Below are 113,363 nucleotides of genomic sequence, written 5' to 3'. Positions count from 1 at the left end.
CGCCCGACGAGTTAGCAAGAGCAATAACGTCAGCGCCCGATGCTTGCGCCTGCAACAGGAACGAAGAGAAATCGGTGGTTTCGCGCGGATGACGCACAGAGCCCACGACTTCACCGCCGCTAGCCTTGACGGCTTCCGCAGTATCGCGCTCAAGCGCATGACCGAAGGTGTAGTCAACAGTAATGAAGTACCATTTCTTGCCCCCCTCCTGTGTCATGGCGCGTCCCGTTCCGTTGGCAAGCGCATAGGTGTCCCAGGTCCATTGCGCGGTCGTGGGTGAACAAGCTTTCCCCGTCAAATCCGAAGAGCCTGCGGTGGACGCCAGAAACGCCACATCCTTGTTGCGGGTGATTTCCTGCACGGCCATTGCGACCGAGGACGTGGGGACGTCGATAATTGCCTTGACGTTCTTCTCATCGATCCAGCTACGTGCCAGAGTGGACCCGATGTCAGGCTTATTCTGATGATCTCCAACGATGACTTCGATAGGCTCGCCATTCAACTTACCCCCGAAATCCTCCACAGCCATCTTAGCCGCGACGACCGACCCGTCGCCTGCAAGATCGAAATTCATGCCGGACATATCCGTCAACACGCCCAGTCTAACCGGTTCTGCCAAGGTCGGGCTTGCGAGCACCATGGTGGCAAAAGCACCCGAAAGCATCATTGATTTCATTTTCATGTTTTCCTCCTCCCAAATTATAAATGTGTCAGCCCGATTGGCTGCTACTTTCCGCAATCAGTCTCGCCAGATAAAACTGGTCGGCTTCGTAAGATGCGGCCCAGTTGGCGCGGTGTTCCTGATCAATGGCTCTTTTCGTCATCCGCAAGCCCATGGGCGGGCATTCAGCGATGGTCTGCGCGAAGCGCTTGGCGGTTTCGACCGCGCCACCGGCCGGTGAAAACTTGTCGCAAAGCCCCATATGAAGCGCGTCCTGCCCGCCAATTCGTTCATTGGCGAAAAGCGCACGCTTGGCGCGTGTCGGACCGATCAGCGATGAAAGTAACGGCAGTCCGCCCCAGCCTAGCGTCATGCCCAGACGAACTTCAGGAAACTGAAAGAAGGCCCCCTCAGCCATCACGCGGAAATCGGTTGCCAAAGCCAGAATGCCGCCGCCACCAATCGCCGGGCCTTCAACCGCTGCTATAGTGATCTGTGGCAGCAACCGCCACCGATCACACATGACGCCGCCAAGCGACATGGACGTATGGCGTGTGACAGCGCCCGCGTTGACGCGCCACAGATTCTCGTCCGTCAGGTCCACTCCACCGGAGAAACGACTTTCGGTTCCTGTTAGGATAACAACCTGGACACTGTCATCCGCTGATAATTCGTCCGCCGCCTGTATGAGCGCAGTTATCGATTCTTCATTGAGAGCATTGGCCTTACCGCCACGGTCATAGCGCGCCACCGCAATCGGTCCTTCACGCCTTATATCGACTATGGCCATTTCCACATTCCTCAGGTTTTCACTTTGACATACTACCGAGTATGTTGCATATTCCGAATAGGTTTGCAACAGGCCTGTTTTGGCGGTTTAGTTGCGGCCGAGTAGGAGGAATTCAGAACATGACGCCAGACCAGCGCGCGCTCGACCGCAGCCATTCCGTGTTGCGATATCTTCTCGATCGACATGCAGCGGAGCGCCCCGCAGCACCATTCGTGCATTTTTGGCCTTCGACCGAATGGGATTACAAAACGACCAGAGACCGCGTCCGTCAGCGGGCGGCGACGCTTCAATCACACGGCGTGAAACGTGGCCATCATGTGCTTTGTTTTATGGGTAACGGCCCGGATTTGCTCACTACCTGGTTCGCAATCAACTATATCGGGGCGGTCTATGTCCCCATAAACACTGCAGCACTCGGGCGCTCCCTGGAACATATCCTGGGCGATGCGGATGCCGCGCTGATGGTTGCCCATGCCGATCTGGTGGAGCGATTGCTGGACGTTGCCCCCGGCAAGCTGCGCAAAGTCCTGGTGGTCGAAGGCTCTGCAAGCTGCGCCATTGCTGGGGTGGAAATCCTGCCTTTGACTGACGTGGAAACCGTTAGCGAGAGCGAACTTGCCCTCGACACGCCGATTGAGCCGTGGGACACGCTTGCCATCATGTATACGTCGGGCACGACCGGCAATGCCAAGGGCGTCGTGACCTCTTATGTGCAACTTTACACGATGGGTCCCGACGCCTTCGAGTGCGTGGATGAAACGGACCGTTGTATGATTTGTGGTCCGATCTTCCATTGCGGCTCCACGCTCTATGTCTATGCGATGCTGGCGCGCGGGCTGTCGATTGGCATGATGCGCGAGTTCAAAACGCAGCATTTCTGGCAGGCGGTGCGGGAAACGAACTCGACCTATTGCCTGTTGCTAGGCGTCATGGCGAGTTTCCTTCTGAAACAGCCGGTTTCACCGGATGATCGCAACCACCCGCTGCGACGCGCCTTCATTACCCCATTTGGCGAGGATGGCCCCTTATTTGCGGCAAGATTTGGCGTCGAGGCCTGGACTATCTACAACATGACCGAAATCGCTAGCCCACTCGTTGCCGGACCCGGGATTTCGCAAAAGGGAATCGCGGGAACACCGCGCCCCTGGTATCAGCTGCGCATCGTTGACGAGAACGATATCGAGCTGCCCGATGGCACAGCCGGTGAGTTGGTCATTCGTTCCGACCGCCCCTGGGCCTTGATGAAAGGTTACTACAACAATCCGAAAGCTACCGTCGAAGCCATGCGCAACGGCTGGTTTCACACAGGCGATAGCTTTCGCAAGGACGAAAATGGCGTCTATTTCTTCGTTGATCGTCTGAAAGACATCATCCGACGGCGGGGCGAAAATATCTCTTCCTTCGCTTTGGAAGCCGAAGTGCTTTTCCACGACAGCGTCAAAGAGTGCGCGGCTATCGCGGTGCCAAGCGAATTGAGCGAGGATGAAGTTCTTATCGCCGTAACCCCTGTCGAAGGCCACCAAATCAATGCTGGAGAACTGCTGGAGTTTCTAACAGGCCGCCTGCCCCGCTTTATGGTGCCTCGCTATGTACGAATTCTGGATTCTTTGCCGAAGACGTCAAGCGGTAAAATCCAGAAACATATCCTACGCAGCCAAGGCATTACCGGAGATACAATCGATCGCGATTTCAACGCCAAGCGCGCAAGCTGATCTCTCAAAATCGACAGACCTGAAACAAACTTCGTCATCAACACCACGCCATCTATCGTGCAACAAACCGGCGGGCTGGCGAAAATGGTTGATATTACAGAGCGTTTGCTGGGCAAGAGCGTCGTTATCGTCACCGACAAGGGAGCGCAAGCTCGGATCACTGAGCCGGCCAGAGGCGGATGCCCTGTCGATTTATAAAGCCGCATATTGATCGCAACGCAGGCAATCTTATAAAAAAAGGCCGGTTTTCACCGGCCTTTTTCGTTTCCATCAACAAATTTCAAACAGGCCCGCAGCACCCATGCCACCGCCGACGCACATGGTTACCACCACATAGCGTCCATTGCGCCGTTTGCCTTCGATGAGGGCGTGCCCGGTCATTCGCGCGCCCGACATTCCATAGGGATGGCCAATCGAAATAGCGCCGCCACTCACGTTCAGCTTTTCATTATCGATGCCAAGCTTGTCGCGGCAATAAAGCACCTGCGCCGCAAAGGCTTCGTTCAATTCCCACAGATCGATATCATCGACCGTCAGGCCATGCTGTTTGAGCAGTTTCGGCACGGCATAAACAGGGCCGATACCCATCTCGTCCGGTTCACATCCGGCTACAGCCATTCCGCGATAGATACCGAGCGGCGAAAGCCCCCGTTTTTCAGCCTCCTTCGCTTCCATCAGCACCGATGCCGAGGCGCCGTCCGATAATTGCGAGGCGTTGCCAGCAGTGATAAAGTGACCCTGTGCTATCGTCTGACCATCGGAAAAGACAGGCTTCAATCCGCGCAAGCCTTCCAGAGTCGTTTCGGAACGATTGCCTTCGTCCATAGCCAGCTCAACGTTTTTCGCGGAGACTTCTCCGGTGGTCTTGTCCTTGACCAGCATGGTGGAGCGGATCGGGACGATCTCGGCGTTAAGGCGACCTGCGACCTGCGCGGCGGCAGTGCGCTGCTGCGATTGCAACGCATATTCGTCCTGCGCCTCACGCGATATGCCATAACGCGCCGAAACGATCTCCGCTGTTTCGATCATGCTCATATAGGTGGCGGGCAGATGCTCCGTCAGCCACGGATCGCGCCAGCGATAGACGTTCATATGCTCGTTTTGCACCAGCGATATCTGCTCCACGCCACCGCCAATGGCAATCGTCATACCATCGGCGGTAATCTGCTTGGCCGCTGTGGCAATAGCCATCAGGCCGGACGCGCATTGGCGATCCATAGACTGGCCCGGAACGGAAACCGGAAGGCCAGCCCGCAACAAGGATGTACGGGCGATATTCATGTGGGTCGAGCCTTGCTGAAGTGCCGCACCAAGGACGACATCCTCCACTTCCGCGCTATCAATACCGGCGCGCTCCACTGCAGCGGCAATCGCGTGGCCTGCTAGGGTTGGCGCGGTCGTATCGTTGAAGGCTCCGCGATAGGCTTTGCCAATCGGCGTGCGTGCAGTTGATACGATTACAGCTTCTCTCATCAGATCTCCTCCGCTGACGCGGGCACGTAAAGCCTTTCGGCCAATTGTCTCAGCTCCGGGGTCAGCGCAACCGGGCGTCGCGTGTCTCGGTTGACATAGACATGCACATATTCGCTTTTAGCTGCGGCCAGCTCTTCGCCATCCTTGAAAATGCCAAATCCCCACAGCAGACTGGTATTGCCGATATGCTCGACACGAACCCCAACAGCGACATTGTCCGGGTAGGAAATCTCGGCGAAATAATTCGTCGAATTGCGCGCAACGATACCAATGGGCGTGGAGCCAAGCAGATCCAGTGCACCCGCCGCAATAAGCGATCGGTTCAGTGCGGCATCGCAATACTGCATATAGACGACGTTGTTGACATGGCCATAAATGTCCATGTCGCTCCAACGCGTCTGCATCTGATAAAACTCCCGATAGGCTGACCGTGGTTCAGCCTTGGGGCGGGGTTTTGAGGCCGTCATTCGATGACCTCATGTGCGCGGGAGGTCGCGATAATGCGATCAACATGCGCCAAACCGGCATCGGTCTCGATAAAGTTGGATATGTCGCCGATCTTTTTGAAAGCAGCAGCAACGGCTTCTGGCGTCCGCTCACTTTTCGGCAGATAAACGCCTTCACTTTCCACAATCGCCATACGGGCTACAGTGCCCGCGCCTGCCAGAAGCATGGTGCGGCTTGGCGCCTGATCGCTGACAAGGAAGAGAGCCGCAGGAACCACATTTTCGGGTGCGAGACGCACCAGCATTTCCTCGTCCAGCACATCGCCTGTCATACGGGTTGCCGCTGTCGGGGCAATCGCATTGACATGAATGTCATATCTATCACCCTCAAAATGCAACACATTCATCAGACCGACGAGCCCCGCCTTCGCCGCACCATAATTGGACTGGCCGAAATTGCCATAGACGCCCGACGTGGACGTCGTCATCAGGATGCGGCCAAAGTTTTGGCCTTTCATAATGTCCCAGACGGCACGGCTGGCGTTGGCCGAGCCAATAAGATGCACATCCACCACCGCGCGAAAATCAGCCATTTCCATTTTCGCGAAGCTCTTGTCACGCAAGATCCCGGCATTGTTGATGAGAATATCGATGCGACCGAATTCTTCGACTGTGCGCTTTGCCAGCGCCTGCATATCTTCCAACTTCGTGACATTGCCCGCATCAGCAATGGCGACGCCGCCCCTGGCGCGTATCTCCGCAACGACCTTTTCCGCCGCTTCAGAGGTGCCGCCGGTGCCATCACGGCTGCCGCCAAAATCGTTCACGACGACTTTTGCGCCGCGCCCTGCAAGCTCAAGGGCATAAGCACGCCCAAGTCCACCGCCTGCACCCGTTACGATTGCAACACGATTCTCGAAAGAAATAGCCATGTGGTCCTCAACCTACTGTCAGTATGAGCCAGTCAGCGGCGAGTGCTGGCTTGGTTTCGTCTTTGATTTCAATAGTCGCTGCAAGGGACTGGAGCTGACCATTACCCTTTGGTTGAACCGATTTGGAGCTGAACACACCTCGAATGGAAGCTCCCACCTTTACTGGTGAAAGGAAGCGAACCTTGTCGAAACCATAGTTGACTTCAATCGTGCCACTTGCAACCTCCGGCAATACCTGGCGACTGAGCTTGGTCAACAGACCAAGCAGGAGAAAACCGTGGGCGATAGTTCCGCCGAAAATACTTTCCGCCGCTGCGCGTGCCGGGTCGGTATGAATGAATTGATGATCGTCAATCACATCTGCAAACCGATCCACAAGCTGCTGATCGATCTTGATCCAGTCCGAATAAAGGGGCTGGCTTTGTGCGTCTGCTGGGCGTGCACACGCAACAGAATTAGGGCTAGTTTCCAAATTACATCCTCCAAGCGTCGAGAAATGGACAGTAGCCCATTACTTAACAACATACTGAGTAGTATGCACTTGAACGTAGCTCTGTCTAGTGGCATTCTGACATCGAAATTTGCTAAGCTGCCGCTTACCTATGCATAAATCGGAGAAGCAGATGGCTGAAAGCCGCCGTAATAACCGAACGGACAGTACCGGGAATGTCGTAATCCTGGAAACCGCCGCTCAGTGCTTCATGGAGCAAGGCTTCGCCACAACAAGCATTGATGATGTGGCGCGCAGGATGGGTTCGACCAAAGGGCGCATTTATCACTACTACTCGTCGAAGACGGATTTGTTTTTCGACGTGCATCGCGAAGGTATGGATCGGCTGTTCAAGGCTGTCGAACCGGTCATGACGATGAACAGCTCGGGCCTGCACCGACTTGAGGAGATGCTCATGGCGCATGCGCTCGCCATGATGACCAACGTCGCTTTCGAAGCCGTCGTGGTGCAAGGCGTCCATATGCACAAGCTAGCAGCAACCACGCCAGATCAGCGCCGCACACTGAACGAACTTATTTCCATCCGGCGCCGTTTCGAAGGTTTATTCAAGCAGGCTATTCGCGATGGAATAGAGGACGGCAGCATTCGGCAAGTTGATATATCAATAGCTGCCAAGGCGGTGCTCGGCGCGATCAACTGGTTGTCCATTTGGTATCAACCGAGAAGCGCAGAAACCGAAAACGACAAAATCACCTTAGCTAAGGAGATCGTGGGAATTCAGATAAATGGGCTTCGTTTATCCAACTAAGCATACGCTAGCAAACAATTGTAACATCCGAGATTGTACCTTGCCGTGTCCGAAACCATTGTCGGCAAAGCGAGGCCGAAGTGTACGCATTTATCGCGTTGATTAGTCGGAGTTACGCCGAGTAGAAATTGGCCCAACGATCGAGGCGAGGGTGAGTCCTGGGCTCGCGGTGCGTTAGGTGGCGTGAGGAGAACTCTAATCATAAAAAGAACGAATCGAGCCAAGTTGCCTGTCAAGGACCGCGGCAGGTCCAACAACATCGCAGATATTCTGGTAAAGGAAACGAGCGGGATTGACGTTCGTTTCTTCGGTAACGCTGATGTCTTGGAACTCCCGACGCTTGTAAGAACGCCGCACAGGTCAAGGCGCAGAGAGGTGAATACGGACTGGCCGAGAATGTCGATAAGGTCATTCTCTATGGCTCGATCATGGCCAGCGGCTGCAGAAGAACGCACCCTGGCGTAACAAGAAAAAGCGCTAAAGAAGCCCGAATAAATGAATGGCCCGGATATCCGGGCCCTTCATTTATGTCGATCAGAAACGAAATGTCTTCACTTCGTTTCCGCGCTCGATATTTCGGTTTTCGTGATGACGGACAGCCTCTGCATTTTCAATTTCGTCTTCCTGCAGATGTTTCAGGACCATTTCCAGACGTTCCAGCGCCGTTGCCTTGTTTCTATGCTGAGATCGCTCATTGCGCGCGATCAGTTGGATGCCCGTTGGAATATGAACAACACGTACGGCACTGTCGCTTGTGTTCTGGTGCTGACCGCCTGGACCACCAGCACGCAAAGTTTCGAAGCGAACATCATTTGGCTGAATGACAATGTCATTAATTGCTGGCCGCGCGATCCTGCTCACCGAAATAAACCAGTGCTGCCGCTTATGCTGCGGTCGAACTGGGCTTTTGAAAACCAACAGATAGCGAGTCAGCCATAAGATCATTCATTGCCGTAGACAGGGGGGGAGATGTCAGACCTTACCGTAGAAACGGCGGCGATCGACTGGGTGGATGTTACTTGCTGAGTGTTGCGGCCATCGGCAGTGATCGGCGAAACTGGCAGGCCGGGCGGGATTCGAACTTTTAGGGCGCGCTCGACTGACGCTCCGCCATTCCGCAGTATATGTCAGCTTTCGGGGACTCTTGGGGCGCACGGGCGTAGACTGCCGGAGGAAGCCGGCGGCTATAAGGTGGGCGTTCTTGTGCAGAGCAATTTCGGCAAGCGGCGGACCGATACCCGGCTCCTGCTTTATCAATTGAAGCGTCTTGCGCGGCCCGTGCCGATCGGTATCGGCCGCGTGGGTGGCTTTGGTGGCAATGGCAGCGGCGATATCTTCATTGCCTTTTCCACCGCCAACGAAGGGGCTTCAGCCGCGAGAAGAATGCGACAGCCAAAGTCGTTTCCAACGACGAGAGGGACCCGTTGATCCATGCGACGGCGCTCGCGTGGTCAATGCCGTGGTGGCGGCGGGAACCGCGACGACAACCTGTCCTTCGCGATCACACATGGCCATCAGCGGGGGAACCTCAGGAAATACAACCGCCGCAACCAATAGCTTGGATTGCGCGCGCTCAGTCTGCGTTCTTCGGTCGGTGCGGCTTGCCGGGCACCTGTTGACGCAGACTGTTGACGAGATAGCCTCGCCTCCCATTTACTCCAGATAAAGGCCGTTCGCTTCGTCTCGTCGCTCTGGCGTTGGACGACCGGTTGGTGAGCAGGAGTATCCATGGCCAGTCCCGACACTGTACCTTCCGAGCCAGCCGCGAGCGGCTCGCTCGCGATCGGCGACGTGACAATCATCGATAATGCCAAGCTGAAAAAAGCCATCACGGCGGCCGCGCTCGGGAACGCCATGGAATGGTTCGATTTCGGTGTCTATGGCTTCGTGGCCTATGCGCTCGGACAGGTCTTTTTTCCCGACGCTTCGCCCGGCCTTCAGATGATTGCTGCGCTCGGCACGTTCTCGGTGCCCTTCCTGGTGCGTCCGTTGGGTGGAGTGTTTTTCGGCGTGATGGGCGACCGATTTGGTCGTCAGAAAGTGCTGTCGCTTACCATCGTTATCATGGCCGTCAGCACGCTTTGCATTGGACTCATTCCGTCTTACGCGCAGATCGGGATCTGGGCGCCGATTCTGCTTTTATTGTGCAAGCTGGCGCAGGGTTTTTCAGTCGGCGGCGAATATACCGGTGCCGCCATTTATGTCGCTGAATATGCGCCCGACCGTCGACGGGGGTTTTTGGGAAGCTGGCTTGATTTCGGCTCCATAGCGGGCTTTGTGCTTGGCGCGGGGGTGGTGGTGCTGATTTCGACTATTCTCGGCGAAGAACGTCTTCTGGAATGGGGCTGGCGCCTTCCATTTTTCCTTGCGGCCCCGCTTGGCTTAGTGGGGCTTTATCTGCGCCGCGCGGCGGAGGAAACGCCGGCGTTCCAAGAACAGCTGGAAAAGATGGAGCAGGAGGACAGAGATGCAGTCCAGAATCCACCGCGTATCTCCATCCGGGTCATTCTGCGCAAATTTTGGCACGCGTTCGTCGTGTGCATTGGCATCGTGCTGGTAACCAATGTCACCTATTACATGCTGCTTACATATATGCCGAGCTATCTGTCCCACAACCTGAATTATTCCGAGGACCACGGCGTGCTCATCATCATTGTGGTGATGATCGGTATGTTGTTCGTGCAGCCGGTCGTGGGTTTTGCGAGCGACCGCTTGGGACGTAGGCCGTTCATCATGGCGGGCAGCATCGGGCTGTTCGTTATGGCATTGCCCGCCTTCAGGCTCATCATCAGCGGCAATATCGGTTTCATTTTCCTGGGTCTGCTGCTTCTGGCGGTGCTGCTTAATTTCCTTACCGGTGTGATGGCATCCACCCTGCCGGCCATGTTTCCGACACGCATCCGCTACAGCGCTCTTGCAAGTGCTTTCAACGTATCGATCATCGTGGCGGGCCTTACTCCCACGCTTGCCGCCTGGCTGGTCGAAAGCACCGACAACCTGATGATGCCGGCCTACTATCTGATGGCCGTGGCTGTGGTGGGGTTTGTAACGGCACTCATCATGAAGGAAACAGCTAACCGCCCGCTGCGTGGCGATACGCCCAACGCTTCCAGCCATGCGGAGGCGAAGGAACTGCTGCAGGACGCTTATGACCATATCGAGCAACGCGTCGAGGATATCGACGCCGAGATCAAAGCGGTCCGTGCCCAGCTCGCGGAGCTGGAGGCGCGGCGCCGCGACCTGGTGAACCAGCATCCTGAACTGGAGTAAAAGCAACGGTGCCTTTCGTCAAGCGACCCATCGGCTTTCGGGAATGGCGGCACCGGTCGCATAGCGGAGATCGAGGCCGTACCATCTCACGCGGCTGCAGGAAGACTCACTGCGGGCGGTTAGACTCGCCATCGCAAGCGCAGCGCAGGCCTCGGGAGGATCATCGGCGACAGCGGGATCCCTCGTCCACGAGTATTAGTTTCCGCCCCACAGTTGCATGAGTTCCAACCCTCTCCCGGAAATGCGTTAAGCCTATGGCAACGGATGAGGCCCAATAATCAGTCACACCACTGCATCCTATGCTTCAATATCCTCGCCTGCGGTCGATCTCTCCAATAAGCGCTTCGTCTCTATGCAGCCGCTTGAGGTTTTCAACCAGTACGTCTGCCGCGCCTTGGCTGTCAGTCATGCAAGCGATATGCGGGGTAACGATCACCTTTGGATGAGACCAGAGTGGATGTCCGGAGGGGAGCGGTTCCGGTGCTGTTACATCAATGAAGGCGGAGGAAAGCTGGCCGCTATCGAGCGCTGCAAGAAGCGCGTCGTAATCCGTCTGCGGCCCGCGACCGACCAGAACTACGCTTGCCCCTGTGGGCAAGCAGGCCAAAAATTGGGCATTGATCAAGCCTTCCGTCTCTGCCGTGAGCGGTAGCAGACAGACCAGAATGTCTGTTTGCGCAACGAATGTCCTAAACCCTTCTGCCCCGGAGAAACAACGTACGCCCTCGACATTCTTCTCGCTTCGGCTCCAGCCGGACAGAGGGAAGCCGAAAGGCTTGAGGGCCGACAACGCAGCCTGCCCCAGATATCCAAGCCCCATTACACCTACCCGACGGCAGCGGGCGCTTGGCTGGGGCAACGTCTGCCAGATCTCCCTACGACTGTGTTCCAGATAAGCGGGCAATTGTCGGAATAGAGCCAGCACGGCGAGTGTCACGTATTCCTGCATCATACGGGCAAGACCCGGCTCGGTCATGCGGACGATGCGGATATGAGCAGGGATCTCCGCCTGGAGAAATTGCTCTACACCCGCCCCGCTTGAGAAAATAATCTCAAGCGCAGGGAACCGATCCTGCAGCCTGTCAGGAACCTGCCAGCATAGCAAATGACGCACCCTTGCCGAAGCATCGGCATCCAACTCCCCTGAGAGGAACTCCACTTCCGGCAATTCGCGCGCAAATACCCCGCGGATTACTCCGGCGCGGGCCGGATCGAGGGAACAATAGAAAGCCATAACGCCTCCCCTTGCGCGACACGCAACCCGCGTCGCGCATCCATATAAATCAATGATTAAGAACGCGGCGCAGGAAGTCCTGCGTACGCGGATGCTGTGGCGCGCCGAGCACTTCCTTTGCCTTGCCCTGTTCCACGATGACGCCGCCATCAAGGAAAAGTACCCGATCAGCCACGTCGCGGGCGAAGCCCATTTCGTGCGTTACGACCAACATGGTGAGCCCCTCGTCAGCAAGGCTGCGCATGACATCGAGCACATCGCCCACCAGTTCAGGATCGAGCGCTGACGTCGGCTCATCGAACAGGATCGCCTGCGGGCGCATTGCTAAGGCACGGGCAATCGCAACACGCTGCATCTGACCGCCGGAAAGCTGGCCCGGGTAATGGTCGGCCCGGTCTCCTAGACCTACGCGCTGAAGCAGGTGTTGGCCGTATTTACGAGCTTCACTTGGGTTTTCGCCTTTGACGTAAACCGGTCCTTCAACGACATTTTCGAGGGCCGTGCGATGTGGAAACAGGTTGAACCGCTGGAAAACCATCGCCATCCGCGTGCGGAGATCGCGGATCGATCGATCCTGCGCGTCAACCCGCTGACCTTCGATCAAAATGTCGCCACCCTGATAGGTTTCGAGCCCGTTCAGGCAGCGCAGCATCGTCGACTTTCCCGACCCAGAAGGGCCAATCAGACAAACGACTTCACCCTTCTGCACGTCAGCGCTGATGCCTTTGAGGACCTGAAGCGGACCATAGGATTTTGTGACGTTCTTTATTTCAATCATCGCCATGATCAATGTCCGTTTCTTTTACCAAAGAGCTTTTCAAGACGCCCGACAGCCATCATCAGCGGCAAGCTCAGGCAGAGATAGAACATGGCAACCAGCGTATAGACGCTCATATTCTTGAAGGTCGAAGCAGCGAGCAGCTGGCCTTGCAGGGTCAGTTCGGCAACCGTGATGGCAGACGCCTGCGAACTGTCCTTCAAGAGCATGACCATTATGTTGCCATAGGGCGGCAGGATCACTCGAACGGCTTGCGGCAGGATCACGCGGCGCATCGTCATGAACCAGCCCATACCGATGGATTGCGCGGCTTCTGTCTGCCCGTGATCGATGGCCTCGATGCCGGCACGGAAATTCTCTGCCTGGTAGGCCGAATAGGCAATTCCGAGGCCTATGATACCGGCCTGAAGAGCGGAAAGCGCAATGCCGAATTCCGGTAGAACGAAGTAGATATAGAAGAGCTGCACCAGGATAGGAATGCCACGGATCACATTGACGATAGCTCCGGCAACAGCCGACAGCCAGCCGATTCCCGACACCCGCATCAGCGCCCAGACAAGCCCCAGAAGGGTCGAAAGGACAAGTGAGCCCAGCGTCACGAGGAGTGTATATTTCACGCCTTCCAGCAAGATCGGGAAGAACTCGCGGATGTCCATAAGGAAGTTTTGCATTGACTTTAACTCTATTTATTTGGCGCGATCAAACGCGGATGAGGCGCTGCGGCCGGTAAGCCCCGTTTCGGGCGCAGGCCGAGAAGCACAAAGAGCTTCTGCTTGGACGCGCGTGGAGCACACCTGAATTGTGAGCATGGGGATCAATCCCCATGCTCACACCGGAATTATTTCAGTCCGTATTTGGCAAGAATTTTCTGAAGCGTGCCGTCCGACTTGATGCGGGCGATGGCTGCATTGATTTTGGGCATACGTTCGTCGCCTTTGCGGAGGGCCAGACCGAACTCGCCCCCGGCCGACGCTTCATAGCTCTCGACCATCTTCACCTTGGGGTAGCGGCCCTGCGAGAGGTAGTAGGCAGCCATTGGTCCATCCCCGAAGCCGGCATCGATGCGCCCGGCATTCACGTCAGCAATGATATCGGGAATGCCTTTGTAGACCTTGACATCACTGAACAGGCCGCTCTTCCTGAACAGATCAACGAAGGTGGTTCCCACCTGTACGCCGACGGTCTTACCCTTGAGATCCGCATAGGTCTTGTAGGCCGTATCATCGGAAACCGGCACGAAAACGCCTTCACCATAGCCATAGACCGGATCGGAAAAGTCCACGATTTTTGCGCGCTCTTCAGTGATGAACATTGCCGAAGCAATCATATCGATCTTGTTCGCGGTGAGCGACGGCACGAGCGCCGAAAACTGTACGGCCTCGAATTCCGCCTTGATACCGATATCGGGTTCGATGGCCTTGACCACATCGATCAACACGCCATCCATGGCCTTGGTTTCCGTGTTCACAAAGGTAAACGGCAAACCGGTGGGAGACGAACCTACTTTGACCGCTTCCTGAGCCAAGGCAGGCATTGCGCCCCACATGATGATCGCCGTAGCTGCCAAACCAAAAATTTTCTTGAGACGCATGGCATTCTCCTTCCTAAATGCAGCGATAAGTTTTCTATTCGAAACGCCGGTCGTGAAACCACGTTTGATAAAGTGAAATTTGTTGTGACCAGCGTTCACGGTGCAGCTTCTCAATTGCGTTCACCCTGGAAGCTGGCACTGTTTCTCAACGCCCGTTCATTGGATGCTGTTGCTTCCAACTTGCGATCCTTTCGTTCAAGGTCGGCAAAAACCAGCGGCATGAACCAGGCTTTTCCGCGCCAGGTCGGCACAAACTGCGGCGCGCGAAAATCGAAACTGCTTTCGCTGTTCGGCACCCCCAGTATTTTCTGCGCGACCTTGAAGCCGAGCCATGGTGCCCAGACAACACCGGAGCCACAGAATCCTGTTGCATAATGCACTGCCCCGCGCTGAAAAATTCGCGGAACCATGTCCCTGTTCATGGCTACATAGCCGAACCAGCTATGCGAAATACCGACACCTTCCAGTTGCGGAAAAACCTTGCACATTTCCGTATAGTTACGTTGCGTAGCGCTATCCGGATCGCCGCGGCTCGTAACATCCCGACCACCAAACAAGATGCGTCGCCCATCCGGCGACGGGCGGAAATAGTAGGTCATCGCCCGGGTGTCGGTGAGCATTTTCAATCCTGGCACCAACGCGCTTACACGTTCCTCGCCCAGATCCTCGGTTGCGATTATTCGGGAACGCAATGGCACCAGTCGCTGACGCAGCCAGCGGTCCGAATGATCGGTATATCCGTTCGTGCAAACAAGGGCATCGCGCGCCCGGGCACGACCGCGTGCGGTTACTACCGTTTTCCTATCAGCTCCTTGGTTGATGCCTTCCACGCGACATTCGCTGTGGATCAATACTCCCTCAGCAACGACCAGCCGTACCAGTTCTGCATGAAACTTTGCGGGATGCAGGCCACCAATATCCATACGAACACTGCCGCCCGCATAGAGGTCAGTCGCGATATGCCGGTGGACCTCGCTAAGAGGAACCGCGTAGGATTCGACACCGGTTGCTCGCTGGATAGCTTCAGCGCTTCGCGCCATGGCATCATATTCTGCGCGCGTCATCGCACCGCTGAATCGACCCACAAGCTTGAAATCCGCGTCAACGCCTTCATTGGCCAGAAAATCGATCATGAAGCGACGCGCTTCATGGCCTTCAGAAGCAATCTTTGCCGCCCGTTCCATACCGAATTTGCGGATCAGCGTCTTGTCATCGGGACGAATATTGCCACTGGTAAACCCGCCGTTACGACTGGAAGCACCAAAGCCAAGTTGTTCCCGCTCGAAAACCTGAACCTTGCGCCCGGCTCTCGCCAGATAAAGTGCAGCGCAAAGGCCCGCATAACCGGCGCCAACGATGGCCACATCGCAGTCCGGCTCGATGGCACGTTGTCCGACGCTTCGCGGCGGGGCGGCCTCCCACCAGTAGGGCGTATCCTTGTGAGCCATTTCTGACATGTCCCCTCCATGTTCTGGATGGATTTTGTTTTTAGTTTATTGAATGTATGACGATTATGAAGCAGAATACTAAAAACTAATCAACCCCGATTCATTCGAGTTCGTAGCGAGAGCCATTAAAAGATGCCAAAAGTGAACAAGGCAGAGATATCGCGGATCGCCCCTATCAGCGAACCCACACCGAACGATGCGGGGGATATCGGAGCACGTATCCGTACGCGCAGGCAGGCACTGGGCCTCACTCTTGGCTATCTGTCGGAAGTGTCAGGCCTATCGACAGGGGCGCTGTCCCAGATCGAACGCGGTCTGGTGTCGCCAACGGTTCGCACCCTTTATACTATTGCCGATGTGCTCTCCATGAGTCCGGCGCAGCTCATTGACCCGCAGGGGTTCGCAGCTGCAGCTCGCGCCAATCCCTACGTATTGCGGGCAAGCGAACAGCCCGAAGTGTTGAACGGTGGCGGTGTCATCAAGCACCGCGCTTCGCCAGAACTCATTGAAACCATGAAGTCCTTCGCGGTGCGGATCGTTCCGGGAGGGAGTTCCGGTGAGGAGTGCTATACCCATTCCGGCGAGGAGCTAGGGTATGTCATTTCGGGCAGTTTCACGTTGCAGATTGAAGATGCTCAATATCTGCTTTCAGCAGGTGACGGATTTGCCTTGCCTTCAACGACCCGCCACAGATTCTTCAATAATAGTGAAGCGGAAGCTTTCGTTCTCTGGGTGAACAAACCCGAGTGAAATCACCTGGCAGGCCAAAAAAAGCTGGAGAAAGATGAAAATGGCAAGCAGTCCTGAGAGCTTCTCGCGCTCGCTCTGGTGGAACGCGGCTGGCGAAGCAAAGCCGAACCATCCCAAACTGAACGGCGTACACGATGCGGACGTCGTTATTATCGGCGGCGGCTTTACGGGTCTTTCAAGCGCATTGTTCCTTGCCGAGCGTGGCAAGACGGTCGTGGTCCTTGAAGCGCGTCATGTCGGCTTCGGTGCATCTGGACGTAATGGCGGACAGGTGATCCCCGGCTTGAAGCACGATCCGGAAGATCTTATTGCGACCTATGGGCTCGAACATGGCAAGCGCATGATCGACCTTGTAGGGGGCGCAGCCGATCTTGTCTTTAGCCTTGTGCGCGAACACGCTATCCTATGCTCGCCCGTTCGCGCCGGATGGATTCAGGCCGCCCATTCTCAGCTTGCAACCGCTGCCGTTCACAAGCGTGCCCGACAATGGCAGGCGCAAGGCGTCGAAGTCGAGATATTGGACCGCGAACAGATTGCCAGACTTTCCGGCACGGAGCGCTATTTCGGTGGATGGCGTGATCCACGCGCCGGCGCCTTGCAACCGCTGGATTATGCCCGAGGGCTGGCGCGGGCCGCTTCGGCACGCGGCGTTCAGATTTTTGAAGATTCGTCCGTCACGTCTCTCACGCACGAAAACGGCGATTGGGTGGCACGGACGGCGCGTGGAGCAATTCGCGCGAGAGAGGCCCTCGTCGCAACCAACGCCTACACCGACAAACTCGTGCCGAATCTCGCCCAAAGCATTCTTCCTGTGCAAAGCATGCTGATCGCGACAGAGCCCCTTTCAGAAAAGCAACGCGGGGAAATCATGCCGGGGGGTGTGGTACTTTCCGAAACGCGCAAGATTGCTTTTTATATGCGTCAATCAGTAGACGGGCGTTTTCTCATTGGCGGACGCGGCGCCGTGGGAATGAACGAAAAGAAGGCACTCATGGAAGCGCTGAAGGCCGGAATGGTTAGGCTGTTTCCGCAACTGGATGGCATTGGCATCGACTATCACTGGTCCGGTCATGTGGCGCTAACGATGGATGGCCTGCCTCATCTTCACAATCCCGCTCCAGGTTTGCACGCAATGCTTGGCTATAACGGCCGAGGCGTAGCGATGGCGACCGCTTTTGGCAAGATGTATGCCGAATACATCGCCGAAGGCCGCCCCATGGTTTATCCCACCACGCAGATACCGCGCCTTTCCTGGCACTCGATCCGCAAACCCGTCATGGATGTTGGCATCCGCTGGTATTGGGTCAAGGACAGTCTTGGATTCGCATCGAAATAAACCCTCTGCAGAAAGTACTGGACTTGTTGAAAAACGTAATCAATCTGGGAATTGCGCCCTCTTGCGCCGCGGATTTGGAAGCAGCTTTCCAAGCCCTCACTTTGAATGGACAGTCTACTGAACCCTTCGGCGTCGGACGCGCTGTTCTTTCAGGAGAAGGAAAGGGGACGAAAAGCCTGTTCCCCTCTATTGTAATGGTTCGTGAGGGCTCTTTATCGCTCGTGGACAGTAACGGTTTCGAAATCGTGCTGGCCAAGGGTGAGGCCGCGAGCCTACCCGCGTCCAGTTTTGCATGGAAGGCACAGGCGGCCGATTGCGTAATCCTCACGATTCATCAGGGGACCGCGCCAGTGTCGTTCACCAAACTCGACCTTGACCATCCCATGGTTCCCGGTGGCGCGCCCAATGCAGCGCTGCTTACCACGCCCGCTCCGACGACTCATCGTCACGAATTCCAGAGTGACGATCCACTTTCCTGGGGCATTTGGGCGACTACGCCTTACGCCCGCCATCCCATCAACTATTCCTTCTCTGAACTGATGATGCTGCGCAAGGGCGACGTTACCTTATCCAACCCAGACGAGGGGAGCGTGTCTTTTGCGGCAGGGGACATTTTCCTTATTCGCCCCGGCGCTATCGCCGCGTGGAGCAATCCTACGGATCTGCAGAAGTTTTGGATCATCCACGAGCCAGATTAGGTCACATACCCTTGTGCTCCACTGTATCCATCGATTTGAAGGCAGTGATAGCCCCCTTGTTCCGATGAAGTGCGTGATACCCTGTTGACGACCTGAGGATTTTGAACGTAAGCGCGATTTTCGATGCGGATTGACGGCTGTGGCACCGCTAGAGCCGCCTTGCATCGGAAGCGATATCCGGCTCCGTTAGGCGGCGGAGGTTTTCGAGAAGTTGATCGGTAGCAGGTCGCCGATGTCGGCATCGTCGTCTCGCTGCGGCACTCCGTGAGCACGTGCCGCAGCCAGATCAGAGTGTCCACAGGCGCGGCATGTCAGCATCAAACTATAGATCACTGCGCTGGCCCTGGCTCCGTCAGCAGTGTCGCTGAACAGCCATGATTTTCTTCTGGTCGCAAAACTCTGATGTCACATTCCAAAATATTGTTATCGATCGGCATCCTGCCGTCGCTGATGTAACGCGTCAGGCCATTGCCCATTCACTGATGGGCAATTCCGAACTCCTGCTGCTCGAGGAACCTTCGCTAGGTCTGGCGCCGATTATCATTCACCAGATTTTCGAGATCATGATCAAGCTCGCCGAGGCGGGTGTCTCCATTGTTCTGGTCGCACAGAATGTCGATCTGTCCCTCGAAATAGCCGATTATGTTTATGCGTTCGAACATGGCGAGATCCACGTCTCCGGCCCGGCTGACAAGTTGTCCGGCGATGCGCGCGTGCGTGAAATCTACTTGCCAGCTTAACTTGTTTATCAAACGGCAAAGGGGATTATTCAGTAAAGTAAATGATACCCCCTATAGCCACTGAAACCGGACACCAGCCTTCAATGGGACAATACGAATTTGGAGAAAGATCTCTTCTCAATTTAACCTCGATCTACATGATGACGTAGGTTATGAAATACTTTGTCCAACGACAACGTCCTTTGCCGTGAATGGAGCGCCGCTTGCCTCTGCCAATAGGCGATGTGTTGATTGCCAGTCGATACTGGATTCCATGTTTGGCATGGTCAATGCGCTTCGCTCCGTCAGACCTCGACCCCTTCATTTCGTTGGTCAAAGCTTGCAGTGACGGGCCATCATTTCGGCGAGGTGTTCCCGCCCCTCTTCATGCAACTTTTTGATCGCTGCACTCATATCTGCTGCCCGCTCATCCTGTCCCAGCTTGAACTTGACTTCCATCTTCTCAATAGGCATTTCGTAGCCGACAATATTGCGCAGACGCCGCTCCAGACCACCGGGGCCGAGTTCCTTCATCTGCCAGGGGTTGTCACGACCCTTCTCCATATGTTTGACGAGTTCGTGGAGATGCTTTGCAGTCGCTCCTTCCGATAAGATTTTGGGCGTGCCATGGATATGAGCAACCATGAAGCTCCAGGTCGGCGCGCTGTCCCTTTCCGGACAACCCGGATACCAAGACGATGACACATAATGACCAGCATCCATCAGGATTGCAATTGATGGCAGGCCACGTTTCAGAAACTCAACATGATCGTTGGATGCAGCAACATGCGAGACCAGCGTGCCGTTTTCGCCGCGTGTCCGATCCATTATGAAGACCGGGTGCGATATTGCAACACCATCCTCATGACTGGCTTACCACGAATGATGCCTTGAAGACCCATAGACCTCATAAGTCGAGCCACAGTGCAGCGGGCGACATCGAACCCCTCACGCTTCAATTGCCGCCAGACCTTGCGAACGCCATAAACGCAGAAGTTTTGCTCGAAGACACGACGTATCTCGATCTTCAGACTGATATCGTTGCGGGTGCGGACCGACAGCCGGTTGATGTCCAGGCGCTTGGCGACGTTCTCGTATTAGGTTGACGGGGCAATCGGCAATAATCTGCAGATCGGCTCGACCCCAAACACGCTACGGTATTCGTCAATGAATGAAATCATCGTTTGAAGGGGCGGTCGAGCTCCGCCTGGGCAAAATAAGCAGACGCTTTGCGCAATATCTCATTGGCCTGACGAAGCTCGCGATTCTCTCGCTCAAGAGCCTTCATCTTCTCGGCGACATCGCTCGGCAGGCCTGCTCGTTTACCAGTGTTGACCTCGGTCTTCTTCACCCACTCATGCAGGGTGGCTGGCGAACAACCAATCTTGGTAGCGATTGATGAAACGGCAGCCCACCGAGAAGGGTGCTCTGCTTCGTGATCCAGCACCATACGGATGGCACGTTCACGCACTTCAGGTGAAAACTTGTTCGTTGTTTTGCTCATAGTGGCCCCAATCTCTCAGAAGTTGGAGCCTCCGGCAAACCCGGTACGGTTCAGTTTAGATATCTGCGCCGTCAGGAGACCAATGAGGCGATACAAGGATTGGCCAAGAAGGGAATATCAATTCGGCAGATTGTCCGGCAAACCGGTCATAGTCGAAAACTGGTTCGCGATGTCCTGCGTGGTCAACGCCTCGATGTATTCCGAACGAAGCCGAGTTCGCTGGATAACTGGCTGCCATGGCTTAACAACCGTTGGGAAGAAGGGGCGCGAAACGCCTTGGCGCTGTGGCGCGAGATGAAAGCAAAAGGCTTCCCAGGACAGAGCGGTGTTGTCTCGCAATGGGCACAACGTCGACGTTTGGCTGAGAAGGCAGGCCAGAGCGGATTTGCGCGCACGCCATCGTCGCGGGTTATTGCTCGACTGATGACCGCCGCACGCGATGACCTGGCAAAATCCGAGGCTATCCTTGTCGCGGCAATCGAAGTGAACGTTCCGGAGTTGGTTGCTGCCCGCAAGGCCATTGGGGACTTTCAATCTATGATCCGTTCAAAGTCAGCGGCGAAACTTGAAGGCTGGCTTGAAACCGCCAGGGACAGTTTGATTGGGTCCTTTGTAGGCGGCGTTGAAAAGGACCTCGATGCAGTCCGAAATGCTATCGTCTCCCCTTGGTCGAACGGGCAAACAGAAGGCCAAATTACCCGCCTGAAACTGATCAAACGCCAGATGTACGGGCGCGCAAAAATCGACCTTCTGCAAGCACGGCTGATTGGTACATCATAGGGCTTCTACTTCAGCAAATCTGCGTCAGAGCCGAGAATTGACCCGCCTTTTAATTAATGTTCGGGTTTTTATTCACGGTCAAGTTTCGTGTATTCCTTTGCTCGTTTTGGTTCCTGAGCGGAACTGTTTTTGAACCTGAAGCTTTCATTTCCGGTTTCCAGTATGTGGCAGTGATGGGTGAGCCTGTCGAGCAATGCAGTCGTCATTTTGGCGTCTCCAAACACGCTTGCCCATTCACTGAAGCTGAGATTGGTGGTGATTATGACACTCGTGCGCTCGTAAAGTTTGCTGAGCAGGTGGAATAAAAGCGCGCCACCGGATGCACGAATGGTAGATATCCGAGCTCATCAAGAATGATGAGATCAGAATAAATGTAAGCGTGTAGGCGATCCCACGTAGCGCGTTTGTGCTTGGAAGCTCATTTTCTGCATGAATCATGCGGAGAGTCATATGAGCGACAAGGTGAATCAGGTTCGGACATTCGAAGTTTTGACGGCGACGCCGTCGCGACGTTCGCCGCGGCATTGGTCTGATGACGAGAAAGCGCGGCTCGTAGCGGAAGCGTTTTCGCCGGCAGGCACGGTGGCGGAGGTTGCGCGCGCCTATGAACTGGACGTGTCGCAACTTTATGCGTGGCGCAGGAAGGCGCTTTCCAGGGGGGCGATGGCGCCATTGACGGTGCGATTGGGCGGACGAACCATGATGGAAAGCGAGCCGGCGAAGTTCACGCGCTTTGAGGCGAGCGGCGGCGCGACGGTGGAGATCGTGATTGGCGATGTCGTCATGCGGGTACGCGGTGATATCGATCCGGACCAGTTGGCGGGCATTATCGGCGCGGTGCGCAAGGCATGATTGCTTCCGGCGTTGTGGTTTACGTGTCTTGCCAACCGGTCGACTTCCGCAAGGGAGCCGCATCGTTGATGGCGTTGGTGCGGGATGGCGGCCTCGACCCGTTCAATGGCGCGCTTTACGTCTTCCGGTCGAAACGGGCGGACTGTGTCCGCATTGTCTGGTGGGATGGCAGCGGGGTCTGCCTCTACTCGAAAACCCTGGAAGAGAGCAGCTTCTGCTGGCCGGGCATATCGGCGGCGCGGGTGCGTCTCGACCATTCACAACTGATGACGCTTCTGGCCGGAATGGATTGGAAAAAGATCCGTCCAGCCAAGGTCCGGCGACCGTTGCTGACGGGCTGATACCTGCCTGCGGCAAGATGAATCATGATGGTGTAATGGTTGGGAAAATGGCCGCATTTGTGCTCTATTTCTCCCATGGTTTTGCCTGCTTCCGAATTACCAGATGACGTCAGTGCGCTGAAGGCGGACCTGCCAGCTGTTCCGGTTTCATAAAACCGGAACATAATCATTTCAAACTGGATCATAGCCGCAAGCAGCAAATTATCTGGCGCACAGGATCGTAGCTTTGGATATCGTAGCGTGCTATAGCGTGGTTGCGGGGGTGTGCAACCACCGATGCCGACATTCATTGCAAGTACCTGTTTAGAAACAAGATATCATGGCTCTTTGCCTTTCTCCTTTAGGATCAGCCGCTAGGTTGGTGAAATTTGGGAGGTATTCCAGCACCACGGACGGATAACGATTGGAGAAAAACCATCATAGTTACGAACATTGAGGCGAACTATGATGACAGAGTCTATCAATCTTCAAACGGAAGCAGACTACGAGGCCGCGTCGGCTGAGGCAACCGCTTCCAACGAAGTGATGAAGCGCGACTTCGGCGTTCAAGTCGTTCGCATATCACAAGGCCTTGAACTTTTATGTCAGGTGATTACTTTCGGTGGTACGGCGTGTGCTGCGTGCGCCCAGGGAATGCCCTGACTACGGAGACTGTTTTTAACCGTTTCTGACAGGGAGTTGCCCATGGCTGGCCGCATCCAGAATACTATCCGCAATTTTCTCGACAGCGAATCCGCAGGTGGCCTGCTTCTGATCGCCTCGGCCATCGCCGCCCTGATGGTGGCGAATTCCCCGGTCGCGGATTCCTATTTCCATGTACTGCATTTCCATCTGGGGCCCCTTTCTGTCCAGCACTGGGTCAACGACGCCATGATGGCGGTCTTCTTTCTGATGGTCGGCCTCGAGATCAAGCGTGAAATGGTTGACGGGCATCTTTCGTCATGGCCCCGCCGCATTCTGCCCGGTGCAGCCGCAATGGCCGGGATGGCCGTGCCGGCAGTCATCTATCTCGCCTTCAACCTGAACAGCGGCGCTTCTCACGGATGGGCCATTCCCGCCGCCACCGACATCGCGTTCGCGCTTGGCGTCATATCTCTGCTCGGCCCGCGGGTTCCAACCTCTCTCAAGGTCTTTCTCGCCGCTCTCGCCATTATCGACGACCTCGGTGCAGTGGTCATCATAGGCCTGTTCTACACCACTGGCGTCTCGGCAATTGATCTCGGACTGGCTGCCTTGGTCTTTGCGATTCTTCTCGTCCTTAATCTTACGGGTGTGAAGCGTCTCCTGCCCTATCTGATCCTTGGACTCCTCCTCTGGATCTTCACCTATCGCTCCGGCGTCCACGCAACGATTGCAGGTGTCCTGCTGGCGTTGACGGTGCCGATCAAACGAACACCCGCCGCACCCGAGGCCCATATTTCCGAAAGCCCGCTACACCTCCTCGAACATAGCCTGATCAAACCCGTATCTTTCGTTATCGTTCCGATTTTCGGTTTTGCCAATGCAGGCGTGAACTTTACAGGTCTGGGTATCGATGCAGTCTTTGCTCCGGTGACCATGGGTGTGGCAGCGGGGCTGGCACTTGGTAAGCTCATCGGGATTTTTGGCGCGGTTCTGATTCTTGTAAAGAGCGACATCGTCGATCTGCCTGCCGGTGCAAGCTGGCAGCAGATGTTGGGAACGACACTTCTTTGCGGTATCGGCTTCACGATGAGCCTGTTTATCTCGCTGCTCGCCTTCAACGACGTGCTCCTTCAGGATGAAGCAAAAATAGGAATTCTGATCGGCTCTCTGATCGCCGGCCTGGCTGGCTATATCGTGCTGAGACTATCGAAACGCGCTGACGGGCGTTTTATATCGTGAGGCGCGATTCCGGCAGATTTCCATGTGCCGGAACACCCGACCCTCCTTGCATACTATGTGCGACAGTTGATCCAAGGCAGATCGCGCTCTTCGCTGCTCGAACTGTCCCCAAGAATTATATAGTCAAACCCGCCTGGCGCGGGAGGAAATTATTCTTCCGTCTAACAACGTCCAAAAGCACTTGGGATTTTCTCCGGAATGCTATAGCGTTTTTCTCTCGTTCCAAGGGAGGAAATTTGCGAACGTGGTGAGGGAAATGATCTTCATGAATCTCCCTGCTTCGCAGCAGATTGTCGCGGCACAGCGATATCTATGAAAGGGAGGAGGAAACATGAAATTCCTGGACAAGAAGACGGCCGTTTCTCTGGCGACAGCGCTTGGATTTGTTCTCGGCGCGGCGCAGGCCCGTGCCGAGGAATTCGTCAATATCCTGACCGGCGGCACCAGCGGGGTCTATTATCCACTCGGCGTTGCCATGGAAAAGATCTATTCCGGCATCCCCGACGTACGGCCTTCCGTTCAGGCCACGAAGGCATCGATCGAAAATATCAATCTGATCAACAGCGGCCGTGGTGAAGTCGCCTTCACACTGGGCGATTCCCTGCGCGATGCCTACGAGGGCAATGAAGCCGCCGGTTTCAAGACGAAGCTCACCAAGCTCAGCACGCTGGCGGCTATCTATCCCAATTACGTCCAGATCGTCGCCTCGAAGGAATCGGGCATCAAGACTCTGGCCGACCTGAAGGGCAAGCGCCTTTCCGTCGGCGCGCCGAAGTCCGGCACCGAACTCAATGCGCGCACCATTCTGGAAGCGGCGGGCCTTTCCTACGACGATCTGGGAAAGATCGAATATCTGCCCTTCGCGGAATCGGTCGAACTGATGAAAAACCGCCAGCTTGACGCCACCCTGCAGTCTTCGGGCCTCGGCGTCGCCTCGCTGCGCGATCTCGCCAATTCGGTTGAAATCAATGTCGTTGAGATCCCTTCGGACGTTATCGAGAAGATCGGTGCGCCCTATCAGGTCAACACGATTCCCGCGAACACCTATACTGGGCAGGACAAGGATGTCGTGACCGCCTCGGTCATCAACTATCTGATCGTGCGCCCCGACATGGATGAAGAACTGGTCTACCAGATGACCAAGGGCCTGTTCGAGAATCTCGACCAGCTTGCGGCAGCGCACGCTTCCGCCAAGGCGATCAAGCTCGACAAGAACACCATCGTCTCGCCCGTTCCGGTCCATCCCGGCGCAATGCGCTATTTCAAGGAAAAGGGGATCGAATAGATCGCCGGCAGATCGGCGAGGCCTGCCGCCTCGCCCAATGCTCAGATGCCCGGACGACACATCCGGGCATCCATCCGTTCCCCCCAATGCATAATCTGGTGAAGGTTCCTCATGGCGCAGAGCGAAAAAACGGCTGCCGAAACGGCTATCGAATCGGCTGAACATATTCCCGGCTGGGGTTCAGGCGCAGGCGCAAGGATCCTGTTCGCCATCGCCGTGGCCTTCTCCGTTTTCCAGCTCTGGACCTCGGCTTACTCGCCCCTGCCGAGCCAGGTCGTGCGGTCCGTCCATGTCGGATTTCTGCTTTTACTGCTGTTCGGCCTCTACGCCAATGCGGCGACGGACGCCGCCAGACGGACCGTGTTCTGGCTGGCGGCGGTCGTGGCCTTCGCGCTCAGTCTCTATCACTGGATCTTCTATGAAGACCTCCTGATTCGGGCGGGCGAGCCCAGCCACACCGATATCGTGATCGGGGTCCTCGCCGTCGGGCTCGTCTTCTGGGCCGGCAAGAAAATGATGGGCTGGACCCTGCCGCTCATCTGTCTGATCTTTCTGGCCTACGGCCTGTTCGGCCAGTATCTGCCGCATCCGTTCAATCACCGCGGCTATGATTTCGAGCAGGTGGTCGAGGTCCTGTTTCTGGGAACCGAGGGCATTTACGGCACGCCGATCTATGTGTCGTCGAGCTATATCTTCCTGTTCATCCTGTTCGGCGCGTTTCTGGAGCGCGCCGGCATGATCCAGCTTTTCAATGACATCGCCATGGGCACAGTTGGCGCGTCGCGGGGCGGCCCTGCCAAGGTTTCGGTGATCTCATCCGCGCTGATGGGCACGATCAACGGCTCCGGCGTCGCCAATGTGGTGACGACGGGCGCTTTCACCATTCCGCTCATGAAGCGCTCCGGCTTCCGCCCGGCCTTTGCCGGGGGCGTGGAGGCCGTGGCGTCGATGGGTGGTCAGATCATGCCGCCGGTGATGGGGGCCGTCGCCTTCATCATGGCCGAAACGCTCGGCCTGCCCTATGTCGAGATCGTCAAGGCGGCCATCGTGCCGGCCATCCTCTATTTCATCACCGTCTTCGTGATGGTCGATCTGGAAGCGCGACGCCTGAGGATGAAGGGCCTCAACAAAAGCGAAATGCCGAGCGCGCTGGAAGCAATCCGCAGGCGCTGGTTCCTCATCCTGCCGCTGGCCGCTTTGGTCTGGCTTCTCTTCTCCGGCTATACACCGCTTTTCGCCGGCACGGTCGGTCTCAGCCTCACCGCGCTCATCATACTGGGCGTGCCGGTGTCGGGTGGCCTGTCGATGCCGCTGCGGGTTCTGTTCTGGATCGCGCTCGGCGTGATGTCCGCCGCCGCCTTCGGCACCACGTTCAACATCTTCGGTTATGCGCTGCGCGGGATCACGCTGATCATTCTCCTCGTCGCCCTTCTGGTAGCGATCAATTTCGCGGTGCGCGGAGGTCGGGAAACGCTCAGCCTTTGCTTGGAAAGCCTTGCGGAAGGCGCCAAGAACGCGCTGCCGGTCGGCATCGCCTGTGCGCTGGTAGGCGTCATCATCGGCATTCTCGCGCTGACCGGAGCCGGCTCGACATTTGCCCGCGTCATCGTCAGCGTGGGGGAAAACTCGCTGTTCTTCTCGCTGGTGCTGACCATGCTCGCCTGCCTCGTGCTCGGCATGGGCATTCCCACCATTCCGAACTATATCATCACCTCTTCGATCGCCGGCCCGGCGCTTCTGCATCTAGAAGTGCCGCTTCTCGTCTCGCACATGTTCGTCTTCTATTTCGGCATCATGGCGGACCTCACGCCGCCGGTGGCGCTGGCCGCCTTCGCCGCCGCGCCCATCGCGCGGGAATCGGGGATGAAGATCGGCATGCAGGCGATCCGCATCGCGGTGGCAGGCTTCGCCGTGCCGTTCATGGCCGTCTATGAGCCGGTCATCATGCTTCAGGAAGGCGGGCCCCTTACCGAAAAATACGGCTTCTGGCTGGCCTTCGCGTATATGCTCGTCAAGGCGCTGCTGAGCATTCTTCTGTGGGGCGCGGCGGCCATCGGACATCTGCGCACGCCCCTCCAGCTATGGGAGCGTATCTGGGCATTTGTAGCAATCGCGCTGATGCTCGCCACCTATCCCTATAGCGACGAACTGGGCTTTGCGGCCTGCGCGGCCTTCCTCATATGGCATTTCTGGAGGTCGCGGCCATCCGTCGTCGCGTCGTCGGGTTGATGGCGATCTGCATCACGACGGCCGGCGGCCTCATGAAAATCGCCGCCGCAAGCTTCGTCCTCTCATGGACCCATAGCGTGGAAAAAATTCCTTGGCAGGAACACTGGTCGGTCACGGATCAGGGGCTGGTGCTCACCGAGGCGCGCATCAAGGGATCGGGAGCCGGGATGGAGCCACCGGAAGACGCGGTCTTGCGGAACGGCTGGTACAGCTACCATCCGCACATCCCGCCGCGAAGAGATATCGTCCTCGCTGCGTCCGGCAAGACGGGTGGCGGCTGGACCCTGTGCGCCGGCCAGACCTGTACCGACCTGGGCAAGGAGGCGGAAGCAGAGCCGATCCATATCAGGTCGTGTGACTAAGACGCGATAACGGCGCAAAAAGGAATGTTGCAGCCTGCGCGAGAAGCCAGTCTTTCGAAACAGGCACGTCGGCTCGCGCCGACTGCCTGAATAAGTAGAGATAGCGGCCTCCGACAAAGCTGCTGCCGAATTCACGCTCGCCTTAAATTGCTGCAGGCTCTTTCCGCGCTGCAAGATGGCGGATCAGAACGGGTACCAACAGCAGCAGACCTACGGCCGACGAGTAAATCTCCGGTGCGACCAGAAGCATCGCGCCGACGATCATCAGCACATTTTCCCACGCTTTGGTCCGCACGAGGAAGAAACCGGAAAGTGCAGCTCCCAGTGCGGTGATGCCGATGGCGCAGCCGAGAAATGCCAGCAGGAAATCCGCCCAGTTGAATCCCGACGTTACCAGCAGCAAAGACGGCGAAAAGACGAAGACGAACGGCACCAGCACCTTGCCCAGTCCGAGGCGGAATGCGGTGTTGCCCGTCTTGAACGGGTCCGCACCCGCCATGCCCGCGGCCGCATAAGCCGCCAGCGCTACGGGCGGCGTGATGTCTGCCAGAACGCCGTAATAGAAGACGAAGAAATGCGCGACGATCGGCTCGACGCCCAGAAGGCCGAGGGCCGGAGCGGCGATGGTGGCCATGATGATGTAATTGGCCGTCGTCGGGATGCCACAGCCCATCAGGATGCAGACGACGCCGGTCATGATGAGCGTGAACAGAAGGGTGAGCGTCTGCGGACCGAACCAACTTGCCGGCAGAACGGTACCGAAGAAGGCAGCAAGCTGCCCTGCGGTGGATGTGACGATATAGGAGATCTTGAAGCCCACGCCGGTCAGCGTCACTACGCCAACGATGATGCCGACCGTGGCGGCAGCCGCGCCGACGGCAAGCGCATATTTCGCACCATCGCGCAGACCATCGAAGATTTCGCTGACGGTCATACGCTTGCGCGGATTGAGCAACCCTACCGCGATGCACAGCGTGATGCCCCAGAAGGCCGCGAGATAGGGCGTATAGCCGGACAGAAGCACACCGATCAGCACGATCAGCGGAATGACGGTCGGCCAGTCGCGCTTGAACGCTTCCTTCAGATCAGGCAGTTCCTCGCGGGTCATGCCACGCAGGCCGTTGCGCTTGGCCTCGAAATGCACCTGCATCAAAACGCCGAAGAAATGCATGAAGGCCGGAACAATGGCGGCCAGAATGATCGTCGTATAGGGCAGATTGAGGAATTCTATCATCAGGAAGGCGGCAGCGCCCATGATGGGCGGCGTGATCTGACCGCCGGTCGAGGATGCGGATTCTACGGCGGCCGCGAAATGGCGCTTGTAGCCGAGCCGGATCATGGCCGGGATGGTCAGCGATCCGACAGTGACTGTGTTGGCGACCGAGGAACCGGAAATCATGCCGAACAGCGCGGAGCCGAAAATCGACACTTTCGCGGGACCGCCCGCAAAACGCCCTGCCACCCAGGCTGCACAGTCGAGGAACAACTGGCCAAGGCCGATGCGCGTGGCGAAAACGCCGAACAGCACGAAATGGAAGACATAGGTTGCGACGACGCCGAGCGCGATGCCGTAAATGCCCTGTGTGGTCAGATAAAGATGATTGACCAACTGGCTGACCGTGGCGCCGGGATGAACAAGAATACCCGGCATGGACGGTCCGTAAAGTGCGTAAAGCATGAACAGGATAGAGATGATCGGCAGGGGCCAACCCACCGATCGGCGCGTCGCTTCCAGAAGAATGAGGATCAGGAGGCCCCCGAGCACCACATCGGTGGTCGTCGGATTGCCGACGCGGAAAGCCAGATCGTCAAGCGGGATCAATGGCACATGGAGAACAGCCACGACCGCGACAATCGCCAGCGCCCAGTCGATGATCGATATGCCGAGCGGCCGCAGCAGCGAGGAAACCGCCGGCTTGTCATAACCCGTGCGGGAGAAAGGAAAGACGAGAAACACGAGGCCGAGCACGAACGAGAGATGGATGCCGCGGTGCACCATTTCCGACAGGATACCGAAGCCGGCCGTGTAGTAATGAAAAAGCGACAGGACGATCAGAAGGCCGCCAACGATGCGGGCAGAGAGCGGAGCCAGCGGGCGGAAACGAATTTCGGTATCGAACTGCTCTTCCAGTTCGCGCGCCTTGACCTCGTCCAGTTCCATCGGCGCGAGTTTTACGTTCTGGTCCTCAGACATGTCGGTTCAACTCCATGTCGCCCGTTCTGACTGGGCCAAATAAGAAATTGGGAGACGGCCGCTCAATCTCTGAGTTGCCGTCCCACATGCTTCGATTCTTTCATGAAAACGGTAGGAAGTTTCCTGGAATTATTTCAGGACACCCGCTTCCTTATAAAAGCGTTCCGCTCCCGGATGCAGCGGAATGCCCTGGCTGGCCGTGGCCGTATCGAGCTTGATCAGCTTGCCCTTGGCATGGCCGGCATCGAGGGCCTTCTGACTGGCTTCATTGAACAGCACCTTGGTGATGTTGTAGACGAGTTCATCCGGCTGCTTGGCGCTCGTCACCCATTGCGCAGCGACAGCAAGCGTCTGGGTTTCGCCGACGTCCTTATAGGTGTCGGCGGGGACGGTATCCTTCGTGAAGAATGAATACTTCTCCAGAATCTTGTCGGCTTCCGGGCCGCTGATCGGAACCAGAGCGATACCGTTGGAGGTGGCAAGTTCGGAAATCGCCCCGGTCGGATAGCCGCCAACGAAGAAATAGGCGTCGAGCGCGCCGTCTTTCAGCCGTTCACCCGCAGGGCCGGGCTTGAGATGTTCCGCCTTTACGTCGCTCTCGCTGAGGCCATAGGCTTCAAGAACGATGCGCGCATCGACGATCGTGCCCGAACCCGGCTCATCAAGCGAAACACGCTTGCCCTTGAGATCCGCAACCGACTTGATGCCGGAATCCTTGCGCGCGACCAGATGGATGGTTTCGGGATAGAGCGTGGCAAGAAGCCGGAGGTCTTCCACCTTTCCCTTGCCGTCATAGAGTCCCGTTCCCGTATAGGCCCAATAGGCTACGTCCGACTGTGTGAACCCCGATTCCAGCGAGCCCGACTGCACCGCGTTGATGTTCGCCACCGAACCGTTCGAGGACACCGCCGTCGCCACCAGGCCCGGCACACCCTTGTCGCCCGCGCCGGAGATCGCGTTCGCGATCAGGCCGCCGATGGGATAATAAGTACCGGCCGTACCGCCGGTACCGATGCGGAAAAAGGCAGGAGCCTGTGCAAACGCGATACCGGCGCCTAGAGCCACAGCCCCTGCAAACGCTGCAATCATCCCGCGCCGGGTAAATATTCCAAATGTCATAACCGCCTCTTTCCCTCATAAATTATGTTCGAATTGTGTCCGTCGAGCATGGAAAGCATAACCCGGCTTGTCAATAGTCCGGTGGACAATTTGGATAAGTCGACCGACTCGTCTACCGCTTGTGCATAAAACGGAAACGCGTGAAGCAGCATGACAATCAGTTGCGGGCGGCCTACCAAAAACCTTCACGCTTATAGTCTTAATGCGTCACGAAATCTTGGTCCGGGGATTCGCCCATGGCGTGGTGTGATACGCTGCCGATTCACAGCGATGGATGAGCGACATGGAGAGGATGGACGATGGGCGGGCAAGCGCGTTCGATGAGTATGTGGAGGCGCTGGTCAAAGTGATCGGACACCGCTGATCGTGCGGAATCTCTATTGTACGGGGTTGATGATGCCGTGGCGCGCAACAGCGTAGAGCAACTGGCAGCGGTGAAGGCCCTGCCCGCGCTTCTGCCAAGCACCATCTTTGCTGCATTTCGTAGGATGTCATTAAGCATGGAATAAGGACCCCATTTGAGGGGTTATCGGCATCCAAACGGGACCCCTTATTTAAAGGGTAACATGACCTTCGATTTCAATCGGAGGTTTTCTATTGGATGCTTATTGTGGAGACTATTTCGAAGATACGACGTCTTGTTCATGTGCAGGGCAAAACGATCAAAGCGATCTGTCGGGAACTGGGCGTTTCGCGCAAAGTTGTGCGGAGGGTTCTGCGCAGTGAAGAAACTGAGTTCAAATAGGAGCGCAGCCGTCAACCACAGCCAAAGCTCGGTCCCTGGCGTGACCATCTTGATGGAATACTGCTAGCTAATGAGGCGAAGGCCTCGCGCGAACGCCTGACACTGATCCGGATATTCGAAGATCTACGCGATCTGGGTTACACGGGTGGCTATGATACGGTCCGGCGTTATGCACGCTCGTGGTTGAAAGAGCGTGGGGCCGTAACGGCGGAAGCCTATGTACCACTTTATTACGCACCGGGCGAAGCTTACCAGTTCGACTGGAGCCACGAGATTGTTGTTCTGGGCGGTGTGACGACGACCGTGAAGGTTGCGCATGTCCGGCTCTGCCACAGCCGGATGATGTATGTGCGGGCCTATCCGCGCGAGACGCAGGAGATGGTCTTCGACGCCCATGACCGGGCATTCGCCTTTTTTGGCGGGTCCTGCACGCGCGGCATCTACGACAATCTATGGACGCCTCCCGGGCGAGAAGAACATTTGGCGGCAACTCGGCATTGGATGCGTGAATCTATCCGGCCTATCGCTGGAGCGATCACGCTCCTGGCCTTGATGGGAGTCCGCTACCTCTGTCCTCATAACATGATCGACCTTTATGGCCTTGTCGTAAATCAGGATCCGAAGCTGCGGTCCGTGCCGTTACGCCATCAGTTCTTACCCCGCATTCATCATTGCCTCATCGGCAACGATTGGCAAATGACTATTGTGCGGCGTATCGCTCCTGTCGTGTGAGCAGGGCCCATGCTATCCGCGCGGTCTTATTGGCAAGCGCTACGATCGCTTTGTTATAACCCCGGCGAGAGACGAGCTCTTTCAGCCATTGAGATCGACGATCATCGTGACTGGCAAGTCGACTGATAACTGCACGTGCGCCATGAATCATCTGGCGACGTAGATAATGGTTCGCTCGGCGGCCAATTCCGCCAAGGCGTGGTTTGCCGCCAGTCGAGTATTGTCGCGGGACCAGCCCGATCCAAGCCGCCAGCTCTCGCCCGGATTTAAAGTGACGTCCGTCCTCAACGCTAGCAACGAGTGCCGTTGCAATGATCGGACCGACGCCTGGCAGTTCGGACAAACGACGGCAATCCTCTCGATCGCGGCAAATCTCGCTAATCTTCCTATCAATCTTGGCAATTCGGTCATTCACATCGGTGAGTTGGTCGAGTAGTTCGAGGAATAGCTCGCGCCCGAGATCGGAGAGATCAGCGCTCTCAACAGCCGCGGGTGCCTGGGATACAAAACGCCATGCTCCTTGCGGCAACACGATGCCATATTCGGCGAGAAGACCGCGTGCATGATTGATCAGCGATGTACGCTGGATGATCATACGTTCTCTAACTCTATGCAGCGACTGAACGTCTTGCTGTGTGATCGATTTGACCGGCACAAATCGCATGGTCGGCCGGGTCGCCGCTTCATAAATTGCCGCAGCATCTACGGCGTCGTTTTTGGAGCCGCGAACGAAGGGCTTCACAAAGCGAGGGTTGATAAGCAGGACCTCTCGCCCATTATCTTTGAATTGCCGTCCCCAGTGATGCGCACTGGCGCACGCTTCCATAGCAATCGTCTTTGGTGCGAGTGCGTTAACAGTCTCGGCCAACTTCGATCTGCTGACCTTGCGCGACAGAATAGCGCCATCTGAAGCAATGCTGTGCAGATGAAACGACGACTTTCCGAGATCGATTGCGAGCAATTCGAATGTCATGACTTCCTCCTTTGGTTGGCCTTTCATTCTGAAGGTTCGGAGGGAGGCGTCCATCCCATAATATGAAGACCGCAGTGGAAACGGTCTTCGTCGGTAAAGAGCGGCAATACAATCGACGCTTTCAGCAAATGTGAAGTCATTTTCTGGTCGAGCCAGTGGCCTGTACACCGGCGTCGGGCTGGGAGAAGGGTCAGGTCGAGAACCAAGTTAATCTGGTCCGGGAACGCTTCTTCACGCCACGGCTACGCTTCAAATCTTACGATGAGTTGAACGGCTGGCTACTGGATAAATGCATCAGCTACGCGCGCGCTCATAAGCATGTCGATCAGACGGAGCGCACGATCTGGGAGGTATTCGAAGAGGAGAAGGCTCATCTGGTCGGTTATCCCGGCAAGTTCGATGGCTTCCACGCAATACAGGCCTCGATCGGCAAGACCTGCCTCGTGCGTTTCGACAACAACAAATATTCGGTGCTATCGACTGCCGTTGGCCGCCCGGCCGAGATACATGCTTATGCCGACCGCATCGTCATACGGCAAAATGGTGTCGAGATCGGCCAGCATGAACGCTGCTTCGGCCGTGGCGAGACGATTTATAATCCATGGCATTATGTTCCGGTCCTGACGCGCAAGCCGGGAGCACTGAGGAACGGTGCACCATTCCTTGATTGGGTCCTGCCAGCCTCCATGGAGCATGTTCGGCGAAAGCTCAAGGCCATGCATGATGGGGACCGGCAGATGGTGTCGATCCTGGAATGTGTCAGTATCGACGGCCTTCCTGCAGTCGAAGCGGCCTGCCAGGAGGCGCTTGATCAAGGCGTATTCTCCGCCGCTGTGATCATCAACATTCTGGCTCGCAAGCGAGACCCACAGCCCGCCGCCATTCTTTCCATCCCCGATGCGCTGCGCCTGACCCATGAGCCTGTGGCAGACTGCGCACGTTATGACAGCCTCAGGAGGGCAAGCTGATATGGAACGATCCCAAATCTTCGACATGATGAGCACGCTGAAGCTTTACGGCATGCGCAGCGCCTATGACGAGATCATGGCCTCTGGCATCAAGCGCCAGCACGAACCACCGCGCATTGTCGGCGACCTGACACGCCGGTCAATGAAGGACTGGTGCGCCAGCTTGCGAGCGGAGCTTTCCTTGCCGAGCAGCACAATATCGTTTTCGTTGGAGGAACTGGCACTGGAAAATCCCATTTGTCCATCGCACTTGCCCGTGCCTTGATCCGCAACGGCGCGCGCGCGCGCTTCTACAACGTCGTCGATCTCGTCAATCGTCTTGAAACGGAAGCGCGTAATGGTAAGCAGGGGCGTCTTGCCGACTTTATCTCCAGGCTCGATTTCGTCATTATGGACGAGCTTGGCTATCTTCCGTTCGCCCAGGCCGGCGGACAGTTGCTGTTCCACCTCATCAGTAAGCTCTACGAGCGGACTTCAATCATCGTCACCACAAACCTGACGTTCGGCGAATGGCCGACAGTCTTCGGCGATGCAAAAATGACCGCCGCTCTGCTCGACCGGCTTACCCATCATTGCGAGATCGTTGAAACGGGAAATGAATCGTGGCGCTTCAAAAATCGCTCTCAAAGCTAAAGCCGAAGAACGCTAACGATCCGCGCGCGCAGACCCTGCACTAAATTTAAAGTTCCGGGCCCGCGCACGCTATACCTTGCAACCTAAAGGAGGGGTACTTTTTGGACGCCGATAAGGGGTCCCGTTTAAACGCCGATTGACAGCGTGATATCGCATGGGACAGTGCCGTCCGAACATTCCACATATACGCACTATCTACGCCGGAGATCGTTAAGGCGACGCCACCTCACTGGCCGGAATTTTGTTATACACAAATTGCGAATTGTTTATAACCTTTGCTCCATTACTAAGTCTGTGCTATCGGTTGTACACAAATTGCGGAAGAGGTACAACGCCCGATGAAAGAGATCGACATCACGTTTAAAACCATGTTCTCGGAGCTCGAACAGCGATCCCTGGATGCATCGTTTGCGACAGAGTTCTCGACCGATGGCAATTTTGTCAGGCAGACATCTAAAGACAAAGAATTCTGGTATTTCCAAATCAGAACGGATGGTGTAGCCCACCGAAAATATGTTGGACCGATCTCAGACGAGGAGATCACAAAACGCGTTCGGGCGTTCAATGAAATCAAGAACGATCTCAAATCACGTCGGCAACTCGTTTCGACCTTGACCCGAAATGCAGGCTTGCCGAAGCCGGAGAATTTCACCGGTGATGTTGTCGAGGCCCTCGGCAACGCGGGCTTCTTCCGGCTGCACGGCGTCTTGGTAGGGACGGTCGCATTTCAATGCTATTCAGGTCTTCTGGGGATCAAGCTGCCGATCAGTGCTATGCAGACAGGCGATACTGATTTCGCCCAATTCCATTCTGTGTCGGTTGCTGTGGGGGACAGTCTGCCGCCGATGCTCGATCTTTTGAAGCAGCTTGATGAAACGTTCAGGGAAATCCCCCATCACAATGACGGCCGATACACCACACAATATGAAAATTCGAAACGCTACAAGGTCGAGTTCTTGACGCCAAATCGTGGCAGTGATGACCTGTCGGGACATGCTTCGCCAATGCCTGCCCTTGGGGGTGCGAGTGCTCAGCCGTTGCGGTTTCTGGATTTCTTGATCCATGAGCCGATCCGAACCGTAATGCTCCATAAAAGCGGTGTGCCTGTCACGATTCCGGCTCCAGAACGCTTTGCCGTGCATAAGTTGATAGTCAGCACCCGCAGGCGAACGGATGCGGCAGGCTATTCGAAGCGGGATAAGGATCTGATGCAGTCGAAAGCCTTAATTGACGCCCTCATTCAGACCCGCAGAGAAGGCGATCTGGCAACAGCGTTTTCGGAAGCTTGGCACAGAGGCCCCTCATGGCAGGAAGCTCTTAAATTGGCACTTGGAACGTTTTCAAGAGGCGAGTTTGGAAACGTGGTGGAGGCGCTGCATCTCGGGTTTAGGCAGATTGGTGAAAAGGCGTCCAATTTTCATTTCTAACGCGAACGCACTTCCCAAATGGTAGAACGTCAAAATCCCCCGGGGCGAGCCATGGGTTTTGAAGTCATTTAGGAGGAGACTTGCCTGAAAAGTGCTTCGACTTTCTAACTCACTCGAAGAATTCGAAAACAAGTTCGGCATTTTTCAACTTCGAAGGGTGGGGTCGCCTTAACGGAAATGTGCGTAGTTGGATGATAAGGCTGGGCATGACCGAAGAACACCAGTTTCACTATCACCGCCATCGTTTTCCTGCTGAGATCATCGCGCATGCGGTTTGGCTTTATTATCGGTTTCCGCTCAGTTTTCGCGACGTTGAAGACCTCTTTGCCGAGCGCGGCATTGAGGTCTCGTTTCAGCTCCAGCACTGAAAGAATAGTGCATTTACGTTCCTCGGGTCCCATCGGCGCGTCGATCATGTCCGATCTGGATCACCACTTGCTTACCGTCTTTTCGTTGATCCCATAGCGACGCGGCAGTTCCGCGACCGGAGCTATCGACCGCTGTAGCTTTGCTCGAATGGCGTCCGTGTCTGAGCGCTCCCGAGCGGAAATTGACCCATAGAGCTTCCCTTTGTATTGGCGTCAAAGATACACCAACACATGCTGGGACCAAACACCTAAAGTGCTAGCAAGCTTTTGATGGGGTGAAGATGGGAAGTGGATAAGTCTGTCCTAAAACCACTCCGGCTTCGCGCAAAACCGCCGGGGGCGCAGCAAAGGGTTTATGAATCCAACAATCCGGTAGTGCTGCAATCTCGGGCACCCATTTGCGCACATAAACGCCTTTTGTATCGAATTTTTCTCCTTGCAGGACCGGATTGAAAACCCGGAAATATGGGGCGGCATCCATCCCGCAACCGGCTACCCACTGCCAGTTCCCCGGATTGCTCGCGACATCCGCGTCCACTAAGGTATCCCAGAACCATTTTTCCCCTTCGCGCCAATCGATTTGCATGTTCTTGCATAAGGCCGATGCCACCAACATTCTCACGCGGTTGTGCATCCAGCCTGTCGCCCAGAGCTGACGCATACCAGCATCGATTATCGGGATGCCTGTTTTACCCCTCCTCCAGGAATTGATCCCCACTGAATTGCTTTGCCAGCGAGTATTGGCCAGAGTGTCGCGCATGTCTATTTCAGCAATATCTGGACGATAATAAAGTTGATGATAATGGAAATCTCGCCAAATCAGTTCAGAAAGAAATTTTTGACCACCAGGCACAGTACTATGATCTTGATCCATAAGTGACACAGTAGCATGCCAGACTTGTCTCGGGCTAATTTCGCCGAAGCGCAAATGGGCCGAAAGTTTTGATGTGCCGTCAAGATCGGGACGATCTCGATCTCCGGCATAATCGCGAATAGTTGTATCGAAGAAATGATACAGTTGGTCAATGGCAGCCGCTTCGCCGATCATCCAAAGACCGCTCATCTTTCTGGACCAGACAGCCTCTTTGTAGTTTTTCTGCTTGGGCGTGTGTTTGACGGTCGTCGTTTCGACACTTCGGTCTGGCAAGGGTAGTGGTCTGCTCACACCATGCTGGCGCAGTGATTTGGCATATGGTGTAAAAACTTGATAAGATCCGCCGTTGCCGGATTTGATCTCCCAGGGTTCCACCAGCAGATTGCCTGCAAAAGACTCCACGCGCAGTCCTTTGTCCTTTAAGCCGGATTTGATGACTGCATCGACTTCTCGCTCTTGAGGAGCATAACGACGGTTCCAGAAAACGGTATCAAAGTTGTTTTCCTCAATTAATTGTTCGATGGTATTGAGCGCTTCGCCGTCGGCAACAATCAACTCTATATTTCGTTCATTGAGACTTCTTGCCAGCAAGTCCAGGCTCTGTTCCAGCCACCAACGGACGGCAGCGCCCGGGTCACGCAATTGCGGATTGGACTCATGCACAAAAAGGGCCGTGATCGCGCCACCCAGCTTGAATGCGGCATGAAGGGCAGGATTGTCAGCAAGGCGCAGATCGTTGCGCAACCATACAAGCGCTTTGGCAATCATTCATTGATCCTTCGTTAAACGGTTGCAGGACATGTTTTCAGACGCAAAAATCTCACCATATTCATGACGAACGCCGTAATCTTCCCGGTGTTTTTCGGGGACCAGGGAAAAACGCGTTGACCCGGCCTTGCAGAGCACGGAATTTTTCACCCCGCGATCTCAGCATGTGTTCTTCAAGCGCAGGGATGCCGGAGACATGCACCAGCAGCCAATACATCTGGATCGGAGCAAGCAGCGACAGCCAACTCCATGGCGATCCGGTAATTGCCATCGACGGCCACGCGCACCAGAACAGCCATTCAAAGAAATAGTTGGGATGTCTGGAAAAAGCCCAAAGACCGGTTTCGCAAATTTCTGTTTTGGCTTCTGGAGTCATGCGAAACTGCGCAAGCTGCGCATCAGACAGCGCTTCACCAATCAACGCTATGGCGATGATTGCAACCCCGACCATATCCCCGACATATGGAAAACCGGGGCGACCAACCACAGCGAGATAGACAGTCACAACCAAAATGAAGGCTGCGAGAGCCTGTATCTGCAAAAACCAGAAGAGGCGAACGGATGCGTTTTCGCCCCATTCTTTTATCAGCCTTGCATAACGGGGGTCTTCCCCGTGGCGCATGCTGCGCTTGGCGATGTGAAAGCCAAGGCGAAGAGACCACGCCAGAATGAGGATCAGTATCACTGAACGCCGTTGCCAGGTCGCATCTGCAAACATGACGGCTATGATTGAGCCCGCCCCAACCGAAAACGACCAGATGGCATCGATCCAGCCGCTTTTACCGGTCTTTCGTTCAAGCGCCCAGGCAAATGCCATGATGGCAGACAGGCTGATGGCAACAACTAAGAGCAGACCGGGTTGCATGTCGGACCTTTATTGGAGAGTTTGCTTTTCCGCATGCAATACGTTCTGTTTGTCTGCTTGGTTTCTTAAGCGGCTCAAAAAAATCAAAAAGTTGGGTCGCCGATTGAACCAAACTTCTTCTCAAAACGTAAAACGATGAAAATGCAGCACACACGCAGCCTCAACTCGCGGTGAAGAGAGGGACTATGGATATCACGAACAGTCCGGGCAGCCATAAGCATCTCAGCGTCGCGATCATCGGTAGCGGGATTTCCGGATTGTCTGCTGCATGGCTGCTTTCGCAACGCCACGATGTGACTTTATTTGAAGCATCGGACCGCATTGGCGGTCATAGCAACACCGTCGAATTTGAGAGCGGTCATGGTCCTGTGGCCGTCGATACCGGGTTCATTGTCTATAATGAAGTGACCTATCCCAATCTGACCGCCCTGTTTCGCGCGCTTGAAGTTCCAACCGCCGCGTCGAACATGTCGTTTGCCGTTTCAGTCGGAAACGGCGCTTACGAATATTCCGGCGGTACCCGCCTCGGCCTCTTTTCCCAGCGCTCCAATCTGGTCAGCCCGCGCTTCTGGTCGATGATCCGCGATCTCTTGCGATTTTATCGCAATGCACCAAAAGACCTGAGTATCATGGGCGGTATTTCGCTTGATGATTATCTTGAACGCAATGGTTATGGCCGGGCTTTTCGTGATGATCATCTTTATCCGATGGCGGCAGCGATCTGGTCCACCCCTGCCATGGAAGTCGGGCAATATCCGGCTGCAAGCTTCGTCCGCTTCTGTTGCAATCACGGTCTTCTTGCTCTTCGTGACAGGCCAATCTGGCGTACGGTAACTGGCGGCAGTCGGGAATATCTAAGGCGGATCACAAAGCCCTATGCGGACCGGATCAGGCTCTCAACACCGATCAAATCCGTGCGACGTGCCGAACATTCCGTCGAGTTGATCGACGGAAACGGCATTTCCCATGTGTTCGACGATGTTGTGATTGCCACGCATGCCGATCAGGCTTTGCGGATGTTGGCCGATCGGAGCGGGGATGAAAGCCGCATTCTTGGCGCGTTTCAATATTCACGAAATGAAGCGGTGCTGCACAACGATATTTCACTGATGCCCAATCGTCGTGCGGCGTGGTCCAGTTGGAATTACCTTACCAACGCAGCCACTGGCCCGACGCAACCATCCATTACTTACTGGATGAACCGCCTGCAACCGCTGGGCAACGCGCCTGAGACTTTTGTTACGCTCAATCCTTGTCGTGCACCGCGCGAGGAACTGGTGATCCGTCGCGAGATCTATGAACATCCGATTTTCGACATGGCAACGGATCGTGCGCAGAAAGAAATCTGGTCCTTGCAAGGGCAGCGCCGGACATGGTTTTGCGGCGCGCATTTCGGCTCCGGCTTTCATGAGGACGGTCTTCAGGCCGGTCTCGCCGTGGCAGAAGATCTGGGCGGTATGCGCCGCCCATGGCTGGTCGAGCAGGAAAGTGGGCGCATCGTTCGCCAGAGTTTGACTCTCCGGGAAAGGGCACTGGCATGACCGACAGCTTCCAGTCGGCACTGTTTCCCGGTCATGTGACCCATGCGCGGTTACGACCGAAGGTTCACAAACTGGCCTATAAAATCTACTCGATCCTGCTCGACCTTGATGAACTGGAAGCCCTCGATCGCAAATTGAAGCTGTTTTCACTTGACCGTTTCAATCTGTTTTCTTTCTACAGGAAAGACAGAGGCGATGGATCGGCTCTGCCGCTGCGTAAGCAGGTGGAACATGCCATGGAGGCAGCCGGAATACTGCCTGATGGCGGTGCGATCCGCCTGCTCACTATGCCGCGTATTGCGGGCTGGGCATTTAACCCGCTCAGTGTTTTCTTCTGCTATAATTGTGGCGGTGAGCTTGCGGCAATCCTTTGGGAAGTTGATAATACTTTCCGCCAGCGCCACGGCTATATGATCCCGGTCCATAACTGCGTTAACGGACGCATCGTACAAAGCTGCGACAAGGCTTTTTACGTCTCGCCCTTCATGGACATGAAGCTGCGATATGAGTTTGAAGTCACGCCTCCCGCAGACTGGCTTTCCATCCGGATCAACAGTTTTGACGATGAAGGCCTGCTTTTGACTGCTCGCCATCTGGCGCGCCGGGTTGAATTGAGCGACGCCGCCTTGCTACGCGCCTTTCTTACAATTCCGTTTCTCACCTTGAAAGTGATTGGCGGCATTCACTGGGAGGCGCTGAAAATATGGTTGAAGGGCATCGGTTTACGCAAACGACCCGCAGCGCCTGAGATTTCCATCACATCTGTTCGTAACGAGACCGCCCAGCAGAGGAACAAGGCCGCATGAGCCAGCTCGACGAATATCATCAACTATCGGCATCAAGCCGGACTGAACGACCGGCTTTCAGCCCCTCGGCTATCGTGTTGAAACGGCTGCTGAAGCAGGTTCAGCATGGGCGATTGGTGCTTTCGCTGCCCGACGGTCAGGTCATTGCCGTTAACGGTCGATTGCCCGGACCGGAAGCCAAAATTGCAATTGTTAAATGGAACAGCCTGCGTCGCCTGCTGACGGGCGGGGATATCGGCTTTGCCCAAGCCTATATCGAAGGCGAATGGACATCGCCCCATCTCACATCGGTCATCCGTTTTGCGGCGCGCAATCGCGATACGCTTGTATCCACATTACGCGGATCTGGTTGGACGCGAGCGCTGAACCGTATCGGACATCTGCTCAATGCAAACACGCGTCGCGGCAGCCGGCGCAACATCGAAGCCCACTACGATCTCGGCAATGATTTCTATGCCCGGTGGCTCGACCCTTCGATGCTTTATTCATCAGCGATCTGGACTGAGACGACCCATAGCCTTGAAAGTGCCCAAGAGCAGAAGTTGCAGTATATTTCTGAAAAACTGGCGCTTGAGGGCGGCGAAAGAATTCTGGAGATCGGTTGTGGCTGGGGTGCCTTAGCTGGCTATCTCGCAAACTGTCGTAATGCCCATGTGACAGGAATAACCCTGTCGCCGTCGCAGCTCACCTGGGCAAATGCCGCAGTTGAAAACGTCGGGCTCAGCGAAGCCGTTGACCTTCGCTTGCAGGATTACCGCGATGTCCAGGGCCAGTTCGACCGCATTGTATCAATCGAAATGTTTGAAGCCGTTGGCGAAACCTATTGGCCGGAATATTTCGCAACCCTGAAGCGTTGTCTCAAGCCCGGCGGTCGAGCCGTCCTGCAAGTCATTTCGATAGAAGAAACACGCTACGAAAACTATCGTCGCAAGGCCGATTTCATCCAGAAATTCATCTTTCCGGGAGGCTTTCTGCCGTCGGATAAAGTGCTTGAACGCGACCTTGCAAAGGCCGGTCTGGTTTTAAAGGAGACCGAGCATTTCGGCCGTTCCTATGCGCTTACGCTTGCCGAATGGCGTCAGCGCTTTATCGCCAACTGGCCTGAAATCGAGAAGCTTGGATTTGACGATAAATTCCGGCGGCTTTGGGAATACTACCTTTGCTATTGCGAAGGTGGGTTCGAGGAAGGAGCAATCAACGTTGGGCTCTACACGATTGAACATGCTTAGACTCCACACCTACTAACGAAGGAAGCGTCGATGAAATGGATACTGACGGTCGGCACGATGATGGTGTTGTTTCCTTTCTCGGCGCAGCCGGCTGAGATCAACGGTAACTGGGCGCGCGGAGATGGCAACGCGCGGGTGAGAGTTGTGGGATGCGGCAAGGATCTCTGCGCGACCAACACCTGGATCAAGCCCGGAACACCAAAAGAGAAAACCGGCGACCGGCTGGTGATGAGCATTAACGAAACTGCGGACGGGCAATATTCTGGTACGGCTTTCGATCCGCAACGCAACCTGACCTACAAGATCAGGGTGAAAGTCGACGGCGACACTATGACGACCAATGGCTGCGTTCTGGCTAGCCTCCTGTGTCGCAATGTGGGCTGGACCCGCATCAAGTAAGAGAGCGAGCTATCGATGAAAGATTATCTCATAGCCTATTTAGTGACAGCGGTTGCATTTCTGGCAATCGACTCCGTTTGGTTGTCCAACATGGCGAACGTGTTTTACCGCCCTGTCATGGGTGACATGCTTGCGCCGGGTTTTCGTCTCGCACCAGCTGTCGTTTTCTATGTGATTTTCGTGTTTGGACTGGTTTTCTTCGCGGTCAAGCCCGGACTTCTGGCCGGTAGTGGTACAGTCACACTCGTTCACGGGGCGCTTCTCGGATTTGTCGCTTATGCGACTTATGATCTGACCAATCAGGCCACTTTGAAAAACTGGTCATGGACCCTGACAATCGCAGACATGGTCTGGGGCACTCTCCTGTCTACCGCGTCAGCCTATGTTGGCTATTGTGTTACGTCACGGATCAGCGGCTAGGTTGGAGTAAGAATATGCAAAAATGGGGTCTTCTGGCCGCCGTCGTCCTCGTCATCATTGTCGTAGGAATGGCAATCGGTATCGGTTTCCCGCCGGGCGAATGGTATGCAGCGCTTCAAAAACCTTGGTTTACCCCGCCTAACGCTGCCTTTGGCCCCATGTGGACGATACTTTATATCTTCATTGCCACTGCAGGCTGGCGCACATGGATAAACGATCGTGGTTGGCAGCGGCGCGGACCGTGGTTTGGCCAGATGGTATTGAACTTCCTCTGGACGCCTATTTTCTTCGGCGCTCACATGACCGTGCTGGGGCTTGTCGTAATCATCGGCGTCTGGCTTTGCGTGCTTTTGTTTATCATTCGCGCATGGCGACCAGATCGCATCTCGGCACTGCTATTCGTGCCTTACCTCATATGGCTGTCGCTGGCGACAGCATTGAATGCGGCAATTGTCGTGTTGAACTAATGAAAAAGGCGGCAAATATGCCGCCTTTCTTTAGATGCCGATCAATGGCTGCATGAGCCGCATAAGCCAGCTCTGGAATTTGAGCGGTGCGTCAGTCACCGCAAGACAGATGCAATCGCCATCCGATGAGGCAATCGGTTGATGCACGAGATCAGCATCCGCTTCCTCAATATCGCCGCGCGCAAAAAGCCCGGTTCCATCATGGAAACTGCCGCTCAACACCAATGTCAGTTCGCGACCGCCATGCCCATGTTCTGGCACCGGCTTTCCTGCGGGAATTCGCAAAAGTCGAACCTGCGTTTCGCTGTCTCGAGTTTCAATTGACACCTGATAGGCACCCCGGCCAAGCGATTTCCATTTCAGCTCCGGCAAATCGCCACCGACGTAGGATCGCAGTGGTTCCGGTATCACGGCAGGCTGCTTTATCTCGAAGCGCGGTGCCGAAGGTTCCCTTGATTGCGGTGTCTTCTGCAACCTGTCCTTGAAACTATCCCATGTGGATACTTCGAGTTTCTGCGGCTCACCCGCGTCAAGAAGCTGTCCGCCAATCTGTTCAAACTGCTTGAGCCTTGAACGGCAGGCCGGGCAGAGCGCAAGATGAGTGGCGACTGCGATGCTCCAACCCTCGGCCAACGTGCCTGCAGCATAGCCTGAAAGGAGTTCGTCGCTCAAATGATGCTTGATATCCATCAGTGCGCTCCCGAATTATCGAGCGCTGCGCGCAATTTGTTGAATGCCAGCCGCAGGCGGGATTTAACCGTACCAAGCGGGAGGTTCAGCTTCTTTGCGATGGCGCTATGCGTGCGTTCCTCGAAATAAGCGAGTTCAAGCAAGACAGATTGCTCCTTCGGCAAGTCGGCCATTGCAGCGCGCAACTGGCTGGCGGATTGCCGCTCGGCAATACTCAGGTCAGCGAGCTGTTCCTCATCGGGCACAAAGGCCGGATCGGTTGGGTCGAACTCCGGGCGCCGGGCGCGTCGCACTGCATCGATGCGCTGGTTTCGTGCAATGGTGAAAATCCAGGTGGACAAGGCTCCTTTGGCAACATCGAACTGATCTGCCTTGTTCCAGACCGCAATCATAGTCTCTTGCATTAATTCTTCCGCTGTTTGCGTATCAGCAGACAGTTTGGCCATATAAGCCTTCACCCGGGGTGCGAAATGCTTGAAAATCACCTCGAAAGCGTCCACGTCGCGTCGGGAACTGACCGCCAGCATCAATTCTTCCATTGAAGGCTGATCTTCAGTTGCGGTCTGTCCATTCATCCGTATTAAACCCCATCCGCTCAGAAGTAGCGAAGTCAGAACCTGTAAATTAATGCTGAGCTTCCATGTGCCACTATTGCGAGAGGAACGAAAATTTTGTGTTCATCAGCATTATACGCAACCAGATTTAAACTGGATCACACCAGATTTCAAATGTTGGGGGTCAGCGCACGCAGCACTCTCGAACTCTGCCTTTTCAACACTAAATCATGCATCAGCTGAGTTAATTCTAGCCGGCGCGAAGCCTTATCGAAAACGCACTCAAACACGGCGCACAGGACATGCCTGCTGGAGGTGATTTAGAAAGTCGTTTTACGTGCATCTTCTCTCGGGACTGCCAGATTCAGATTTGAATGACGGAAACTGGCGCACGGATTTCCTCCACAATACCGTCGGTGAGGGATAGGGGTGACTTCTATTACTCATAAATATATGTCGTTGAGAGCGATAGAAACGGGAAGCCTCTTAGTCTTGATTGAGTTCGCGCGCCACAGCAGCCTGCTGGCTACTATCCATTGACCGCATATCGACCACAAGAGCGGCAGCCTGTGCATTGTGGTCCTTGCTGTCTGCATTGCTGAAGTTTTTTGATGATGGTGCTGGCGATGACGCTTGTTCCGATGATTGGGCTGGACAAAACGCAGTTCCTCACTTGCCGCAACCCAAAAGACTGCGTTCACCGTCGTCCCGCACAGCAGGCGGGCAGCTGTTCCGACGTCCACCCGCCTGACGGGCTGCGCCGCTATCAGCCTGCCTATCGTTTGCTTTGTCACTTCCACGCAAGCGTTCTGGGTCGACCACTGCGTCGGATCTCTAAGAAAAGCATGTTCAACGAACGAGGCGGTGCGGCGCATCCGAGGATCGAGCGCCATTTCAACCTATATCGCGCCTTCCAGCAGTAAGGCTTCACATTCGTTCGGCACGCTTATCGCCGCCTGCTGCGCGCGCAGTGCCACTTTTAAGTCGACTGGAGCGACGATCACTGCCAGCAAACCCTTCTTGTCACCGACATTATGATAGAGCGTCCCTCGTGCAAGCCCGGCATCTGCAGTCAAACTGCGAGGAAATTTCAGAGGAGCAGGTCATCGCACATCTCTTGACGTGACGGGGAATAGGCAGCGCTTCACCAAAATCTGCTTACTTGCTCATTAATTATCATCCATACCGTTCTGCTTGAGTTCGGCAAACTTGATGGCCATCGTTGGATTTCCGCGGGTGAGCCGTTTGACCGTCAGGTCTTCCGCCTTGTCGTTTGCAAGCCGCAAGTTATTGGCAGACTTGTGAAGCGCTTCCTTCGTTTTCTCCAGATCCTTGATGGCTTCGTCGATGCGTTTGACTGCTTCCTCAAAGCCATCTGAAGCCAGACGCCAGTTGCGCCCGAATGCGGCTTTGAAGTCGTCAAGCTGGGATTCGAAGTTTGTGATGTCGACATTTTGTGCCTTCACCAGTGCCAGCTCATTCTTGTAGTGGAGCGAGTTCATCGCCGCATTGCGCAGCAGCGTGATAATCGGGATGAAAAACTGCGGTCGCACGACGTACATTTTCGGATAGCGGTGGGATACGTCAATGATCCCGGTGTTGTAGAGCTCATTCTCAGGCTCAAGCAACGAGACCAGAACGGCGTATTCACAGCCTTTCGCGCTCCGGTCCTTGTCTAATTCCCTGAGAAAGTCTTCGTTCTTCTTCTTGGTAGCCGTCTCGTCATTTTCGTTCTTCATCTCGAACATGATCGAGACGATTTCAGAACCTGCATCATCCCTCTCGCGGAAGATGAAGTCCCCCTTGCTACCGTTGCGCGCGTCGTTATCCTTCTCAAAATACGCGCGGGGGAAAGCGGTCGCACGAATGCGGTCAAACTCGATTGAGCAGTGCTGCTCCAGCGTCTCGCCGACCATTTTTGTCGATAGTTTCGCTTTCATATCCCTCAGACGCTCGATTGCGTCGTTGCGATCCTTCAGCTGCGTTTCGTATTTGTCCCTAAGTGCAGTTTCAGCAAGCTGCTTTTCGAGCGTGATCCGAGCAAGTCCATTCTTCAGTTCGTCACGCTCTTTCTCAACTGTTATGACGGCTTCGGTAACCGCGAGCTTCTGCGAAAGCGCCCCCGCATCGAGCCTGGCCTTCAGGCTCTGGATCTCCGCGTCTTTAGTAGCGGCTATTTTCTGTAGTTCGGCAATAAGCGTCGCCTGGGCCAGTTTTGATGCAGTTTCTTGCTCCCTTCTTGCTTTCTCAAGCTCATACAAAAGAGTATCGCGTTGTTTTTCGACAGCACCCAGCGCCTCAGCAACTGCGAGTTTCTGCGCGACTTCACCGGATTCAAGTCTCGCCCTCAGTTCCTGGATTTCAGAATCCTTGGCTGCGGCAGTCTTCTGCAGTTCATTGGCAACTTTAGCCTGTGCAAGCTCAACAGCGTTACGCTTGTCCTGATCAGCCAACTCCAAGCGCTCATGCAGCTGTTTCTCGAAATCACTGTCACGCACCTGCCTCAGTATATCGGCATAGCCCGTCTCATCAATTTTGAATGCCTTGTTGCAATGCGGGCAGATGATTTCATTCATGATTATTTCCATTCGCCTTGGCCAGACGCTCTTGGACAAACTCCCGGAGCTTCTGTTGATCCGTCATCTTGTGAACGATCACTGTCTGCGCGGTCAAGGTTGTTTACGGTTGCTTAACAAGCCTGCGGTCTAGCGAACCGAACACCCCGGCTTAGATCAGCCACGCTACAAACATGAAGCAGTGCTCGCCGACTACACAGAAGGCCGATTGTTGGTCAAACGGCTGTACCAACGCACGGATAGGCATCCGGCTTGCCTGAAATTTCAACTGTCGGCTTTAAACCAATAAATATGTCGCGGCCTGCTGGTCGAAGCCAACAATACGCTTACCTTCGTCGAAGGCAGTCAGCAGCTGTTGGCGAAGCGACACCCTTGCATTCATTGCAGCCGCCGGATCAATTGCAAGCAGGTGATCGATATCGCCCGGTATTTTCACGCGTCGAGCATCTGCGGGAAACTCAAGTTTCTGGCCGCGAGATCGAGCTTCTACACGCAGATCGTCCAATTGCCAGTCAGCCACGATTCGGTCCGAAGGCAAGCCAGAATTGATGCCGACCATTGGGCCGTAATAGTCGATATGATAAGTGGACGATGTGGCCCCAAGGCTCGCAATGTTCAGACTGGCGTTGACCGCCCGGATCGGATCATAGGTCCAGCGCACATGCGTAATGCCTCTCGCAAGGCACCAATCGCGCTGGAACCACTTCATCCGCGCGCCAAGTTTCAAGCCTCTTGCTTCCGGAAGAACCGCCAGACGGTGAGAATGCTGAACGCCCGGCGTTGCACTTGGGAAACCAAAGATGAAGCCAATCATCTTCCCGCCATCGAACGCTCCGGCAACAAGGCCGCCTTCGTGCTGGATTGCAAGCAACAGGTCTGAGGCATCGACAGGATCGTCCTCTCCCCACACCAGCCGCTGAACGGTCTCCGAATCCTTCATCTCGTGGAGAGAGGCGAGCTCGCGGACCAATATTACGCTCATGCGACGAAATCCTCACGGTGGCTGGTGACCGTATCGAGAAATGCATGGTCCAACGTCACACCGATACCCGGACCGTTCTTGGGAACGGCCATTCGTCCATTTTCAGCTTCCAGCGGCTCGTTGACAATATCGCGCGGGAAATAGCGGCTGGCGGATGATGTGTCCCCCGGTTTGGTGAAATTCGGCAGGGTGGACAGATGAATATTGTGGGCCCGGCCAATGCCTGCTTCAAGCATCCCGCCGCACCATACAGGTACATCGAAGGCTGCGCAAACATCGTGAATCGCGCGTGACGTACTATGTCCACCGACCCGACCCACCTTGATATTTATGACACGGCAAGCTCCTGCGACAAGCGCCTTGCGCGCATCCACCGAAGACCGAATGCTCTCGTCCAGGCAGATGGCAGTCAGCAGCTTTTCCTGCACATGGACATGGTCGCTAATGTCATCGAAAGCCAGGGGTTGTTCGATATAATCGAGTGCGAAAGCATCCATTGCTTTCAGAAGAGGCAAGTCGGAAAGCCGGTAGTCCGTATTGGCATCAACTGTCAGCTTGGCATCTGGGAAACGCTCGCGGACCGCCTGAATCATTGCGAGATCATGACCGCGCCTGATCTTCAGCTTAACGCGCTTGTAACCGGCATCGAGCGAGGCCGCGACCCGGTCAATCGTCGTTGGAATATCGGCAATCCCAAGGCTGACACCCACATCGATAGCATCGCGAACGCCGCCAAGCGCAACGCTCAATGGCAGGTTCAGTGCTTTCGCCCAAAGGTCCCACACGGCCATTTCAACCATGGCCTTGCTCATTCTATGCCCGCGCCACGGATCAAGAATTGCGGACAGATCCGCCGGACCGGAGAAGCGTTTCCCAACGATCTGTGGCAGCAGGACGTCCCGCAGGAAAGAGAGCGAACCGGAGATAGTCTCCTCCAGATAATCCGGCAACGGATCCATCACGCCTTCGGCGTATCCTTCCAGTCCTCCAGATCGCAGGGTGAGGACCGGAATGATCTTTTCAGTCATTGTTCCGGTGGAAATCACGAAAGGCACGAGCAGCGGCAAACGTATGACACGTATTTCAGCCGCCTCGATTTTTAACCCGGCGAAGATTGGCGCTGCGTGCATCGGACACCCCATCCATGAGTACAAATGATCAATCTGGTCCAGGAGTTCGATGGTGACGAAACGTCATCCTGATTGTTCCCCTCTACCGAATTAAATTCCCTGTTCGCTGTCAAAAGTCCAATAGTTTCACCAGCACACTTAGTGATGTTGATCCGGCAGTGTGTCCAGGGGGAAAATCGGACGCCGCACGCGAGCATAAGTCCGTCTCGACAGGTCAGGCGAGCTCAGGCCACCAGCATCGGTGACAAGGATCTGTGTCGCAATCGCGCCGAACGCCCCTTTGAAATGCTGCATTGATTTGACCGCCAGAATGGATTTTTCTTTCGGCTCGATGCCGACGATACGAAAAATGTTCTGGTCCAGCATCTGCATGCGTTCCGACACAATCATGATATCGATCCCCTCGACGCGGAGGCACACGGCTTTTCCGGTTGTGCCGGGCAAACCCGTAAACATCGGCCCCTCAAAGACGAAGGCACCGTCGCTGACCGACATGACACGACCTGTCACGGTCAAAGGACCGCCACCGACTGATGGATCAGATTTGCCGCCGATCGTTACCGTAACAGTCTCTCCTATCGCCTTGGCTGCAATCTCCGCCACCGCTTCGGGGTCGAGAATCGCGCCTGCGGCAGCATTGGTCACACCTGCCTGAAGCATCGCTGCAATGAGCGCAGTGCAATCGCTATAGGCCCCCGAACCGGGATTATCGGAAAAATCAGCGACGACAATCGTGCCTTCGGCCCCTCGGGCCTCCTTCAATTGCCGAATACATTCATCGAGAGGTATCGGCTGCGACCACTGATCCTTATAAGCCCAGATTTCATCGCACATCTTGTCCGCGACATCGCAAGCGGTTTGTCGGCTAACGCGTTTACAGTCGAAGGTGACGATCACACTCGGGCCCGCCGCCCAGACATCAGCATCGGTAAAACCGGCATTGACCGCCACATTAAGGATTCCCGGTTGTTGCATCTCACCGTATGCACTTTCGAGCAGGCGGCACATGGGACCGTTATCTGTTGTGCGACCATCATCACAACCAAGAAGCATTGGTGGGCGCCCAATGGCCAGCGCAGGTTCGATTTCCCCTTTCATGGCTTGATCCAGCAACGAACAGGCCTCTACTCCGACCTCACTCATATCGATATGAGGATAAGTCCGGAATGAAACTGCGATCTGCGCCAGATCAGCCAATTCATCAAAAATGTTCGCGTGAAGGTCCAGGGTGATGGCGATCGGCACAGCGTAACCAACCACCGACCGGATCTCCCGAAGGAACTGGCTGTCGCCATCCTGATCGGTCTCCGTCACCATGGCACCATGCAGAGCAACAAATATGCCGTCAAAAGGTCCGGCTTCCTTCAGCCGCCGCAGGCACTCGCCGGTGATTTCCTGACGCGCAGTTTCAAGCACCGGTCCGTTAGGTTCCGCATGGGCTGCGGTGATATAAACAGGCGTCCAGCTCTTTTCGTCCGCAACCTTTATCGCGCCACCGACCTCTGAGCCGGTGCCTCGGAAATTGGCTGGAATCTCATCGCCCTTGAAATAATGCGACGCCCGAAAATCACTGATGCTCGTGCGATTTTGCGTGAAGGTATTACTTTCATTGATGAGTTCAATGATCGCAACGCGATAGGACACGGATGGACCTTTCTTTTGTCGGCGAAGACCACTCTGTGTTGGTCGAAACGAAATGGCTGACCTGACAATGCCACACGCAGTGAGCACCTGATCTGATGTGGTGTCTCAAATCAGGTACTCTGGGTGGCAATGGGAGCAAACTACTTCGCGAAGATTTCACTCGCGAATTTCGGCTTTTCCCTGATGTCGAAATCAAAGTACCTGGCACTGATCTTGTCGTAGCTACCGTCTCGGATGATCTCCGCAAGCGCCTTGTTGACGCGCGTTCGCAGTTCAACGTCATCCTTGCGGAAGGCCATTCCGGCACCCAGAGTTCCATCCAGAAGGAACTCGTTGCCGACAAATTCGCAGCAATCTGCACCCTTCTTAATCCAATCGCTGAGAGCGAACTTGGATTCCAGCAAGAGGTCAATGCGGCCATTCTCGATATCCAGGAAGGCTTCTTCAAGTGTCGGATAGAGCTTCACCTCATTATTGGGGAAAAAGCGCTGCAAAGCATCGAATGCGATAGAGCCTGTCTGGGTGCCTATGACCTTTCCCTTGGCACTTTCCGGCGTCACATCCTTGAGGCCAAGCTCCTTCAAAGCAACAAACCGCATGGTGTTGTAATAATAGGGATCGGAGAAGCTGACCTGCTGCATACGCGATTCAGTAATAGCCATTGACGAAGCCATGATGTCGAACTTCTTTGACTGAAGCGCCGGAATAATCCCGCTCCACTCGTTAGCGCTCCATACGCAATCAGCTTTCAGCTTCTCACAGATCGCATTGCCGACGTCGATATCAAAGCCTTTGAGCTGCCCGCTCGGGTCCAGATAATTGAAGGGGGCATAAGCACCTTCAGCTCCCATGCGGATTTCTTCAGCGTGGGCCGGAAGCGCGCCACATACGGCAACAAGAGCAGCAACAATTCCCATTTTAGCTTGCGTAAGCACGTTTCGTTCTCCTTTTATACGCCGTTGTCCGGTACATCTGAGATGCTCTCTGAAGTGCGAGACCAGAACCAAATGATACCCAAGGGCGTTTTTTGTTTATTGACGATTATGCTTGTGCCGTGGGTCGATCAATGCAAAAGAACTATTCAATGGTATTAGAAAAATTCATGACGATATGACTTCAAGGGCGAAGCGGCGAAAACTCCCAAGCTTGAAAGCCTTAAGGGCTTTTGAGGCCGTTTCACATTGCCAAAGCTTCACTGCCGCCGCAGAAGAGCTTGCAGTCAGTCAGGGCGCTGTGAGCCATCAAATCAAACTCCTGGAACAGTCGTTGGGTTGTCAGTTGCTTATTCGCGGCTCGCGCGGTGTATCCGTTACCGCAGAAGGCGCGCTGCTGCTGGAGGTTTGTGCTCGCGCATTTGATGAAATCGGCGCAGTTGCGACGCTGATCGGACAGGACAACAAGACCAAAATCCTCCGGGTTCGCGCCGGTCCTTTTTTCGCAATGGAAGTGATCGCGAGCAGGATTGCTGGCTTCTTGAAGCAAAATCCAGGCATCCAGCTTCACCTGAATAATATCGACATAGATTCCATCGCTCAGGATACAGAAGACGCACAGATAAAATATTGTCTGCATCCGCCAGCAGGCATGTACAACATCGAACTTCTAAAAGAAAAACTGGTACCTGTCTGCAGTCCCTTACTTCTGGCCAATGTGGCAAATCCAGAAGATCTTCTCGTGGACCCTGGCATTCCTCGCTTGCATTATCGGGACGTAAAGGACTGGAAAAGATGGATATCCCACCACGGATTTGATGATCTAACCGCCAATTCAAACCTCTTTTTTGACGACCAACACACATTGTTGGCGGCTGCTCGTTCCGGACAGGGCATCGGTTTTTCTCATCGACCTCTGGTCAAAAACGACGTGGAGCGCGGAAGCCTGTGTATTGTGTCCGAGCGCTATTTCGAGCCCGAGGAATCCTACAAGTTTATATGCTCCCAAGAAAACATTGCCACCAACCAGGCGCTGCAGCTTTTTCGCGACTGGCTCGTCAACGAAGTGTCGACCATCTGTTAGTTAAACATTTGATCCCAGATGGAGAGAGGTAACAGATTTAAACGTGTCGGGCGTTTGGTCATGCTCAGAGGTTTTCCTTGTGAAATGGCGTCAGTTTCGCCAACGCCTTTCCGCCCGGTTTCCGGCTTGTCTTAAACATCGTAGTGCAACCAACGCTCAACGGCGACCAATACGCAGAGAGGTTCGACTATTGCAATATCTCCAAATGGCACGGCGGACAGGCGTAGAGGCTATTAGCGCGAGAAACCCAGTCCTCCATCGCAGCTTAATCGCCAGAGAGCTATGCATCTACTTTAATGATCAAGTCCTATCCTTGTTTATATTGCATTGTTTATGTGGTCGGTTGGCAATGAAGTCGTTGCTGATATATAAAGCTGCAACGTAGTAGCTAACTGCGAAACAGGGGGCCAGTAATGGGGCATAATTTTTCTAAAACCAGATCTTCGCAAAACCAGGTTTTACCGCGTGCTCGAAAATCATTTTGGTTTGCTTCAACTGCATTTGTTCCCAACGTTTTTCTCATTGCCCTCCTCCCCATACAGGTATTGCTTATTAGTCCAGGTGGGGTCACACCATCCTGGGCTGGCATATGTAGCCCGAGCGATTTTACGGGCTGTGGTGCGCCAGGCGGCCTTGGTGTCCCCGGGCGCAGCGGCGACGGAGGGGTCGGCAATGGCCAAGGGGGCGGTTCCAGTCACATCGATAATAATGGCGTAACGCAACAGGACTCCGGCAATTGGGGCGCAGACGGGGCCGGAGGATCCGGCGCACAAGGAGATGGAGGTCTGCCCGCTGATGGAGGCGGACCGGGTTTCATCACATCTGCAGATGGCACTGTTACTTTAACGAGAGTGCAGACGTAACGTATTCTTTGGCGCATCTGTCATGCGGATTTCAGGCACGTGATTTCGCGCCACATGTCAGTGGCGGCTTGTCGTAACTCACGATGATCGGCGGCATTGAATTGGTTTCCGGGGAAATAATTTAGGTTGTAGATCGGATCATGTATCGACGTGAAATTTTGCACATGTCGCGCCGATTTAAAGCGCTTCATAACCCGCTCTCGTCGTCGGATCGGCTGATGCGAATTCTCTGCCCGATTGTTCAAACCCTTATGCTGGCGATGATCGCAAACGCTAAGTCCCATCGTTCGTTTGGCAGCGCCATATGATCGTAGTTTATCGGTGACCATGATCCGGGGTGCACAGCCCTGTGCAGAGAGAAGCTTGCGCATGAAGCGCTTGGCGGCCTTGGTATTACGGCGTTTCTGGACCAGAACATCCAAAACAAAACCATCCTGATCAACTGCTCGCCAAAGAATGTGATGCTCACTTTTGATAGATATTACACATTCATCCAGGTGCCATTTATCGCCAAGCCGCGGTGTGCGGCGACGGATATTACTGGCATAAGCACGTGCGAATTTCTCCGCCCATTCGTACACGGTCTTATATGTGACGAAGATGCCACGATAAGCCAGCATGTCTTCAACCATGCGAAAGCTTAGCGGAAAGCGGAAATACAACCACACCGCCTCTGCAATAATCTCAGATGGATAACGATGGCGGCGGTAAAGCGAAGAACGAGGTTCGGTCATCACCCGTTATCGCAACTGATGTTTACACTTAGGTTAAGGTAACAGTGCCTTCAAAGGCGCCGAATAAAAACCTCGTAGCCCAGTTAAACAGCGAGCGCTGATCGCGAAGGAGATTATCAACTTCCGGCGCCCTTCCCCCCGTAGGTATCCTCGGCCAATTCTGCCACTTCCAGGATTCCAACAAGCTCTGCGACTCTTCCTGACGGCAGTGATCGTCCCTCGTTGGCCAACGCTTCGTCAGCATTAAATCAGGCCCAAGCTTCGGCGAGTTCAGCCGCTGACGCGCCGGTTCGGTTGATTTCCGCAACAAGACTGGAGTCTACCGGGCCCAGGACAGAACTAATTTCATCCAGCGTCATTTAGTTACCTCCTGCATTTCGGGTGCTATCCCGATCATTCACCTGGCTATTAGATAAGCGGCGCGGTCACAGAAAAAAAGTGTTAAGGTGCGCTCGGCGACCTCTTGAACAGGCAAATTGCCAAACCTAAATCGCAGTCGCCGGACGCCCATCGGGGTCTGGCCCGTCGAACGATGAATGACATCGCTGACGGAAATAGAAACTTGTACCCATGTTGCTTCACAAGGAGGATGTGGCTATGAGAACCACTTTCGATTTTACTCCCCTGTTCCGGTCGAGCATCGGCTTCGACCGAATGCTGAACGCGCTCGAAGCTGCGAGCCGTGTCGAGACCATCGACAACTGGCCGCCTTATGACATAGCCAAGACCGGCGAGGACGACTACCGCATCACCATGGCGGTGGCCGGCTTCTCGCAAGACGAACTGACCATCACCCAGGAGCAGAACATGCTCGTGGTGTCCGGTCAGAAGGCTGGCGAGGATAACAGCCAGTATCTGCATCGCGGAATTGCCGCGCGCACATTCCAGCGTCGCTTTGAACTGGCCGACCACGTGAAGGTCGTGGGCGCTAGCCTCGTCAATGGTCTGCTGACGATTGATCTCAAGCGTGAGATTCCCGAAGAGATGAAGCCGCGCAAGATCCAGATCGCGGCCGGCGAGGCACTGCCCAAGGTCGAGACCAGGCAGATCGAGGCCGACAAGCAGGCCGCCTGAGGTAGCTCTCTCAGCGTAATTCGCGCAAGGTGCCGGGCACTTCCGGGCGCCGACGGAAAGCATTGTCAATCGAACGAACAGAAAGGAGAAGAATAATGAGTGTCCGTGATCTGATCCCCTGGGGCCGCAGCAGCGGCAATCAGGTTCCCAGTGTCTTGCGCGATGGCGATCGTGATCCGTTCCTTTCGCTGCATCGCGAGGTAAACAGGCTGTTCGACGACGTCTTCCGCGGCGTCGGCTCGAACCTGCCCTCTATCGTGGGAGCTTCCGCCTTCAGCGGCGGCTGGCCGAGCGTGGAGATCTCCGACGGCGAGAAGGAAATCAAGGTGACAGCTGAGGTGCCGGGCCTCGAAGAGAAGGACATCGAGGTCCTGCTCGACGACGGCGTGCTGACGCTGCGGGGCGAGAAGCGCTCCGAGACGGAGGACAAGGACCGACAGTTCTCCGAGCGCTTCTATGGCCGCTTCGAGCGTCGCATCCCGCTCGGCTACGAGGTCAAGGACGACCAGGTCGACGCGCGGTTCAAAAACGGCGTGCTGACCGTGACCTTGCCCAAGAGCGAAAAGGCGCAGTCGCAGGTGAAGCGCATCGCCATCAAGAGCTGACGCATGGCAGGCGCCGGCGGCGGGCCATCTGGCCGCCGTCGGCTGCATCCTTCGCCAGAGAGGGAGGGATGAACAATGGAGATGACGAGACAGATCAACAGATCAACTGGAAATTCAATTCCGCAAGAGTGGCCGTCGAACGACAACCGGCACAAGCCCCTTTCGATGGGGCGCTCGGTCTTCCCGGATGGCGCGGTTGCGCGTATCTACAAGCCGTCCCGCGCGGTGACGACCTCCGGCAAGGCCCGCACGAAGGGCTGGCGACTTGTGTTCGAGCGGCGCACCGCGCCCTTCATTGAGCCGCTGATGGGCTACACGGGCGGCGACGATACGCTGACCCAGGTCGAGCTGAGCTTCCCGACATTGCAATCGGCCATCCGCTATGCCGAGCGACAGGGTCTGACCTATATGGTCCAGACACCGCCCCGGCAGAAGACAGGCAATGGCCGCAGCCAGCGCGCCGATGAGAAGCAGGCGTATGTAGGAAAATCAACCCACGCCTTCTCGGACGCGACCCTCGACCGGCTCGGGCTCGCCGCCCTTCAGGAGACCTACGGGCGTGCGCTCGACGGCGCGGTGAACCGCAACGACCCGTCCGGTCCTGAAAGCTGGACGACGCCCATGAAGGTGATCAGCGATCCGAAGCTAACGCTAGAGGCGAAGCGCGCGATTCTGATGAACTGGGCCTGGACCGAGTACCTGATCGACCAGGCCACCAACGAAGGCATGCCCGAGAACGACCGGCCGTCGCGGCTCTACGAGGTCGAGCAGGCGCTGCTCGCGCTTGAACGCGAGGTTGCGGATGATCGGGATGATTCAGACACACGAAAGGCAGCATGAGGTGCGGCGATGGATACGCATGTCGTTTTCGATTGCCAGAAGGTTCTGCCGAACCGGTTCGCGCTAACGCTTGCCGCTGCCTCCCGCATCCGGGCGCTCGCCCGGGGCGCGGAACCGAGGCTCGACGCAGTCGATCGCAGCGTGGGCGATCTTGCCCTGCACGAGATCGCAGCGGGCGTGTTCACGCGGGATGAACTCGCACCGTTTCTGCCTGGGGCGGATGAAAGGCAGCTTTTGCCTCCGCCCGATCCGGCTTCCAAGCTTCGTGATGGCGGTGTCGGAGGCGCCGCCGCACCCGCCTCCCGTTCGCGAAAGACGGTTCATTGAAGAGGCAAGCAAACCGACACGGAGGAATGAACGATGCTGAAGTCTTTGTCTTCCTATAACCGGACGGCTTTCGATGTCGTCAACATCATTGCCGGTCTCGGTCTTCTGCTCTCGCCCTGGTATCTCGGCTATGCGGCTGAAACCTATGCCGCATGGAATGCCTGGATCGTCGGTGCTGCCGTGACGCTGATCGCGGTCGCTGCGCTCTACACATTCCATCAGGTCGAGGAATGGACCAACGTGGCGCTCGGCCTTTGGTCCGTAATCGCGCCTTGGGCACTGGGCTTCTCTGCCCTCCCAGCCGCGATGTGGGTGCATGTGGTCGCCGGCCTCGTCGTCGCCGTGCTCGCTGCGGTCAGCCTGTGGTCCACGACAAACCGACCTCTTTCGACAGCATGATTTTGCAACGTGGCCCGGCACGCGCCGGGCCATTTTCTTGCACTCTCCGTCTAACCTCAGGCGGAACAGAGGAGCCAACAGACTGGCCAAACGGAGATCGCTCATGTTCAGGAATCTCATAGCCCTGCGTCCGCCCATCATCACATTATGCGCCATCCTCGCCTTCGCGGGGCTGCCGTGCGCGACAATCGGGCAGGCCGTGCCGGGCGTTGCGGGAGAGCTTCCCACCCTTGCCCCCGTGCTGGAACGGGTGACGCCGGCTGTCGTCAACATCTCGGTTGTCTCAGAAACACCTGGGGCATCAAATCCACTCTACAACGATCCTTACTTCCGACGCTTCTTTGATCTTCCGCATGCGCCGCCTCCGCAACAGCGCATGAGCGCCGGTTCCGGGGTGATCGTCGACGCGGCCAAAGGTCATGTGCTGACCAATCATCACGTGGTGGCCAATGCTCGCACGATCACGGTCACACTGAAGGACGGGCAACGCCTGCGTGCCGAGCTTGTCGGCTCCGATCAAGCAGCGGACATCGCGCTGCTCAAGGTCAAGAGGAGAAATCTCGTCGCGTAGGAGGTCGGCGATTCGGATCGCCTCAAGGTCGGCGACTATGTGGTCGCGATCGGGAACCCCTTCGGCCTGGGACAAACGGTAACCTCCGGTATTGTCAGCGCGCTCGGTCGCAGCGGCATCAGCAATGACGGCTACGAGGACTTCATTCAGACTGACGCCTCAATCAATCCGGGCAATTCCGGCGGTGCCCTGGTGACCCTAGACGGCACGCTAGTCGGCATCAATACGGCGATCCTTACGCCTGCGGGTGGCAACATCGGCATCGGCTTCGCGGTGCCTAGTAACATGGCCGTAACCGTCATGAAGCAGTTGATCGAACACGGTGAAGTGCGGCGCGGCAGGCTGGGCGTCGGTATCCAGGACCTTACGCCGGATATCGCGGAGGCGCTCAAGCTTGGCGAACTGCGCGGAGCTGTGATCGTCAGCATCGAGCCCGGCTCTCCGGCACAGCGCGCCGGCTTGCAGGTGGGCGATGTGGTCACCGCGATCGGCGGGCGTGCTGTTCAGGGCGCGACAGACCTGAGAAACCGCATCGGCCTCACGCCAGTCGGCAGCACGATCAGCTTTACAATCAAGCGTGGTAGTAGCGAGCGGGTCGTCAGCGCTAAGATCGCTTCAGAAACTGGTGCATCCGCCGATCTATCCGGCACCCCGCTCGATGGCGCGCACATGCGCGCCGCTTCCGTTAACGAGGCGCGGCAAGCCGGCGCCCCAGGCATTTTGATTGAAAGCATCACGCCGAGCAGTCCGGCTGCGCGTGCTGGCCTTCGAGCGGGCGACTTGATCGTTGCGGTCAACCGGTCGCCTGTTTCTTCCTTGGCTGATTTGCGCAGCGCGATCGCGCGCCAGCGTGCCATCCTAGCGCTGGAACTGTTTCGCGATGGCGGCCGCCTTCTGCTGGTCGTGAGATAACCGGGAGCGGCCACAATGGAAATGAACAAGAAAACGCAGTTCAACATCTGGTACTGGATCGCCGCCTTCTTCCTCCTGATGGCGTTCCAGTATTTCTTCACCACCGCCACCCAGGTGACGCAGATTCCCTACAGCCAGTTCGAGACCTACCTTGACGAGGGCAGGATAGCGGAGGTGGCGGTATCCGACCGCTTCATCCAGGGAACCTTCAAGCAGCCGGTCGACGGCCGGCCAATGTTCATCACCACCCGCGTCGAGCCCGACCTCGCACGTCAGCTTCAGGAGCGCGGCGTGGTGGTCACCGGTCAGATCGAAAGCACCTTCCTGCGCGACCTGCTGTCCTGGATCGTGCCAGTCCTCCTTATCGTCAGCATCTGGATGTTCGCGCTGAAGCGCATGGGGGGCGGCATCGGCGGCGGGCTCATGCAGATCGGCAAGTCGAAGGCGAAGGTCTACGTCCAGTCTGACACCGGCGTCACCTTCAAGGACGTGGCCGGCGTCGACGAGGCCAAGGACGAGTTGAAGGAGATCGTCGACTTCCTCAAGGATCCGCAGGGCTACGGCCGGCTGGGCGGGCGCATGCCAAAGGGCGTGCTGTTGGTCGGCCCGCCGGGCACCGGCAAGACGCTGCTGGCAAGGGCCGTGGCGGGCGAGGCCGGCGTGCCGTTCTTCTCCATCTCGGGCTCCGAGTTCGTGGAAATGTTCGTCGGCGTCGGCGCAGCGCGCGTGCGCGACCTCTTCGAGCAGGCCCGGGCCAAGGCGCCGGCCATCATCTTCATCGACGAGCTGGACGCGCTCGGTCGCGCCCGCGGCATCGGCCCCATGGCCGGCGGCCACGATGAGAAGGAGTAGACGCTCAACCAGCTCCTTGTCGAGCTGGACGGCTTCGATCCCTCGACCGGCCTCGTGCTGCTCGCCGCCACGAACCGGCCGGAAATCCTCGACCCGGCGCTCCTGCGCGCCGGCCGCTTCGACCGGCAGGTTCTCGTCGACCGCCCGAACAGAAAAGGCCGCGTGCAGATCCTGAACGTGCGACTGAAGAAGGCGAAGCTCGCGCCGGACGTCGAGCCGGAAAAGATCGCGGCGCTGACCCCCGGCTTCACCGGCGCGGACCTCGCCAATCTCGTCAACGAGGCGACGCTGCTTGCCACCCGCCGCAAGGCCGGCGCGGTGACGATGGAGGATTTCAACAATGCGGTGGAGCGCATCGTGGCGGGTCTCGAAAAGCGCAACCGGCTGCTCAACCCGAAGGAGCGCGAGATCGTCGCCTATCACGAGATGGGCCACGCGCTCGTGGCCATGGCGCTGCCGGGCGTCGATCCGGTCCACAAGGTCTCGATCATCCCGCGCGGTATCGGCGCGCTGGGCTACACCATCCAGCGGCCGACGGAGGACCGTTTCCTGATGACGCTGGAGGAACTGGAGAACAAGATGGCGGTGCTCCTCGGCGGCCGCGCGGCGGAAAAGATCGTGTTCGGCCATCTGTCCACCGGCGCCGCGGACGACCTCGCCAAGGTCACCGACATCGCCCGTGCCATCGTCACGCGCTACGGCATGTCGGAGAGGCTCGGCCATATCGCACTGGAGAAGGACCGGCGCTCGTTCCTCGCCACCGACCAGCCATATTATGGCCCGCAGGAACGCACCTATTCCGACGAGACGGCCGCCGCCGTCGACAAGGAGGTGCGCCGGATCGTCGACGAGACGTTCGAGCGGACCGTCGGCCTGCTGGCGGAACGCCGGGACATGCTCGAGCGCACCGCCCGCCGCCTGCTGGAGAAGGAGACCCTGGATGGGTTGGAAATACAAGAGCTTGTCGGCAAGCTCGAGGAATCAGTCACGAGTGCCGCTGTCTGATGCCGCAGATCTGGCTTGGAGAGGGGCATGCGGCAAACTCGGTCTACTGGCTGATGATGTCCACCGGCCCCAAGGCGTCGGAATGTGCTGAAGATGCTCTAAAGCCGGAGGAGCCGGATAATCTGGTCTACCACCGAAGCATGGCGCGCTTGGACAGGGCCGCCTTCGTGGCTTCGTCGGCCAAAAGCAGACAGGCAAAACAACCATCCCAATTTGCAATGCGACAATTGCACTAATTTGAAGTGCCATGGAGGGATATGGAGTAGATATAGTTCTCATGGCTATCCGTTTTTTCCCAGCCATCTTGGTCGGGCCAATCCGTGTCCGAGATCTGCCGCCGCCAATGACTGCCTTTTCCCGCTTCAATCATTTTTCTCAAAGTGCCTCTTGAAGCATCGAGAGAAACGCGCGGACAGCAGGATTTGCGCGTCGGCTTTCTGGCCACAGCGCCGTAATATTATGGCGCTCGACAGCAAAGTCCGAGAGCACCGGCACCAGTTCGCCGCGGGTCACATAAGGTGCCGTGACGAATGTTGCGCACATTCCAATGCCCGCGCCCGCTGCCAGAGCGGCAATCAGAGCATCGCTTGCATCGACCGTCATGCCGGAAGCTGGCGTGATCTCCAGAAGGCGGCCTCGCAGGAAGATGGGCAGAAGGTTCGCCTTCGGGCGGAAAGCTTTGCCGACCATTACAGCCAGGCGCGCCAGTTCTACCTGAGCCAGACCGAGACGGAGCAGAAGCATATAGCGATGGCGCTGACCTTCGAACTGTCGAAGGTGGAAACGCCTGTGATCCGCGAGCGTATTGTGTCTAATCTGCTCAACATCGATGCCAACCTTGCGGAAGCGGTCGCCGGCAAGCTTGGCATCCGCAAGATGCCGAAAGCTGCGGATGCGATGGTGCCCGTACGTGACGATCTTGCTCCGTCTCCTGCACTCAGCATTATTGAGAACGGACCCGGCAGCTTCAACGGCAGAAAGATCGGCGTGCTTGTTGCCAATGGCACTGATGCGCAGGTGCTCAAGGGTATCCGGCACGCCGCGGAGAAGGAAGGCGCAATGGTGGAACTGGTTGCGCCGACGGTCGGAGGTTTCGAGGCCTCCAGCGGCGACTGGATAGAGGCCGATCATATGATCGATGGCGGTCCATCCGTCTTGTTCGACGCTGTCGCACTTGTACTGTCCGACGAGGCAGCTGATCGATTGACCAGAGAAGCCGCGGCGCGGGATTTCGTTGCCGACGCCTTTGCCCATTGTAAGTTTATCGGGTTTACCGCAGGCGCGATGCCGCTACTGGCAAAGGCGGGCATTGAACCCGATATGGATGAGGGACTAATCTCGCTGGACAATGAAAAGGGAGCGTCGGAATTTGTTACATCCTGCCGCAAGCTCCGGTTGTGGGCGCGGGAAAATGCCGTCAAGCTCTGATCTCGCAGCATACAACTGATGTGAAGAGATGTTCGAACTGCAAACACAAGCGGGCCGGCCCAGCTGGGCCGTTTACCACGCGTATTGGAATGTGGAGAAATTGGTAATCGCCCATGAAGAACATTGCTATTGTCGGCACCGGTCCGACCGGGATCTACACTTTCTTTTCGCTGCTCAAATTCGCAGAGCCAATGTCCATCTCGATCTACGAGAAGGAAGATGAAGCTGGCGTAGGCATGCCTTATAATGACGATGAGAACAGCCGGATGATGCTGGCCAACATCGCCAGCATCGAGATTCCGCCGATTACCTCGACCTATCTGGACTGGCTGCGCAAGCAGGACGAGACGCGTCTCGCTCGATACCGGGTCGACAAGGAAGGTCTTCACGATCGACAATTCCTGCCTCGCATTCTGCTGGGCGAATATTTCCGGGATCAGTTTCTGGCTCTTGTCGAGGCAGCGCGTCGAAAAAACTTTGAAGTCGAAGTGCACGAATCCTGCGAGGTCACGGATATCGAAGCCACGGCCGATGGTGTCAAACTCTGGACTGAGGGGAAGCTCGATTCGAAACTCCTCGATCTCGTCGTCATCGCCACCGGCCACGTCTGGCCCGACGGCGACGAAGCAACGCGCAGTTATTTTCCCAGCCCCTGGTCTGGACTGATCGAAGCCAGGATACCAGCGTGTAAAGTGGGCATTATGGGGACATCGCTCAGCGCCATCGACGCAGCAATGGCGGTCGTTGCCCAACATGGAAGCTTTATCGAGGAAGAAGACGAAAACCTGCGCTTCGACCTTGACCCGGACAGTAAAGGTCTGGCGATAACGCTTATGTCCCGTTCAGGCATCCTGCCAGAAGCGGATTTTTATTGCCCGATCCCTTACGAGCCCTTGCAGATTGCCACGGAGCAGGCGATCAACAGGGAGATCGAGAGCGGTGCCAGTGGCTTGCTTGACAGGATATTTGCCTTGGTCGCGCGCGAAATCGAGGACGCCGATCCGGCCTGGAGCGAGCGTGTTTCGCTTTCGGAACTCAACGCTGACAGCTTCGCTGATGCCTACTTTGCCGACCGCCAAAACCACGATGCGTTCCGCTGGGCAGAATACAATCTCAAAGAAGTCGAGCGCAACAAGCGGGAGAAGCATACCGTCCCCTGGCGCTATGCAATCCTTCGGCTGCACGAGGTCGTTCAGGAGATTATTCCGCGTCTCAATGAAGAGGACCGCAAGCGGTTCGATACAGGACTCTGCAAGGTCTTCGTCGACAACTATGCTGCAATCCCGTCGGAATCGATCCGCAGGCTACTGGCGCTGCGCAAGGCCGGCCTGATAGACGTCCTCGAACTAGGGCACGATTACGACATGGAGGTAAGGAACGATCACACCGTCATCGCCATCGGCTCGGAAGTACGGACATTCGACGTGTTCATCGACGCCCGAGGCCAGAAGCCACTCAAGACGAAGGATTTGCCGTTTCCGTCACTGCGCCGGCAACTCGTTTCGGTCGGAGAGGATATTCCGGAGGTCTCAGACGACTACACTCTGCTGGTACCGGACATTGCATGTGGCAAGATTGCGTTCGGCGCGCTGCCGTATCTGATGCACGACCAGCCCTTCGTGCAGGGAATTACGGCAAGTGCCGACATTGGAGCAGCAATGGCCACTGCTGTCAGTGAACTAAAACACCAAACGCGCCGGCGGCTTCCTTTTATTGATCTCTCCTGATCGAAGCTGAAACATTGACGGGTCAGACAGATACGCCCATGCGAGCGGCCTGGATTATATCTTCGATCAATTCACGCCTTGCACGTTCTCTCGCGACACTGTCGTTTAACCGCAAGATATAGGATGGATGCCAGGAGATCAGCACCGGTCCACCATGTAACCCGATTTCAGCCTGACCGCGTCGCGAAGTAAGAGGAGCGTTGTTATCCGTCAGAGCGAACGCCGCAGAGGCCCCCAACGCAACCACCATGCGTGGACGGATGAAAGCCAATTCGAGCCCCAGCCACCAGCGACAATGCAGAATTTCCTGCCGGTCAGGATTTTGATGCAGGCGGCGCTTGCCACGCGGCATGAACTTGAAGTGCTTAACTGCATTGGTCAGCCATGTCTGCCTGACTTCTGCTCCTGCTGCAACCATGGCTTCACGCAAGAGGTGACCTGCCGGACCTACGAACGGTCGACCTTCCAGATCCTCACGATCACCCGGCTGTTCTCCTACAATCATGAGCTCAGCGTCTTCGGGCCCCTCACCCCAAACAGTCTGGGTTGCGGCCTCGCATAATCCACATCGCCGACAATGTCCGGCAGCCGCTCGCGCTTCGACCATTGTCTGAGGGAACTCGGGCGTTTGCGGCATCGCAGCGCGATAACGGGTCGAAATCGCGACTGCGCCAGCCGCTGGTGACGTTTCTGCGGCCGCGCGCATTCGCTCCACTCGCGACTCGGCATCTCGTAACATATCTGGAATCAGGCGCGTTTCGGGTAGGTTCTTCCAATACTTCTTAGGCATTTCCGCGCGCATCGCATTCAACTTTACCCGTGCCGGATTGAAGATGTTCGCGAAATAGGTGCCCCAAAGCGTTTCGGTGGCATCTTCCGATAAGTCAGGGCGTGAACCGCCTGGATGGTAGCTAAGTCTGCCGGCTTCAAATCGAGCTGTAAGCCTTGGCGTGGCGATCACCCAGTCCATATCCGCGAAACGCTTTGCGAAAAAGGAACTACCCGGCTCGACTATATTATGCTCCGGCTCAAACCAAGCAGCAAAGCGACGACGCAATCCAGTCTCAGGTAATTCGCGAAACCGTACGAAAGCATGCATCTTGTGGATATCACGACCAACCGATTTTGCCATGAGATGCAGCCGCCGCCCAAGCGGGTCCGCATGGCTTAAAGGTTCTCCCGCGTTTCGGTCAAGCCGCCACAACGCCTGATAGAGCAGTCCGAACCGTTCCGGATTAGAATGCCAGATAACCGAATGCGCAAGCTTCAAAAACCCCTGCGTAACGCTTGCCTTATGCTCACCAGGCGCATTGGGCAGCGACGCCCCATCAAACAATCCGTCTGCTCCGCTCCAATCGATATCATTTGGCTCGATACCATGTGATATCGCGATGCGCGCCATCTCACGCCACGCATCGAAGGTGCCGCCGTCGGGTAGTTTAACGGAATAGATCATAATAGCCGCAGTTGCTCAGCGGGAGGTGCACATCGAGCGCGTAAATCGACGTTGTCGATGAGCCGCCCCGGCGACCAGCCAGGTGTCATGATAAAAGGGCGTGCCTTGTTCATGTTGGCACCTATCCGCACCAGATCTTCGTATCTTAAACCGCCGTTCTGGCGCGCAACGATTATGCGATCCACCGTGCGGGTGCCAAATCCAGGAACACGCAGCAGCAATTCACGGCTTGCACGGTTTACATCCAGAGGGAACAGGCCACGGTGCTGTATGGCCCAGGCAAGTTTTGGGTCCAGTTCCAGATCAAGATGACCAGCCTTCATGCCGGTAGCGATTTCCTCGGCAGTGAAACCATAAAAACGCAAAAGCCAATCTGCCTGATATAGGCGGTGTTCACGCAGTAGAGGAGGCTGGATCAAGGGCAGAGCTGCGGAGGCGTCCGGGATCGGGGAGAATGCTGAATAATAAACCCGTCGCAGCTTGTAACCACTGTAAAGCCGTGTCGACATTTTGAGGATGGTCACATCGTCTGCCCCATCCGCGCCGATGATCATCTGCGTACTTTGCCCGGCCGGTGCAAACCGGCGCGGCTTACGCCCGGTATGGGTCTTATCTTTTGCCGCCTCGCCTTCCAGCCGCACTTGTGCCATCGCACCACGGATCGTTTCAGGGCGTTTTTCCGGAGCGAATTTGCGCACACTTGCGTCCTCCGGCAATTCGACATTAATCGATAGCCGATCAGCCCAAAGCCCGGCCTCCCGGATCAAGTCCGGACTTGCATCGGGAATCGTCTTGAGATGGATATAGCCGCGGAAGCCGTGACCCTCCCGCAATGTCCGCGCGATGCGTACCATATCGGACATGGTCTGGTCGGGGGACTTGATGATGCCCGAGGACAAGAACAGGCCCTCGATGTAATTGCGTCGATAAAATTCCAGCGTGAGTGAGACAACTTCCTCGACTGAGAACCGCGCCCGTTCCACGTTCGAGCTGACCCGGTTTATGCAATAGGCACAGTCGAAGATGCAGAAGTTGGTCATAAGAATTTTCAGCAGGCTGATACAGCGCCCATCCGGAGTGTAAGCATGGCAAATCCCTGCGCCTCCCGACGATCCGACACCGCCCTTGCTTGCATCGCGCTTCTCGCCACCGCTTGACGCACAAGATGCATCGTATTTTGCCGCATCCGATAGGATGGCAAGTTTATCCTGAAGGCTCTTTTTCACCATGTGAGCGAAGATACATGTTCATGTTTTGTTCGTCAATAAAAGAGATTTTTTTGCGGATCGCTCACCACGACGTGACCTGTCGCCTGCAAATCTGTTCCCGAAGCCACCGACGCACCGATCTTCCCGATTTCCCAAATGCCAATAGACACCCGATCGAAGTGGGAAAGCGTGCGTCTAATGGCGGCTGCCTTCGACATAAGCCTCGCAAGCGGCCCCCTGCAGGACACGCGCGACGGCGGCAAAGACCTCTTCGCGTTCCTTGATGCTGAGGTCTTTGATGAGTTTTATCTTCTCTTCTCTTCTCTTCCCTATCCGGTCTCACTCTGAACAGACGTGGGATATTGACCGATCTCATCAAGCCTCGGTCACGACAGAGCTAGGATAGAGGAAATTTCTGTTCAAAACCTCAGTGAAGCTTGAACTCGCCTTCGACGCGGCGCCATTCATTCGGTCCGATCAAGCACTGATGCGTATAGCGGACAGAATGGAGCGGGCCTTCAAGCCTGGACTGCCAGAAATCCAGGAACCTGTGCATCTCAGGAAAATCGGGTGCCAGATCGTAGTCCTGCCAGACATAGGTCTGCAGCACGGATTCGAAATCAGGAATGCGATAGAGGATGTGCGCGGTGGTGAGGCCGTAGCCATTGAGCTGACGTTCCAGATCCGATGAGAATTGCATGCTTCATCTCCGTTTCATGACACTGTGAAGTGTGTCGCAAAATTTCACGACCATCAACGGATTTTTAGACGCAATCGCGCCGTTTATTGTTCCTTTCCAGTATGTTAGTAGCATCAGAAGACGAGTGCTAATTTTTTCGTTTCTCCCTCTTGAAATCGAAAAATCTCAAAACCAGATCATTTTGCGCAAAATGCTCGACTTGAGGTTTTGCACCCGCCTGGACCGATCATTCGGTCCGGCCAGAGGGAACAACGTCATCATTTTTGCTCAACGGAGGAAAACATGTCGTTCCGACCGCTTCATGATCGCATTCTCGTCCGCCGGGTCGAATCCGAAGAAAAGACCAAGGGCGGCATCATCATTCCCGACACCGCCAAGGAAAAGCCGCAGGAAGGCGAAGTCATCGCCGTAGGTCCCGGCGCGCGCAACGATGCCGGCCAGATCCAGGCGCTCGACGTCAAGGCCGGCGACCGCATCCTGTTCGGCAAATGGTCCGGCACCGAGATCAAGATCAACGGCGAAGACCTGCTGATCATGAAGGAAAGCGATGTCATGGGCATCATCGAAACCCAGGCAGAGCAGAAAAAAGCTGCCTGAGGCGATAACCCGTCAATCCAACCCATCAGTCAAATAGCTGCCTATTGAGGAGTTAGAGAAAATGGCTGCGAAAGAAGTCAAGTTCCACACCGATGCCCGTGAACGCATGCTGCGGGGAGTCGACGTACTGGCCAATGCCGTGAAGGTCACGCTCGGTCCAAAGGGCCGCAATGTCGTGATCGACAAGTCCTTCGGTGCCCCTCGTATAACCAAGGACGGCGTTTCCGTCGCCAAGGAAATTGAACTGGAAGACAAGTTCGAGAACATGGGCGCCCAGATGCTGCGCGAAGTGGCATCGAAGACGAACGATCTCGCCGGCGACGGCACGACAACCGCGACCGTGCTTGCCCAGGCCATCGTTAAGGAAGGCGCCAAAGCCGTCGCCTCCGGCATGAATCCGATGGACCTGAAGCGTGGCATCGATCTCGCCGTCGATGCGGTTGTCAAGGAGTTGAAGACCAACGCCCGCAAGATCACCAGCAATTCCGAAATTGCTCAAGTTGGTACCATCTCCGCCAACGGGGATACGGAGATCGGTCGTTATCTTGCCGAGGCGATGGAGAAAGTCGGCAACGAAGGTGTGATAACGGTCGAAGAAGCCAAGACCGCTGAAACCGAACTCGAAGTCGTCGAAGGCATGCAGTTCGATCGCGGCTATCTCAGCCCCTACTTCGTCACCAACCAAGACAAGATGCGGGTGGAACTGGAAGATCCCTATATCCTGATCCATGAGAAGAAGTTGTCGAACCTGCAGGCGATGCTGCCGGTTCTCGAAGCCGTGGTCCAGTCCGGCAAACCGCTCGTCATCATCGCTGAAGACGTCGAAGGGGAAGCTCTTGCAACGCTCGTCGTCAACAAGCTGCGTGGCGGCCTCAAGATCGCTGCCGTCAAGGCTCCTGGCTTCGGCGACCGCCGCAAGGCCATGCTGGAAGACATCGCCATCCTGACGGGAGGAACCGTGATCTCGGAAGACCTCGGCATCAAGTTGGAAAACGTCACCCTCAACATGCTCGGCCGGGCGAAGAGAGTGGCGATCGAGAAGGAGAACACCACCATTATCGATGGCGTCGGTTCCAAGGCGGAAATCGATGGCCGCGTTGCCCAGATTCGGGCTCAGATCGAGGAGACAACCTCCGACTACGACCGCGAAAAGCTACAGGAACGTCTTGCCAAGCTTGCCGGGGGCGTTGCCGTCATCCGCGTCGGTGGCTCGACGGAAGTCGAAGTGAAGGAGAAAAAGGACCGCGTCGACGATGCGCTGCATGCGACCCGCGCCGCGGTAGAGGAAGGCATTCTCCCGGGTGGCGGTGTCGCTCTCCTGCGTGCCGTTAAGGCGCTCGAGGGCCTTCCGATCGCGAACGACGATCAGCGTGTCGGCGTCGAGATCGTGCGACGGGCGATTGAAGCACCTGTTCGCCAGATCGCCGAAAATGCCGGTGCCGAAGGTTCGATCATTGTCGGCAAACTGCGTGAAAAAACCGACTTCTCCTATGGCTGGAACGCCCAGACCGGCGAATATGGTGATCTTTATGCTCAGGGTGTCATCGATCCGGTCAAGGTTGTGCGCACTGCGCTGCAGGACGCAGCCTCGGTTGCCGGTCTTCTGGTGACAACGGAAGCGATGATCGCGGAGAAGCCCAAAAAGGAAGCCACTCCAGCCCTGCCGGCTAGCGCCGGCATGGATTTCTAAGCGATTGTCTTTGGCTCGCCTCCGCTGGGGGCGAGCCTCCAATGAGGAGATGAAACATGGTTCAGACTACAATCAAGCGCTCACCCCAACCACTCTATTCTAGAGACCTTGTTGTCTGTCAGAGGGTTTTCGATGACATTCGATCGAGAGCTGGAGTTACCAAGGAAACTGAGGAAGCGGAGCGGATGGCGGCCATCACTGTGGAATTATACAGGCAAGGTGTTCGCGAACCGAGCCATCTAAAAACAATGGTCGAGGCCGCGCGAGGCGTGTTCGATCACCAGGCGCACTAACGACCTGCGCCACATGCAACCGAAACCATCCACTTGGCATCAAAAGGGGGGTCAACCTATGAGAAAGGAAAGATTGCAAAATTCGATTCCGGAGAAACCAGCAGCAATTAGCGCCGAGCATCTGCATCATCCGGCCCAACATTTCGGTCATCCCCGAGACGTTCTTGCAGCCGACGATATCGACATAGACGAGAAACGCGCCATTCTTGCGTCGTGGGCATCTGACATCTTTGCCATCGATTCCAGTCCGACCCTTCGCCTTTATCCTGGAACCGATAAGGCCGTCTCATATGACGAGATCATCGAAGCGCTGAAGACGCTGGACCTGTCTGATCGGCAAGGGCGAGGCGCTCAAGTATCGAAGAATGCACGGCAAAATCCGCAGCTAATCCGTCGAACGGCCAGCGCTACCAGATGTTTCACCAATCGCGGATTAAAGCCCTGTACGGGCCTTTGAAGTTAGCGCATCATCAAGAAACCGGACGGCATTGAGGATCGCTTGATCCGCTTCAGGCAGGAGACCGGCCAGCAGATGCCAGACATGGACATGCCCGGCCAGACTTCGAGCGACGTGCGCACCCGTGCCTCGCCCAGATTGGACGCAAGACGGATCGCATCGCTAAGCATGACCTCGTTTTCGCCGATCTGGATCAGCACCGGCGCCAGATCGTGAACATCGGCGAAGACTGGAGAGGCATCAGGATGTGTCGGCAATTCACCGGCGAGGAACATGCGCGCTAGCTTGTTCAGGAATTCCACGCTGCAAAGCGGATCGATCCCATCGCGCACGGTGGCTGACCGCCCGCTATGGGTCAGATTGGCCCAGGGCGAAAAGGCGACACCTGCCGCAGGCAATGCGATCCCCGCATCGCGGGCCTTGCGCATCATGGTGACGACCATAGCGCCACCAGCGGAATCGCCCGCAAGAACGAGATTTTTCGGATCAACGTCCGATGAGAGAATCGCGCGATAGGCGGCAAACACATCATCAATCGGGGTTGGAAACGGAAATTCCGGTGCCTGACGATAATCGGGTGCATAGATCTTCGCATTCAAGGCCTTGGCCAATCGTCCAGTCAGACCACGATAGCCCTCGACACCGCCATGAACATAGCCACCACCGTGGATATAGAGCAAGACCCGTTGAGGTTCCGAGCCTTCAGGAACAGCCCTCATCGTCGGCACGGAATCCAGCGTGGCGGTTCCATAGGAAACGTCTTTAAGCGCGGGAAACAGGTGGCCAAGACCGCTCATATAATCAGTACGGACTTGCGCCCAACTGGCTTCTGACGTGCCGTGAATCTTTTCTACCACGGGACCCGCGGCCTCGATCCAGCCGTTGAGGGCCGCCTGTGCATTTTCGTAGCCTGCAACTGCTCGAAGACCTTGCCGAAGCCGGGGCGAGCATTCGTCAGAATCAGCTTCGACCGCACGGCACACTGCGCCTGACGGTCTCCGAAGGCTACGGGAAGGCGAAAATCATTCCCTACCTTGCAACCTATCTCGAAACCGCACCCGATCTGGCCGTGGAAGTGAGCTTCACCGACCGGCTGGTCGATCTTGTCGAGGAAGGGTTCGACCTTGCGATCCGGGTCGGGTCGGTCGCGCCGAACGGGCAGTATATCACGCAGGTGATCGACCGGGCGCGGCTCGGAATTTACGCTTCGCCCGAATATCTCCTCAAACAGGGCATACCGGCCAGCGTCACCGATCTGGCGCATCACAAGCGGCTGGTCTATGGATTAGGCTCGACATCAACGGTATGGAGCCTGCCCGGCGAAGACGGGCAGCCCGTCACGATCCATGGCGGTGCCCATGCCCGCTTTGACAGCGGCGACGCGATCCGTGTGGCCGCGCTCGCGGGCCTTGGGATCGCGCTTCTGCCTTCATTCATCATTGAAAAAGACATCGAGCACGGCAATCTGGTGGAAATCCTGCCGGAAACCGCAATGAACGAAGTCGCCATCCATGCGATTTATCCCAGCAGGCGTCACCTTTCGATCCGCACCCGAAGCTTCATAGAGGGACTGAGGCGTTCTTTCAGTTAGGCCGCGCCATACCGTTCAATTTGGCTCATTCACATTTATGGTCAGGGATAGACCCGCCATAAGGATGATGAATGCGCCAAACCCCAGCACAGTATCGAAAACACCAATCTGGCCTGCGGCATATCCGGCGATCATCGCCAGAAGCGCGTTCGGCAGATAGCTGGCAATGTAGAAGGACGAGATCAGGCCGGCGCGTTCTTCGGGCCTTGCACGCGCCACCAGACCGCGCAATACGCCAAGGAACCCGGCGCCAAAGCCGATGCCTGTCGGCAGTGAACCAAGCAGAAGCAAGACAGGGCTGTGAAAAAGCGCACCAAGCAGGACGATCCCGGTTCCGGCAATAATCGTCAGCCCGGCCCAGTTGCGAGCGCTTGCAGCCGAACGGTCGCGGAACAGCATGACGGCACCTGCACCCGCCAGAGTCAGAATTCCGACCGCAGCGCCACTCAGCCACGCCATCGACGGTCCTGTCGCCATTTCATGCAGAAGTCCGGGCAACAGCGACAGGAACAGCGCGCCCAATCCCCAGACGGCGACATTCAGCGGGATGATGCGGAGAAACATTCCCCGCACCTCGGTCGGAATCTCGACCTTTGGCCGCAGGGACAAGCCTTTGCTGGTTCGATTCCGGAAAGTCTCCGCTGAAAGCAAGGTGCGCAGGATCTGGATCAGGGAAAGCCCCAAGGTCAGCGCATAGACCAGCCGCAAGGGCAACGGCGCGAACTGAATCAGTACACCCGCCCCGATCGCGCCCAATGCCATGCCGACCATAGGCGCTAAGCTGTTGATCACCGCACCCGCCTTGTGATCGACATCCAGAAGCGCTGCCGCAACCGCCGTGGTCGCGATGCCTGTGGCAAAGCCCTGAACCAGACGCGCCGCCACGAGCCAGCTTCCGCCGTCCGCAACGAGGAACATGACAAGTGCTGCGCATTCCACCGCGAGCGCCGCCACGATGACAGGCCGTCGGCCATAATGGTTGGATAAAGCCCCCAGAAACAACAGCGAGACGAGCAGCGTGCCGACATAGACCGCGAAAATCACGCTGATCAGAAAGGCCGAAATGCCCCAGCTTGCCTGATGAAGCGGAAAGAGCGGCGTCGTCATGCTCGATGCCGCGAAAAACAGAATGATGGTGAGGCCGTGCAAAGCAAGGGCGGATGATCTTTCCGCCCCACCCCGCGTCTCGTTACAAAGGGTGGTCATGTCAGCGATTCCATGCTAAAAGCGAATTTGTTGCGTTTGTAGCGCAAATTGACCACTAAAGCAAATTATTTGCGTTAGTGGCGTTTGATGCGTCATGCCATACCGTGGAAGACCTTGAATTGTCCTTGAGAGATCAAACAGATACAGCCCCTGCCCCAATCAGCCGACCGGGAGGCCGCGCGGCGCGGATACAGGCCGCCGTTCTGGAAGCCGTGGAAACACTGCGGCAGGAAAAGGCCGCATCCGAGATCACCGTGCCGATGATCGCGGCCCGCGCAGGCGTCACGCCCTCGACCATCTACCGCCGTTGGGGTGATCTTTCACAATTGCTGGCCGATGTCGCCGTGCGGCAGTTTCAGGCTGATGCCCTGCCGCCGGATAGCGGTAACTGGCAAAGCGACCTTGGCCTTTGGCTTGAACAATTCGTCGATGAAATGAGTTCCGGCCCCGGACGCGAATTGCTGCGTGAAGCGCTGGCCGGAAGCTCGACCGAACGTGCGGGCCAATGCACGGAATGTATCCTGCGCAACCTCGCCAGCATCATTGCTCGCGGTGTCCGGCAAGGCGCAACCCCGCCCGACGCGGAAACCCTGCTCGACCGAGTCGTGGCACCGGTGATCTACCGGATATTGTTCACGAAAACACCTCCCACCACGCGATATGCCGCAGGACTGCTGCGGCAGTGCCTTGATGGAGAGATAGATTGACTTTCGCCGCCTGCCTGAATCTTTCGGTCAATGGGTAGCCGCTACGGCTTCCAGTTGCGCGGGTGCCATAAGCGCGAATGCGGAGCGCATCTCGCGCGCCTCTTCTCCGGGACTGCGACCGAAAAGCCGTTTGAACTCGCGGTTGAACTGTGACGCGCTTTCATAGCCGACCCGTGCCGCAGCGCCCGCAGCCGTTACATCGTCACGGATCATCATAAGGCGCGCCTGATGCAGGCGAACCGACTTGATATATTGAATGGGTGAAGTTGCTGTAACCGCCTTGAAATGGGCATGGAACGCGGGAGTGCTAAGGCCTGCTTCACTTGCCAGCGAGCTCACATCGAGCTGCTGCGCGTAATCGCTATGAATGCGCCGCAGAACACGCGCGATGCGTCCGAAATTGCCATGGCTTGCCAAGGCGGCCCGGATCGCACCGCCCTGCCCGCCCACCAGAACGCGGAAACACAATTCCCGCACGATGGCAGGCCCCAGCACCCTTGCTTCCAGCGGCGAACACAATGCGCGAAGCAGCCGCACCGTCGTATCGGCCAGTGTGGCGTCCAATGGCGTGGAAACGATGCCGGCGGGCGGGCTTGCCGGACTGGTGGCCTGTTGATCGACCTCGATGATCAGATCGGCCACGGCGGTCATGTCGAGACGAACGGAGACAGCCAGCAAAGGCTCTTCGGGGCTGGCTTCCGTCTCTGTCGAGAAAGGCAGCGGGACGGAAAGCACCAGATAATGCTGTGCATCGTAATGATAGACCTGATTGGCCAGATAGCCGCGTTTGTGCCCCTGACAGACGATCACGATGCTGGGCTCATAAAGCACCGGCGTGCGGCCCAGCGGATGATCCGCCCGCATCAGGCGCACGCCATCGAGCAGCGATTTCGTATGACCCTCATGCGGAGCAAGCTGCCGGATCAGCGACGCCATCTCGGCTTGCCGCGAGGTATCCGACTTGAATTCTCTCGTATTTATGTGCCGGTTATCCATACAAAATGGATACAATAACACGCATATTATCTGCAATAGGCATCAAAAGAAATAGTTTTAGGCAATGATGCAAGAGGCTTCGGTCTAGCTCGCTCCGCACCGCCTAACTAACTTCTTTCTCGTTCAAACACCCTCTGCGGTGCCGCATGCGACTGCCGCGGGAAAGGAGGAAAAAACATGGATATATCACCAGATGCCAAAGTCATTCTTTTGACTGGTGCCAGCAGCGGCATTGGCGAAGCCACCGCCCGCCATCTGGCCCGAATGGGCCATCATCTCGTCATAGGTGCGCGTCGCACCGAACGTCTTGCAGTATTGCAGAAAGAATTGCGGGCCGAAGGCTGTGAGGTTGACACCGTGGAACTCGACGTCACACGGCTTGAAGGCCTTCAGCGCATGGTTGATTTCGCGCGCGAACGGCATGGGCAAATCGACGTGCTGATCAACAATGCCGGCGTCATGCCGCTTTCCCCTCTGGCGGCGCTAAAAGTCGATGAATGGAACCGCATGATCGACGTCAATATAAAGGGGGTCTTGCACGGCATTGCAGCCGTCCTGCCGGTCATGCATGCAGAGGGCAAAGGGCACATCATCAACATCGCTTCAATCGGCGCGCATGCCGTCTCGCCCACTGCCGCAGTCTATTGTGCAAGCAAGTTTGCAGTACGCGCCATTTCAGATGGTCTGCGTCAGGAAACCGACCAGATTCGGGTGAGCGTCATCAGTCCCGGTGTCGTGCAATCTGAACTGGCGGATCACATCACTGATGAAACGGCGCGCGCCGCCATGGAGGAATTTCGCCGTGTTGCCCTGCCCCCGCAGGCGGTGGCGCAGGCAATCGCCTATGCGATCTCGCAACCGGACGACGTGGATGTCAGCGAAATCATCGTGCGTCCCACTGCCAGCCCCTTTTGAGCGACAAATCCCAATCGACAAGGACTATCATGTCACAGACAATGACAACATCACCCCAACACGACCTGCCCTTTGCAGGCAGGGTCGCTATCGTCACCGGTGCCGCCAGCGGCATCGGCCTTGCGACAGTCGAGCTTCTTCACGCTCAAGGCGCACGTATCGTGGCGGTCGGCCGTAGCGATAATGTCAAGGCCCTCGCCCGCGACAGCATCGTGCCACTGGTTGCGGACGTCGCGCAGGAAGCGAGCGCGGCACGTGCGGTGGATACAGCGCTTTCAGAATTCGGGCAACTGGATATTCTGGTTAACAATGCCGGTATCATCATCAACCGGCCCTTGGCCGAGATGAGCCTTGATGAGTGGAACCAGGTGCTTGCGGTCAACGCGACTGGTGCCTTCTTGTTTTCGCGTGAAGCCATGCGGGCGATGATGCCTGCCCGACGCGGGGCAATCGTCAATATTGGCTCCTATGCCTGCTTCCAGTCCTTTCCCGGCATTGCCGCCTATGCGGCATCCAAGGGCGCGCTGGCGCAACTCACCCGCACGTTGGCGCTTGAGGCCATCGGCCACGGCATCCGCGTCAATGCGGTCGGCTCAGGTGATGCAGTGACCAATATCACGAATGCAATCCAGCCAGATGGCCGCGCCTATCTTGCCGAACATGGCCGCAAAGCACCGATCGGTCGCGCTGCTTCCCCTGAGGAAATCGCTGAAGTCGTCGCTTTCCTCGCCTCGGACCGCGCAAGCTACATAGTGGGTGCCATCGTCATGGCCGATGGCGGGATGAGCGTGGCCATTCAATAATCAACAAACAACAGGAGTATCCATTCATGCAGCAACAAACTCAAAACAAGGTCTGGTTCATCACGGGGGCTGCGCGCGGCATCGGCCTTTCTCTGGCACGGCAGGCCATGGCCAAAGGCGATAGCGTGGCCGCCACCTCGCGCACGCTCGAAAGCCTGCGGCAGGCATTTGGCGACGACAGCGCGCAATTTCTGGCACTGGAAGTCGATCTCGTCAGCGAGGCAAGCGTGAAAGCCGCCATCGACAAGACCATCGCCAGTTTCGGTCGCATCGACCGCGTGGTCAACAATGCCGGCTATGGTCAACAGGGCGCTGTGGAGGCGCTGAGCGACGCCGAACTGCGCCGCAATTTCGACGTCAACGTCTTCGCGCCCCTGCATGTGCTGCGCCATTCATTGACGCATCTGCGCAGGCAGCGTAGCGGCCATATCTTCAATGTGGCATCCATCGTCGGCTTTCAGGGTGGTTATGCCGGATGGGGCAGTTATGTCGCGAGCAAATTCGCGCTTGCCGGTCTGACCGAAACCCTTGCCGCCGAACTTTCAGAACTGGGCATCAAGGCGACGGTCGTCTATCCCGGCCCGGTGCGCACGGGGTTCCTGTCGAAGGACAGTCTCGTCGTGGCCGAGCGCTCCATCGACGATTATACTGAAGCTCAGGCTTCGCTCGATCTGCATCTCAACGAGTTGGACGGCAAGCAGGCGGGCGATCCCGAAAAAGTGGCGACGCTGGTCCTGCAGGCGGCAAGCGTGGCCGAACCGCCGGTGCATCTGTTTGCGGGCAAGATCGCCAATATGCTGGCCGAACAGAAGATGGAAGCCGTGCGCAAGGACATCGATGCATGGCGTGGCGCGTCAGACGCCACCGACTTCGACGAATAACCGCATGAATAAGGCCCTCCGCAGGCATGGCTTGCGGCGGGCCATCAAATTCACGATGGATCTGTATCATGTTTGACGAATTTCCGGCTGAACAGGCCTATCGCATTCTCGAATCCGGCCCAATCCTGCTTGTATCCACGCGCGGGACGGATGGTTCCGCTAACCTGATGACCATGGGCTTTCACATGATGATAAGCCACGATCCGGCATTGGTCGGCGCCATCATCGGTCCGTGGGATTACAGCCATCAGGCGCTTTTAGAAAGCCGTGAATGCGTGCTGGCCGTGCCGACTGTCGATCTGGCGGAAAAGGTGGTGGATATCGGCAATTGTTCAGGCGAAACGCTCGATAAATTCGAGCGTTTCGGCCTCACACCCGTCGCTGCAAAAACCGTGAACGCGCCGCTGGTGGGCGAATGCTGGGCCAATCTCGAATGCCGCATCGCGGATGATGGATGGTCGCAACGCTATAATCTGCTTGTGCTGGAGGTCCAGCGCATATGGGTGGATAACACACGGCAAGAAAAGCGGCTGATCCACCATAAGGGCGATGGCCGCTTCAGCGTCGACGGCGAGATGATCGATCTGGGCGAACGCATGGTGAAATGGCGTTATCTCATGGATTGATCCGTCGGCTCTGTTTTGCTAACAGCGTCGCACGCTCATTCGAAAGCACGGCGCTATAATTTATTAAAGCTTTGTATAATATTTCAAAAGTCGACTCTAATTATAGCGAATGCTGTACGCAAACTTAAACATCATGCCCGATAAGGTTAGCCCTCGCCACATGCTGGCGGGTGTCATTTCACAGCTGGAAATAGTACCCAGGCAATCGCAGACAGCCTGATATCTGTAAGGTGAATTCACGCCGATATTCATAAAAGGTGAAAGAGCGCCTGTACAACGGTTAAGTGCAAATTCCACTGGCAGACAGCACGTTATCGAAACTGCTACAGTCAAACGGCGAAGCCTGCAATCCTGAAACACCTCTGCCGGAAGCTCGACGGTGATCTTGACCGGCTTATCGTCAGGAATCGCGGAGAGTTTCAGCTTGGTCATGTCGGCTCCTTCGCCGCGCCATATATCTGCATCTGTAAATCCCGCTGGACGATCACGCGCACCAGGAAGCCCGGCCGGATGGTGAGCGTCGGCTGGATGTTGAGCCGGCGTCGCACGATCTGCTGGCCGACGTCGGATGCGGTATCCTGCGCGCTTTCGCGGATCGCCTTGGCAATCTCGGCCTCGTCATTGCTGGAACCGATTTCCGTGCCGATATCAAGCAGCGTCGAGAGGGCCGCGGCCCTGAACAATTGGCCCCAATGGTAATCGACGCCATCCTCCAGACCGGAGTAGCCTTGCGGATCAGCCCCTGAAGGCGTTCGAGCACGATGGATGTACCGTCCGGCATGATGAGCCGGTTCCATACCAGCAATACGCGGGACTGACCGAACGCGACCTGGCTGTCATACTGACCGATCAGGCGGGAGCCTTGCGGGATCAGCAGGTGGCTCCCGGTCGGGCTGTCATAAACGTGTTCCGTGACCTGCGCGATGATCTGGCCGGGAAGATCGGACTTGATGCCGGTAATCAGCGCGGCGGCGATCACGGTTCCGGCCTGCACGATATAGGGCGACGCCTTTTCCTGCACGCGGTCAGCGCTGACGGTGCGGTGGTCGTTATCGGCGTTGACGAAGGCAAGTTTGCGATCCTGCATGTTCTGCGCCGAACCGGAATCGAGCGGCGGGGTTTCGGCCGCAAGAGCGAGACCGGTCGCGGAATCTATGCCCGAACCTGTTGCCGTCGCCGCCGTAGTGGATGCGACCTGCGGATTACCGGCAGTCCGCTCTCCACGGCTATCGGTGAAGAGTTTCGCCTGCCGCGCCGCCTCGATCTCGGCAAGCCGGCGCTGCTCTTCGGGATCGACGCGCGGCGTCTGGATATTCGGCGCCATGGACGCCGTCATTGACCAAAACCCGCGAGTGGAAGCGCGAGAGGCTTTGGCCATTTTGACGAGCAGCATCAGAGGTCAACCTTTTGACTCCCATCCGCCACGCATCCAAGTAATATTTAAGGAGAATATTCCAGAGCTTTAGAAGCCCTGTCTATTCCCGATAAAGACGCAAAGGATACCTGTTTCAAAAAACAATTCTAGGTCACTTTCAAGTCGATAGTTTTGAACACGATCCATCAAAGGTCTCACATACATCTAGCTTACCCGCGCGCAACACGCTGGGAGCTGGAACAAGGCAAATAACATGGCACTTCAATCAATCTTGCAATGCGCTGATTGCCAGTCAACAACGGGTCTTCACAGCCATCCGGTGTTCAATACCGTGCTTGTTGAACGTGGCATCCCTCTTAAAGAGTGCTGTACAGGTATTGCGCGGTAAACAGATCGAGATGCCCGCCGCCAACATTTTTGTAGACGGTGATCTGGCGGTCGTCGCTGCGGCCTGGATGTTTTCCCTGACATAGCTCAATCAGATCAGCTTCGATTTGCTCATGGTTGATAAGTCCTGTAGCGAGCGGAATTCCGAGTTCACCCGAACCATCACAGCAATGGCGCGTATCGACAAATACCCGTCCGGCACGACGGAACACGTCATCATCGGCTTCACGCATGTCTGGCATATAGGCACCGATCAGATCAACATGAGCGCCCTCTTTGAGGAGTTTTCCCTTAACCAGCGGACTGGTCGACATGGTGACACACGATATCACTTCCGCCTTCGAGACTGTGTTATCGAGATCCTCCACGGCAACGATGTTGACGCCGGCAATGTCAATTCGGCTGGCAAGTTTTTCCGCCCTGTCGAAGTTGCGGTTCCAGATAAAGACTTGATCGATCGACGGTCGGCTGGCGCAATGAGCCTCCACCACATGGGGCGCTAGCCCCCCGGCACCAACCACCAGCAAGGTACGGGCGTCCTTGCGCGCCAGCAGGCTGGCGCCAAGTGCCGAATCTGCCGCCGTCTTCTTGAAGGTTTCAATGGCGCCATCACAGACCATGAGTGCTTCGCCGGTCTGACCGCTGAACAGCGTTACCGTGCCCTGGATCGAAGGTTGGGCCACAGGAAGTTTGACATTCGCAGGGAAAACACCGACCAGCTTGACGGCAACCGCCTCCCCTTCGAGCCAAGCTACCAGGGACACAAACTGGTTGTCTGCGCTTTTCCGATCCTGAAGCACGGTAGTGTCGCTTTGCGGTCGTTTGCCGCTCGCATGCGCTTGACGCAAGGCTTCGATCAATCCCGGATAATCGAGCGCGGCTTCGGTTTGCTGTGCATTGAGAATTATCATCATTCGTTCCTGTCACGCCACGCGCTTCAAAAAACTTTTAGTACGCGGATGTTGTGGATTGCCCATAACCTTTTTAGGCGGGCCGGATTCAACAATCACGCCACCATCCATGAAAATCAGAAGGTCGGCGACTTCGCGAGCGAAGTTCATTTCATGCGTGACGACAATCATGGTCACGCCATCTTCGGCCAACTGGCGCATCACCGCCAGAACCTCACCGACCAGTTCCGGATCAAGAGCTGATGTGGGTTCATCAAAAAGCATCAGCCGAGGCTGCATCGCCAATGAACGGGCAATCGCCACGCGTTGCTGCTGCCCACCGGAGAGCTGGTCGGGATAATAATTCGCGCGCTCGGTAAGGCCGACTTTTTCCAGCAGCTTCATCGCCGCGGCGGTGGCCGACTGGCGACCTATCTTGCGTACGATCATAGGCGCCTCGATGATGTTTTCCACCACGGTCTTATGGGGGAAGAGATGGAAGCCCTGGAACACCATGCCCATTTTCTGGCGCTGGCGTGCCAGTTCGTTGAAGGACATCGTATAAAGCCGCTCACCCTGCCAACGCATGCCGATCGGCTCGCCTTCGAGCAACACGGCACCGGAATCCGGCACTTCGAGATAGTTCAGGCAGCGCAGCAATGTGCTTTTGCCGGAGCCGGATGGGCCGACAATGCAGGTCACGTCCCCCTTTTCCACCGTCATATCGATGCCGTCGAGCACCCGGTGATTGCCAAAAGATTTGGTCAGTCTTTCCACCTGCAACAGTGGCAAGCTCGCGGGCGTTTCACTCATTTTTGATATCCAAGCGCAAATTTGAAGGGGAGCAGTCTGGACAGGAATGACGCGGAACAGGTGATCTGCCGGGATTTCAGGTGGTTCTCGATATGGTGTTCGATGATAGTCAGGGCGGTTGACAGGATGAGATACCAGATCGTAGCCACGATCAGCAGCGGAATGGTCTGATATGTGCGCGAATAAATCATCTGCGCCGAATAGAGCAGATCGGGCAAGGCAAGCACGCTGACCAGCGACGTGAATTTCAGCATTGAAATGGTGTCATTGCCGATCGGCGGAATGATAATACGGATTGCCTGCGGCAGCACGATGCGCTTCATGATCTGAAACCGCGTCATGCCAAGTGTCGCGGCGGCCTCGGTCTGGCCCGGATTGATCGCCTGGATGCCAGCGCGGATGGTTTCGGCGGCATAGGCGCTTTCTGTAAAGGACAGGCCAAGCAGTGCTGCACTCATCGGCGTGATCAGCGTGTTCATGTCCCAGGACCACAAGGTCGGCCCGAACGGGATGCCAATGGTCAGATTGGGAACCAGAAGCGCCAGATTGTACCAGAAAATCAGCTGAACCAGGGGTGGAACGCCGCGAAAGAACCATATCCACAGCCAGCTTGCCCATTGCAGCACCGGATTGGCCGAAAGGCGCATCACGGCCAGTATGATGCCGATTGCAAAACCGAAGATCATTGCGGCAAAAGTCAGGAACAGCGTGCGCGCCAAGCCAGCGAGAATGTCGGGATGAAACATGTAGCGCACAACAATGTTCCATTGCAGGTTCTCATTGGTCGCCAGCATATTGGCAAAACTCAATGCGATCAGAATGAGCACGGCGCCGGTGATCCATCGAGACGGATGGCGCACGGGTATCGGTTTGACACTATGTATATCCGGCCGGTGCGCGACCGTCTTTGCTGTTCTTGCCATGATTTACTCCAGACTACCGTATCGTGTTTAGCGAAATTCGTATTCGAACTTACCAAACCCGCCGGCCCGTGTTCCGGGCCGGCCCTTGCGTAATGGACCGCGGCTGTATTCGCACCGCCGCCGGCTGACAGGCGTTCTCCTTCAATCGGCCCTGACTATTTTGGCTCCGGATTGTCCTTAGTAACCAGCACCGCCTTTTCCAGGGTGCCGGCGCCATCAACGCCCCACTTTGCCATGATTTCCTTGTAGGAGCCGTCATCGATCATGGACTGGATGGCATCACGGAAAACTGGCCCAAGCGCATCACCCTTGCGCACGCCAATGCCGTTGAAGACCGGATTGCTGACCAGTTCAGATACGCTGAAGCGCCCCGTAATCTTGGCCATATAGTGCATTTTTGCCGATCCGGCCGCCACCATCTCAACACGCCCCGAGGACACAGCCAGTTCGGCGGCGTTCTGGGTGGTGAATTGCTGCAGGTTAATCGGCTTCTCACCGGCGGATTCGCACAATTCCGCGCTCTTTTCCTTCAGATATTGGTAGTCCCAGGCGCCTGTCATCACTGCAACGCTCTGGCCGCACAGATCTTTTTCCGACTTGATGGAAAAGTCTTTGCCTTTCAAGAAGGCATAGGCGGTACCTTCCTTGCGCTGAGGAATGAAATCAAGCGAATCAAGCCGTTCCGGCGTCACACCGAAGGAAGAAAATCCGGCGTCAAAACGCTTGCTGGCCAGTCCCGGAATGATGGCGTCGAAACTGGTTGCGGTAAATTCGAATGGTACGCCAATGCGTTCCGACATGGCTTTGGCCATGTCGATGCTCCAGCCTTTCAGGACGCCGTCTTCGACAAACTCGTCCGGTGGCCAGTCATTGAAGGCAGCAATCTTGACGCCCTTCCTGTAATTCTCCGGCACAGCGTCCTGTAGTGCCTTGATCGGTGCGGCATGCACCGAGGTGATGCTGGCGGCCGTGGCCAGCGCCGCCAGCGCTACCATCATGCGCCGGGATGCGGTTTTGCGACGATTGGTCATTTATCTCCCCTTTGATTGGAACTTTATCCCCGTGCGAGGCTCGTCTTCTACTTGCGTTGCTGAGAATGATATGCGAACGTTCTCACAATATAGCCATTGATTGAACGCATCCGTCAAGTTGAAAGTTGAGATCAGGCCCATCATCGCCTATGAAACGGTACAGGTATTGAGCAGCGTGGAACTGCTTGGAAGGAACGCGCAGACATGAGTGAACGACGCGCCGACAAGACGACCATTGCCGATGTAGCGCGCCTGGCCGGCGTCAGCACCGCGACCGCCGGACGTGTCTTGGGCGGCTATGGCTATACCAGCGAAGAAATCCGCGACAAGGTGAAGAAATCCGCTGATATGTTGGGCTATCGCCCCAATCTGCTGGCACGCAGTCTTATCACCGGGCGCAGCAAGACCATAGGCGTTGTCGCGGGCGACATGCAAAGCCCGTTTTACGCCAGTATTCTGCGCGGTATTTCCGATGTGGTTCGTGCGCGCGGCTTTGGCTTGATCGTCACCAACAGCGATGAATCGATCGATCGTGAGCTGGAGGCAGTGGATCTTCTGCGCGAAAAGCAGGCCGACGGCATCATCATTGCGCCCTGTGATATTCTCAAGGCGCAGCACTTGCACGATGTCGTTGCCAGCGGCTGTCCGGTGGTTCAGATCGATCGCCGCGTGAAGGGATTGAAGGCGGATTCGGTGACCGTCAATGGCCGCCAGGCCGCCCACGCCGCAGTGACCCAAATGATTCTCGACGGCCACAGTCGGATTGGCGTACTGGCGGAACTCGAGCATGGCCGCTACAAGAATCTCAACGCATTTCTTCACGACCGCCAGCACAAGAAAATCGATATTTCATCGCTTTATCCGAGCTGGCAACGTCTGCTCGGCTATATCGAAGCGCATGAGGAAGCCGGGATCGCCTTTGATCCGAGCCTCGTTGGCCAGGTGGGCAGCTATTCGATCGATATTGCCCGCCAGCACGCCATCGCGTTGCTGACCCGGGAAACCCCGCCTTCAGCGCTGTTTACCACCGATGGATTGATGTCAGCCGGCGCCATGCTGGCAATCAGCGAACTCGATATTTCCATTCCGCAGCAACTGTCCGTGGTCTGCTTCGACGATCTGGACTGGATGTCGTTCTTTACCCCTAAACTGACGGCAATCCGGCAGCCGCTGCTCGAGGTTGGCGAAGCCGCGGCCCGTCTGGTCCTGGAGCGGCTCGATAGCGCCGATCGCGCGCAGCAGGATATCGTGCTGCATGCCGAATGGCAGCCCCGTTGTTCGCTCGCCCGCCATCCCGGTTGATCTGGCCGGTCTTAACCTCGAAAAGACATGCGCAGCGAGCTCAATCCTGCAACTCGGCTATAGGCTCGCCGAGATCAATCGGCGCGGCATGACCTGTACCACCATATTGGCCACATGTCGCCGCAGCAACGCGTGACGCCGCCTGTAGCAATGTTGCGGGCGCCTCGCCTTTCACCAGGCCATAAAGGGTGCGGGCGATGAAACTGTCACCAGCGCCTAACGTGTCAACCGCCACAATCGGCGTTGCTTCGGTATGGAAAACCCCTTGCGCACTGGCAAGAACTGCGCCCTTGGTGCCGCGGGTGACCAGCACCCAATCCGCGCCGCTCTCGCGCAGGCAGGCAATGGTCGCCGTAATCTCGTCCGGCGAAAGCTCACCGCCCGAAACAGCGGCCAGAAAGCATTTCGGGCCGATGCGTCGATAGTGTTCCACGTCGCGACGGGTGGAGAAATCATAGGACAGACGTTGCGGCGCAATGGCATCCAGCCAGCCGTCAAGGCCGCTCGACTGACCGATATGGACGGCATCGAACCGGCGCGCAAACTGAATATCGGCGGCGCTCGGCTCAAACATCGACACTCCGAGATCAAAGCGGATGAAATAGCGATCATTGTTACCGCGATGACCAATGATGCAATAGGCCGTCTTGCCTGTGCCCTCCATGCGCAGATGCGAAGTATCGACGTCCTCGTCGCGCAGTGCGGCCTGAATGACCCTTCCGGCCGCATCTGCGGCAACCACACCGATATAGGCCGCCTCGGCCCCAAAACGGCTCATATGGATAGCGACATTGACACAGTTACCGCCTGGAAACATTTCCCGACGCGAAATGTAACAATCGACGACATTATCGCCCATCGCCGCGATTTTGATCATTCTTATTTTCCCAATTGACAAGATGTGAGAACGTTCGCACACTAAAGTAGAACTGTCAATGTATCGCGGGGTTGGTACCGGGAAATGTTGCACTGGACCGGAACGGCTGCCGATCGGCGCAGCCAGGCTCTTCAAGACGCTGAAAAGAGGAATAGAATGCCCAAACAACTTCCTACCGATATTGCTGAAACCCTGAATGCGCTTGCGCAGCGGGATTTTTCGCATGTGTTTCTGGTTGCCTGCGGCGGATCGCTGTCAATCATGCATCCGGGCAAGTATTTGCTGGATCGCCATTCGGGACTGCTGACCTCTGATGTCTATAATGGCGAGGAGTTCGTCACACGCGACCCGCGTCGCCTCAACAGCGATGCCATTGTAATTCTGTGCTCCCAGACGGGCACCACCAAGGAAACGGTGCGGGCGGCAGAACATGCCCGTCGCCGGGGCGCCTGCGTGATCTCCCTGACGCTGGATCCGCAATCGCCGCTCGCCGCCGCCGCCGACCACGTGCTGCAATACCAGGCGTCCTACACCACCGGCATTCCGATCGATGGTGCCGACAGCAATTACAGCGTGCTTTACATGTTGCTGGCGGGCATTGTCGATTTACGCGACAAGACCAGCCTGCTGCCCAAACTGCTGGAAAGCCTGCCGGCACTGCAACCGGCCATTGAACGCGGTCAGCAGCATTTTGATGAAACCTTTACCAGATATGCAGAGCGCTACGGCCGCGAAAAAGTCGTGTACACCATGGCTAGCGGTCCGGTTTATGGCGCAGCCTATTCATTCTCCATCTGCGTGCTCATGGAAATGCTGTGGATCAACTCGCAAGCTATCCACGCCAATGAGTTCTTCCATGGCCCATTCGAAGTCGTCGATAAAAATGCCTGCTTCGTCGTCATGATTGGACTCGATGAAACGCGTGCGCTGGCCGAGCGTGGCCGGGATTTCCTGTACCGTTTCGGCGAGCCGGACAATATATTGGTGCTGGATGCAGCGAAACTCGATCTCGCTGACATAGATGACACTTTCAAGGGATATTTCGTGCCGTTGATTTTCTTCGATGCGCTTTGGAAATTTGCCTACAAACTGGCGGCGAAGCGTGAGCAGGTCATGCTGGATGGTCGCCGCTACATGAAAAAGATCACCGATTACTAAACAGCATCGGGTGCTGGTCCATCTCTGTTGAAGCTGGGCCGGCGCTGCGCGTAATTCTCACGAGACAGTCGAGCCGCTCAGCGTCGCCAAGGTCCTGGCGTGAGCCATCTGTTTCGCTGATTTACGGTGCTTCTCAACTAGAACTAATCACTTTTTTTGGCAAGCAAGAACCCAGAGGAGATAAAGTCCCCCTAATAGCCCGGTCGTAAGACCAATCGGCATTTTGATGCCGAATGGCACATGCTGGCTTAACAAGTCAGCAACCACCAGAAGGGTTGCCCCCATAAGGGCGCCCGAAATGAGTGGGACATTCGAACTCGCCGTCAGACGCCGGGCCAACTGTGGCGCTGCCAGAGCGACAAAGGAAATCGGTCCGGCGGATGCGGTAGCAACAGATGTTAGCGTGACCGCGACCAACACCATTGCCAGACGCGTACGCTCCGGCTGGATGCCGAGCTGGCATGCTGCATCATCGCCCATTTCCAAGATATTGACAGATTTGGCGTAATGAAGCGCCAACGGCACGGTTACCGCGAAACCGACCATTGCTGGGACAACATGTGCCCAGCTTCTTGTATTGAGTGATCCCGATAGCCAGAGTTGGGCCGACGCGGCCTGGTCCAGATCGCCCGCGACCAGAAGTACGGTATTGATGCCCGAAAGAATGGCCCCCACGCCAATTCCGACAAGGATAAGCCTATAGCCGCCGGTTCGTCGCCCCTTGACAGCCAACATAAACACAAGAACTGCCGCCGCCATTCCACTTGCAACGGCTGAAAGCGCTGTTTCAAGCGGACCGGCATTGAACAATATGATTTGTGCAATAGCGCCAGTTGCTGCACCTGTCGTAAAGCCGATCACGTCGGGCGAGCCAAGGGCATTGCGCGAGATTGATTGGAAGATCGCGCCTGCCATACCGAGTGAAGCACCCACAAACAAGGCTGTGACAAGGCGAGGTAAACGTACGCGCTGGATTATGCGATCGGCGGTCGCGTTGTCGCTTCCACCAACCAGACTCGAAATGACCTGGAAAGAGCTGAATGACATTGTACCTGTTGCGATATGGAAAACCGCAAGCAGCAGGATGGCTGCAAGCAAGAGGCAGCAGATCATCAATGGGCGCGATTTCCAGCGAACAGAAACAGGACCTATCCGAAATATATTCATTGATGTGCTCATAGTTTCGTCAACCGGAATTTGCGCACGACAAAGATAAAGAACGGCCCGCCGATCAACATGGAGACAATCCCGGCTGCAACTTCCGAAGGTGCTACAATCAGCCTTCCTATGATGTCAGCGCCTAGCAAAAGATTGGACGCCAGCAATGCGGAATATGGCAGTATCCAACGATAGTCCGGTCCAGTGATGGTCCGGGCCAGATGAGGAGCCACCAGTCCGACGAACGCGATGGGGCCAGCCCCAGCAGTGGCAGAACCTGCCAGAAGCATTACGGAAAGACAGGCCACAAGCCAGGTCACGTGCAGGTTGACGCCAAGCGCAGCACCAAAATCCCTGCCCAGCGCCATTGCATTCAGGTTTCCGGCGATCGACATCGCCACGCCAAGCCCTGCGATGACTGCCGGAGCCAGAATGGCGACGACAACAAGGCCGCGCCCCTCAACGGAGCCTGCGGCCCAGTGACGAAACTGGTCAAGGACAGCGAGCGGTGCATTGATGACAACAATGCCCGTGACCGATGCAAGCACAACCGACAATCCGGCTCCGGCCAGCACCAATTGCACGGGATTATTCGCTTTGCCGTGGGTGTCTCCGAGAATGAAGACGGCAATTCCTGCAAGAGCAGCGCCCGCAAATCCGAACCAGACATATTGCGCCATTGTCGTCAGGTTAAAGGTCACGATCCCCAGAATGACCGCGACGGCTGCACCTGCATTGATCCCCAGCAATCCTGGTTCGGCGAGCGGATTGCGCGTTACAGCCTGCATGATGGCGCCAGCGGTTCCAAGAGCCATCCCTGCGATGATTGCAACGATGGTGCGCGGGATACGCAGTTCGAGAATGACAAGATGTTCGTTGTTCGAAAAATCAGGCTGCCATAGCGCATGGATGGTCTCGGTAAGGGCGATTGACCGGGAGCCCAGAGCAAGGCTGCAAAGCGCCATAGCGGCTAAACTGGCGGCGACAATAACAAGACCCCGAACACGCCGCTTCTGCAATGGCATGATGAATTGTATCCGTCTGGGCATCATTTGCGAAAATTGGACGCGACAGCCTCGATCATCTGGAGACCGGAATAATAGTCGATACGGAATGAAGATGGTCCGAGAGGATAGACGTTATGATCGCGGACCGCAGGAAGGTTCGCCAGTACTGGATCTTCCAGCAATGCCTGAACGTCATTTTGTGAGCCGCGCAATAGAAAAATGCTCTTGCCTGTAATCGCTGCCGAGAGGTTCTCGTGGGAAATGAAATCGAAATCAGACCGGCGTCTGACATCCTTGGCTACCGTATCGGGCAAGCCATCGACCTTGAAACCCAATGCTTGCAGAAGCAGGGACTGCGGGCTTGAGGTTCTGCCGACCGAGTAACTGTTTCCGATATTGTAGCCGACGATTGTAACCGGTTCGTTGGGCGGCATAATCGTTGCAGCCACCTCTGCAACCTTGGCGTCGAAACGGGCGATCGTCGCGCCGGTCTCATCTTCCAACCCCAACGCTGTGCCGAGCTCAGTAGCAATCTCCTGCCAGCTCTGGTTGGAATAATTGACGACCAGCGTTGGAATGCCTTGCGCTTCCAATTCGCTATAATGTTGAACGACACTGTCGGCTCCGGTCGCCGATGCGATCAGCAGGTCCGGTTCAACCCCGATAATAGCTTCCATGTCGAATTCGAGATTGGGATATAGCACTTCGACGCCCCGCTCGTCGGCAACTTCTGCCCATTGAAGGAAGAAGCCCTTGTTATCTGTCAGTGGGCTCGGGGTCGTCGCGGCTGTCGCAACCAGAGGAGCGCCCATGGCCAGCAGTATACCGGTTATGCTGGGTGTGGTCGATACGATGCGAACGGGTTTGGTTTTCAGTACGAGTTCGCCCGCTTCATGCTTTACGGTACGTGGCCAGGCCTGTTCGGCGGCCATGACCGTCCGAGGTGGAGAAAACAGAATGACCATGGTGGCGAGAAGCAAGAAAATCGGACGTGCAGCTTGCATGGCTATTCTCCACCAACGCAAATTGGAAATCTTCAGATGGAAAGCTTTCCGAACGAACGCGCGACCAGCCAGCGTTTCGAATGGGAAAACACTGCGCCGTTATCGAACAAGGAGCGAGCGGTCTGCTTCGGCTCCGAAAACTGGAGCTGATTACTCCATATTGCAGAATGCGTTCTACAATGCAATACGAACAGCCACGTGATTTCCTCCAGGGACGACCAACCATGATGCAACGCCTGCATGCAGACGCCATTACATTGCGCTACGATGATCGGGTCATCGTCGAGAACTTGTCGATCATTATTCCCGATGCGTCTTTCACTGTCATTGTCGGTCCCAATGCGTGCGGGAAGTCCACATTGCTGCGTGCCTTGTCACGATTGCTTGCTCCGGTCAGTGGAAAAGTCGTGCTGGATGGCAGGAACATAAGCCATTTGCCGGCGAAGGAAGTCGCGCGCAGGCTTGGTCTTCTGCCACAAACCTCGGTCGCCCCAGACGGCATCACCGTTGCGGATCTGGTATCTCGAGGTCGGTATCCGCATCAGTCCTTTCTGCGGCAATGGTCAGTGGAGGACGAGGAAGCAGTAGCACGCGCCCTGGAAGTCACCCGTATTTCCGACCTCGCCAACCGTTCAGTCAACGAACTTTCCGGCGGCCAGCGTCAGCGCGTCTGGATTGCTCTTGTCCTGGCCCAGGAAACACCGATCCTTCTGCTCGATGAACCGACAACTTATCTCGATATCGCGCATCAGATCGAACTTCTGGAATTGCTGGCGGAACTTAACCGCGAGGGCCGGACTGTCGTTGCCGTACTACACGATCTCAATCATGCCTGCCGATATGCTTCACATCTGGTGGCCATGCGAAACGGGGCGATCATGGCGGAAGGCGCTCCATCCGAGATCGTTACAGAAAAGCTGATAGAAGATGTGTTCGGCCTTGCATCGGTAATCATTACCGATCCGGTTTCGGGAACGCCGCTCGTCGTCCCCCGAGGAACGCCCCCGCAATCTCCGTGACATTTCAATCGATGGCGTCGCCCCCCTCCCCGTCTACGATCCTTCCGCCAGTTGCCTGATTGACCAGTGACGCCTCATGAAAGAGCGCTCTCCGCTCGTCCTCGCTTCGCAATTGTCCAAGATCAGCCACCGTCGTCATGACGCAAACGATTTCCCGCTGCGCGTCGAAGACCGGTGCGGCCTGCCCTGTAACATTTGAAAGAAGATGGCTGGTCATTTCGGACCATCGTTCGTTGCGCACTTGGTCCAGCAATGACTTTGCCGGCGGGCTGCCCCGAAAGTGAGCTGGCTGTACCTTACGCGCTGCATCGACCGTAGCCTTGGGTAGAAAAGCCTGAAAAACCAGACCGCAAGCCGTATTATCGATGGGCAATGTGTCTCCCAGAGCCAGAGGATTGACCGAGAAATACGCACTTCGATACCAGCGCACGAGGGTCGGGCCACGATCTGTCCAGATAGCAACACCACCACTGACGGCATGTCGTTGCGAAAGGGCCTTCATGTGTTGCGCCGCAATCTCCACGGCGTCCACACGTTTCAAAGCGCCAATGCCGATGCTCAGCGCAGTCGGCCCCAGATCGTAAAGACCGCTCGCAGCGTCCTGTTTCGCAAGGCCTTCCTTGACAAGGCTCTGCAGATAACGATGCGCTGTCGATCCTCCCGTCTTTGCCCGTCGAGCGACTTCGCCCAACGCAAGCTCGGTTTCAGCATTGGCCAGAATCCGGAGAAAGCGCGCGGCAATGGAAACCGACTGTATTGTACCCGAGCGTTTTTCACTCGTGGTGTCGCTCTCATCGGACAGGTCGTTCTCGTTCAAATGCTTTGCCTCCTCCGCGGTAATAGCAAAACAATGTTTAGCGACAAGCCGTTGGAAAGTCATGCCCTCTGCATTGCGAATGCGATGGGCGAACCTCGAGGGTTTTGGACGGATTGAATTGGCCCTCCCTCACTGTTGCGGGCATGCAACACATATCGGAGGCTTGATATTATACTGTATTGCGGCATGCATTCCTTATTGCGGAATGACACCCTTATGCTTTAACAGAACATGACTAATATACTCATGTTTGGGGCGACTTATGAATATCCGTTTGAATCGTGGCTTGATGTCCAGCGCCAGTGCACTCACGCTGGCGGTGTTTGTGGTAACGCCTGCGCTTGCCCAGGAGGCTGCGAAAGCCAGCTCCGATGCGATTGTGCTTGATACTGTGGTCGTGACAGGGGAAAAAGTTGCGCGCGACATCAAGAACACGGCGTCATCTGTCACCGTCATTTCGGCCAAGGAAATCGACAAGGAAAAGACAGGCGATTCATCCGTGGCTGAAGTGATCGCGAACGTTCCGAACGTCATCTATACCGACAATGTCGGCGCTCCTATTATTCGCGGGCAGGATACGCAGGGCCCAAACACAGGGCAGAACGTGTTCTGGGGCGGCACCGTGCCGCGCGCCACGATCAATCTCGATGGGCATTATCTGAATTATAACGAATATTACTTCGGCGCGACTTCGGTGTCGGACCTCGATAGTATCGAGGTGTTCCGTGGCCCACAGACTACATCTCAGGGTGCGAATGCAATTGCAGGTGCGATCATCGTGAACACCAAGGACCCGGTATTCACACGTGAAGGTGCTTATCAGGTCGAGATCGGCAACTACAATACCAAACGCACCTCAATCATGCTGAACAGTCCCATCTACAAGGATGAGCTGGCCGCGCGCCTCGCGATCGACTATTCGGGCCGCGATACCTTCATCGACTATATCAGCCCCAACTTCATTTCCGAAAAGACAAATCAGGATTTCGAGGCGTTGAATGCACGGCTGAAACTGCTGTGGGAACCAGCGGAGATACCAGGCCTTACGGCAAAGCTGACCTATTCCCACAATCGATCCAACCGTCCAAGCCAGGAAGCAGCATCCGCACCATTCGATGAGCTCGAACATCTGACCACGACCATGCCAAGCTGGAAGCAGGATACCAATACAGGCATCCTTGATGTCGGCTATGATTTCGGCAACGGCGTGAAATTCTACAATCAGGCGCAATATTCCGCCTCCTCGGTGCATCGCCATACCGGCATTGCGAATAACGGCAAGGCCGATATCAATCAGAAGAACATTTCCAATGAGTCTCGTATCACGTTTGGCGAGCAGGAAGACGTCATCAGCGGTGTCGCCGGTATTTTCTACGCCAATACCAAGTCGGACGAGTTCATGCTGCTTCAAGGCACGACGACGTTTGACGATACGAAAGACAATCTGGGGCTTTTTGCCGAAGTGAGCTACCGGCTCGATGACCAGTGGACGTTGACCGGTGGGATACGTTACCAGCAGGATCGTGTACAGCGCATCGGAAAATCGGCACTGGCGCCAACGCCACTCGATTACGACGAAACATTCTCCGCGCTCTTGCCAAAGGTATCGCTGGCATATGCTGTCACCCCCGATCTGACGATCGGAGCGTTGGTCAGCAAAGGTTACAACCCCGGCGGGGTTTCCCTCAATCTCAATTCGCGGCAGTGGAAGCCTTTTGAGGATGAGACACTGTGGAACTACGAGTTGTTCACGCGCGCCAATCTGCTCGACGACAAGCTCACGCTGACAGGCAATCTGTTCTACATGGACTTCAAGAACGCCCAGTACAACATTCCTGTCGTCGTCTCTCCCGGTGTGGCGCAATCCTATACGATCAATGCCGAAAAGGCTCATGCCTATGGTCTTGAAATGGGGCTCGACTATCAGCTTTTGTCTAATCTGACGATCAAGACAAGTGCTGGTATTCTCCGCACCGAAATCGACGAAATTTCGAGCAATGTAAGCTATGAGGGCAATGAGTTCGCCAAGTCTCCCGGTTATATGTTCAGCATCGGTGCGAGCTGGGATGCAACGGAAAAGCTCAATATCTCCGGACAGGTTCGCCACACTGACGGCTACTATTCAGACCTTGCCAATACACCGATCTATGTCGTGGACGCCTATACGATTGCCGACGCGCGAGTGAGCTATGATTTCCATGAATCGCTGCAGCTTTATGGCTATGTGAAGAATATCTTCGACGAGCGCACTCCAACCTATCTGCAGCAGAACCGCGGCATTGGTGGCATCGAGGCAAGTATAACCACGCCACGCACATTCGGCGTCGGTATCAAGGGCACGTTCTAAGTATCCTGTAAAACCGCCAACCAGTCGGTCACATCTGTGGTCGACACAGCTTTTTATATGCATTAACGGGAGCCTGGAATGGGTGCGCAACGGAAACTTCACATTGGTATGTCGCTGGCACCGACCTGGCTGAGTGGCGACGGGTGGCGGCATCCGGACAGCAACATCGAAGGGACATTCGGCTCGGACTTTTACGTCGATATCGCCCGACGTGCGGAAGCAGCAAAACTTGATTTCGTATTCCGTCCCGATAGCCTTTTCATGAACCATCAGATCATGGAAACCACTCCGGGCTTCGGCAGCATGGATGCAACGCTCGTCATGGCGACACTGGCTCGGGAGACTTCGCATATCGGTCTTCTGACCACGATATCGACAACTTTCATGCCGCCTTATGTCGTTGCTCGTCAGGTCCAGTCCCTGCACTGGCTCAGCAAAGGCCGGGCCGGTTGGAACATTGTTACGGCACTCGATGGCAACGAGAATTTCGGTTTGACGGAAATGCCTTCATCTGACGAACGCTATGCAAGGGCAGCCGAATTCACCGGCGTCGTGCGTGATTTGTGGAAGAGTTTTCCCGGATCGGCCTTGAAACGTGATCGTGAAAGTGGCCGCTTTGCGGATACGGCAGCCATACATCCGATAGACCACGAAGGTACCTTTTACCGGGTTAAGGGTCCGCTCAATGTCCCCTCCGTTCAAGATGTTCCCATTCCGCTTATTCAGGCTGGCGCGTCACCGGCAGGGCGCGACTTTGCGGCATCCGTTGCCGACGCCGTCTTTTCCGCGACCCCGGATATGGAAGCGGCAATCGATCTTCGCCGCAATCTTCGCGACCGTGCGCAATTCCATGGCCGAAAGCCGAACGACGTCCGCCTGCTCCCCGGTCTCAGCCTCTATTTGGCACCAACGCGGAAAGAAGCGGATGAACTGTTCGCCTACACGCATGCGCGAGGTGATCGGGCTCGAAAAATCGCATTCATCCACGAAATGACCGGCCTCGACCTATCGAAATGGCCCGCAAATCGTCTCATTCGACCGGACGACCTGCCACCTCGACCGGAAAAGGTTCGAAGCAAAACCCATGCAGGATTGCTTCGGCGTTTGTTACAGCGTGAAGAGCTTTCACTAGATGAACTCTTGCGCAGACCAGAGGTTATCAGCGCCGCACACTGGCAGGTCATCGGCACGGTGGATGATGCTGCCAAAGACATTCGCAAATGGTTTGAAGCAGGTGCGATCGACGGGTTCATAACCGCGCCGGGTGGCTCAACCGGATCAATGCGGCTAGCGCTTGATGAACTCATGCCAAGGCTTAGCGAAGAAGGATTGCTGCGTTCAGAATATTCAGGAGATACGTTCTTCGGGCATCTCACGGAGTAAGGCGGTTCTCGTACAAAAGATGGAACGGATTCTTAAAAAGACGCCTTCCAGCCGAGTTGTTTCCGATCTCTCAGGCATTCAGCATCGTAGACCGAAATCATCAGGATTGGGGTGGGAACAAGATCTGTTCCCACAAACACGATAAGGCAAACGATAGCCGCCCTGGGTATTCTCCTGACGGAACGGCGGCTAGGTTTGTGACAAATCCAGCCCGTTCGGCAGCGCGATCCAGATGACAGTCTGTGCTTTCGACGAATGACGTGACAAGTATCTTTTGCCATGTACGTCCTGGACCAGCACAAAACTGCCTGCCGGAACATGGCGGACCTCGCCATCGCTCGTCTCATAATCTACTGATCCGTCCAGCCTGACAGTTGGAACCGGCTCAGGGACTTTACGCCAAATAACCTCACGCATACCGGCCGGGATATGGGTGACCCGGATGCGGAAGGCCGGATAGCTGGCCGTTACGTCAAAGGGCGCTCTCCTCCACGACCTGCCTCCGCTCCCGAACCTGATCGGACTCAAGGCCGGCATATTGCTTCTTCCATCGATAATAGGCAATCCCAGCTCTACCTGCTTCAACGCCGCGACGATCTGCTCCGTCGAATACCATCTCTTCTTCATGGCAAATTCTCCTTCTCAAATCGGGAAAATCCACCGGAAAAATAACATTAAATCCGGACCATTTTAACACGGGCACGTCACACACTTTTCCGCGCCTGATCACATCCGGACCATCTTCAGGGCTAGCGATGCTGAATTCAACGCCCCAACATCAACGCCGTCGCAAACGAGATTTCCGATTCCATGCAATAATGTGACAGCCATCACTATTCCCTATAGCTCACCTAAATCGATCGAAGTTTTACGCCCTGTCAGTTCTCAGAACCATCCTGCTTCGCTTTTAACCGCTCATTCAATAGGAGCTTGAGCCGCGCATTTTCCGCTTCCAGCTCTTCCAGTTCTTCGTCTGTCACCGGTCCATCTTCAGTCTTGGAACTTGGCCTTTTCGCACGAAGCCGCTTTTGTGGTGATTTGCGAATGGGAGGTAAGGTGACAGTTTCATCTATCCCCTCCTCTTTCCGCTCGGGCTCCACAACAACTGGCGCTTCTTGAGGGACCTTCGGCTCTTCAGCGAACGATAATACCTCCTGAAGAGGTGCCAGTTCAACCTGCCGGATTGCCTTGTCACTCTCTTCGTCGGGATCTTTGGTCGTAACTTTGATGGATAGTCGCGTTGGCAATATAGGTTCAGGCTGCTCAGGGCTTTCACTGGCCGCCGGTCCAGCGTCTGGCATTTCGTCCGGCAAAGCCGGCTTCTTCCGCGATCGCCAGCTTTTCAATCCCGCAATAAGACGCTTACCCAGTGACTTCATCGTGATCGACCTCCCTATACCTGCCGCAACAGTACGCAGAAATGCTGTCAGCTTAAGCCTGACAACACAATAGTTTTGGCAACCATAGCTCTTACACATGTCACCAGAACGCGTGAACAGATCAGTTATGAGGCCAGCAGAGCAGTCTTAGCGACCGTTTCTCTATTGCTTTTCCAATCGTCGAAGCATTTTGAGCAACTGCCTGTTCTCCATGCGTAATCTGGCGGCCAGTTCACGTTTCAGATCGGCATTCTCTATTTCAAGAGCTGACAATTCAGCCTGAATATCAGGCTCGGCAAACACCCGAATTGCCGCTTGTTGTTTCTGCGGAGCTGATTTTTTCATACCACGTCGAACAGACGGCTTTTTCTCACTGACAACAGGATTTCCCACCATGTTTTCCGTTTGCAGCTCTTCCATTGTAAGGGGTGCTTCTTCCGGTTTCGAGGCGTCCATGTTGGAAAGTTCTTGCTCGCTCAAAGCCTCTTCAACTTGCTCGATGACCGGCTCAGTTTGCGACACAGCATTTATGGTCGTAGTCTCAGTTTTGCGTTCAATCGGCTTGGATAGATCAGGCTGGACCTGAGCGTCCATAGGAGATTGGGGCGCATCCGCTTCCACTTGTTCGGTGATCGACTTCAGATCCAGATTCCCCCACAAAGATGACGAGCCCTTGCGAGTACGCTTGTTCTTATAATCAACGACAACATTGCGGATTCGATTTTTCATCCGTGAGTAGCTTTCCCGAGGAAATTTGAAGGTACGCTCTACGCGCGTCAAAGGGCTTTTAGCAGTAGCTACATATTATGCGGCGGATTTTCAACACTCAACAGAATGTCCGACCTGATCGATATGCCCTGAAAGCAAGTTTATCTCATCTTGAACACATGATGTACACGGCCTTATTGTTACATCAACCATTGACCTGTATTTTTGACGCCTAAATGAATTTCCAAACATCGATCTGGAGAAGCATACCATGGCAGACGAAACCATTGCAGCAGTAAACGAGACACCAGTTGAGGTTAGAACCGCCGAGCCTGTAGGCATCACGAAGAAAACCCGTGCGTCACGCAAAAAAGCTGAGCCTAGGCCCGCAAAGGCGGCTACAGCACCTGCCGCTAAAACTACCAGGGCCGCAGCAAAATCAGCCTCCGTTGCAGCAGAGCCAGCCACCCGCACGGTCAAGAAATATACTCCCGCACAACGCACTTCAATTCTTGCTTCCGTTGAAAAGGCGACCAAAAGTGGCAAGACCACATTGAAAGCCGCGCTGCAGCAGTTGGAAGTCAGCGAACAGACTTATTACAACTGGAAGAACGCCGCCGGAAAAACAGCACCGGCAGCAGCAAAGGCAAAAACGACAGCGGGGGCGAGCGACGATCTAAAGGCCCTGATTGCGCTTGAAGCGGAAAACCTGAAGCTGCGCAAGGAACTCGCCGCAAAACTGCGCGCAGAAAACGAAGAACTGCGCAGACGTCTCGGACAGGCTTGAGACTAATTGCAATCGTAGTATCTGCGAAAGCGCCATCAGAACAGGTGACTTCCTACACGCCGGTCACCTGTTCGCATTTCAGTGAAAGAAATCCGGACCCGTTGCTTTCTCTTTTGAGAAGTCATCCAACACGGCCGTGAGTTATGATCGAATTCGCATTTGACTTAGATTGACGGAGCCGCCCATGCTTTTAAACGACGCTCAAGCCCAGGCGCTCTACAAAGCGATACAAGCCCTGAATGAAGGTGGCTGCCAGCTACTTACGGCTTCCTTTGACGCATTTGCCCTCGGTGAGGCAATCATTGACGTTTGCACGCACACTGATGATCGCATCGAACTGCGATCTGCAGGCAATGTACTGAAGTACACGTCGACCTATCCGCTTTCGCAGCTGCCTATCGTTTGCAAGCACTGTGATTGCTTAAGCGAAGAATGACATTGTTTTTGATTTCAGTTTTCTATCTATAAAATCTTCGTCCAGACCGCTCGACGGAGACTTAACAGAAGTCAATTAAAGAAAGCGCTTGGCCTCTAGACAGGGTCATCGTCCGATGACGGACTTTTTTGCTATTTCCAAGGCCTTCCGTGCATTGTTCTCAGCGGCCTCCTCAGTCGGTGCGGCCGACTGGATTGTGAGCCTGTCTCCGGCTTCTACGACAAAAATATTCACCCCTTTCAGGCCACCTACATTCGGAAGGCGGATAAGTCGCCCAATTGCAGGGGAGAGGTCGATTTTCTCAATCTTGAACCCGATTTTTTCGGAACTGACGTCCAGCTCTGTGAGATAACCTTCGTCCGTTCTGTTTTCTTGCCCTTGCTCGTCGACATGGCGATCGATAGCGATCATCAAATGCTGGTCGTCATCTGTTCCGCAGCAGGACATCCGAAAGTTAGTCGGTTCTTCCGCATGATGCGCGGAGGCATCGAAAATTGACCAGAACTCCTGCTTGATGGGCGTCAGCTCATGGATTTTGAAACCGTCGGCCCGCACGGGGACATTAATTCCGGCAAGTGCAATCGCGATGACGACCGCTATAAAAGTTCTATTGTTCATTCAGGGCACCATTACATTAATTTAAGCGCGGCCAAGTTAGGTCTGAACCATTGCGCTTAGACCGAACCCAAGCAAGTGGTTTCACGCCTCTTGCAGAGGTGGTTTGGCTCGCCGGGACTACCACTTTCTTGTCCGGCAGGAAGCTCATTCTCCGATTTTGGCATTGGCCTGGAGTGCTATCGTGGAGAGATTGGAACGACAGGCCCAATAATTTTATTTAACCGTTCTTCGGGCCCGATCTCTTCGGCAGTCCTATTCTTGATCAATGTAAATCCCACCGTAAGCTACGGATTGCTGGCCTATTTCAAGGCGGAGAAACGAGGACGGATGGCCTATTGGGGACGAATTATTGCGGCTGCAACCGCCACAATAGCGCTCGCAGCAATCAGTTATTACCACTTCCCGCTAGGCGTTTTGTTTCCAATCACCATCCTGCTGATGATCTACAGTGAATGGAGCAGTCGTACGCCCAAGCTATAAATACGGGGCTCACTACTGGGATGGATTTGAGAAACCAAGGCGTAAAATTTGCTATACCATTAAATTCGTAGACACCCAGCTTTGTCATTGGGGAGACCTATTGGCGGGGAACGATCTTGCCGCTTTTGTGAGCCTTCGTTGTAACCGATCATCGTCCGATGTCTCATTCAGCGCCGCATCTATGGCCTCCTGCCCGGACTTTCGCATCATCACGAGACCAAAGATTGCGGCCTCGCTTACCTTTTCGTCGTCAGTCCGCTTCAGGATGGCTACATAGGCGGAGGACAACCGTGGATCATTGTGAAAGCTACTGTTCGTAAGCCTCATTATATCAGTTATCTCATCTGGATCGTTGGAAGCCTGCAAAGCGGCAAATAACTGCTTCTCACCGGGCTCGCCGGTGGCCCGCATTGCAGATACAAGTTCGGCTCTCTCCTCAATCCTATGTGCCCGGTTGAATGCATCCGCAAGCGCACTAGCGACGCGATCGCTGCCGTCGGTCTGTTTCCTGACTTTACCGGCGGCGAGGCTCAATTCGACTTCTGTTCGGGCGGAAGCGAGATCTTTCAAGGCAGATTCCAGCAAAGCGTCATTTTTTAAGCCCGCCTTCCCGAGTGTTCGCGCAGCCGACTGACGTGCGCCAGCGTTGTCAGATTTAAGCAAATCCTGCATTTTGGCAATCGACCGTTCACTGAGGTCCGTATCGGCGAGCAAATGTGCCAGATCTCCGCTGAACCTGTCATTGGTGCTGGCGTAGAATGCGTTGTGTACAAGAGGTAGAGCCTCTTCCCCCTGATAGACGATTGCTGCCGAAGTGGTGGCTCGCAAGGCTTCGTTTTCCGTTCGCTCCAGCAGGGCGAGTAATCCCGGACCGAATTCGGCGGGATGAGGAGCTACAACGGTGAAATTGGCAAGATTGGCTTCAAGTTGCAGGTTTCTCGTTTCAAAAAGAAGTCTTCCGATAAGAGAGACTAGTTCAGGCGGCAACTCGATTGGCTCTCGCTTGAATTTCATCGGACCAATAATTCCGGCAAGGAGATAGGTGACCTCGATACGCTCATCGTCGTCCTTGGCTGCAGCTAGACGTTTTGTCAGACTCGGCAACGCGTTAGGGCCAAGTGCAATGATGCTGCGCGTTGCAGCAAAATATGCATCTTCGCTTTGGGCAGACGCCATCGCATCAAAAGCGTTCTGAACAGACGTTTCAACTGTGTCAGCCCAGGACGGAGCACTCGCCGATAGAAATATCGCAATCAGACAAGCGGTTGAGAAGGGGGTCTTCATAGTTTTTGGGCATTCCTGAATTTGAGTTTCCGAGAGCGGCGATGTGTAGCAAAAATTTCTGCAATCAATTCTGTGGTCCTGAAGGTGGAGCTTTATGTTCGTTGCGCGGCCACAAGGCGATGAACCAGAACAGCCCTGCGACAACGGCGCTGTGAGCTGCCATCGCTGCAAAGCCAAGAATGATCGGCGACGGGCGCCCGTGATATCCGCCATCAAACGCGACCATCACACAGCGCACGAATAACCCAAGTCCGGCACCGCCAAGGAGCACAGCCCTTAAGCTCAGCCACCCAAGATATCGGGCAACGAAGAATCCAGGTATTCCGAACATCAATGCGAGTGGATAGCTGAACATAATGATCGGGAAGCCGTGAAAGCCTCCCATGAGGATCATGTTCAGTACGCCCGATGCAAGAGGTGACAAAGCAAATCCCAGTATGATCCTTGCGGTACCTGTCACGCGCCCACCCCGAAGCATTCGTCCAGCAGCGATCTGAAAGCCAGCAGGACTGTGACGCAAACGATCAGCATCCCGCCACTGGGAATGAACGAAAAAGATGTAGCCTGTCTCAGAATGCCCATTCCTATACATACCAGGAATTGAACGCCGGCGACCGCAACTAGGATCGATCTGATTTCGCCGCACGCTATCTCAGGCTGGGTGATTGAAATGAGCCGGTGATAGCCGTAGACGAAAAGCGGGATGAGGATGGCGGACAATGCCAGAGCCCCCAGGTTCAGCAGCCAGGGCGTGTCGGAAAACAATTCCGGGGTGAAGATCAGCGGGACGATGAACAGATAGCCGGCAACGGTACTGGCGAGAAATGGTGGCCAGAGCAGAACCGTCAGCGAAAGTTTTGGCGCTGCTTCACCACCCTTTCCTGATAACAGTGCATTGGCGACAACGATCATCCAAACGGCCAGAAGGATGACAGGGGTGGCGATCAGCCAGTCCATGGCGGAAACCGCGCCAAAGCGCGTCAGTTCGATTGATGTGACGAGATCAAGCGGTAACGCGCCGAGAAGCGGGATCGCCAGAAGCAACCAGACGCCATTACCCAAATTGGGGAAGCGCGCGATGTCGTTTAGCCAGATCAGCACCGCGGTTGTGCCGACGAATGACACGATTCCGACACTCGTCGCTCCAGGAAATCCCTCCACGAGGTCCATGGCCGCCAGCGCGCTCATCATGCCGTATGCCTGGATGGCAGTAAAAAGGAGGACAATGGACTTGATGACTACGCTAATCCGAAAAGCATTTCCCGAAGAGGCAATCTGACAACGCGCCAAAGAGGGGAAAATCAGTTTCGCAATTTCCACATGGGCAAGCACAGTGAAGAGCGGCATGACCCCAAGCGCGAAGATTGAGAAACGCGCCAGCGCTCCGTTAGGAGAGTAAATCGCCTGCTCGGCCAGTACAGACGTATCGATACCAGGCAAGGGGATTTGCGAGGCGACAAGAACGACGATGACTGCTGCTGTGACCGGTACAACTGATTGCCATAACAAGGTCGCCGATCTATCTGGCGGTAGAGAATCAATACTCATACAGATTAGCTTACTCAATACTCGCCACATCTCAAAATTGGCCAGAATGTGCGAAAAGCCAGACGATCATTCTAGGTCGATATCTGCTTTGCCGAGCCATATGTGCTGGATTATTGTTAAACGTCATTAACATCGTTCGGCAGAAATTGGCGTTTGTTTTTTCCAGTTCCCCATCTTACTTTGGAGATCAGTCAATTTCGTCATGGATAGCGATTCAGGATATTGCAAGACCCTGCAATATCGGCCGCTTCACAATGAAGGATGGGACAATTGATGGAAGGAAATGAATGTCGAAACTATTGAGACCTTTCGTTTCTCTGGCAGTTTTTGGCGTTCTCGCTGTCACTCCAGTTTTAGCCCAGGAACAGCAGGAAAGCATCGTCTTATCCGTTTCACCGAAAATGGTACGGTGGGCCGACGTCTATAAAGTACGTCCGGAGCGAGCAGATGATCCTTATTATCATGTACGGGTCATTGAGAGGCAAAAAGGCTGGAAAGTCTGGCAGTTCAATGAGCTGGCCTTTCATATGGCCGTAACCCCGAAAGCGCTGCAGGCGAGCCGCATCGACAAGAAGGTGAAAATCTACAGTTATAAGGACGTGGAGATTCGTAGCGCGTATCATCGGTGGCTGGATGAGCCCGCAACACGGTCCGAAGTTCCCGTTTGCGATGTTGATATTCTAAGTTGCATTAAAAAACTACCACCGCAATAAACGAGGAGCCGTCCATGCAAGGTTTGATCTATGGCGCGGTTTTATCCGCATTGCTCTGCAGTTCGGCGACCGCCGAAGATACTGGCGGCGTTGCCTTTCAGAATAGACTGGCAGCATGCGTGACGGTCAAAGCCGCAGAAACTGAGACGATAACGAACCTCGTTTCGGTCAGAACCAGTTTTCAATTATACAAGCCAATTGGTGACTGCGGATGTTTCTCGGCGCGGGCAGCCTATATTAGCAGCGTCAATATAGGAGGCGCGCGAGAAGTATTGCAGCAAGGCGTTATCGTGATCAATAAGAATGCAACAAAGTCTCTTGTTCTTGCGAGCGAACCTGGACTGGCCGCCAATCGGGAAATCCAGATCCAGTTGACTTGCGCAAGTCCAACATAGGTCAAAGCTTTCGCCACTTACTTTCAATACTGCGCCGAAAAGGATCTGACGATGCTCAGAAAATTTGTTCTCCTGGCGATTTTTATAGCGACGACGTTTGGGGCTAGCGGGATGATTAACGGCTGGCCAAAAACTGCGATAGTGAGGTGCACCCCGAGTAGCCAAAGAAATTGTCACTAATTGACGCTGGATACGATCCCTGCAATTATTTGAATCGGATATTTTCAATTCACAGGTTGATCATATGATTCGGCTGGCTGAGGCTCCGAGTGCAAAGTTCGGTTTATAGGCTCAGGATTGTATAATGCTAAAGTGACGTGCCAGTTTCGAAAACAAATACAGAAAAATGACCAGAGGATTAAACCTCTGGCCATTATCCTACTGCTATACTCTCTATCGAGAGTTAATGGTCCAGAAATCCTGCCAATCCTGTAGCTTCGAATAGTCGCTTTCAGCAGTCTCGGAATGTGGAACATAGAGTTGGTCGATGACGTTAACGATGCCGGAAACTTCGCTTTCCGGAATCTTCGCTCCCTTGCTCGATGAGATCTTTCCGTCGGCCAGCTGCGGCGCCATGCCCTCTTCCGTCATCATGTAATGCACGAAGAGCTTCGATGCATTCGGGCTTTTCGTACCAGATGCGATAACGGCAACGCGTGGTGTCAGCTGTCCGGCCCAGGGCTTCATGCCCGCGCAAATGCCCATCGTGTAGCCATTCTTCTTGGCGTCACGGAAGATTGAGGTGCTGAGGAAGCCCATAAATGGCTTTTCCTGCCCCTTTGCACCGATGATCGGACCGACTTCCGTATCGCTGCGTGTAACGCTCGGACGGTTCTTGGCGAAGCGCTTGACCCATTCGGCAGTCGCGCTTGCTTCCTCGGTTTTCAGTGGCTCACCGAAGAACTCTTCATATGCCTTGCGCATGGCTTCATCATCATGCTCGGCAATCTGATTGAACCAGAACATGGTTTCGTTGCGCAGAAGCGGATCAGGAATAGCAATGCGGCCCTTCCATTCTTCCGTGGTCAACGCCCAGATATTGTCGATCGGGCACTTATCGCCATGAACATCAGAGTTATAAGCCCACACCCATGGATTGAGACTGGTAATGGCTGGGTTCTGATATTCCGCCGGCACCTGATCCTTGAGATCGACGGGAAGCCAGCTGAGACCTGCGCCCTGAACGATGATTTCCGACGTAACTGATGGTAGATTGCTCATGTTGAAGACGTCCGTGCGAACATTGTTCGCGGCCGCTTCACGCAGAATGACCTGCTCCTGGTTCTGGCCGTTCATCTTCACGCCTGTAGCCTTGACACCGTATTTTGCGGTGAAGGCTTCAGCCATGGTGACGATCTTGCCAGTGGCATCCACAACGGTAATGCCAGGCTCTTTCTTGGCCGCTTCAATCAGTGCGTCGAGCGAATAATCTGCATCCTTGATACCGATTTCAGCGACAGGCTCTGCGAAGGCAGCTGTGCTTGCCAGAAGTGCGGCACTCAATGAAAGGGCCGCATATTTGCGAAGGGTTGAACTCATTATTTCCTCCAAAGTTGATAGTTATTGTTTGAAAGCGAAAGCATCGACGCGCATTCGATACGCCTCTTTTCAGTCGCTGATGCGCTTGCCTTCTCTGTCGAACACATGGACGTGACTGCGTTCGACATGGAACCAGATTTCATCGCCAGCCTTCTGGGCTGGAGCATCTGCGACGATTGCAAAAAACTGCTCGCCATGAACTGACATTTCGACGATCCAGCTACCGCCGGTGGGCACGATATCGACCACTTTGGCCACACATCCCTGCTCAACAGGCGTATCGCTGAGTGGCACGGATTCCGGCCGGATACCGACGGAACCGACATTGCTTGCCGCAATGCTCTGCGCCTTGAGGTAATCGCGTGCCCATGTCGCCAACGCGCCGTTATTGCTGTCATTAAGCTCGATGATATTGATCGGCAGATTGCCGATGAATTCAGCCACAAAGCGATTGGCCGGCCGCTCGTAAATGTCGTCAGGCGTGCCGAGCTGTTGCAACTCGCCTTCGCTCATCACCGCAATCGTGGTTGCCAATGTCATGGCCTCCCACTGGTCGTGGGTTACGAATACGACCGTCGACCCCATCTCCTGATGAATACGCTTGAGTTCCGCACGCATTTCGAGACGCAGTTTCGCATCGAGATTGGAAAGTGGTTCATCGAGCAAAATAATATCGGGCTTAAGCGCCAGCATACGCGCAAGCGCTACGCGCTGCTGCTGACCGCCAGACATCTGCGCTGGCAAACGGTCGCGATAACGCTCAATGCCAAGCTTCTGCAGAACGTCATCGATAATACGCTGACGCTCAGCCTTGGCTACCTTATGCAACTTCAAGCCGAACTCGACATTCTGTTCGACCGTCATATGCGGCCAAAGGGCATAGTTCTGGAACACCAGCCCCATGCCACGCTTTTCTGGTGGTACATAAATGCCGTCATCCACCGATACGATCTTCTGACCATCAACGAGGATCTGACCTTCGGTTGGATATTCAAGACCCGCAATCATGCGGAGCGTCGTCGTCTTGCCGCAGCCCGAAGGTCCAAGCAGGCAGAGAAACTCCGACTTTGGAATTTCGAGTGAAAGCTTTTCAATTGCGGCGCGGGCGGCTTTGCCGTAGCTCTTTCTGACATCGCGAATAGTAATGCTCGACATTATTTGCCTCCCAATCCGTCAGACAATTTGCTGTTGGTGAGTTTTTGAACGATGACCGTGCCGCCAAAGGCGATGACGCAGATCATCAAAACGACTGCATTCGCGGCCTGGCTATAGCTGTAGTCGACGAGGCGCAATGCATAGGTGGTGAGAACATCCGTGCCCGGCACAGCCAGCACGACGACGAGGCTCAAGCCTTTGATGCCGGAGATAAACGGCAGCAGAATACCAGAAACCAGAGAGCCTTTCTGGATCGGCGCGACAATCGAAACCAGACGACGCCAGAAACCGGCACCCACGATCTGGGCCGCTTCTTCAGGCGCTTTGCCAAGCTGCATCATTGCAGAGATACCCGCGCGCGATGCGAATGGCATCTGATCGGCAAGGATCGCGAGAACCAGCAGGATCGGCGTTCCGTAAAGGGCGGGAAGCGGACCACGCTGCACTGCAAACATCGTGAGATAGGCCGCAGCAAAGGCAATGCCCGGAACCAGATAAGGCAGGAATGTCACCTGACGCAGGAACGTGCCAACAAGCGAAACAGGCGTGCGAGCCACGACATAGCCGACCAGAAGACCAAGCAGACCTGCACCCAAAGCAGCCGAGCCGACGATCCACAACGTGTTCCAGGTCGCTTTCCAGAACTCGCCTGTCAAGAGGATGCCATTGCTCATCGCGGTGGTGTTAAGATCGGTGCCGATCCAGAAATCCAGCGTGAAATTATCCAGCGTGAAAACGCCCGGCACACGCATAACCGTCGTCAGCAAAAGCGCCATCAACGGAATGAACGCGCTGACAACGAACATGAGTGCGGCGAAGCTGAATGCAGGTACACGGAAGCGCCCAAGGTCTGTCTCACGGTTCATCGAGCCCTTATTGCCAATAGTGACGAAACGGCGCGCTTCCTTGAGCAGATACATATCGAGGAAGATTGAAATGCTACCAAGCACGACAATGGTTGCCGCAAGAACGGCACTCATGCCAGCCTGACTGGTTGAAATTGCACGGAAAAGAGACGTCGCCAGAACGTCAAAACCAACCGGCACGCCAAGAATATAGGCAACACCAAAGTCGCCGAGGCATTTGGCGAAGATCAGCGTTGAAGCCGACACAAGCGAGGGCAGCATCAATGGAAGAATGATGCGGCGCGCAATCAGCAATTTGCCTGCGCCCATGACACGGGCTGAATCTTCAAGCGTGGAATCAAACTGCCGCAACGCATTGCCGAAAAGCAGGATCACGAATGGCGTATAGTGCATGGCCAGGATGATCGTGATTGGCAACATGCCGTAAGCAAGCCAATCAGGTGGCGAGAAGCCCAAAGCTTCCATCCAGCTTGGCTGACCACCGGTGGTGCGGTTTTTAAACAGGGTCAGCCAAGCCAGTGCGAAGGTCCACGAAGGCAGCATGTAAGGAACGATCAATGCTGTCGAGAACCACTTCTTGCCCGGCAAATTTGTGCGACTCAAAAGCCATGCGAGTGGAATGCCTGTGACAAGCGCAAAGGCAATCGAACCAAGTGCGATGATTGCTGTGTTCCAAAGCGGACGCCAGAACACATCGGTCGAAATCGCCGAGAAGAACGCACGGTTGAGATAATAAAAGGTCAATTCACCAATCTGCTGGCCCGAGCGTGCCCGATCAGCAAATTGGACAATCACTGCATCTGACAAAAGCAGCACGATTGGCGCTGCAATCAGATAGGCAAAAACGATTGCCAGCATAACCCCGATCAGTGTCGTGGGGTCTGCATTATAGACCTTATATTTGTAGGGTAGTTGCTTGTAAAAACTCATTATTTTATCCACTTTGAGCCGAAGAGACTCCGACCGAAACCCAATCGGGTTGCAGTTAACTGTGTTCTGGCTTGCTGCGGGAGCTGGCACTCAGAGAAATGCCATGCGAATTGATCGCTTGCTGCGAAGCGAATTATGGAGGCGGTGCGCCAGCCTTCTCGCTCACCTCACGCACCACGGACCACGCGGCTGCATAATCTATGGGAATGAAGTGATCGTCGCCCTGAAACTCGGCTCTCATTTCAGGCGTGAATGTGAAATTGAAGAAGCAGCGCTTCATCTCCGCCACGAGCGACGGCGCAAGATTGTGAGCATAAGCAAATGAAGAGGTCGGAAACAGATCGCTCTGATAGATCAGACGAACGGCATCACGCTTCACAAGCCCCCGCTCGATCATGCGTTCAAGTACATCGGAGGCAACAGCCGCCATATCGTAATCACCGGCGACAACACCGAGGATCGATTTATCGTGTCCGCCCGACATGATAGGCGCATAGTCCTGCCCCGGCGTGAGACCTTCTTTTGGAAAGAGAGCGCGTGGCGCGACATTGCCAGAATTTGAGAACAATGATGCATGGGCGACGCGATGCCCTTTAAGATCACCCAATTTTTCATAGGGCGAGCCCGCGCGCACGACCGCGACCAGCCTATAGCCGCGCATCTGATCGCCAGTGCCTTTGGCGGCAAAAGGAACCGCACCTGCACGATTGACCGCCTCAATTGTCGGCCCTGTAGAGAAGCCCGCAAAATGCAGGCGTCCTGAACGCATCGCCTCAACTTCATCAGCACTGGACTGAATCGGATAATAAACGATCTGCCGTCCAAGGCAGGCTTCAAGATGCTGGGTGAACGGCTTAAAGAGCCGAGCATAAACCGCCGGGTCTTCGATGGGCGAATAAGCCCATACGAGTGTTTGCGGATCACGCCATTGGGAAGCGTCTTTGGGAGTATCTGCGACAAGGTCGCGGTTCTCGTCGCAATAACGCTCATCCAGCGCACCGCGATAAGCGCAAGCAGCATCAGCAGCATTCGCATAAGCGATGCACAGCTGAAGCCCAAACAAGGTCATGCCGATACGACATGCCAACCCGCGCCAGAACATTTTTTCCTCCCTGGACACTTGCTATGATACAAGTGCCGCAGCCTCATCCAGTATTTTCTCAGATACTAGCAATTCTAACTGTCAGAATCCTGTCGTCCCGAAAACCTTGAATAGAATCGTCGAACACAACATGCGTATCCTTCTTGTAGAAGACACAATCGATATTGCGTTTGCTATTGCTTCAAAGCTTGAAAAGGAAGGCCACTCTGTCACGACTGCCTATGATGGTGTGCAGGGGGAATATCTGGCTGTGAATGGCTCCTTTGATCTGATCGTACTCGACATCAACCTTCCGGGACGTGACGGTTTTGCCATCCTGCGCAGTATGCGAGAACAATCCTTGTCATGCCCGGTATTGGTGATCACCGCTCGCAATCGATTGCCGACAAGATCGATCTTCTCGAGCTTGGCGCTGATGATTATCTGGTAAAGCCCTTCGATCTCAGGGAGCTTTTTGCCCGTATCAGAGCCGTCGCAAGACGGCATATGGGCGTGGCACAGCCGGTTTTGCGGATCGGCGAATTATCGATCAACCTAACACAAAGATCAGTGATGCAGGGTGACGGGCCACTGGATTTCGGGCGGCGGGAATTCGACGTTCTGGAAATGCTTGCCACCCGTTTCAATGTCACGGTTCCAAAAGATATGCTGGTTCTGAAACTGTTTGGCCATGAAGATACCGGCACACCCAATGCTATCGAACTGCTGGTTTCACGCGTGCGGAAGAAGCTCGAGCACAGCACAGTTGAGATTGTTACACAACGCGGCGTGGGTTATTTGCTCCGGCTTAAAGCGCCGCAGCTCTGATGGTCAAAGGAGCCGCAAACAGGGAATATTCGATCCAGCGCCGCATTTTGGTGGGCAGTGGATTAACGCTGCTTGCCGTCACCGTTCTGCTCTTCTTTCTTGGTCGCTGGTATGCGCATCGTGCAGCCGATGAAGCATTCGACCGTGTTCTTGGAGCGGCGGCCCTATCGATCGCAGACACGATAACTCTGCAGGATGGTGCGCTCAGCGTCGATCTTCCACACTCGGCCTTTTCCATTCTGGGCACTTCGCGCCTCAATCGCATTTTCTATCGTACCGTAGCACCCGATGGCAGCCTCCTGACCGGTTCGCCTATTCTCGGGCTCGAAATTCCGCATGGCAACAATAGCCGCATTCGCCTCAGCGACAGTGTTTATCGCGGTGAAAAAGTACGAATTGCTGCAGTCGCACGCTATCACAGCGACGCAAGAGGCGGCGGCTGGGTCGATGTTCTGGTGGGTGAAACGCGCGAAGCGCGGAGGCAGCTAACCTTGCAACTAAGCCTCAACACTCTCTTGCCTGCGCTTGGAGTGGCTTTGCTCGCACTGGTCCTTATCTGGCTCGCAATCCGGTTTGCATTCAGACCGCTGCGAACGGTTGAGTTTGATCTGCGCCAGCGCTCCTCATCCGACCTTAACCCGGTTGCCGGTCCTATTCCCAAGGAAGTCAGCGCACTTGTCACAGCGCTCAATGATTTCATGGGGCGGCTGAACGATGTGCTTGCCGGATTAAAGCTGGTCACAGCCGATGCAGCACATCAGATGCGCACGCCACTTACCGCCTTGCGTGCCCTGACCGAACTGTCATTCGAAGAAACTGATCCAGACCGGCAAAAGGAAATCCTTGCCCGTGTCCATACCAACTCCATAAGCGCAAGTCTTCTCGCAAATCAGCTTTTATCTGAGGCGACGACGCTGCACAGTATTCAATCGCGAAGGCTCGAAACGCTCGATCTACGGCAGGTTACACAGGAAGCAGTCCGAAGACTGCGCGCTGAAGGCAGTTATTTCGATCTGCAACAAACCATCAGCTTTGATATGCCCGATGAGCCGCTCTATATGAGTGGCGAAGCCATCAGCCTCAGAGAAATGATCCGCAATATCGTCGAAAACGCACTTATTCATGCGCCCGGCCCTGTTACTATCAGCCTTAGACGCCCTTCTGTTTGTCAAGCGACGATCCTGGTTTGATTGATCTGCTTCTGGCGACGCATGATGATGCCGAAGACT

General features: G+C 55.6%; 107 protein-coding genes, 16 pseudogenes and 1 other annotated feature (1 of these 124 running past the window's edge). Of the genes and pseudogenes, 60 read left to right on the top strand and 63 right to left on the bottom strand.

All coding sequences use genetic code 11. From position 1 onward, the window contains the following. Positions 1–682, bottom strand: partial view of an ABC transporter substrate-binding protein gene (locus JNC63_RS18845; protein ID WP_006473178.1) — the 5' portion only. 521 nt of this gene lie to the left of the window's left edge; only the first 682 of its 1,203 coding nucleotides appear in the window; the start codon lies at positions 680–682; the stop codon falls past the left edge of the window. 28 nt (positions 683–710) lie between these two features. Beyond that, positions 711–1,451: an enoyl-CoA hydratase/isomerase family protein gene (locus JNC63_RS18840; protein ID WP_006473179.1), complete on the bottom strand. Its 741-nt coding sequence runs from the start codon at positions 1,449–1,451 to the stop codon at positions 711–713. A gap of 41 nt (positions 1,452–1,492) precedes the next feature. Here JNC63_RS18840 and JNC63_RS18835 point away from each other — a divergent pair, with 41 nt between their 5' ends. Further along, a complete protein-coding gene (locus tag JNC63_RS18835; RefSeq protein ID WP_006470027.1) occupies positions 1,493–3,163 on the top strand; it encodes an AMP-binding protein in 1,671 nt (556 codons plus the stop codon). 270 nt (positions 3,164–3,433) lie between these two features. On the opposite strand, the gene JNC63_RS18830 is transcribed toward JNC63_RS18835, so the two are convergent. From JNC63_RS18830 to JNC63_RS18815, 4 genes are read right to left on the bottom strand one after another with little or no spacing between them, the layout of a single operon-like run. Further along, complete coding sequence (locus JNC63_RS18830; protein WP_006470026.1) at positions 3,434–4,636, bottom strand: acetyl-CoA C-acyltransferase; 1,203 nt, start codon at positions 4,634–4,636, stop codon at positions 3,434–3,436. Continuing rightward, positions 4,636–5,040, bottom strand: a complete 405-nt coding sequence (locus JNC63_RS18825; RefSeq protein WP_006473181.1) for an acyl-CoA thioesterase — start codon at positions 5,038–5,040, stop codon at positions 4,636–4,638. Before JNC63_RS18825 ends, JNC63_RS18830 begins: the two co-directional genes overlap by 1 nt. 59 nt (positions 5,041–5,099) lie before the next feature. Then, a complete protein-coding gene (locus JNC63_RS18820; RefSeq protein WP_006470024.1) occupies positions 5,100–6,014 on the bottom strand; it encodes an SDR family NAD(P)-dependent oxidoreductase in 915 nt (304 codons plus the stop codon). A gap of 7 nt (positions 6,015–6,021) precedes the next feature. Further along, the gene (locus tag JNC63_RS18815; RefSeq protein WP_006470023.1) at positions 6,022–6,486 is read right to left on the bottom strand and encodes a MaoC family dehydratase; all 465 of its coding nucleotides are present in this window, start codon (positions 6,484–6,486) and stop codon (positions 6,022–6,024) included. A gap of 151 nt (positions 6,487–6,637) precedes the next feature. Between JNC63_RS18815 and JNC63_RS18810 the strand changes: the two genes are divergently transcribed. Next, a complete protein-coding gene (locus JNC63_RS18810) occupies positions 6,638–7,273 on the top strand; it encodes a TetR/AcrR family transcriptional regulator (RefSeq protein WP_006473182.1) in 636 nt (211 codons plus the stop codon). A gap of 534 nt (positions 7,274–7,807) precedes the next feature. On the opposite strand, the gene JNC63_RS18805 is transcribed toward JNC63_RS18810, so the two are convergent. Then, positions 7,808–8,218, bottom strand: coding sequence for a peptide chain release factor-like protein (locus tag JNC63_RS18805; protein WP_006470021.1), 411 nt, complete (start codon positions 8,216–8,218; stop codon positions 7,808–7,810). A gap of 258 nt (positions 8,219–8,476) precedes the next feature. Here JNC63_RS18805 and JNC63_RS18800 point away from each other — a divergent pair, with 258 nt between their 5' ends. Further along, positions 8,477–8,701, top strand: coding sequence for a P1 family peptidase (locus JNC63_RS18800; protein ID WP_374846628.1), 225 nt, complete (start codon positions 8,477–8,479; stop codon positions 8,699–8,701). Between the two features lie 300 nt (positions 8,702–9,001). Beyond that, positions 9,002–10,543 carry a glycine betaine/L-proline transporter ProP gene (gene proP / locus JNC63_RS18795; protein WP_006470019.1) on the top strand — a complete coding sequence of 514 codons (1,542 nt, stop codon included), beginning with the start codon at positions 9,002–9,004 and terminating at the stop codon, positions 10,541–10,543. Between the two features lie 304 nt (positions 10,544–10,847). On the opposite strand, the gene JNC63_RS18790 is transcribed toward proP, so the two are convergent. From JNC63_RS18790 to JNC63_RS18770, 5 genes are all read right to left on the bottom strand, one after another. Then, positions 10,848–11,777: a 2-hydroxyacid dehydrogenase gene (locus JNC63_RS18790; protein ID WP_006470018.1), complete on the bottom strand. Its 930-nt coding sequence runs from the start codon at positions 11,775–11,777 to the stop codon at positions 10,848–10,850. A 49-nt stretch (positions 11,778–11,826) separates the two neighbouring features. After that, on the bottom strand, positions 11,827–12,555 hold the full coding sequence (locus JNC63_RS18785) for an amino acid ABC transporter ATP-binding protein (protein ID WP_006473184.1): 729 nt from the start codon (positions 12,553–12,555) through the stop codon (positions 11,827–11,829). An 8-nt stretch (positions 12,556–12,563) separates the two neighbouring features. Further along, complete coding sequence (locus JNC63_RS18780; protein WP_006470016.1) at positions 12,564–13,226, bottom strand: amino acid ABC transporter permease; 663 nt, start codon at positions 13,224–13,226, stop codon at positions 12,564–12,566. Positions 13,227–13,393: 167 nt separating this feature from the next. Beyond that, a complete protein-coding gene (locus JNC63_RS18775) occupies positions 13,394–14,146 on the bottom strand; it encodes an ABC transporter substrate-binding protein (RefSeq protein WP_006473186.1) in 753 nt (250 codons plus the stop codon). A gap of 110 nt (positions 14,147–14,256) precedes the next feature. After that, a complete protein-coding gene (locus tag JNC63_RS18770; RefSeq protein ID WP_006473187.1) occupies positions 14,257–15,594 on the bottom strand; it encodes an NAD(P)/FAD-dependent oxidoreductase in 1,338 nt (445 codons plus the stop codon). Positions 15,595–15,726: 132 nt separating this feature from the next. On the opposite strand from JNC63_RS18770, the gene JNC63_RS18765 reads away from it, so the two are divergent. The 3 genes from JNC63_RS18765 to JNC63_RS18755 are packed head-to-tail and all read left to right on the top strand — an operon-like array spanning position 15,727 to position 18,378. Next, entirely contained in the window at positions 15,727–16,344 is a 618-nt protein-coding gene (locus JNC63_RS18765) for a cupin domain-containing protein (protein ID WP_006470013.1), read from the top strand. 40 nt (positions 16,345–16,384) lie between these two features. Continuing rightward, a complete protein-coding gene (locus JNC63_RS18760; protein WP_006473188.1) occupies positions 16,385–17,680 on the top strand; it encodes an NAD(P)/FAD-dependent oxidoreductase in 1,296 nt (431 codons plus the stop codon). A 23-nt stretch (positions 17,681–17,703) separates the two neighbouring features. Further along, positions 17,704–18,378, top strand: coding sequence for a cupin domain-containing protein (locus tag JNC63_RS18755; protein WP_006473189.1), 675 nt, complete (start codon positions 17,704–17,706; stop codon positions 18,376–18,378). A gap of 186 nt (positions 18,379–18,564) precedes the next feature. Here JNC63_RS18755 and JNC63_RS18750 read toward each other — a convergent pair. Beyond that, positions 18,565–18,842: pseudogene (locus tag JNC63_RS18750) on the bottom strand (IS66 family transposase); the annotation flags it as partial. Between JNC63_RS18750 and JNC63_RS18745 the strand changes: the two are divergent. Next, positions 18,798–19,118, top strand: coding sequence for an ATP-binding cassette domain-containing protein (locus JNC63_RS18745; RefSeq protein WP_235691721.1), 321 nt, complete (start codon positions 18,798–18,800; stop codon positions 19,116–19,118). The pseudogene JNC63_RS18750 and the gene JNC63_RS18745 sit on opposite strands and share 45 nt — an antisense overlap. Positions 19,119–19,430: 312 nt before the next feature. Here JNC63_RS18745 and JNC63_RS18740 read toward each other — a convergent pair whose 3' ends face one another. Beyond that, positions 19,431–19,925 carry an FMN-binding negative transcriptional regulator gene (locus JNC63_RS18740; protein WP_006470008.1) on the bottom strand — a complete coding sequence of 165 codons (495 nt, stop codon included), beginning with the start codon at positions 19,923–19,925 and terminating at the stop codon, positions 19,431–19,433. A 26-nt stretch (positions 19,926–19,951) separates the two neighbouring features. Then, positions 19,952–20,601 (bottom strand): annotated as a pseudogene (locus JNC63_RS18735) (IS3 family transposase); the annotation flags it as partial. After that, positions 20,204–20,320 (bottom strand) — a sequence feature (AL1L pseudoknot). It overlaps the preceding pseudogene by 117 nt. A gap of 99 nt (positions 20,602–20,700) precedes the next feature. Here JNC63_RS18735 and JNC63_RS18730 point away from each other — a divergent pair. Further along, positions 20,701–21,381: an ISL3 family transposase gene (locus JNC63_RS18730; RefSeq protein WP_006470005.1), complete on the top strand. Its 681-nt coding sequence runs from the start codon at positions 20,701–20,703 to the stop codon at positions 21,379–21,381. Positions 21,382–21,449: 68 nt separating this feature from the next. On the opposite strand, the pseudogene JNC63_RS18725 reads toward JNC63_RS18730, so the two are convergent. Then, a pseudogene (locus tag JNC63_RS18725) lies at positions 21,450–21,754 on the bottom strand (ATP-binding protein); the annotation flags it as partial. Positions 21,755–21,831: 77 nt separating this feature from the next. On the opposite strand from JNC63_RS18725, the gene JNC63_RS18720 reads away from it, so the two are divergent. The 6 genes from JNC63_RS18720 to JNC63_RS18695 all read left to right on the top strand — a co-directional run bounded on the left by JNC63_RS18720 (position 21,832) and on the right by JNC63_RS18695 (position 28,313). Further along, positions 21,832–22,233, top strand: a complete 402-nt coding sequence (locus tag JNC63_RS18720) for a transposase (protein WP_006473258.1) — start codon at positions 21,832–21,834, stop codon at positions 22,231–22,233. After that, a complete protein-coding gene (gene tnpB / locus JNC63_RS18715) occupies positions 22,230–22,574 on the top strand; it encodes an IS66 family insertion sequence element accessory protein TnpB (protein ID WP_374846624.1) in 345 nt (114 codons plus the stop codon). The genes JNC63_RS18720 and tnpB overlap by 4 nt, the downstream gene beginning before the upstream one ends. A 684-nt stretch (positions 22,575–23,258) precedes the next feature. Next, a complete protein-coding gene (gene nhaA / locus JNC63_RS18710; protein WP_039853465.1) occupies positions 23,259–24,437 on the top strand; it encodes a Na+/H+ antiporter NhaA in 1,179 nt (392 codons plus the stop codon). Between the two features lie 331 nt (positions 24,438–24,768). Continuing rightward, positions 24,769–25,722, top strand: coding sequence for a TAXI family TRAP transporter solute-binding subunit (locus JNC63_RS18705; protein WP_006469999.1), 954 nt, complete (start codon positions 24,769–24,771; stop codon positions 25,720–25,722). A 111-nt stretch (positions 25,723–25,833) separates the two neighbouring features. Continuing rightward, positions 25,834–27,951, top strand: coding sequence for a TRAP transporter permease (locus JNC63_RS18700; RefSeq protein WP_006469998.1), 2,118 nt, complete (start codon positions 25,834–25,836; stop codon positions 27,949–27,951). Next, positions 27,951–28,313 (top strand): DUF1850 domain-containing protein, encoded by a 363-nt coding sequence (locus JNC63_RS18695; RefSeq protein WP_022569761.1) that lies wholly within the window; start codon positions 27,951–27,953, stop codon positions 28,311–28,313. The genes JNC63_RS18700 and JNC63_RS18695 overlap by 1 nt, the downstream gene beginning before the upstream one ends. Before the next feature lie 142 nt (positions 28,314–28,455). Here the strand turns inward: JNC63_RS18695 and JNC63_RS18690 are convergent, their stop codons facing one another. Continuing rightward, on the bottom strand, positions 28,456–30,507 hold the full coding sequence (locus JNC63_RS18690) for a TRAP transporter permease (RefSeq protein ID WP_006469997.1): 2,052 nt from the start codon (positions 30,505–30,507) through the stop codon (positions 28,456–28,458). A gap of 129 nt (positions 30,508–30,636) precedes the next feature. Continuing rightward, positions 30,637–31,626 carry a TAXI family TRAP transporter solute-binding subunit gene (locus JNC63_RS18685; RefSeq protein ID WP_006469996.1) on the bottom strand — a complete coding sequence of 330 codons (990 nt, stop codon included), beginning with the start codon at positions 31,624–31,626 and terminating at the stop codon, positions 30,637–30,639. 601 nt (positions 31,627–32,227) lie between these two features. Here JNC63_RS18685 and istA point away from each other — a divergent pair. Then, a pseudogene (gene istA, locus JNC63_RS18680) lies at positions 32,228–32,830 on the top strand (IS21 family transposase); the annotation flags it as partial. Between the two features lie 241 nt (positions 32,831–33,071). Here istA and JNC63_RS18675 read toward each other — a convergent pair. After that, positions 33,072–34,076, bottom strand: a complete 1,005-nt coding sequence (locus JNC63_RS18675) for an IS110 family RNA-guided transposase (RefSeq protein WP_006471171.1) — start codon at positions 34,074–34,076, stop codon at positions 33,072–33,074. 59 nt (positions 34,077–34,135) lie between these two features. Between JNC63_RS18675 and JNC63_RS18670 the strand changes: the two are divergent. The 4 genes and pseudogenes from JNC63_RS18670 to JNC63_RS18655 all read left to right on the top strand — a co-directional run. Next, positions 34,136–35,113: pseudogene (locus JNC63_RS18670) on the top strand (Mu transposase domain-containing protein); the annotation flags it as partial. Further along, positions 35,046–35,677 (top strand): annotated as a pseudogene (gene istB / locus JNC63_RS18665) (IS21-like element helper ATPase IstB). The pseudogenes JNC63_RS18670 and istB, both read left to right, overlap by 68 nt. A gap of 338 nt (positions 35,678–36,015) precedes the next feature. Then, positions 36,016–37,104, top strand: coding sequence for a nucleotidyltransferase family protein (locus JNC63_RS18660; RefSeq protein WP_006469994.1), 1,089 nt, complete (start codon positions 36,016–36,018; stop codon positions 37,102–37,104). Between the two features lie 206 nt (positions 37,105–37,310). Further along, positions 37,311–37,460, top strand: a pseudogene (locus JNC63_RS18655) (IS6 family transposase); the annotation flags it as partial. On the opposite strand, the pseudogene JNC63_RS18650 reads toward JNC63_RS18655, so the two are convergent. The 3 genes and pseudogenes from JNC63_RS18650 to JNC63_RS18640 all read right to left on the bottom strand — a co-directional run. Then, positions 37,461–37,655: pseudogene (locus JNC63_RS18650) on the bottom strand (hypothetical protein); the annotation flags it as partial. It abuts the pseudogene before it with no gap. 73 nt (positions 37,656–37,728) lie between these two features. Next, positions 37,729–39,114 (bottom strand): cryptochrome/photolyase family protein, encoded by a 1,386-nt coding sequence (locus tag JNC63_RS18645; protein ID WP_006469992.1) that lies wholly within the window; start codon positions 39,112–39,114, stop codon positions 37,729–37,731. A gap of 61 nt (positions 39,115–39,175) precedes the next feature. Further along, on the bottom strand, positions 39,176–39,979 hold the full coding sequence (locus JNC63_RS18640) for a DUF1295 domain-containing protein (protein WP_006469991.1): 804 nt from the start codon (positions 39,977–39,979) through the stop codon (positions 39,176–39,178). 185 nt (positions 39,980–40,164) lie between these two features. On the opposite strand from JNC63_RS18640, the gene JNC63_RS18635 reads away from it, so the two are divergent. The 6 genes from JNC63_RS18635 to JNC63_RS18610 are packed head-to-tail and all read left to right on the top strand — an operon-like array spanning position 40,165 to position 44,841. Further along, positions 40,165–41,520 (top strand): NAD(P)/FAD-dependent oxidoreductase, encoded by a 1,356-nt coding sequence (locus JNC63_RS18635; RefSeq protein WP_006471167.1) that lies wholly within the window; start codon positions 40,165–40,167, stop codon positions 41,518–41,520. Then, positions 41,517–42,326 carry a DUF1365 domain-containing protein gene (locus JNC63_RS18630; protein WP_006471166.1) on the top strand — a complete coding sequence of 270 codons (810 nt, stop codon included), beginning with the start codon at positions 41,517–41,519 and terminating at the stop codon, positions 42,324–42,326. Before JNC63_RS18635 ends, JNC63_RS18630 begins: the two co-directional genes overlap by 4 nt. Continuing rightward, positions 42,323–43,555 carry an SAM-dependent methyltransferase gene (locus JNC63_RS18625; RefSeq protein ID WP_006469989.1) on the top strand — a complete coding sequence of 411 codons (1,233 nt, stop codon included), beginning with the start codon at positions 42,323–42,325 and terminating at the stop codon, positions 43,553–43,555. The genes JNC63_RS18630 and JNC63_RS18625 overlap by 4 nt, the downstream gene beginning before the upstream one ends. Positions 43,556–43,585: 30 nt before the next feature. Continuing rightward, the gene (locus JNC63_RS18620; RefSeq protein WP_006469988.1) at positions 43,586–43,954 is read left to right on the top strand and encodes a DUF2147 domain-containing protein; all 369 of its coding nucleotides are present in this window, start codon (positions 43,586–43,588) and stop codon (positions 43,952–43,954) included. A gap of 15 nt (positions 43,955–43,969) precedes the next feature. Then, positions 43,970–44,374, top strand: coding sequence for a DUF2177 family protein (locus JNC63_RS18615; protein WP_006469987.1), 405 nt, complete (start codon positions 43,970–43,972; stop codon positions 44,372–44,374). A 14-nt stretch (positions 44,375–44,388) separates the two neighbouring features. Further along, positions 44,389–44,841 (top strand): TspO/MBR family protein, encoded by a 453-nt coding sequence (locus tag JNC63_RS18610; protein WP_006471165.1) that lies wholly within the window; start codon positions 44,389–44,391, stop codon positions 44,839–44,841. 30 nt (positions 44,842–44,871) lie between these two features. Here JNC63_RS18610 and JNC63_RS18605 read toward each other — a convergent pair whose 3' ends face one another. The 9 genes from JNC63_RS18605 to JNC63_RS18565 form a co-directional block, all read right to left on the bottom strand. Further along, complete coding sequence (locus JNC63_RS18605) at positions 44,872–45,531, bottom strand: ChrR family anti-sigma-E factor (protein WP_006469985.1); 660 nt, start codon at positions 45,529–45,531, stop codon at positions 44,872–44,874. Next, positions 45,531–46,070 (bottom strand): sigma-70 family RNA polymerase sigma factor, encoded by a 540-nt coding sequence (locus JNC63_RS18600; RefSeq protein ID WP_063620341.1) that lies wholly within the window; start codon positions 46,068–46,070, stop codon positions 45,531–45,533. The genes JNC63_RS18605 and JNC63_RS18600 overlap by 1 nt, the downstream gene beginning before the upstream one ends. A 458-nt stretch (positions 46,071–46,528) precedes the next feature. After that, positions 46,529–46,960 (bottom strand): TetR family C-terminal domain-containing protein, encoded by a 432-nt coding sequence (locus JNC63_RS18595; RefSeq protein WP_368649847.1) that lies wholly within the window; start codon positions 46,958–46,960, stop codon positions 46,529–46,531. A gap of 24 nt (positions 46,961–46,984) precedes the next feature. After that, positions 46,985–47,161, bottom strand: a complete 177-nt coding sequence (locus JNC63_RS18590) for a hypothetical protein (protein WP_006469982.1) — start codon at positions 47,159–47,161, stop codon at positions 46,985–46,987. 93 nt (positions 47,162–47,254) lie between these two features. Further along, positions 47,255–48,661, bottom strand: coding sequence for a DUF2130 domain-containing protein (locus tag JNC63_RS18585; protein WP_006471162.1), 1,407 nt, complete (start codon positions 48,659–48,661; stop codon positions 47,255–47,257). 277 nt (positions 48,662–48,938) lie between these two features. Continuing rightward, positions 48,939–49,631: a GNAT family N-acetyltransferase gene (locus JNC63_RS18580; RefSeq protein WP_235691699.1), complete on the bottom strand. Its 693-nt coding sequence runs from the start codon at positions 49,629–49,631 to the stop codon at positions 48,939–48,941. A gap of 8 nt (positions 49,632–49,639) precedes the next feature. Further along, positions 49,640–50,773, bottom strand: a complete 1,134-nt coding sequence (gene menC / locus JNC63_RS18575; RefSeq protein ID WP_006471161.1) for an o-succinylbenzoate synthase — start codon at positions 50,771–50,773, stop codon at positions 49,640–49,642. 138 nt (positions 50,774–50,911) lie between these two features. Next, positions 50,912–52,417: a M81 family metallopeptidase gene (locus JNC63_RS18570; RefSeq protein WP_039853460.1), complete on the bottom strand. Its 1,506-nt coding sequence runs from the start codon at positions 52,415–52,417 to the stop codon at positions 50,912–50,914. 140 nt (positions 52,418–52,557) lie between these two features. Next, a complete protein-coding gene (locus tag JNC63_RS18565; RefSeq protein ID WP_006469977.1) occupies positions 52,558–53,424 on the bottom strand; it encodes an ABC transporter substrate-binding protein in 867 nt (288 codons plus the stop codon). 103 nt (positions 53,425–53,527) lie between these two features. Here JNC63_RS18565 and JNC63_RS18560 point away from each other — a divergent pair, with 103 nt between their 5' ends. Further along, entirely contained in the window at positions 53,528–54,433 is a 906-nt protein-coding gene (locus tag JNC63_RS18560; RefSeq protein WP_031353006.1) for a LysR family transcriptional regulator, read from the top strand. Between the two features lie 883 nt (positions 54,434–55,316). Here JNC63_RS18560 and JNC63_RS18555 read toward each other — a convergent pair. Next, a complete protein-coding gene (locus JNC63_RS18555) occupies positions 55,317–56,030 on the bottom strand; it encodes an IS6 family transposase (protein WP_006471532.1) in 714 nt (237 codons plus the stop codon). A gap of 116 nt (positions 56,031–56,146) precedes the next feature. Then, positions 56,147–56,389: pseudogene (locus tag JNC63_RS18550) on the bottom strand (hypothetical protein). Positions 56,390–56,627: 238 nt separating this feature from the next. Between JNC63_RS18550 and JNC63_RS18545 the strand changes: the two are divergent. The 8 genes and pseudogenes from JNC63_RS18545 (at position 56,628) to JNC63_RS18510 (ending at position 62,851) form a co-directional block, all read left to right on the top strand. Then, on the top strand, positions 56,628–57,104 hold the full coding sequence (locus JNC63_RS18545; protein WP_006471531.1) for an Hsp20 family protein: 477 nt from the start codon (positions 56,628–56,630) through the stop codon (positions 57,102–57,104). A 95-nt stretch (positions 57,105–57,199) separates the two neighbouring features. Then, the gene (locus tag JNC63_RS18540; protein ID WP_006471530.1) at positions 57,200–57,709 is read left to right on the top strand and encodes an Hsp20/alpha crystallin family protein; all 510 of its coding nucleotides are present in this window, start codon (positions 57,200–57,202) and stop codon (positions 57,707–57,709) included. A gap of 75 nt (positions 57,710–57,784) precedes the next feature. After that, complete coding sequence (locus JNC63_RS18535; protein WP_006469969.1) at positions 57,785–58,549, top strand: ETC complex I subunit; 765 nt, start codon at positions 57,785–57,787, stop codon at positions 58,547–58,549. Positions 58,550–58,558: 9 nt separating this feature from the next. Then, a complete protein-coding gene (locus tag JNC63_RS18530; RefSeq protein ID WP_006469968.1) occupies positions 58,559–58,876 on the top strand; it encodes a DNA-directed RNA polymerase subunit omega in 318 nt (105 codons plus the stop codon). A gap of 33 nt (positions 58,877–58,909) precedes the next feature. Continuing rightward, entirely contained in the window at positions 58,910–59,275 is a 366-nt protein-coding gene (locus JNC63_RS18525; protein WP_006469967.1) for an SPW repeat protein, read from the top strand. Between the two features lie 103 nt (positions 59,276–59,378). Continuing rightward, positions 59,379–60,758 (top strand): annotated as a pseudogene (locus JNC63_RS18520) (DegQ family serine endoprotease). A 15-nt stretch (positions 60,759–60,773) separates the two neighbouring features. Continuing rightward, positions 60,774–62,615: pseudogene (gene ftsH, locus JNC63_RS18515) on the top strand (ATP-dependent zinc metalloprotease FtsH). Then, the gene (locus JNC63_RS18510) at positions 62,615–62,851 is read left to right on the top strand and encodes a hypothetical protein (RefSeq protein ID WP_006469964.1); all 237 of its coding nucleotides are present in this window, start codon (positions 62,615–62,617) and stop codon (positions 62,849–62,851) included. Before ftsH ends, JNC63_RS18510 begins: the two are co-directional and overlap by 1 nt. Before the next feature lie 139 nt (positions 62,852–62,990). On the opposite strand, the pseudogene JNC63_RS18505 reads toward JNC63_RS18510, so the two are convergent. Continuing rightward, positions 62,991–63,248, bottom strand: a pseudogene (locus JNC63_RS18505) (LysR substrate-binding domain-containing protein); the annotation flags it as partial. Here JNC63_RS18505 and JNC63_RS18500 point away from each other — a divergent pair. Together JNC63_RS18500 and JNC63_RS18495 are read left to right on the top strand one after the other, a co-directional pair. After that, positions 63,249–64,043, top strand: a pseudogene (locus JNC63_RS18500) (catalase-related domain-containing protein); the annotation flags it as partial. It lies immediately after the preceding pseudogene. A gap of 113 nt (positions 64,044–64,156) precedes the next feature. After that, the gene (locus tag JNC63_RS18495; protein ID WP_006469962.1) at positions 64,157–65,770 is read left to right on the top strand and encodes an FAD-NAD(P)-binding protein; all 1,614 of its coding nucleotides are present in this window, start codon (positions 64,157–64,159) and stop codon (positions 65,768–65,770) included. A 22-nt stretch (positions 65,771–65,792) separates the two neighbouring features. Here the strand turns inward: JNC63_RS18495 and JNC63_RS18490 are convergent, their stop codons facing one another. Continuing rightward, positions 65,793–67,226 carry a UdgX family uracil-DNA binding protein gene (locus tag JNC63_RS18490; RefSeq protein WP_075042216.1) on the bottom strand — a complete coding sequence of 478 codons (1,434 nt, stop codon included), beginning with the start codon at positions 67,224–67,226 and terminating at the stop codon, positions 65,793–65,795. After that, the gene (locus JNC63_RS18485) at positions 67,223–68,452 is read right to left on the bottom strand and encodes a putative DNA modification/repair radical SAM protein (RefSeq protein WP_006471527.1); all 1,230 of its coding nucleotides are present in this window, start codon (positions 68,450–68,452) and stop codon (positions 67,223–67,225) included. Before JNC63_RS18485 ends, JNC63_RS18490 begins: the two co-directional genes overlap by 4 nt. 180 nt (positions 68,453–68,632) lie before the next feature. On the opposite strand from JNC63_RS18485, the gene JNC63_RS18480 reads away from it, so the two are divergent. Next, a complete protein-coding gene (locus JNC63_RS18480) occupies positions 68,633–68,782 on the top strand; it encodes a hypothetical protein (RefSeq protein WP_022569095.1) in 150 nt (49 codons plus the stop codon). A 79-nt stretch (positions 68,783–68,861) separates the two neighbouring features. Here the strand turns inward: JNC63_RS18480 and JNC63_RS18475 are convergent, their stop codons facing one another. Then, complete coding sequence (locus JNC63_RS18475; protein WP_006469958.1) at positions 68,862–69,134, bottom strand: usg protein; 273 nt, start codon at positions 69,132–69,134, stop codon at positions 68,862–68,864. A 282-nt stretch (positions 69,135–69,416) separates the two neighbouring features. On the opposite strand from JNC63_RS18475, the gene groES reads away from it, so the two are divergent. The 4 genes from groES to JNC63_RS18455 all read left to right on the top strand — a co-directional run bounded on the left by groES (position 69,417) and on the right by JNC63_RS18455 (position 72,171). Beyond that, on the top strand, positions 69,417–69,731 hold the full coding sequence (gene groES / locus JNC63_RS18470; RefSeq protein WP_006471526.1) for a co-chaperone GroES: 315 nt from the start codon (positions 69,417–69,419) through the stop codon (positions 69,729–69,731). Between the two features lie 61 nt (positions 69,732–69,792). Beyond that, positions 69,793–71,421, top strand: coding sequence for a chaperonin GroEL (groL, locus tag JNC63_RS18465; protein WP_006469956.1), 1,629 nt, complete (start codon positions 69,793–69,795; stop codon positions 71,419–71,421). A gap of 56 nt (positions 71,422–71,477) precedes the next feature. After that, positions 71,478–71,714, top strand: a complete 237-nt coding sequence (locus JNC63_RS18460; RefSeq protein WP_006469955.1) for a hypothetical protein — start codon at positions 71,478–71,480, stop codon at positions 71,712–71,714. 58 nt (positions 71,715–71,772) lie between these two features. Next, positions 71,773–72,171: a hypothetical protein gene (locus tag JNC63_RS18455; RefSeq protein WP_006471525.1), complete on the top strand. Its 399-nt coding sequence runs from the start codon at positions 71,773–71,775 to the stop codon at positions 72,169–72,171. A gap of 2 nt (positions 72,172–72,173) precedes the next feature. Here JNC63_RS18455 and JNC63_RS18450 read toward each other — a convergent pair whose 3' ends face one another. Beyond that, positions 72,174–73,028: an alpha/beta hydrolase gene (locus JNC63_RS18450; protein WP_006469953.1), complete on the bottom strand. Its 855-nt coding sequence runs from the start codon at positions 73,026–73,028 to the stop codon at positions 72,174–72,176. 38 nt (positions 73,029–73,066) lie between these two features. On the opposite strand from JNC63_RS18450, the gene JNC63_RS18445 reads away from it, so the two are divergent. Then, positions 73,067–73,762, top strand: a complete 696-nt coding sequence (locus JNC63_RS18445) for a substrate binding domain-containing protein (RefSeq protein WP_006469952.1) — start codon at positions 73,067–73,069, stop codon at positions 73,760–73,762. Between the two features lie 15 nt (positions 73,763–73,777). Here the strand turns inward: JNC63_RS18445 and JNC63_RS18440 are convergent, their stop codons facing one another. Continuing rightward, positions 73,778–74,968: an MFS transporter gene (locus JNC63_RS18440; RefSeq protein WP_006469951.1), complete on the bottom strand. Its 1,191-nt coding sequence runs from the start codon at positions 74,966–74,968 to the stop codon at positions 73,778–73,780. 125 nt (positions 74,969–75,093) lie between these two features. Between JNC63_RS18440 and JNC63_RS18435 the strand changes: the two genes are divergently transcribed. Then, positions 75,094–75,675: a TetR/AcrR family transcriptional regulator gene (locus JNC63_RS18435; protein WP_198510842.1), complete on the top strand. Its 582-nt coding sequence runs from the start codon at positions 75,094–75,096 to the stop codon at positions 75,673–75,675. 27 nt (positions 75,676–75,702) lie between these two features. Here the strand turns inward: JNC63_RS18435 and JNC63_RS18430 are convergent, their stop codons facing one another. Continuing rightward, complete coding sequence (locus tag JNC63_RS18430) at positions 75,703–76,611, bottom strand: AraC family transcriptional regulator (protein WP_006471521.1); 909 nt, start codon at positions 76,609–76,611, stop codon at positions 75,703–75,705. Between the two features lie 237 nt (positions 76,612–76,848). Here JNC63_RS18430 and JNC63_RS18425 point away from each other — a divergent pair, with 237 nt between their 5' ends. The 4 genes from JNC63_RS18425 to JNC63_RS18410 all read left to right on the top strand — a co-directional run bounded on the left by JNC63_RS18425 (position 76,849) and on the right by JNC63_RS18410 (position 79,896). Next, positions 76,849–77,586, top strand: coding sequence for an SDR family oxidoreductase (locus tag JNC63_RS18425; RefSeq protein ID WP_006469948.1), 738 nt, complete (start codon positions 76,849–76,851; stop codon positions 77,584–77,586). Positions 77,587–77,615: 29 nt separating this feature from the next. Next, positions 77,616–78,389, top strand: a complete 774-nt coding sequence (locus tag JNC63_RS18420; protein WP_006471520.1) for an SDR family NAD(P)-dependent oxidoreductase — start codon at positions 77,616–77,618, stop codon at positions 78,387–78,389. Between the two features lie 26 nt (positions 78,390–78,415). After that, positions 78,416–79,270 carry an SDR family oxidoreductase gene (locus JNC63_RS18415; protein WP_374846617.1) on the top strand — a complete coding sequence of 285 codons (855 nt, stop codon included), beginning with the start codon at positions 78,416–78,418 and terminating at the stop codon, positions 79,268–79,270. A 68-nt stretch (positions 79,271–79,338) separates the two neighbouring features. Continuing rightward, positions 79,339–79,896 (top strand): flavin reductase family protein, encoded by a 558-nt coding sequence (locus tag JNC63_RS18410; protein ID WP_006471519.1) that lies wholly within the window; start codon positions 79,339–79,341, stop codon positions 79,894–79,896. A gap of 348 nt (positions 79,897–80,244) precedes the next feature. Here the strand turns inward: JNC63_RS18410 and JNC63_RS18405 are convergent. The 6 genes and pseudogenes from JNC63_RS18405 to JNC63_RS18380 form a co-directional block, all read right to left on the bottom strand. Next, positions 80,245–80,328: pseudogene (locus tag JNC63_RS18405) on the bottom strand (DUF2274 domain-containing protein); the annotation flags it as partial. Further along, positions 80,325–81,220 (bottom strand): annotated as a pseudogene (locus JNC63_RS18400) (TraB/TrbI/VirB10 family type IV secretion system protein); the annotation flags it as partial. The pseudogenes JNC63_RS18405 and JNC63_RS18400, both read right to left, overlap by 4 nt. A gap of 407 nt (positions 81,221–81,627) precedes the next feature. Continuing rightward, positions 81,628–82,572, bottom strand: a complete 945-nt coding sequence (locus tag JNC63_RS18395; RefSeq protein WP_006469943.1) for an ornithine cyclodeaminase — start codon at positions 82,570–82,572, stop codon at positions 81,628–81,630. Positions 82,573–82,581: 9 nt separating this feature from the next. Then, positions 82,582–83,361 carry an amino acid ABC transporter ATP-binding protein gene (locus tag JNC63_RS18390; RefSeq protein ID WP_006469942.1) on the bottom strand — a complete coding sequence of 260 codons (780 nt, stop codon included), beginning with the start codon at positions 83,359–83,361 and terminating at the stop codon, positions 82,582–82,584. After that, on the bottom strand, positions 83,358–84,284 hold the full coding sequence (locus JNC63_RS18385; protein WP_006469941.1) for an amino acid ABC transporter permease: 927 nt from the start codon (positions 84,282–84,284) through the stop codon (positions 83,358–83,360). The genes JNC63_RS18390 and JNC63_RS18385 overlap by 4 nt, the downstream gene beginning before the upstream one ends. A gap of 155 nt (positions 84,285–84,439) precedes the next feature. After that, on the bottom strand, positions 84,440–85,279 hold the full coding sequence (locus tag JNC63_RS18380; RefSeq protein WP_247882299.1) for a transporter substrate-binding domain-containing protein: 840 nt from the start codon (positions 85,277–85,279) through the stop codon (positions 84,440–84,442). A gap of 240 nt (positions 85,280–85,519) precedes the next feature. Here JNC63_RS18380 and JNC63_RS18375 point away from each other — a divergent pair, with 240 nt between their 5' ends. After that, on the top strand, positions 85,520–86,617 hold the full coding sequence (locus JNC63_RS18375; protein WP_006469938.1) for a LacI family DNA-binding transcriptional regulator: 1,098 nt from the start codon (positions 85,520–85,522) through the stop codon (positions 86,615–86,617). A gap of 40 nt (positions 86,618–86,657) precedes the next feature. On the opposite strand, the gene JNC63_RS18370 is transcribed toward JNC63_RS18375, so the two are convergent. After that, positions 86,658–87,719, bottom strand: a complete 1,062-nt coding sequence (locus JNC63_RS18370; protein WP_077684364.1) for a PfkB family carbohydrate kinase — start codon at positions 87,717–87,719, stop codon at positions 86,658–86,660. Here JNC63_RS18370 and JNC63_RS18365 point away from each other — a divergent pair. Further along, a complete protein-coding gene (locus JNC63_RS18365; RefSeq protein WP_075042217.1) occupies positions 87,651–88,652 on the top strand; it encodes an SIS domain-containing protein in 1,002 nt (333 codons plus the stop codon). The genes JNC63_RS18370 and JNC63_RS18365 overlap by 69 nt on opposite strands. Before the next feature lie 147 nt (positions 88,653–88,799). Here the strand turns inward: JNC63_RS18365 and JNC63_RS18360 are convergent, their stop codons facing one another. The 3 genes from JNC63_RS18360 to fepB are packed head-to-tail and all read right to left on the bottom strand — an operon-like array spanning position 88,800 to position 91,821. Next, the gene (locus JNC63_RS18360) at positions 88,800–89,819 is read right to left on the bottom strand and encodes a FecCD family ABC transporter permease (RefSeq protein WP_235691698.1); all 1,020 of its coding nucleotides are present in this window, start codon (positions 89,817–89,819) and stop codon (positions 88,800–88,802) included. An 8-nt stretch (positions 89,820–89,827) separates the two neighbouring features. After that, positions 89,828–90,835, bottom strand: coding sequence for a FecCD family ABC transporter permease (locus tag JNC63_RS18355; protein ID WP_374846615.1), 1,008 nt, complete (start codon positions 90,833–90,835; stop codon positions 89,828–89,830). Positions 90,836–90,858: 23 nt separating this feature from the next. Next, on the bottom strand, positions 90,859–91,821 hold the full coding sequence (gene fepB, locus JNC63_RS18350) for a Fe2+-enterobactin ABC transporter substrate-binding protein (protein WP_075042218.1): 963 nt from the start codon (positions 91,819–91,821) through the stop codon (positions 90,859–90,861). Between the two features lie 224 nt (positions 91,822–92,045). Here fepB and JNC63_RS18345 point away from each other — a divergent pair, with 224 nt between their 5' ends. Further along, positions 92,046–92,840 carry an ABC transporter ATP-binding protein gene (locus JNC63_RS18345; protein ID WP_006471513.1) on the top strand — a complete coding sequence of 265 codons (795 nt, stop codon included), beginning with the start codon at positions 92,046–92,048 and terminating at the stop codon, positions 92,838–92,840. Between the two features lie 4 nt (positions 92,841–92,844). Here the strand turns inward: JNC63_RS18345 and JNC63_RS18340 are convergent, their stop codons facing one another. Next, on the bottom strand, positions 92,845–93,657 hold the full coding sequence (locus JNC63_RS18340; RefSeq protein WP_006471512.1) for an IclR family transcriptional regulator: 813 nt from the start codon (positions 93,655–93,657) through the stop codon (positions 92,845–92,847). Positions 93,658–93,919: 262 nt separating this feature from the next. Here JNC63_RS18340 and JNC63_RS18335 point away from each other — a divergent pair, with 262 nt between their 5' ends. Beyond that, positions 93,920–96,004 carry a TonB-dependent receptor gene (locus tag JNC63_RS18335; RefSeq protein WP_075042219.1) on the top strand — a complete coding sequence of 695 codons (2,085 nt, stop codon included), beginning with the start codon at positions 93,920–93,922 and terminating at the stop codon, positions 96,002–96,004. Between the two features lie 78 nt (positions 96,005–96,082). Beyond that, the gene (locus tag JNC63_RS18330) at positions 96,083–97,387 is read left to right on the top strand and encodes an NtaA/DmoA family FMN-dependent monooxygenase (protein ID WP_006469929.1); all 1,305 of its coding nucleotides are present in this window, start codon (positions 96,083–96,085) and stop codon (positions 97,385–97,387) included. 189 nt (positions 97,388–97,576) lie between these two features. Here JNC63_RS18330 and JNC63_RS18325 read toward each other — a convergent pair whose 3' ends face one another. The 4 genes and pseudogenes from JNC63_RS18325 to JNC63_RS18310 all read right to left on the bottom strand — a co-directional run bounded on the left by JNC63_RS18325 (position 97,577) and on the right by JNC63_RS18310 (position 99,495). Next, positions 97,577–97,924: a hypothetical protein gene (locus JNC63_RS18325; protein ID WP_050791049.1), complete on the bottom strand. Its 348-nt coding sequence runs from the start codon at positions 97,922–97,924 to the stop codon at positions 97,577–97,579. Continuing rightward, positions 97,869–98,014: pseudogene (locus tag JNC63_RS18320) on the bottom strand (IS3-like element ISBcen22 family transposase); the annotation flags it as partial. The pseudogene JNC63_RS18320 and the gene JNC63_RS18325, both read right to left, overlap by 56 nt. Positions 98,015–98,265: 251 nt before the next feature. Continuing rightward, on the bottom strand, positions 98,266–98,766 hold the full coding sequence (locus JNC63_RS18315; RefSeq protein ID WP_006471510.1) for a hypothetical protein: 501 nt from the start codon (positions 98,764–98,766) through the stop codon (positions 98,266–98,268). A 162-nt stretch (positions 98,767–98,928) separates the two neighbouring features. Then, the gene (locus JNC63_RS18310) at positions 98,929–99,495 is read right to left on the bottom strand and encodes a hypothetical protein (protein WP_006471509.1); all 567 of its coding nucleotides are present in this window, start codon (positions 99,493–99,495) and stop codon (positions 98,929–98,931) included. 250 nt (positions 99,496–99,745) lie between these two features. Here JNC63_RS18310 and JNC63_RS18305 point away from each other — a divergent pair, with 250 nt between their 5' ends. After that, positions 99,746–100,261 carry a transposase gene (locus tag JNC63_RS18305; protein WP_006469922.1) on the top strand — a complete coding sequence of 172 codons (516 nt, stop codon included), beginning with the start codon at positions 99,746–99,748 and terminating at the stop codon, positions 100,259–100,261. Between the two features lie 184 nt (positions 100,262–100,445). Further along, positions 100,446–100,697, top strand: coding sequence for a hypothetical protein (locus tag JNC63_RS18300; RefSeq protein WP_006471508.1), 252 nt, complete (start codon positions 100,446–100,448; stop codon positions 100,695–100,697). 105 nt (positions 100,698–100,802) lie between these two features. Here JNC63_RS18300 and JNC63_RS18295 read toward each other — a convergent pair whose 3' ends face one another. The 4 genes from JNC63_RS18295 to JNC63_RS18280 all read right to left on the bottom strand — a co-directional run bounded on the left by JNC63_RS18295 (position 100,803) and on the right by JNC63_RS18280 (position 104,627). Continuing rightward, on the bottom strand, positions 100,803–101,315 hold the full coding sequence (locus tag JNC63_RS18295; RefSeq protein WP_006469920.1) for a hypothetical protein: 513 nt from the start codon (positions 101,313–101,315) through the stop codon (positions 100,803–100,805). 564 nt (positions 101,316–101,879) lie between these two features. Further along, positions 101,880–103,079, bottom strand: a complete 1,200-nt coding sequence (locus JNC63_RS18290) for a hypothetical protein (protein WP_006471507.1) — start codon at positions 103,077–103,079, stop codon at positions 101,880–101,882. A 64-nt stretch (positions 103,080–103,143) separates the two neighbouring features. Beyond that, positions 103,144–103,539, bottom strand: coding sequence for a hypothetical protein (locus JNC63_RS18285; RefSeq protein WP_128006246.1), 396 nt, complete (start codon positions 103,537–103,539; stop codon positions 103,144–103,146). After that, complete coding sequence (locus tag JNC63_RS18280) at positions 103,536–104,627, bottom strand: preprotein translocase subunit SecY (protein ID WP_157796378.1); 1,092 nt, start codon at positions 104,625–104,627, stop codon at positions 103,536–103,538. The genes JNC63_RS18285 and JNC63_RS18280 overlap by 4 nt, the downstream gene beginning before the upstream one ends. A 287-nt stretch (positions 104,628–104,914) precedes the next feature. Here JNC63_RS18280 and JNC63_RS18275 point away from each other — a divergent pair, with 287 nt between their 5' ends. Both JNC63_RS18275 and JNC63_RS18270 read left to right on the top strand, forming a co-directional pair. Continuing rightward, on the top strand, positions 104,915–105,340 hold the full coding sequence (locus JNC63_RS18275; protein WP_006469915.1) for a DUF5086 domain-containing protein: 426 nt from the start codon (positions 104,915–104,917) through the stop codon (positions 105,338–105,340). A 14-nt stretch (positions 105,341–105,354) separates the two neighbouring features. Continuing rightward, entirely contained in the window at positions 105,355–105,735 is a 381-nt protein-coding gene (locus JNC63_RS18270; RefSeq protein WP_006469914.1) for a DUF2195 family protein, read from the top strand. Between the two features lie 393 nt (positions 105,736–106,128). Here JNC63_RS18270 and JNC63_RS18265 read toward each other — a convergent pair whose 3' ends face one another. The 4 genes from JNC63_RS18265 to phnD all read right to left on the bottom strand — a co-directional run bounded on the left by JNC63_RS18265 (position 106,129) and on the right by phnD (position 111,327). Beyond that, a complete protein-coding gene (locus tag JNC63_RS18265; protein ID WP_006471504.1) occupies positions 106,129–107,274 on the bottom strand; it encodes an ABC transporter substrate-binding protein in 1,146 nt (381 codons plus the stop codon). A gap of 69 nt (positions 107,275–107,343) precedes the next feature. Next, complete coding sequence (locus tag JNC63_RS18260; protein ID WP_006469912.1) at positions 107,344–108,429, bottom strand: ABC transporter ATP-binding protein; 1,086 nt, start codon at positions 108,427–108,429, stop codon at positions 107,344–107,346. Continuing rightward, the gene (locus JNC63_RS18255) at positions 108,429–110,225 is read right to left on the bottom strand and encodes an ABC transporter permease (RefSeq protein ID WP_063883012.1); all 1,797 of its coding nucleotides are present in this window, start codon (positions 110,223–110,225) and stop codon (positions 108,429–108,431) included. The genes JNC63_RS18260 and JNC63_RS18255 overlap by 1 nt, the downstream gene beginning before the upstream one ends. 133 nt (positions 110,226–110,358) lie before the next feature. Beyond that, on the bottom strand, positions 110,359–111,327 hold the full coding sequence (phnD, locus tag JNC63_RS18250; protein ID WP_006471502.1) for a phosphate/phosphite/phosphonate ABC transporter substrate-binding protein: 969 nt from the start codon (positions 111,325–111,327) through the stop codon (positions 110,359–110,361). 130 nt (positions 111,328–111,457) lie between these two features. On the opposite strand from phnD, the gene JNC63_RS18245 reads away from it, so the two are divergent. From JNC63_RS18245 to JNC63_RS18235, 3 genes are read left to right on the top strand one after another with little or no spacing between them, the layout of a single operon-like run. After that, complete coding sequence (locus tag JNC63_RS18245; RefSeq protein ID WP_374846612.1) at positions 111,458–111,757, top strand: response regulator; 300 nt, start codon at positions 111,458–111,460, stop codon at positions 111,755–111,757. Continuing rightward, entirely contained in the window at positions 111,673–112,134 is a 462-nt protein-coding gene (locus tag JNC63_RS18240; protein ID WP_247644444.1) for a response regulator transcription factor, read from the top strand. The genes JNC63_RS18245 and JNC63_RS18240 overlap by 85 nt, the downstream gene beginning before the upstream one ends. Further along, positions 112,134–113,324, top strand: a complete 1,191-nt coding sequence (locus JNC63_RS18235; protein ID WP_374846611.1) for a sensor histidine kinase — start codon at positions 112,134–112,136, stop codon at positions 113,322–113,324. The genes JNC63_RS18240 and JNC63_RS18235 overlap by 1 nt, the downstream gene beginning before the upstream one ends. The last annotated feature ends 39 nt before the right edge of the window (positions 113,325–113,363 follow it).

It is taken from the genome of Brucella ciceri (assembly GCF_041930145.1).
Lineage (GTDB): Bacteria > Pseudomonadota > Alphaproteobacteria > Rhizobiales > Rhizobiaceae > Brucella > Brucella intermedia.
The sequence above is the reverse complement of the archived record's forward strand: the minus strand, read 5'-3'. Positions and strand labels throughout refer to the sequence as shown.

Excerpts from the sequence above, each read along its gene's own strand:
- JNC63_RS18640 (WP_006469991.1), bottom strand. The coding sequence starts at position 39,979 with ATGCAACCCGGTCTGCTCTTAGTTGTTGCCATCAGCCTGTCTGCCATC.
- JNC63_RS18615 (WP_006469987.1), top strand. The coding sequence starts at position 43,970 with ATGAAAGATTATCTCATAGCCTATTTAGTGACAGCGGTTGCATTTCTG.
- JNC63_RS18430 (WP_006471521.1), bottom strand. The coding sequence starts at position 76,611 with ATGGCGTCGCTGATCCGGCAGCTTGCTCCGCATGAGGGTCATACGAAA.
- JNC63_RS18700 (WP_006469998.1), top strand. The coding sequence starts at position 25,834 with ATGGCGCAGAGCGAAAAAACGGCTGCCGAAACGGCTATCGAATCGGCT.
- JNC63_RS18345 (WP_006471513.1), top strand. The coding sequence starts at position 92,046 with ATGATGCAACGCCTGCATGCAGACGCCATTACATTGCGCTACGATGAT.
- groL (WP_006469956.1), top strand. The coding sequence starts at position 69,793 with ATGGCTGCGAAAGAAGTCAAGTTCCACACCGATGCCCGTGAACGCATG.
- JNC63_RS18295 (WP_006469920.1), bottom strand. The coding sequence starts at position 101,315 with ATGAACAATAGAACTTTTATAGCGGTCGTCATCGCGATTGCACTTGCC.
- JNC63_RS18835 (WP_006470027.1), top strand. The coding sequence starts at position 1,493 with ATGTTGCATATTCCGAATAGGTTTGCAACAGGCCTGTTTTGGCGGTTT.
- JNC63_RS18480 (WP_022569095.1), top strand. The coding sequence starts at position 68,633 with ATGGCGGCTGCCTTCGACATAAGCCTCGCAAGCGGCCCCCTGCAGGAC.
- JNC63_RS18455 (WP_006471525.1), top strand. The coding sequence starts at position 71,773 with ATGAGAAAGGAAAGATTGCAAAATTCGATTCCGGAGAAACCAGCAGCA.
- JNC63_RS18290 (WP_006471507.1), bottom strand. The coding sequence starts at position 103,079 with ATGAAGACCCCCTTCTCAACCGCTTGTCTGATTGCGATATTTCTATCG.
- JNC63_RS18825 (WP_006473181.1), bottom strand. The coding sequence starts at position 5,040 with ATGCAGACGCGTTGGAGCGACATGGACATTTATGGCCATGTCAACAAC.
- JNC63_RS18830 (WP_006470026.1), bottom strand. The coding sequence starts at position 4,636 with ATGAGAGAAGCTGTAATCGTATCAACTGCACGCACGCCGATTGGCAAA.
- proP (WP_006470019.1), top strand. The coding sequence starts at position 9,002 with ATGGCCAGTCCCGACACTGTACCTTCCGAGCCAGCCGCGAGCGGCTCG.
- JNC63_RS18530 (WP_006469968.1), top strand. The coding sequence starts at position 58,559 with ATGGATACGCATGTCGTTTTCGATTGCCAGAAGGTTCTGCCGAACCGG.
- JNC63_RS18555 (WP_006471532.1), bottom strand. The coding sequence starts at position 56,030 with ATGACCGAACCTCGTTCTTCGCTTTACCGCCGCCATCGTTATCCATCT.
- JNC63_RS18390 (WP_006469942.1), bottom strand. The coding sequence starts at position 83,361 with ATGAGTGAAACGCCCGCGAGCTTGCCACTGTTGCAGGTGGAAAGACTG.
- JNC63_RS18315 (WP_006471510.1), bottom strand. The coding sequence starts at position 98,766 with ATGAAGTCACTGGGTAAGCGTCTTATTGCGGGATTGAAAAGCTGGCGA.
- JNC63_RS18395 (WP_006469943.1), bottom strand. The coding sequence starts at position 82,572 with ATGATGATAATTCTCAATGCACAGCAAACCGAAGCCGCGCTCGATTAT.
- JNC63_RS18820 (WP_006470024.1), bottom strand. The coding sequence starts at position 6,014 with ATGGCTATTTCTTTCGAGAATCGTGTTGCAATCGTAACGGGTGCAGGC.
- JNC63_RS18270 (WP_006469914.1), top strand. The coding sequence starts at position 105,355 with ATGCAAGGTTTGATCTATGGCGCGGTTTTATCCGCATTGCTCTGCAGT.
- JNC63_RS18690 (WP_006469997.1), bottom strand. The coding sequence starts at position 30,507 with ATGTCTGAGGACCAGAACGTAAAACTCGCGCCGATGGAACTGGACGAG.
- JNC63_RS18660 (WP_006469994.1), top strand. The coding sequence starts at position 36,016 with ATGAAAGAGATCGACATCACGTTTAAAACCATGTTCTCGGAGCTCGAA.
- JNC63_RS18260 (WP_006469912.1), bottom strand. The coding sequence starts at position 108,429 with ATGTCGAGCATTACTATTCGCGATGTCAGAAAGAGCTACGGCAAAGCC.
- JNC63_RS18420 (WP_006471520.1), top strand. The coding sequence starts at position 77,616 with ATGTCACAGACAATGACAACATCACCCCAACACGACCTGCCCTTTGCA.
- JNC63_RS18375 (WP_006469938.1), top strand. The coding sequence starts at position 85,520 with ATGAGTGAACGACGCGCCGACAAGACGACCATTGCCGATGTAGCGCGC.
- JNC63_RS18475 (WP_006469958.1), bottom strand. The coding sequence starts at position 69,134 with ATGCAATTCTCATCGGATCTGGAACGTCAGCTCAATGGCTACGGCCTC.
- JNC63_RS18240 (WP_247644444.1), top strand. The coding sequence starts at position 111,673 with ATGCCCGGTATTGGTGATCACCGCTCGCAATCGATTGCCGACAAGATC.
- JNC63_RS18545 (WP_006471531.1), top strand. The coding sequence starts at position 56,628 with ATGAGAACCACTTTCGATTTTACTCCCCTGTTCCGGTCGAGCATCGGC.
- JNC63_RS18560 (WP_031353006.1), top strand. The coding sequence starts at position 53,528 with ATGACTTCAAGGGCGAAGCGGCGAAAACTCCCAAGCTTGAAAGCCTTA.
- phnD (WP_006471502.1), bottom strand. The coding sequence starts at position 111,327 with ATGTTCTGGCGCGGGTTGGCATGTCGTATCGGCATGACCTTGTTTGGG.
- JNC63_RS18425 (WP_006469948.1), top strand. The coding sequence starts at position 76,849 with ATGGATATATCACCAGATGCCAAAGTCATTCTTTTGACTGGTGCCAGC.
- JNC63_RS18620 (WP_006469988.1), top strand. The coding sequence starts at position 43,586 with ATGAAATGGATACTGACGGTCGGCACGATGATGGTGTTGTTTCCTTTC.
- JNC63_RS18490 (WP_075042216.1), bottom strand. The coding sequence starts at position 67,226 with ATGATCTATTCCGTTAAACTACCCGACGGCGGCACCTTCGATGCGTGG.
- JNC63_RS18625 (WP_006469989.1), top strand. The coding sequence starts at position 42,323 with ATGAGCCAGCTCGACGAATATCATCAACTATCGGCATCAAGCCGGACT.
- JNC63_RS18540 (WP_006471530.1), top strand. The coding sequence starts at position 57,200 with ATGAGTGTCCGTGATCTGATCCCCTGGGGCCGCAGCAGCGGCAATCAG.
- JNC63_RS18600 (WP_063620341.1), bottom strand. The coding sequence starts at position 46,070 with ATGGAAGAATTGATGCTGGCGGTCAGTTCCCGACGCGACGTGGACGCT.
- JNC63_RS18305 (WP_006469922.1), top strand. The coding sequence starts at position 99,746 with ATGGCAGACGAAACCATTGCAGCAGTAAACGAGACACCAGTTGAGGTT.
- JNC63_RS18720 (WP_006473258.1), top strand. The coding sequence starts at position 21,832 with ATGAGCGACAAGGTGAATCAGGTTCGGACATTCGAAGTTTTGACGGCG.
- JNC63_RS18765 (WP_006470013.1), top strand. The coding sequence starts at position 15,727 with ATGCCAAAAGTGAACAAGGCAGAGATATCGCGGATCGCCCCTATCAGC.
- JNC63_RS18805 (WP_006470021.1), bottom strand. The coding sequence starts at position 8,218 with ATGATCTTATGGCTGACTCGCTATCTGTTGGTTTTCAAAAGCCCAGTT.
- JNC63_RS18280 (WP_157796378.1), bottom strand. The coding sequence starts at position 104,627 with ATGAGTATTGATTCTCTACCGCCAGATAGATCGGCGACCTTGTTATGG.
- JNC63_RS18310 (WP_006471509.1), bottom strand. The coding sequence starts at position 99,495 with ATGAAAAATCGAATCCGCAATGTTGTCGTTGATTATAAGAACAAGCGT.
- JNC63_RS18365 (WP_075042217.1), top strand. The coding sequence starts at position 87,651 with ATGCCCAAACAACTTCCTACCGATATTGCTGAAACCCTGAATGCGCTT.
- JNC63_RS18770 (WP_006473187.1), bottom strand. The coding sequence starts at position 15,594 with ATGGCTCACAAGGATACGCCCTACTGGTGGGAGGCCGCCCCGCCGCGA.
- JNC63_RS18255 (WP_063883012.1), bottom strand. The coding sequence starts at position 110,225 with ATGAGTTTTTACAAGCAACTACCCTACAAATATAAGGTCTATAATGCA.
- JNC63_RS18605 (WP_006469985.1), bottom strand. The coding sequence starts at position 45,531 with ATGGATATCAAGCATCATTTGAGCGACGAACTCCTTTCAGGCTATGCT.
- JNC63_RS18840 (WP_006473179.1), bottom strand. The coding sequence starts at position 1,451 with ATGGCCATAGTCGATATAAGGCGTGAAGGACCGATTGCGGTGGCGCGC.
- JNC63_RS18325 (WP_050791049.1), bottom strand. The coding sequence starts at position 97,924 with ATGCCGGCCTTGAGTCCGATCAGGTTCGGGAGCGGAGGCAGGTCGTGG.
- JNC63_RS18585 (WP_006471162.1), bottom strand. The coding sequence starts at position 48,661 with ATGAATGAAATCATCTGCCCGCATTGCAACAAGGCATTCAAAATTGAT.
- JNC63_RS18775 (WP_006473186.1), bottom strand. The coding sequence starts at position 14,146 with ATGCGTCTCAAGAAAATTTTTGGTTTGGCAGCTACGGCGATCATCATG.
- JNC63_RS18460 (WP_006469955.1), top strand. The coding sequence starts at position 71,478 with ATGGTTCAGACTACAATCAAGCGCTCACCCCAACCACTCTATTCTAGA.
- JNC63_RS18335 (WP_075042219.1), top strand. The coding sequence starts at position 93,920 with ATGAATATCCGTTTGAATCGTGGCTTGATGTCCAGCGCCAGTGCACTC.
- JNC63_RS18275 (WP_006469915.1), top strand. The coding sequence starts at position 104,915 with ATGTCGAAACTATTGAGACCTTTCGTTTCTCTGGCAGTTTTTGGCGTT.
- JNC63_RS18810 (WP_006473182.1), top strand. The coding sequence starts at position 6,638 with ATGGCTGAAAGCCGCCGTAATAACCGAACGGACAGTACCGGGAATGTC.
- JNC63_RS18610 (WP_006471165.1), top strand. The coding sequence starts at position 44,389 with ATGCAAAAATGGGGTCTTCTGGCCGCCGTCGTCCTCGTCATCATTGTC.
- JNC63_RS18370 (WP_077684364.1), bottom strand. The coding sequence starts at position 87,719 with ATGCGAAAAATCCCGCTGCGCAAGCGCATTCAGGGTTTCAGCAATATC.
- JNC63_RS18780 (WP_006470016.1), bottom strand. The coding sequence starts at position 13,226 with ATGCAAAACTTCCTTATGGACATCCGCGAGTTCTTCCCGATCTTGCTG.
- JNC63_RS18385 (WP_006469941.1), bottom strand. The coding sequence starts at position 84,284 with ATGGCAAGAACAGCAAAGACGGTCGCGCACCGGCCGGATATACATAGT.
- JNC63_RS18235 (WP_374846611.1), top strand. The coding sequence starts at position 112,134 with ATGGTCAAAGGAGCCGCAAACAGGGAATATTCGATCCAGCGCCGCATT.
- JNC63_RS18535 (WP_006469969.1), top strand. The coding sequence starts at position 57,785 with ATGGAGATGACGAGACAGATCAACAGATCAACTGGAAATTCAATTCCG.
- JNC63_RS18510 (WP_006469964.1), top strand. The coding sequence starts at position 62,615 with ATGCCGCAGATCTGGCTTGGAGAGGGGCATGCGGCAAACTCGGTCTAC.
- JNC63_RS18785 (WP_006473184.1), bottom strand. The coding sequence starts at position 12,555 with ATGATTGAAATAAAGAACGTCACAAAATCCTATGGTCCGCTTCAGGTC.
- JNC63_RS18360 (WP_235691698.1), bottom strand. The coding sequence starts at position 89,819 with ATGAATATATTTCGGATAGGTCCTGTTTCTGTTCGCTGGAAATCGCGC.
- fepB (WP_075042218.1), bottom strand. The coding sequence starts at position 91,821 with ATGCAAGCTGCACGTCCGATTTTCTTGCTTCTCGCCACCATGGTCATT.
- JNC63_RS18495 (WP_006469962.1), top strand. The coding sequence starts at position 64,157 with ATGAAGAACATTGCTATTGTCGGCACCGGTCCGACCGGGATCTACACT.
- menC (WP_006471161.1), bottom strand. The coding sequence starts at position 50,773 with ATGCACGCAGCGCCAATCTTCGCCGGGTTAAAAATCGAGGCGGCTGAA.
- JNC63_RS18355 (WP_374846615.1), bottom strand. The coding sequence starts at position 90,835 with ATGCCATTGCAGAAGCGGCGTGTTCGGGGTCTTGTTATTGTCGCCGCC.
- JNC63_RS18300 (WP_006471508.1), top strand. The coding sequence starts at position 100,446 with ATGCTTTTAAACGACGCTCAAGCCCAGGCGCTCTACAAAGCGATACAA.
- JNC63_RS18245 (WP_374846612.1), top strand. The coding sequence starts at position 111,458 with ATGCGTATCCTTCTTGTAGAAGACACAATCGATATTGCGTTTGCTATT.
- tnpB (WP_374846624.1), top strand. The coding sequence starts at position 22,230 with ATGATTGCTTCCGGCGTTGTGGTTTACGTGTCTTGCCAACCGGTCGAC.
- JNC63_RS18265 (WP_006471504.1), bottom strand. The coding sequence starts at position 107,274 with ATGAGTTCAACCCTTCGCAAATATGCGGCCCTTTCATTGAGTGCCGCA.
- JNC63_RS18695 (WP_022569761.1), top strand. The coding sequence starts at position 27,951 with ATGGCGATCTGCATCACGACGGCCGGCGGCCTCATGAAAATCGCCGCC.
- JNC63_RS18415 (WP_374846617.1), top strand. The coding sequence starts at position 78,416 with ATGCAGCAACAAACTCAAAACAAGGTCTGGTTCATCACGGGGGCTGCG.
- JNC63_RS18790 (WP_006470018.1), bottom strand. The coding sequence starts at position 11,777 with ATGGCTTTCTATTGTTCCCTCGATCCGGCCCGCGCCGGAGTAATCCGC.
- JNC63_RS18760 (WP_006473188.1), top strand. The coding sequence starts at position 16,385 with ATGGCAAGCAGTCCTGAGAGCTTCTCGCGCTCGCTCTGGTGGAACGCG.
- nhaA (WP_039853465.1), top strand. The coding sequence starts at position 23,259 with ATGGCTGGCCGCATCCAGAATACTATCCGCAATTTTCTCGACAGCGAA.
- JNC63_RS18330 (WP_006469929.1), top strand. The coding sequence starts at position 96,083 with ATGGGTGCGCAACGGAAACTTCACATTGGTATGTCGCTGGCACCGACC.
- JNC63_RS18740 (WP_006470008.1), bottom strand. The coding sequence starts at position 19,925 with ATGGATCGGACACGCGGCGAAAACGGCACGCTGGTCTCGCATGTTGCT.
- JNC63_RS18675 (WP_006471171.1), bottom strand. The coding sequence starts at position 34,076 with ATGACATTCGAATTGCTCGCAATCGATCTCGGAAAGTCGTCGTTTCAT.
- JNC63_RS18645 (WP_006469992.1), bottom strand. The coding sequence starts at position 39,114 with ATGATTGCCAAAGCGCTTGTATGGTTGCGCAACGATCTGCGCCTTGCT.
- JNC63_RS18635 (WP_006471167.1), top strand. The coding sequence starts at position 40,165 with ATGGATATCACGAACAGTCCGGGCAGCCATAAGCATCTCAGCGTCGCG.
- JNC63_RS18595 (WP_368649847.1), bottom strand. The coding sequence starts at position 46,960 with ATGCGCCGCACCGCCTCGTTCGTTGAACATGCTTTTCTTAGAGATCCG.
- JNC63_RS18410 (WP_006471519.1), top strand. The coding sequence starts at position 79,339 with ATGTTTGACGAATTTCCGGCTGAACAGGCCTATCGCATTCTCGAATCC.
- JNC63_RS18380 (WP_247882299.1), bottom strand. The coding sequence starts at position 85,279 with ATGGTAGCGCTGGCGGCGCTGGCCACGGCCGCCAGCATCACCTCGGTG.
- JNC63_RS18685 (WP_006469996.1), bottom strand. The coding sequence starts at position 31,626 with ATGACATTTGGAATATTTACCCGGCGCGGGATGATTGCAGCGTTTGCA.
- JNC63_RS18440 (WP_006469951.1), bottom strand. The coding sequence starts at position 74,968 with ATGACCACCCTTTGTAACGAGACGCGGGGTGGGGCGGAAAGATCATCC.
- groES (WP_006471526.1), top strand. The coding sequence starts at position 69,417 with ATGTCGTTCCGACCGCTTCATGATCGCATTCTCGTCCGCCGGGTCGAA.
- JNC63_RS18525 (WP_006469967.1), top strand. The coding sequence starts at position 58,910 with ATGCTGAAGTCTTTGTCTTCCTATAACCGGACGGCTTTCGATGTCGTC.
- JNC63_RS18630 (WP_006471166.1), top strand. The coding sequence starts at position 41,517 with ATGACCGACAGCTTCCAGTCGGCACTGTTTCCCGGTCATGTGACCCAT.
- JNC63_RS18705 (WP_006469999.1), top strand. The coding sequence starts at position 24,769 with ATGAAATTCCTGGACAAGAAGACGGCCGTTTCTCTGGCGACAGCGCTT.